82 protein-coding genes are annotated in these 93,185 nt (G+C 37.2%); 46 read left to right on the top strand and 36 right to left on the bottom strand.

Annotation, left to right across the window (positions count from 1 at the left end):
• The 3 genes from H4J70_RS21030 to envZ form a co-directional block, all read left to right on the top strand.
• On the top strand, window positions 1–66 hold a 66-nt coding region (locus H4J70_RS21030; RefSeq protein ID WP_139083085.1), incomplete at its 5' end, for a hypothetical protein.
• A 526-nt stretch (window positions 67–592) separates the two neighbouring features.
• Window positions 593–1,318: a two-component system response regulator OmpR gene (gene ompR / locus H4J70_RS15800; RefSeq protein WP_070375641.1), complete on the top strand. Its 726-nt coding sequence runs from the start codon at window positions 593–595 to the stop codon at window positions 1,316–1,318.
• 58 nt (window positions 1,319–1,376) lie between these two features.
• Window positions 1,377–2,672: a two-component system sensor histidine kinase EnvZ gene (gene envZ / locus H4J70_RS15795; protein ID WP_182251432.1), complete on the top strand. Its 1,296-nt coding sequence runs from the start codon at window positions 1,377–1,379 to the stop codon at window positions 2,670–2,672.
• Between the two features lie 170 nt (window positions 2,673–2,842).
• Here the strand turns inward: envZ and pckA are convergent, their stop codons facing one another.
• Entirely contained in the window at window positions 2,843–4,453 is a 1,611-nt protein-coding gene (gene pckA, locus H4J70_RS15790; protein WP_070375643.1) for a phosphoenolpyruvate carboxykinase (ATP), read from the bottom strand.
• A gap of 473 nt (window positions 4,454–4,926) precedes the next feature.
• Window positions 4,927–7,491, bottom strand: coding sequence for a penicillin-binding protein 1A (locus H4J70_RS15785; RefSeq protein ID WP_182213861.1), 2,565 nt, complete (start codon window positions 7,489–7,491; stop codon window positions 4,927–4,929).
• Between the two features lie 185 nt (window positions 7,492–7,676).
• Between H4J70_RS15785 and H4J70_RS15780 the strand changes: the two genes are divergently transcribed.
• The 9 genes from H4J70_RS15780 to H4J70_RS15740 all read left to right on the top strand — a co-directional run bounded on the left by H4J70_RS15780 (window position 7,677) and on the right by H4J70_RS15740 (window position 16,637).
• Window positions 7,677–8,756: a pilus assembly protein PilM gene (locus H4J70_RS15780; protein ID WP_182251431.1), complete on the top strand. Its 1,080-nt coding sequence runs from the start codon at window positions 7,677–7,679 to the stop codon at window positions 8,754–8,756.
• Window positions 8,744–9,334 (top strand): PilN domain-containing protein, encoded by a 591-nt coding sequence (locus tag H4J70_RS15775; protein ID WP_070375646.1) that lies wholly within the window; start codon window positions 8,744–8,746, stop codon window positions 9,332–9,334. The genes H4J70_RS15780 and H4J70_RS15775 overlap by 13 nt, the downstream gene beginning before the upstream one ends.
• Entirely contained in the window at window positions 9,331–9,939 is a 609-nt protein-coding gene (locus tag H4J70_RS15770) for a type 4a pilus biogenesis protein PilO (protein WP_182213857.1), read from the top strand. The genes H4J70_RS15775 and H4J70_RS15770 overlap by 4 nt, the downstream gene beginning before the upstream one ends.
• Entirely contained in the window at window positions 9,936–10,475 is a 540-nt protein-coding gene (locus tag H4J70_RS15765) for a pilus assembly protein PilP (protein ID WP_070375648.1), read from the top strand. The genes H4J70_RS15770 and H4J70_RS15765 overlap by 4 nt, the downstream gene beginning before the upstream one ends.
• Window positions 10,475–12,532, top strand: a complete 2,058-nt coding sequence (locus H4J70_RS15760) for a type IV pilus secretin PilQ (protein WP_182213855.1) — start codon at window positions 10,475–10,477, stop codon at window positions 12,530–12,532. The genes H4J70_RS15765 and H4J70_RS15760 overlap by 1 nt, the downstream gene beginning before the upstream one ends.
• Before the next feature lie 157 nt (window positions 12,533–12,689).
• Complete coding sequence (gene aroK / locus H4J70_RS15755; RefSeq protein ID WP_070375650.1) at window positions 12,690–13,208, top strand: shikimate kinase AroK; 519 nt, start codon at window positions 12,690–12,692, stop codon at window positions 13,206–13,208.
• 32 nt (window positions 13,209–13,240) lie between these two features.
• Complete coding sequence (gene aroB / locus H4J70_RS15750) at window positions 13,241–14,305, top strand: 3-dehydroquinate synthase (RefSeq protein WP_182222463.1); 1,065 nt, start codon at window positions 13,241–13,243, stop codon at window positions 14,303–14,305.
• A 23-nt stretch (window positions 14,306–14,328) separates the two neighbouring features.
• Complete coding sequence (locus tag H4J70_RS15745) at window positions 14,329–15,729, top strand: SPOR domain-containing protein (RefSeq protein WP_182251430.1); 1,401 nt, start codon at window positions 14,329–14,331, stop codon at window positions 15,727–15,729.
• 89 nt (window positions 15,730–15,818) lie between these two features.
• Window positions 15,819–16,637, top strand: coding sequence for a Dam family site-specific DNA-(adenine-N6)-methyltransferase (locus H4J70_RS15740; protein ID WP_220463144.1), 819 nt, complete (start codon window positions 15,819–15,821; stop codon window positions 16,635–16,637).
• 18 nt (window positions 16,638–16,655) lie between these two features.
• Here the strand turns inward: H4J70_RS15740 and H4J70_RS15735 are convergent, their stop codons facing one another.
• On the bottom strand, window positions 16,656–16,883 hold the full coding sequence (locus tag H4J70_RS15735; RefSeq protein ID WP_182251429.1) for a DUF2970 domain-containing protein: 228 nt from the start codon (window positions 16,881–16,883) through the stop codon (window positions 16,656–16,658).
• 315 nt (window positions 16,884–17,198) lie between these two features.
• Here H4J70_RS15735 and H4J70_RS15730 point away from each other — a divergent pair, with 315 nt between their 5' ends.
• Window positions 17,199–18,380, top strand: a complete 1,182-nt coding sequence (locus tag H4J70_RS15730; protein ID WP_182251428.1) for a GGDEF domain-containing protein — start codon at window positions 17,199–17,201, stop codon at window positions 18,378–18,380.
• Between the two features lie 56 nt (window positions 18,381–18,436).
• Here H4J70_RS15730 and nagB read toward each other — a convergent pair whose 3' ends face one another.
• Window positions 18,437–19,243 (bottom strand): glucosamine-6-phosphate deaminase, encoded by an 807-nt coding sequence (gene nagB / locus H4J70_RS15725; RefSeq protein WP_182251427.1) that lies wholly within the window; start codon window positions 19,241–19,243, stop codon window positions 18,437–18,439.
• 260 nt (window positions 19,244–19,503) lie between these two features.
• A complete protein-coding gene (locus H4J70_RS15720) occupies window positions 19,504–20,193 on the bottom strand; it encodes a TorF family putative porin (protein WP_182251426.1) in 690 nt (229 codons plus the stop codon).
• Window positions 20,194–20,853: 660 nt separating this feature from the next.
• On the opposite strand from H4J70_RS15720, the gene rpe reads away from it, so the two are divergent.
• Both rpe and trpS read left to right on the top strand, forming a co-directional pair.
• Window positions 20,854–21,528, top strand: coding sequence for a ribulose-phosphate 3-epimerase (gene rpe, locus H4J70_RS15715; RefSeq protein ID WP_182213845.1), 675 nt, complete (start codon window positions 20,854–20,856; stop codon window positions 21,526–21,528).
• A 39-nt stretch (window positions 21,529–21,567) separates the two neighbouring features.
• Window positions 21,568–22,572 (top strand): tryptophan--tRNA ligase, encoded by a 1,005-nt coding sequence (gene trpS / locus H4J70_RS15710; RefSeq protein ID WP_182213843.1) that lies wholly within the window; start codon window positions 21,568–21,570, stop codon window positions 22,570–22,572.
• Window positions 22,573–22,660: 88 nt separating this feature from the next.
• Here the strand turns inward: trpS and H4J70_RS15705 are convergent, their stop codons facing one another.
• Window positions 22,661–23,635, bottom strand: a complete 975-nt coding sequence (locus H4J70_RS15705) for an FHA domain-containing protein (RefSeq protein ID WP_182222459.1) — start codon at window positions 23,633–23,635, stop codon at window positions 22,661–22,663.
• Complete coding sequence (locus H4J70_RS15700) at window positions 23,626–24,879, bottom strand: serine protease (RefSeq protein ID WP_182242266.1); 1,254 nt, start codon at window positions 24,877–24,879, stop codon at window positions 23,626–23,628. Before H4J70_RS15700 ends, H4J70_RS15705 begins: the two co-directional genes overlap by 10 nt.
• A gap of 141 nt (window positions 24,880–25,020) precedes the next feature.
• Here H4J70_RS15700 and H4J70_RS15695 point away from each other — a divergent pair, with 141 nt between their 5' ends.
• From H4J70_RS15695 to H4J70_RS15665, 7 genes are all read left to right on the top strand, one after another.
• Window positions 25,021–25,443 (top strand): CBS domain-containing protein, encoded by a 423-nt coding sequence (locus H4J70_RS15695; protein WP_182213838.1) that lies wholly within the window; start codon window positions 25,021–25,023, stop codon window positions 25,441–25,443.
• Between the two features lie 323 nt (window positions 25,444–25,766).
• Window positions 25,767–27,947 (top strand): TonB-dependent receptor, encoded by a 2,181-nt coding sequence (locus H4J70_RS15690; protein WP_182251425.1) that lies wholly within the window; start codon window positions 25,767–25,769, stop codon window positions 27,945–27,947.
• A gap of 327 nt (window positions 27,948–28,274) precedes the next feature.
• A complete protein-coding gene (locus tag H4J70_RS15685) occupies window positions 28,275–28,499 on the top strand; it encodes a FeoA family protein (protein WP_182213834.1) in 225 nt (74 codons plus the stop codon).
• The gene (gene feoB, locus H4J70_RS15680; RefSeq protein ID WP_182251424.1) at window positions 28,499–30,715 is read left to right on the top strand and encodes a ferrous iron transport protein B; all 2,217 of its coding nucleotides are present in this window, start codon (window positions 28,499–28,501) and stop codon (window positions 30,713–30,715) included. The genes H4J70_RS15685 and feoB overlap by 1 nt, the downstream gene beginning before the upstream one ends.
• A gap of 180 nt (window positions 30,716–30,895) precedes the next feature.
• Window positions 30,896–31,291, top strand: coding sequence for an MmcQ/YjbR family DNA-binding protein (locus H4J70_RS15675; RefSeq protein ID WP_182242370.1), 396 nt, complete (start codon window positions 30,896–30,898; stop codon window positions 31,289–31,291).
• A gap of 410 nt (window positions 31,292–31,701) precedes the next feature.
• A complete protein-coding gene (locus tag H4J70_RS15670) occupies window positions 31,702–31,983 on the top strand; it encodes a DUF6482 family protein (RefSeq protein ID WP_259366807.1) in 282 nt (93 codons plus the stop codon).
• 3 nt (window positions 31,984–31,986) lie between these two features.
• Window positions 31,987–32,244, top strand: a complete 258-nt coding sequence (locus H4J70_RS15665) for a DUF3081 family protein (RefSeq protein WP_182251423.1) — start codon at window positions 31,987–31,989, stop codon at window positions 32,242–32,244.
• A gap of 128 nt (window positions 32,245–32,372) precedes the next feature.
• On the opposite strand, the gene H4J70_RS15660 is transcribed toward H4J70_RS15665, so the two are convergent.
• From H4J70_RS15660 to H4J70_RS15645, 4 genes are read right to left on the bottom strand one after another with little or no spacing between them, the layout of a single operon-like run.
• Window positions 32,373–33,119, bottom strand: coding sequence for an SDR family NAD(P)-dependent oxidoreductase (locus H4J70_RS15660; protein ID WP_182251422.1), 747 nt, complete (start codon window positions 33,117–33,119; stop codon window positions 32,373–32,375).
• The gene (locus tag H4J70_RS15655) at window positions 33,082–33,507 is read right to left on the bottom strand and encodes a thiol-disulfide oxidoreductase DCC family protein (protein WP_182213827.1); all 426 of its coding nucleotides are present in this window, start codon (window positions 33,505–33,507) and stop codon (window positions 33,082–33,084) included. The genes H4J70_RS15660 and H4J70_RS15655 overlap by 38 nt, the downstream gene beginning before the upstream one ends.
• 15 nt (window positions 33,508–33,522) lie before the next feature.
• Window positions 33,523–33,960 (bottom strand): DUF3429 domain-containing protein, encoded by a 438-nt coding sequence (locus tag H4J70_RS15650; RefSeq protein WP_182244026.1) that lies wholly within the window; start codon window positions 33,958–33,960, stop codon window positions 33,523–33,525.
• Window positions 33,961–33,989: 29 nt separating this feature from the next.
• Window positions 33,990–34,664, bottom strand: a complete 675-nt coding sequence (locus H4J70_RS15645) for a flavin reductase family protein (RefSeq protein ID WP_182251421.1) — start codon at window positions 34,662–34,664, stop codon at window positions 33,990–33,992.
• A gap of 300 nt (window positions 34,665–34,964) precedes the next feature.
• On the opposite strand from H4J70_RS15645, the gene H4J70_RS15640 reads away from it, so the two are divergent.
• Window positions 34,965–35,738, top strand: a complete 774-nt coding sequence (locus H4J70_RS15640) for a MipA/OmpV family protein (RefSeq protein ID WP_182222453.1) — start codon at window positions 34,965–34,967, stop codon at window positions 35,736–35,738.
• 13 nt (window positions 35,739–35,751) lie between these two features.
• Here H4J70_RS15640 and H4J70_RS15635 read toward each other — a convergent pair whose 3' ends face one another.
• The 6 genes from H4J70_RS15635 to H4J70_RS15610 all read right to left on the bottom strand — a co-directional run bounded on the left by H4J70_RS15635 (window position 35,752) and on the right by H4J70_RS15610 (window position 41,935).
• Complete coding sequence (locus H4J70_RS15635; RefSeq protein WP_182222452.1) at window positions 35,752–36,186, bottom strand: hypothetical protein; 435 nt, start codon at window positions 36,184–36,186, stop codon at window positions 35,752–35,754.
• Window positions 36,187–36,271: 85 nt separating this feature from the next.
• Window positions 36,272–38,041: an alpha-amylase family glycosyl hydrolase gene (locus H4J70_RS15630; protein ID WP_182251420.1), complete on the bottom strand. Its 1,770-nt coding sequence runs from the start codon at window positions 38,039–38,041 to the stop codon at window positions 36,272–36,274.
• A gap of 13 nt (window positions 38,042–38,054) precedes the next feature.
• Window positions 38,055–39,284: a glycosyl transferase gene (locus H4J70_RS15625; RefSeq protein ID WP_182242276.1), complete on the bottom strand. Its 1,230-nt coding sequence runs from the start codon at window positions 39,282–39,284 to the stop codon at window positions 38,055–38,057.
• A 10-nt stretch (window positions 39,285–39,294) separates the two neighbouring features.
• Entirely contained in the window at window positions 39,295–40,143 is an 849-nt protein-coding gene (locus H4J70_RS15620; RefSeq protein ID WP_182213815.1) for a mannosyl-3-phosphoglycerate phosphatase, read from the bottom strand.
• Entirely contained in the window at window positions 40,140–41,021 is an 882-nt protein-coding gene (locus tag H4J70_RS15615) for a kinase (protein WP_182251419.1), read from the bottom strand. The genes H4J70_RS15620 and H4J70_RS15615 overlap by 4 nt, the downstream gene beginning before the upstream one ends.
• 386 nt (window positions 41,022–41,407) lie before the next feature.
• Window positions 41,408–41,935: a hypothetical protein gene (locus tag H4J70_RS15610; protein WP_182213811.1), complete on the bottom strand. Its 528-nt coding sequence runs from the start codon at window positions 41,933–41,935 to the stop codon at window positions 41,408–41,410.
• A gap of 151 nt (window positions 41,936–42,086) precedes the next feature.
• Here H4J70_RS15610 and H4J70_RS15605 point away from each other — a divergent pair, with 151 nt between their 5' ends.
• Together H4J70_RS15605 and H4J70_RS15600 are read left to right on the top strand one after the other, a co-directional pair.
• Complete coding sequence (locus H4J70_RS15605) at window positions 42,087–42,674, top strand: CIA30 family protein (protein WP_259368066.1); 588 nt, start codon at window positions 42,087–42,089, stop codon at window positions 42,672–42,674.
• A gap of 19 nt (window positions 42,675–42,693) precedes the next feature.
• Window positions 42,694–42,909, top strand: a complete 216-nt coding sequence (locus H4J70_RS15600) for a TIGR02450 family Trp-rich protein (protein WP_182213809.1) — start codon at window positions 42,694–42,696, stop codon at window positions 42,907–42,909.
• Between the two features lie 86 nt (window positions 42,910–42,995).
• Here the strand turns inward: H4J70_RS15600 and H4J70_RS15595 are convergent, their stop codons facing one another.
• The gene (locus tag H4J70_RS15595; RefSeq protein ID WP_182251418.1) at window positions 42,996–43,868 is read right to left on the bottom strand and encodes a LysR family transcriptional regulator; all 873 of its coding nucleotides are present in this window, start codon (window positions 43,866–43,868) and stop codon (window positions 42,996–42,998) included.
• Window positions 43,869–43,962: 94 nt separating this feature from the next.
• Here H4J70_RS15595 and H4J70_RS15590 point away from each other — a divergent pair, with 94 nt between their 5' ends.
• The gene (locus H4J70_RS15590; RefSeq protein ID WP_070375692.1) at window positions 43,963–44,463 is read left to right on the top strand and encodes a lactoylglutathione lyase family protein; all 501 of its coding nucleotides are present in this window, start codon (window positions 43,963–43,965) and stop codon (window positions 44,461–44,463) included.
• Between the two features lie 238 nt (window positions 44,464–44,701).
• Window positions 44,702–46,009, top strand: a complete 1,308-nt coding sequence (locus H4J70_RS15585) for a GGDEF domain-containing protein (RefSeq protein WP_310733532.1) — start codon at window positions 44,702–44,704, stop codon at window positions 46,007–46,009.
• A 32-nt stretch (window positions 46,010–46,041) separates the two neighbouring features.
• Here H4J70_RS15585 and H4J70_RS15580 read toward each other — a convergent pair whose 3' ends face one another.
• Complete coding sequence (locus H4J70_RS15580) at window positions 46,042–46,395, bottom strand: DUF3802 family protein (RefSeq protein WP_182213806.1); 354 nt, start codon at window positions 46,393–46,395, stop codon at window positions 46,042–46,044.
• Between the two features lie 370 nt (window positions 46,396–46,765).
• Between H4J70_RS15580 and H4J70_RS15575 the strand changes: the two genes are divergently transcribed.
• Window positions 46,766–49,753 carry a TonB-dependent receptor gene (locus H4J70_RS15575; protein ID WP_182213804.1) on the top strand — a complete coding sequence of 996 codons (2,988 nt, stop codon included), beginning with the start codon at window positions 46,766–46,768 and terminating at the stop codon, window positions 49,751–49,753.
• Window positions 49,754–49,944: 191 nt separating this feature from the next.
• Here H4J70_RS15575 and H4J70_RS15570 read toward each other — a convergent pair whose 3' ends face one another.
• Window positions 49,945–50,088, bottom strand: coding sequence for a hypothetical protein (locus tag H4J70_RS15570; protein WP_182251417.1), 144 nt, complete (start codon window positions 50,086–50,088; stop codon window positions 49,945–49,947).
• Window positions 50,089–50,457: 369 nt separating this feature from the next.
• On the opposite strand from H4J70_RS15570, the gene H4J70_RS15565 reads away from it, so the two are divergent.
• Window positions 50,458–53,451, top strand: coding sequence for a TonB-dependent receptor (locus H4J70_RS15565; protein ID WP_182251416.1), 2,994 nt, complete (start codon window positions 50,458–50,460; stop codon window positions 53,449–53,451).
• Window positions 53,452–53,956: 505 nt separating this feature from the next.
• On the opposite strand, the gene H4J70_RS15560 is transcribed toward H4J70_RS15565, so the two are convergent.
• The 8 genes from H4J70_RS15560 to H4J70_RS20930 all read right to left on the bottom strand — a co-directional run bounded on the left by H4J70_RS15560 (window position 53,957) and on the right by H4J70_RS20930 (window position 64,202).
• Window positions 53,957–54,778, bottom strand: coding sequence for a DUF1338 domain-containing protein (locus H4J70_RS15560; RefSeq protein WP_182251415.1), 822 nt, complete (start codon window positions 54,776–54,778; stop codon window positions 53,957–53,959).
• A gap of 204 nt (window positions 54,779–54,982) precedes the next feature.
• Window positions 54,983–56,452, bottom strand: a complete 1,470-nt coding sequence (gene astD, locus H4J70_RS15555) for a succinylglutamate-semialdehyde dehydrogenase (protein ID WP_182222451.1) — start codon at window positions 56,450–56,452, stop codon at window positions 54,983–54,985.
• Between the two features lie 124 nt (window positions 56,453–56,576).
• Complete coding sequence (gene astA, locus H4J70_RS15550; protein ID WP_182213797.1) at window positions 56,577–57,593, bottom strand: arginine N-succinyltransferase; 1,017 nt, start codon at window positions 57,591–57,593, stop codon at window positions 56,577–56,579.
• A 105-nt stretch (window positions 57,594–57,698) separates the two neighbouring features.
• Complete coding sequence (locus H4J70_RS15545; protein ID WP_070375700.1) at window positions 57,699–58,913, bottom strand: aspartate aminotransferase family protein; 1,215 nt, start codon at window positions 58,911–58,913, stop codon at window positions 57,699–57,701.
• A 335-nt stretch (window positions 58,914–59,248) separates the two neighbouring features.
• The gene (locus tag H4J70_RS15540) at window positions 59,249–60,394 is read right to left on the bottom strand and encodes an HDOD domain-containing protein (protein WP_182169190.1); all 1,146 of its coding nucleotides are present in this window, start codon (window positions 60,392–60,394) and stop codon (window positions 59,249–59,251) included.
• A gap of 115 nt (window positions 60,395–60,509) precedes the next feature.
• Window positions 60,510–61,094, bottom strand: a complete 585-nt coding sequence (locus H4J70_RS15535) for an aminodeoxychorismate/anthranilate synthase component II (RefSeq protein ID WP_070375702.1) — start codon at window positions 61,092–61,094, stop codon at window positions 60,510–60,512.
• 195 nt (window positions 61,095–61,289) lie between these two features.
• On the bottom strand, window positions 61,290–62,525 hold the full coding sequence (locus H4J70_RS15530) for an alginate export family protein (protein ID WP_182251414.1): 1,236 nt from the start codon (window positions 62,523–62,525) through the stop codon (window positions 61,290–61,292).
• 498 nt (window positions 62,526–63,023) lie between these two features.
• On the bottom strand, window positions 63,024–64,202 hold the full coding sequence (locus H4J70_RS20930) for an MOSC N-terminal beta barrel domain-containing protein (RefSeq protein ID WP_182242286.1): 1,179 nt from the start codon (window positions 64,200–64,202) through the stop codon (window positions 63,024–63,026).
• Between the two features lie 167 nt (window positions 64,203–64,369).
• Here H4J70_RS20930 and mpl point away from each other — a divergent pair, with 167 nt between their 5' ends.
• Both mpl and H4J70_RS15515 read left to right on the top strand, forming a co-directional pair.
• A complete protein-coding gene (gene mpl, locus H4J70_RS15520) occupies window positions 64,370–65,761 on the top strand; it encodes a UDP-N-acetylmuramate:L-alanyl-gamma-D-glutamyl-meso-diaminopimelate ligase (protein WP_182230220.1) in 1,392 nt (463 codons plus the stop codon).
• A 2-nt stretch (window positions 65,762–65,763) separates the two neighbouring features.
• Window positions 65,764–66,381 carry a flavin prenyltransferase UbiX gene (locus H4J70_RS15515; RefSeq protein ID WP_182213789.1) on the top strand — a complete coding sequence of 206 codons (618 nt, stop codon included), beginning with the start codon at window positions 65,764–65,766 and terminating at the stop codon, window positions 66,379–66,381.
• Here the strand turns inward: H4J70_RS15515 and H4J70_RS15510 are convergent.
• Complete coding sequence (locus H4J70_RS15510) at window positions 66,353–66,562, bottom strand: hypothetical protein (protein WP_182213787.1); 210 nt, start codon at window positions 66,560–66,562, stop codon at window positions 66,353–66,355. The genes H4J70_RS15515 and H4J70_RS15510 overlap by 29 nt on opposite strands.
• 37 nt (window positions 66,563–66,599) lie before the next feature.
• On the bottom strand, window positions 66,600–67,037 hold the full coding sequence (locus H4J70_RS15505; protein WP_182169200.1) for a hypothetical protein: 438 nt from the start codon (window positions 67,035–67,037) through the stop codon (window positions 66,600–66,602).
• 166 nt (window positions 67,038–67,203) lie between these two features.
• On the opposite strand from H4J70_RS15505, the gene H4J70_RS15500 reads away from it, so the two are divergent.
• The 4 genes from H4J70_RS15500 to H4J70_RS15485 all read left to right on the top strand — a co-directional run bounded on the left by H4J70_RS15500 (window position 67,204) and on the right by H4J70_RS15485 (window position 70,704).
• Window positions 67,204–68,046, top strand: a complete 843-nt coding sequence (locus tag H4J70_RS15500; RefSeq protein WP_182251413.1) for a hypothetical protein — start codon at window positions 67,204–67,206, stop codon at window positions 68,044–68,046.
• Between the two features lie 122 nt (window positions 68,047–68,168).
• Window positions 68,169–69,257, top strand: a complete 1,089-nt coding sequence (locus H4J70_RS15495; protein WP_182251412.1) for a hypothetical protein — start codon at window positions 68,169–68,171, stop codon at window positions 69,255–69,257.
• Between the two features lie 37 nt (window positions 69,258–69,294).
• Window positions 69,295–69,630 (top strand): hypothetical protein, encoded by a 336-nt coding sequence (locus tag H4J70_RS15490; RefSeq protein WP_182251411.1) that lies wholly within the window; start codon window positions 69,295–69,297, stop codon window positions 69,628–69,630.
• A gap of 27 nt (window positions 69,631–69,657) precedes the next feature.
• Window positions 69,658–70,704 (top strand): hypothetical protein, encoded by a 1,047-nt coding sequence (locus tag H4J70_RS15485; RefSeq protein ID WP_182251410.1) that lies wholly within the window; start codon window positions 69,658–69,660, stop codon window positions 70,702–70,704.
• A gap of 149 nt (window positions 70,705–70,853) precedes the next feature.
• On the opposite strand, the gene H4J70_RS15480 is transcribed toward H4J70_RS15485, so the two are convergent.
• Together H4J70_RS15480 and H4J70_RS15475 are read right to left on the bottom strand one after the other, a co-directional pair.
• Window positions 70,854–71,396: a DUF2780 domain-containing protein gene (locus tag H4J70_RS15480; protein WP_182213778.1), complete on the bottom strand. Its 543-nt coding sequence runs from the start codon at window positions 71,394–71,396 to the stop codon at window positions 70,854–70,856.
• 541 nt (window positions 71,397–71,937) lie between these two features.
• Window positions 71,938–75,027 (bottom strand): hypothetical protein, encoded by a 3,090-nt coding sequence (locus H4J70_RS15475; RefSeq protein WP_182251409.1) that lies wholly within the window; start codon window positions 75,025–75,027, stop codon window positions 71,938–71,940.
• A gap of 882 nt (window positions 75,028–75,909) precedes the next feature.
• Here H4J70_RS15475 and hemE point away from each other — a divergent pair.
• The 6 genes from hemE (at window position 75,910) to H4J70_RS15445 (ending at window position 85,211) form a co-directional block, all read left to right on the top strand.
• A complete protein-coding gene (gene hemE, locus H4J70_RS15470; protein WP_182222449.1) occupies window positions 75,910–76,977 on the top strand; it encodes a uroporphyrinogen decarboxylase in 1,068 nt (355 codons plus the stop codon).
• 159 nt (window positions 76,978–77,136) lie between these two features.
• A complete protein-coding gene (locus tag H4J70_RS15465) occupies window positions 77,137–79,704 on the top strand; it encodes an EAL domain-containing protein (RefSeq protein WP_182251408.1) in 2,568 nt (855 codons plus the stop codon).
• A gap of 195 nt (window positions 79,705–79,899) precedes the next feature.
• Window positions 79,900–81,558 (top strand): M28 family peptidase, encoded by a 1,659-nt coding sequence (locus H4J70_RS15460; RefSeq protein ID WP_182213771.1) that lies wholly within the window; start codon window positions 79,900–79,902, stop codon window positions 81,556–81,558.
• Between the two features lie 121 nt (window positions 81,559–81,679).
• Window positions 81,680–82,522: an HDOD domain-containing protein gene (locus H4J70_RS15455; protein ID WP_083278183.1), complete on the top strand. Its 843-nt coding sequence runs from the start codon at window positions 81,680–81,682 to the stop codon at window positions 82,520–82,522.
• A 239-nt stretch (window positions 82,523–82,761) separates the two neighbouring features.
• Complete coding sequence (locus H4J70_RS15450; RefSeq protein WP_182222447.1) at window positions 82,762–84,186, top strand: sodium-dependent transporter; 1,425 nt, start codon at window positions 82,762–82,764, stop codon at window positions 84,184–84,186.
• A 95-nt stretch (window positions 84,187–84,281) separates the two neighbouring features.
• Window positions 84,282–85,211, top strand: coding sequence for a class I SAM-dependent methyltransferase (locus H4J70_RS15445; RefSeq protein ID WP_182251407.1), 930 nt, complete (start codon window positions 84,282–84,284; stop codon window positions 85,209–85,211).
• 10 nt (window positions 85,212–85,221) lie between these two features.
• On the opposite strand, the gene H4J70_RS15440 is transcribed toward H4J70_RS15445, so the two are convergent.
• Entirely contained in the window at window positions 85,222–85,836 is a 615-nt protein-coding gene (locus tag H4J70_RS15440) for a LysE family translocator (RefSeq protein WP_070375724.1), read from the bottom strand.
• 48 nt (window positions 85,837–85,884) lie between these two features.
• Entirely contained in the window at window positions 85,885–86,763 is an 879-nt protein-coding gene (locus H4J70_RS15435; protein WP_182222445.1) for a DNA ligase, read from the bottom strand.
• 135 nt (window positions 86,764–86,898) lie between these two features.
• Here H4J70_RS15435 and H4J70_RS15430 point away from each other — a divergent pair, with 135 nt between their 5' ends.
• Window positions 86,899–87,426, top strand: coding sequence for a hypothetical protein (locus H4J70_RS15430; protein ID WP_182230212.1), 528 nt, complete (start codon window positions 86,899–86,901; stop codon window positions 87,424–87,426).
• 22 nt (window positions 87,427–87,448) lie between these two features.
• On the opposite strand, the gene H4J70_RS15425 is transcribed toward H4J70_RS15430, so the two are convergent.
• Both H4J70_RS15425 and H4J70_RS15420 read right to left on the bottom strand, forming a co-directional pair.
• Window positions 87,449–88,156, bottom strand: a complete 708-nt coding sequence (locus H4J70_RS15425) for a DUF3581 family protein (RefSeq protein WP_182213764.1) — start codon at window positions 88,154–88,156, stop codon at window positions 87,449–87,451.
• Window positions 88,157–88,267: 111 nt separating this feature from the next.
• Window positions 88,268–88,561: a GIY-YIG nuclease family protein gene (locus H4J70_RS15420; protein ID WP_182213763.1), complete on the bottom strand. Its 294-nt coding sequence runs from the start codon at window positions 88,559–88,561 to the stop codon at window positions 88,268–88,270.
• Between the two features lie 146 nt (window positions 88,562–88,707).
• Between H4J70_RS15420 and H4J70_RS15415 the strand changes: the two genes are divergently transcribed.
• From H4J70_RS15415 to H4J70_RS15400, 4 genes are all read left to right on the top strand, one after another.
• Window positions 88,708–89,544, top strand: coding sequence for a DUF2797 domain-containing protein (locus H4J70_RS15415; RefSeq protein WP_182251406.1), 837 nt, complete (start codon window positions 88,708–88,710; stop codon window positions 89,542–89,544).
• Between the two features lie 192 nt (window positions 89,545–89,736).
• The gene (locus H4J70_RS15410) at window positions 89,737–90,582 is read left to right on the top strand and encodes an HDOD domain-containing protein (RefSeq protein ID WP_070375729.1); all 846 of its coding nucleotides are present in this window, start codon (window positions 89,737–89,739) and stop codon (window positions 90,580–90,582) included.
• Between the two features lie 1,184 nt (window positions 90,583–91,766).
• Entirely contained in the window at window positions 91,767–91,997 is a 231-nt protein-coding gene (locus H4J70_RS15405) for a DUF3892 domain-containing protein (RefSeq protein WP_182251405.1), read from the top strand.
• 62 nt (window positions 91,998–92,059) lie between these two features.
• Window positions 92,060–92,974: a hypothetical protein gene (locus H4J70_RS15400; RefSeq protein ID WP_182251404.1), complete on the top strand. Its 915-nt coding sequence runs from the start codon at window positions 92,060–92,062 to the stop codon at window positions 92,972–92,974.
• Window positions 92,975–93,185: the final 211 nt, after the last annotated feature.

Here is a 93,185-nt window from a genome sequence, read left to right as displayed (position 1 = left end):
CGCTTCGCTATCCGTGAAGGTGGTCGTACTGTTGGTGCTGGTGTTGTATCTAAAATCATCGCATAATTGCAGATTTTAGTTCTCACGAGAACTTAAAGAAAAGACGCTTAGGCGTCTTTTTTTATCACTAAATTTTAGTGAAATTGTCAAACAGTCAAAACTGTCAAAGCTGCTAACACAGAGCAGGTGTTGTATCGCTGTACCTGAAAGAAGCATCGCATAATTGCAGATTTTAGTGCTCACGAGAATTCAAGAAAAGACGCTTAGGCGTCTTTTTTTATATCTAGATTTTAGTGAAATAGTCAAAACAGTCAAAGTTACTAACACCGAGCAGGTGTTGTATCGCTGTACCTGAAAGAGGCATCGCATAATTGCAGATTTTAGTTCTCACGAGAATTCAAGAAAAGACGCTTAGGCGTCTTTTTTTATATCTAGATTTTAGTGAAATAGTCAAAACAGCCAACTCCGTATGGCTGTAAACGGTCAAACTTCATAAATTGTAACAAATACCTTAACTTTAATTCTTAATAGCAGCTTTATTATTACTTTTTTTAGATTATAGTGAACAAATGATTGTTATAGGATGACCCCAATGAGTAATGAAACTAAAAAGATATTAGTAGTTGATGATGATATGCGCCTTCGAGCGCTTTTAGAGCGATATTTAGTTGAACAAGGGTTTGCCGTGCGTACTGCGGCGAGTTCAGAGCAAATGGATCGTTTACTTGAGAGAGAGAACTTTCACTTGTTAGTCTTAGATTTGATGTTACCTGGCGAAGATGGCTTATCTATATGTCGTCGCTTACGTCAACAATCTAATGATATGCCAATTGTCATGCTAACCGCCAAAGGCGATGAAGTTGATCGTATTATTGGTTTGGAACTCGGTGCTGATGATTACATGCCAAAACCTTTTAACCCAAGAGAATTATTAGCGCGAATTAAAGCTGTGTTGAGACGCAGGGTACAAGAAGCTCCTGGCGCTCCTTCACAAGAAGAGAACATTGTTTCTTTCGGTGAGTATCAACTTAACCTTGCCACTAGAGAGATGGTAAAAGGCGATATTAATATGCCTTTAACGAGTGGCGAATTTGCTGTTTTAAAAGCCCTGATCACTCACCCGAGAGAGCCACTGTCTCGTGATAAACTGATGAATTTAGCGCGTGGTCGTGATTATTCAGCTTTAGAGCGTAGCATTGATGTACAGGTTTCACGTTTAAGAAGAATGTTAGAAGTAGATCCGGCAAAACCTCGTTATATTCAAACGGTTTGGGGTTTAGGCTACGTCTTTGTGCCTGAAGGTAAAGAAGTCAATTAGTGCGTTTAACACCGTTACCTACCTTATATAAGCGAAGACCCTACTATGGATGTAAACCATGAAAATATTGCCACGTAGTGCCTTTGGGCAAACCGTACTCTTGATTGGTTTTTTACTATTGATTAATCAAGTTGTTTCTTGGGTATCTATGGTTTATTACATCATCCAACCTAATACTCAGCTAACTAATGAGTTGTTAGCAAAACAAGTACGGGTTGTGCTTATTGATATTGATGATGATCTGCTTAGAAAGGCATTCTCAAGATCATTTCAAGAAAAAACGGGCATTGAAGTTTATCGTGAAAGTGACGCATTATCGTCAGGGTTGGCAGAAGCTACCTATCTTGCGCATCGCTCTAAAGAGATGTCAAAATTACTTGATGGCGATACTGAACTGAGACTGACCCAAGGAGGGGAGCAATATATATTCTGGATCAGGCCTCCGCAAGCGCCACATTATTGGATCAGAATTCCCCTTTCAGGTCTAGAAGAAGCAAACTTTTCTCCGCTTACAGTGGTGTTAATGTTTCTGGGCCTATTAAGTGTCATTGGCGGTTGGTTGTTTGTTCGGCAAATAAATCGTCCTTTAAAAGCATTACAAAAAGCCGCAGAAGATGTCGGGCGTGGCGAGTTTCCTCAGCCATTAGCCGAGTTAGGAACCACTGAAATTGTTGCGGTAACTCAAGCTTTTAATCATATGTCTCGAGGTATAAAACAGCTCGAAGACGATCGTAACTTATTGATGGCCGGAATTTCTCATGATTTACGCACGCCATTAACCAGAATTCGCCTTGCGGCGGAGATGATGTCAACACAAGATGAGTTTTTAAAAGAGGGTATCGAAGGCGATATTGATGATATGAACAGTATTATTGATCAGTTTATCGACTACATTCGCCATAACAGTAAAGATAAGCCTGAGCTTTGCGATCTCAATCACTTAATTAATGATGTGATGCAAACCGAACTTATTTATGGTCGGCAGATAAATTTTTCAGAGCAAGAACTACCTGAAATACCGCTACGCTTTGTTGCGATGAAGAGAGCGGTTGCTAATATTATTCAGAATGCCTTACGTTACTCTGATGGAGATATTGATATTATTACCGGGATTTCAGCGGATAAAAAGTCAGTGTATTTCTGTGTGTCTGACAACGGCCCTGGTATTCCTGAAGAAGATATAGAACGTTTGTTCCAACCTTTTACGCAAGGGGATAAAGCGCGAGGCACAGAAGGAAGTGGTTTAGGCTTAGCGATAATAAAGAAGATAGTGAATACTCATGGTGGTGATGTTCTGTTAACTAACCGTGCTGAAGGCGGTTTATCAGCCAAGGTTTTATTACCCATTAAATAAATTTTCTGAAATTCACATAGTAACCGTGCGTTGCACAATGGACTGATGCAATAGAAGGCATGTCTCACTAAGAATGGTCATGCTGTGATGACTGTTCATCCTGAACAGAAAAAAGCCGCTAAACGTTAAGTTTAGCGGCTTTTTAGTGATAACATTTAAATATTAAGTCTTTATAGCTGAGGTCCAGCATCGACTAATGACTTACCATTATCAGTATCAGTAAACTTACTAAAGTTTTTAACAAAGCGCTTAGCTAAATCTTCTGCTTTAGTGTTCCACTCTTCTTTATCTGTGTAAGTATCACGAGGGTCAAGAATATCGCCTTCAACCCCTGCAACACTCGTTGGGATTTCTAAATTAAATAACGGTAAAACAGTAGTTTCAGCGCTATCTATAGAACCATCTAGAATCGAATCAATAATCGCACGAGTAGCCTTTATTGAGATACGTTTACCCGTACCATTCCAACCGGTGTTAACTAAGTAAGCTTCAGCACCAACGGCTTGCATACGTTTACGTAGAACTTCAGCATACTGAGTAGGGTGCAAGCTTAGGAAGGCTGCGCCAAAACAACTTGAGAATGTCGGAGTCGGCTTGGTAATACCACGCTCAGTTCCAGCAAGTTTAGCTGTAAAACCAGATAAAAAGTAATATTCAGTTTGTGCGGGGGTTAACTTTGAAACAGGTGGTAATACACCAAAAGCATCGGCAGTTAAGAAAATAACTTTTTTCGCATGACCAGCACGAGAAATAGGCTTAACAATATTTTCAATATGATCAATTGGGTAAGACACACGGGTATTTTCAGTTTTTGAGTTATCATCAAAATCAATTTTACCGTGTTCATCAACGCTAACATTTTCTAATAATGCATTTCGACGTATCGCATTATAAATATCAGGTTCATTTTCTTTGCTTAAGTTGATCGTTTTAGCGTAACAACCACCTTCAAAGTTAAACACACCATTATCATCCCAGCCATGTTCGTCATCGCCGATAAGTTGACGCTTTGGATCTGTAGAAAGCGTTGTTTTACCTGTACCTGATAAGCCGAAAAATACCGCTACATCGCCTTCTTCACCGACGTTTGCACTACAGTGCATTGAAGCAATACCTTTTAAAGGTAATAGGTAGTTCATCATTGAGAACATACCTTTTTTCATTTCTCCGCCGTACCAAGTACCGCCGATCAATTGAATTTTTTCAGTAAGGTTAAAGGCAACAAAGTTTTCAGAGTTAAGACCTTGTTCTTGCCATTTATCGTTAGTTGTTTTAGCACCATTCATTACGATGAAATCGGGTTCGTAATCTTTCAACTCTTCATCTGAAGGGCGAATAAACATGTTTTTAACAAAGTGAGCTTGCCATGCAACTTGAGTGATAAAGCGAACTTTTAAGCGTGTATCGGCATTAGCACCACAGTAAGTATCGACAACAAATAAACGCTGTTTAGAAAGTTGAGTAGTCACTAAAGTCTTTAAATGATCCCAAGTTTCTTGCGTCATTGGTTTGTTATCATTCTTACCTTGATCAGACCACCAAACCGTATCACGGCTAGTATCATCACGAACAATATATTTATCTTTAGGTGAGCGACCGGTAAAAATACCCGTATCGACGTTAACCGCACCAAGTTCGGTTTCTATGCCTTTATCAAAACCAGTCAGTTCAGACTTAGTTTCTTCAGCAAAGAGTAACTCGTAAGACGGATTGTAAACAATCTCGGCAACATCATTGATGCCATATACAGATAAATCAATTGAGCTTTCTAAAGAAGCCATAGCGAATACTCTCCTAAAAGTACGACAGTGAACATTTTGTGTTAAACATGTTTGAGAACGCAATTTTAGGCGATTATTAGACAAAACGAAAGCAAAATTTCTTTCGTTGTGAAAGTTTTCACTATAACTTTCATTTATAGTGGTAGGGGGGAAGATACGGTGACTGAGTAATTAAACTAAATATTTTACCATTAGAACCATGTTAATTTATTTTAATTGTTTTATTACAAGAACTTATTGCTGGTTTTGCTTTATGGGAGAGACTGTAGATTATGCTGTTGATTCGCATAATCTACAGTGAATTTATTTTTGTAAAAGGAACAAAACAATTAAATAAATGTTTTGTTCTGTAAGGAATAAGTTGCAAATGAAAGTTATAAAAGTCAAAAGCTGACAATAGCGACAAGTTACAGCAAGTATCTCACTAACATTTGTCAGGCGACTAATGATATTGGAAGAAAATTACTGCCTGGTTAAAATATATCGCCGTTACTACTCTCATCAAAAATACGTGAGCCATCAAGTATTTCACTACTATTATCTTGTGTTACCGATTCTGTTGGCGCGGTGCCAAACTGAAAGTATTCAAAAAAGCTGGTTTTATCTGTTTTATTGGTCAGTTTACCGCTGCTTTTATCAATGCGTACTGACACTATATCAACAGGCTGAATAAAAGGTTCTTCAGGATGAGCAACTAATGCAACTTCCATAAAGTCTATCCAAGCTGGTTGTGCTGATTTTGCACCAGCTTCGCCACCGGTAATTTGATATTTATCGAGATTGCTATTATAACGTGTTTTACCCAAACTTCTGCCAGGGTCATCAAAGCCTACCCAAGAAGTAGTGACCAATCGACGGCTAAAGCCTGAAAACCACGCATCTTTTGATTGATTTGTTGTCCCTGTTTTTCCTGCAATATCATGTCGTTTTAATGTTTGTGCGCGCCATCCTGTTCCTCGCCAAAACGGTTTCATTTGATAATCTGAACCCCAAATTGCCGCATTTAATGCTTGTGTCACTAAAAAAGCGTTCTGCGGGCTAATCACTCGTTCAGCTTTAATAAGTGGACGTAGGTCTTTTTCAGCTAAAAGCTCAAGCGGGACTGAGGAATTATTAATATCTCGTTGCTTAATTTCTAGTGAACATATGTCACAGGCAATAGCTGGATTTGCTTGGAAGAGGACTTTACCAAACGAATCTTCTATTCTATCAATTAAATAGGGTCTGATTAAATAGCCGCCGTTCGCGAAGGTTGCAAATCCGGTGGCCACTTCTAATGGTGTTAGAGATGCAGAGCCTAGAGCAAGTGTTTCGTTTCGTGGTAAATCGTTGGGTACAAAGCCAAAGGCTGCTAAATGCGGAATTATTTTGTCTAATCCAACCGCTCTTAATAGTCTAACGGCGATAACATTTTTAGATTGTGCAAGTGCTAATCGAACCCGAATGTCGCCGTTATAAATAGGGGGAGAGTTTTCTGGACGCCAAACTGAACCTGAACTTTCATCCCATTGGTTAATTGGCGCATCATTGACAAGTGTGGCTAAGGTAAAGCCATTATCTAAAGCGGCGGAGTAAATAAAGGGCTTTATGTTAGAGCCCACTTGTCGTTTTGCCTGTGTAACTCGATTAAACTGGCTTTGCTGAAAGCTAAATCCGCCAATAGCTGCTTTTATCGCACCATTATCTGTTGATAAAGAGACGAGAGCAGAACTCACTTCTGGTAGCTGGCTTAATGTAAAACCCTGCGCGGTTTTAATAACAAAGACAACATCGCCATATTGGAGTATTTCATTGGCAAGCTTAGGTGCAGCGCCCTGTTTTTCATCATTAATAAATTCGCGTGCCCACGACATGCCTTGCCATAATATATCGCCTTCTTGCAAAGTGATGTGGTTATTATCTTGATGACCTAAAAATTTAATCGTCGCTGACTGTTCAGCAATACCTGTGATCACAGCAGGAAAAAGTGTTTGATAATTATCGATTTTATTAAGCGCTTTGATAACTTCATCATCGCTGAGCTCAGCTACCTTATCAATAGTACTTGTATTTTCAGTTAACTCTGGGCGTAAAGAAACGACTGCGCCACGATATCCATGTCGCAAATCGTATGACAGTAAGTTATCGATTACTGCTTTTTGTGCTGCTCTTTGAAAATCTGAGTTAACCGTTAGATAAACATTGTAGCCACCGGTATAGGCAAGCTCTTTTCCATAGAGATCGACCATCTCTTGGTGTGCCATCTCTGCTATGTATGGCGCATTCAACTCAATTTCTACACTGTGTCTCTTGCCGGTAATAGGGGCTTGGTTTGCTTGTTCCATCTCTGTTGAGTTGATATAGCCTGCGCTATACATACGCTGTAAAACAATTGCGCGATTGGTCTTGGCGTTATCAGGCGAACTTATAGGGTTTCTGTTAGAAGGTGCTTTAGGTAAACCAGCAAGTACCGCTATCTGTGCCAGTGTTAAGTCTTTAACATCTTTACCGTAATATACTTGTGCTGCTGCGCCAAAACCAAAGCTACGATGACTTAACGGTATTTTATTCATGTACAGGGCGAGTATTTCATCTTTTGTGAGTAAACTTTCAATATGGAAAGTTAAAAATATTTCACGGATTTTTCGAGTGTAGGTTACTTCAGAGGATAAGAAAAAGTTTCGTGCCACTTGCATGGTAATGGTACTTGCACCCCCTTTGTTTTGTCCCATCAGTTTACCGAGTACAGCTCTGCCTAGTCCAATTGGGTCGACGCCAAAATGTGAATAAAAGCGATCGTCTTCACTGGCTAAAATGGCGTTAATCAGTTGTTGTGGAAATTCGTTAAGCTTTAAGGGGATGCGTTTTTTTTCGCCAAACTGATTGATTAACTTATTATCGGCACTAAAAATTTGCATCGGCGTTTGCCATTGCATGTCTTTTAATGAAGTCACACTGGGCAATTCACTGCGCATTGATAAATATAAAGCGGCTAAAGACAAACAAGCTAAAAATATAAAGATTAGCCCTACTTTTATGAGACGTTTAAATAAAAGCACTAAATTTTTCTCTCAATATTGGACAAAAAAACGATTAATAACACTAGTATATCCTTTAAAAGCATGTAATAAATGTATTTATCTCAGGTTTATGCCTAATATAAAGCAATGCAATAATGTTTATTTAAATTTATTTATTTAAATTGTGTCGTTATTAGTGAATTTACTCATATTAGTAGGATGTTATGCTCAGCAGTCTTTTTAAAAAGAATACATCTTTAATAGTTGGTATTGATATTGGTTCTCATGCAATAAAAGCGGTTTTGTTAAGTCAAGACGATGAAGGGTATGTGCTGGAAGCATTAGCAACAGAAGTTATGCCCCGTGGCGCTATTATTGACCGAGAAATCCAAGACATTGATGCCGTTGGCAAAGTTGTTACTAAAATCAGAAAAGAAATTACCTCTTCAGTCAATCAAGCTGCAGCAGCCGTTTCTGGACAAACCGTTATTACTAAAGTTATCTATATGGACGTTAATTTGTCTGAGCACGAGCTCGCCAGTCAAATTGAAATTGAAGCCGATAGTTTAATTCCTTACCCTTTAGATGAGGTTAGTTTAGATTTTGAAAAACTGGACATTAATGAATCAGACCCAACCAAGGTTAATGTTTTATTAAGTGCTGCTCGAACCGAATCAGTAGAAGCGAGAGTTGCGGCTTTAGAATTGGGAGGATTTCAAACTAAGGTTATTGATGTTGAGTCATATGCCGTGAGTCGAGCCTACGATTTAAGTTTATCGCAATTACCCGATGATGCTAAAGACAAAACGGTTGCTATAGTTGATGTGGGCGCGGTGATGACCTTGTTTTCGGTGACTGATGCTGGCGCACATATTTATAGCCGGGATCAACTCTTTGGCGGCGAACAATACACTCGATCAATTGTTTCATATTATAATCAAACCTTTGAAGAAGCCGAGCATGCCAAAATAACGAATGACTTGCCGCCTAATTATACCTTTGAAGTTTTAGGACCGTTTCACACCATTTTTACACAGCAAATTCGCCGTGCAATACAAATGTTCTTAACCTCTAGTGGGAAAAAGAAAGTAGATTATATTATTGTTTCAGGTGGTAGTGCTAATGTTGAAGGTCTTGAAGCCTTGTTAATTGAAGAATTAGGTATCCATACTATTATTGCCAATCCTTTTAAATCGATGACCGTTGCCGACAGTGTAGATAAAGATGTGTTAGATAAAACCGCCGCTCAATATATGGTAGCAGCAGGTTTAGCATTGAGGAGCTTTGTTTCATGGCATTTATAAATCTACTCCCATGGCGCGAAGAAGCCGAAAAAGCCAAACAACGTGAGTATTTTACCCTACTTACTATTGTTGCCGTAATCGCCTTCGCACTGGTTTTTATTATTAGTCAATTTTACCAAATGCGTATTGATGGTCAAAATTCACGTAATCAGTTTTTAAAAACAGAAATTGCTCTTCTAGACGCCCGTATTATAAAAATTAAAAACTTAAACGAAAAGAAAAAAGAATTACAAAAAAGAACTCAAGTGGTTGAACAACTTCAGCGCAGCCGAAATGTGGGTACCCAAGTTTTTGATGAAATAGCTAAAATAGTGCCAACAGGTGTTTATTTGACCCGTCTTGAAAAACAGGGCAACAGTATTAACATCGTTGGCAAAAGTGAATCGAATAATCATTTAGCGAATATGATCCGTGAAATAGAGCGCTCGGTGTTATTTACCGATGCAATTTTAGAATCTATTACGACCAATGAAGCAAAAAACAAATTATTGAGTGACTTTAAAATGCGGGTGCGTATTAAAGGCTTATTAAATAGTGGAGATGACGGAAAAGTCATCACTAACGGAGGTAAATCATGAACATAGATTTAACTCAATTCTTTGAACAATTTGAAGGTTTAGAGGCTGATAACGTTGGGCAATGGCCAAAAGCTGCCAAAATAACATTAGCCGTTTTTATCGCTATCGTGGTTTTGGTGTTAGGTTATTTTTTATTAATCAGTGATAAAATAACAACACTCGATAATTACGCGGCGGAAGAAGTTACACTAAAAAGCCAATATCAAATAAAATACCATGTTGCTGCCAATTTAGAGTTATTTGAGCAGCAAATGAAAGAGGCAGAGGCCTTATTTGCCAATCAATTAAGAAGTTTGCCTGAAAGTCATGAAACCCCTGGCTTACTTGATGATATAACTTTTGTTGGGACAACAAGTGGGCTGAAATTTGTTAAGCTTAATTGGCAGCCAGAAATAACCCGTGAAATTTATATTGAACTTCCTATTGATATTGAAGTGGTTGGTTCTTATCATGAGTTTGGTAACTTTGTCAGTAAAATTGCTGGGTTACCTCGAATTGTTACTTTGCATGACTTTGATGTCGACATTAACAATATGGAAAATGGTTTGCTGGGTTTAAAACTACAAGCAAAAACTTATCGTTATCGAGAGGCTGAAGAAAAATGAAAAAGTCAGTCTTATTTATTGCGCTTGTTATCAGTGTCAGTGGTTGCTTTGATGATACCAGTGATTTACGAACCCATATAGCGACAGTGCAGGCAAATACACCTAATGTTATTAAACCTATGCCGGTAATTTCAAAGTTTGGTCATTTTGACTATTCAGCGCAAGGGTTACGAAGTCCATTTGATAAACCAGAAGTTGAAGCAATCCAACAGAAAATTCAACAGATGTCAGGATGTTTGAGTCCAGATCCTCGTCGCCGTAAGCAGCCCTTGGAAAAGTATCCGCTCAGCAATTTATCAATGCGAGGAACTTTAGGAGAACAAGAGATTATTTGGGCACTTGTTGAGGCCTCTGATGCAACCTTACATCGAGTTGCTGTTGGAAGTTATTTAGGGTTGAATCATGGTCGCATTACAATGGTGAATCCATTTGATGTTAAAGTTAGAGAATTAATTGCTGATGGCGCTGGTTGTTGGGTCGAACGTGAGACGACACTTAAAATGGTCAAGTCAGGTACAGAGGGGCAAGGGAAGTAATGTTGCTATTTAATAAAATAAAAACTAATCAGTCAGTTACATTAACGGTAACGCGAAGTGTTATCACCGCAGTGATGCTCTATTCTTTGGCTTTTTCGGCATGGTCTAGTGATCTAATCGGTATTAAATATAATACTTTACAGAACGATGAAATAGAGTTGCAGTTTGAACTCACCGAAACCATTGTTAATCCACCCGTGATGAAAACGGCGATGAATCCTGCTCAAATTAGCATTACCTTTGATGCGAATGAGTTTAATGAAAAGTTATTAAAAACCATTGTTGAACATGCCGGTGTTAGTCATGTTAGCGTGCAAAAATTAGCAGGAAAAGTGGTTGCTACGGTTCACTTAGATCAACTGTCAGTTTTTGATATTAAGCAAAATGGTAAGTTCTTCTCATTAATTCTCAATAAAGGTGTGGGCGACTCGCCGATTACCCAGGTCAATCCATTAGGTAATACCTTTATTAACAACATTGATTCGATAGATTTTCGTAATGGTGAAAACAATGAAGCACAAATACTGGTTTACCTTGACGACAGTATGGTTGCTGTTGATGTGACAGACAAACTCGGCAAGCTGTATATCGAATTCCATAACACCCAAATTATTGATGATTTACTTTATAAATTAGATGTTACCGACTTTGGTACGTTAGTTACTGGCATCGAAACCTTTAGAGAGGGACGTAATGCCAAGTTTATTGTCGATATCAATAGTGATTTTACTTTTAAGCATCAACAGATTAATAATGTTTTTTCATTAACCGTTGTTAAAAATGATAAGGCGCCCGGTTACTTAGAAGAAGATGGTGATTTTAGTGGTCGCGCTATTTCTTTAAATTTTCAAGACATTCCTGTTCGTACCGTTTTACAAATTATTGCTGATTACAATGGCTTTAACTTAGTGACCAGCGATAGCGTCTCTGGAAATGTGACTTTGCGTTTAGACGGCGTGCCATGGGATCAGGCCCTGGATATTATATTAAAAGTTAAAGGCTTAGATAAGCGTATGGAAGGCAACATTTTAATGGTTGCTCCGAGCGACGAACTTTCTGCCCGTGAAGCACGTGATTTACAAGCTAAACAGCAAGTCGCTGAACTTGCGCCACTCTACTCTGAATACGTACAAGTAAATTATGCTAAGGCAACCGACTTTGCTAACTTAATTAAAAATGATGACAACAGTATTTTGTCAACACGTGGCAGTGTCAGTGTTGACGAGCGAACGAATACCTTATTAATTCGTGATACGGCGAAAAGTATCGAAGATATAAAGCGTATGGTCAATGTTTTAGATATTCCTGTACGACAAGTGATTATAGAAGCGCGTATGGTCACAGTGAAAGACAGCATTAATGAAGAGTTAGGTATACGCTGGGGGGTTACTGATACTGACGGGGAATATGCGGGCTCTGGCTCCTTAGAGGGGGCTAATTCTGCAGCAAGTGGACTGGTACCTAATTTAGCTGACCGATTAAATGTTAACTTACCCGTAGCAAACCCAGCAGGTAGTATTGCTTTTCAAGTGGCGCGATTAGCCGATGGTACTATATTGGACCTTGAGTTGAGCGCGATGGAGAAAGAAAACAAGGGTGAAATTATCGCAAGCCCAAGAATTACTACGGCAAATCAAAAACAAGCGTATATTGAACAGGGGGTCGAAATTCCCTATCAAGAAGCATCATCAAGTGGCGCGACATCAACCCAATTTAAAAAAGCTGTGCTTAGTTTAACGGTAACACCACACATTACCCCAGACGATCGTATTATTCTTGATTTAGTTGTTACTCAAGATACCGTCTCTGATGTACAAAGTGGCCAAGCACCCGCAATTGATACTCAGCGAATAGGTACACAAGTGCTAGTTAATAATGGCGAAACGATTGTTCTTGGCGGAATTTATCAACAAGCAATTATCAGTACAGTATCAAAAGTACCTGTTTTAGGCGACATTCCCTATTTTGGTTGGCTATTTAGAAATAGCAACAACTTTAATGAGAAAAAAGAATTATTAATTTTTGTGACACCACGCATCGTAACTGAGCGTTTTTAAACAACTTTGTGAGTTACTGAGTAATTTCATTTTATTTTCGTCTTAGTTAACTTGCAATGTACACCGAACAATTGCGATAATTACGCCCTCAAAATTTTCGGAGGGGGTTCCCTCATATTTGTAAACGTAATTATTTATACGAGCTGAAGTTAATCTAATGGCAGAAAAACGTAATATTTTCCTTATCGGCCCTATGGGCGCTGGTAAAAGCACAATTGGTAGAGAATTAGCTGATAGGCTACATCTTGAGTTTTTTGACTCTGATCAGGAAATAGAGCGCCGAACAGGTGCAGACATCGCATGGGTTTTTGATCTTGAAGGCGAAGAAGGCTTTCGTAAAAGAGAAGAAGGTGTAATTGAAGACCTAAGTGAAAAACAAGGTATTGTTTTAGCGACTGGTGGTGGTTCAGTGATAAGTACACAAGTACGTAATCGCTTATCGGCACGAGGCATAGTTGTCTACTTAGAAACAACTATAGACAAGCAAGTGGCTCGTACGCAGCGTGATCGTAAACGTCCATTGTTGCAAACCTCTGAAGAACCACGCACAGTACTTGAGAATCTAGCAATAGAACGCAATCCTTTATATGAAGAAATTGCTGACGTTATTGTAAAAACAGATGATCAAAGTGCTAAAGTTGTTGCCCATAAAATTGTTGAGCGCTTAGATTTCTAAAAGCGGCTAGGCACTCAAAAAAAGACCTAAAAATGACAACGCTAAATGTTGAACTCGGTACACGCAGTTACCCCATCTATATTGATAGCGGACTATTAACTAATAATAGTCTGCTTACTCAGCATATTCGTGGTAAACGAGTATGCATCGTTTCTAATAATATTGTTAAGCCGTTATATCTTGCTACTTTAAAAGCAAAATTAAGCGCTTTCGACGTTGACGAAATAATATTACCTGATGGCGAAGCTCAAAAGTCACTTGCAAACTTTGATGTGATCATGTCACATTTATTGGCCAATGGTCATGGGCGAGATTCGACATTAATTGCTTTAGGCGGCGGTGTTATTGGTGATATTACCGGCTTTGCAGCCGCATGTTACCAACGCGGAATCAACTTTATTCAAGTTCCAACCACATTACTTTCACAAGTCGACTCTTCTGTCGGTGGTAAGACAGCGGTTAATCATCCTTTAGGTAAAAACATGATTGGCGCTTTCTACCAGCCAAAAGCTGTTCTTATTGATATTGATAGCCTTAGCACTTTACCTATCCGCGAATTCAATGCGGGCATGGCTGAGGTGATTAAGTACGGTATCTTAGGTGATAGTGATTTTTTTGCTTGGTTAGAAAGCAATATTGAAAAAATAAAATCAGCGGATAAAAACACACTGATTGAAATGGTTAAAACTTGCTGTCAATGCAAGGCAGATATTGTTGCCGCTGATGAGACCGAATCCGGCGTAAGGGCATTATTGAATTTAGGCCATACCTTTGGTCATGCTATCGAAGCCGATCAAGGTTACGGTAACTGGCTTCATGGTGAAGCTGTCGCTACTGGCATGGTACTTGCCTCTAAGTTATCAGTAGCAATGAATTTGCTTGAAGCGTCAGATCTTCGTCGTATAGAAACATTAATTGCCGCGTTTGATTTACCATTAACAGCGCCTGAAAGTATGGGCTTTGAAGAATTTATTTGTCACATGCGTCGTGACAAAAAGAATTTGGCAGGTGTATTACGTTTAATCGTACCCACCGCTATTGGTCAATCAGAAATGCGTGATGATATTAGTGAGGAGATGCTTCAACAAATTCTGTAATTTTAATACAGAACAGGTGAAACATGTCTGCACAAGCACATGCCACAGAATATAACGCTCCACAAAGTGTAACAACCATTAGTGCTAACGCACGCGTTGATTATATTTTACGCTTTTCAAAGCATGCCGTTTTGGTTGTTGACCAAGATGCCAATGTTTATTCTCAAGTAGCGAGTCAGTTTCTTGGCTCTTTGGGTAATGATCACAATGCTGCTTTTATCGCTATATCACCTAAATTAAACGATATTCAAATTCGCTGTCGTATTGTTGAGCAACTTTTCGCTGACACTCTATTTGATCCTGAGCAGTCTTTAGCTGTTAGCTTGATCAATTTATCTAAGCAAGAAAAGCAAACCATTGATATTGTCATCGAACACGCCCAGTTTCTCTCCGTACAAATTTTACATGAGCTATGTCAATTAACTGACATAGCTAAAAAAGCCAATTATGCAATCAGTGTGCTTATGCTTGGTACGCCAAAAGCTGGACTTTTATTGGCGCAAAATAAATCACTATTCCATAAAAAAATCTCAGTTTTATCTGGAGAAACAGGTCAGTTATTAACCCTTAACTCCAAAGCATTCAAAGTGAAGACATCACTTTTTACCTTCAGCCGTTTTACGAAGTGGACCTTAATTTTTATCTGTTTCGTGATTTGCTTAGGGGCAACAGGTTATTGGTTGTTCCAACAAGATGTTTTTAGTGCGAACACCCAGCTTAAATTAAAAATGGTACCAGCAAACTCGACCAGTATTATTTCAGCCTATAATAATAAAAATGTGAGTGCTTCAGCGAAGAGTGAAGATATATTTCTTTCGTTAACCGCACCCGACCCAGGGGTAAAGGTTCTAATTAGTCTACCGGCAGAGCCAAATGATATCGTTCAAGCGATTGTCAACGCAGAAAAAGACGTCGTTGAGTCGATAGAGCCAATAGCCACCGATAAAGTTAAGCGCTTTGCATCGTTCCTTGATAAAAAAGGGGATACTGAAAATAAAGCTTCTGTTACCTTATCAACGGGTAAAACCGTAATAGAGGCTTTATCCGTTAAAAAGTCAGAAAATAAAGTGACACCCCTGATTACGCAAGCCGCTATTCCAGTAAACTCGATTGAAGATGTTGGCGCCCAAGCCAGTTACTATATAAGCGCACCATCGGGCTTTGTTATACAAATTGCTGGTTTTACTCGTCTTTCCGTATATCAGGAGTTTATACCTGATTTTGTCGGTCTCAAGATTAAAAGTTACTACCGACTATTTAACCAACAACCTATGCTAATGATAACCTCTGAGGTTTTTGAGACTCGTTTGGCCGCAGAAAAGGCTGTTACGTTACTGCCAAGTAGTATTAAAGTTCATCAGCCGTGGGTAAAGTCACTTCAAGCAATTAATAATGAAATCAATGCTTATCAAGACTCCCAATAATAAGCTAATCAGGATACAATTCGTTTTCTATTTTAAACGTCTATTTAAGCCTAGCACTTAAATAATGAGTTGTAAGGCAAATGGGTTAAATGATCAAAAAGCATCGAGCATTTTTAAAGTGGGCTGGCGGAAAATACGGCCTCAGCGATGTAATTAATAAAATGTTACCCAAAGGGGAGCGTTTAGTCGAACCTTTTGTCGGTGCTGGTTCAGTATTTCTGAACAGTAATTTTGACCATTACTTGTTAAATGATATAAATCAAGACTTAATCAATCTCTATAATATTATTAAAGAAAACCCACAAAAATTTATCAAAGATTCAGCGATATACTTTACGCCTGAATATAATCAATCTGAAGTTTATTACCGGTTACGAAAAGAGTTTAATGCCAGTAGTGACAGCTACTTTCGTTCGCTGGTATTTCTTTATATGAACCGTCATGGTTATAATGGCTTATGTCGATATAATAAATCGGGCGGTTATAATGTTCCCTTTGGTAAGTATAAACGTCCATATTTTCCTGAAAATGAAATGCTGTATTTTGCGGAAAAAGCTAAGAAAGCCACTTTTGTTTGTGAAGGTTACCGAGAAACTTTTGCCAGGGCAAAAAGTGGCGATGTCATTTACTGTGATCCCCCTTATGTACCATTAAGTAAAACAGCTAGTTTTACCAGTTATGTTGGTAATGGCTTTGGTTTAGATGAGCAAGCTGATTTAGCCAATATTGCTGAAGAAGTCACTGAGCAAGATAAAATATCAGTATTGATCAGTAATCATGACACTATCTGGACACGTAAAATATATGAGCATGCCAGTAAGCAAAAAACGATACAAGTAGCGCGCACTATTAGCCAAAAGGCGAGTAAACGTAATAAAGTTGCAGAGTTACTGGTACTTTATAAGTAAGCTTCTAAGTCACTTATCTTAAGGTAAAACTAAAGATACTGCCGCGATCAACACGCCTATAAATATAGCGACACCGATTACAGCAGCAATGATGAAGTGGCTTAGTTTTCCTTCACTAAAATCTCTATCGCGGTTTTTATTACTTTGTACGCCAAAAAAAGCGGCGCCGACGCTTTTAGCGGTCGTTTTAAAACTACTACTTTTATCAGAAGAATTTGTTTTTTTTGATAATTTTTCCGTTGGCATCATATAATCCTTTTGTTGGGTGACACTTGATAGTCGCTTACTTTTCGCGCTAAAACAATCCTAAATATATTTCATCATTATTATCTACACGTTTTAGCGTTATCGAACGAGCAACTTATTTCAAGGTGATCGCTAACGTGGTGGCGATTAACAATGATTACCTGTTTAACATAACAGGGTAAAGTCGATATAAATTATAAAAAATGCATATATTTTTGACAGTAAAATATAGCTAGTCTATGCTAAATTGTATATTTGTCTAATATACAGATTATTTATCTAATTTACTGATAAAAATAGAAAAAGGATTTTCCATTGAACACTGATTTACTCAATTATGTTAACTTTCCCGCTTTAATTATTAATGAGCAAGGAACTGTAGTTAGTCGTAGTAAACACATCAAGCATAAATATCATATTAATGAGGGAGATGACTTCTTTGCATTATGTGACAGTAAGGTTAGTTTATCTGAATTCATTCTCAACTTTTCTAATATGCCTTTAGGCTCAAATGATAAATGTTTAACACATTTTAGTTTTATCCAAAAAAATATAGAGGTGTATGTCAGTATTATCAGTAAACAGCCGATTCTTTTTCTTATTGAATATAGTGCTGAATTACTACAGGACTCATCTGTTGTTGATTTAGTCGACCACTCGAATAATTTATTGTCCTTAGTTGATAAAAACTATCACTATTTGTCAGTTAATGAGCAATATAGCCATAAATGGGGCTTGCCAAAAGCGGACATTATTAACCAACATGTTATAACGGTCTTAGGAGAAGAAGCTTTCAATAAAGTGGTTAAGAAAGAGCTCGATTTATGTTTTTCAGGCAAGGTGAGAACTTATACTGATTGGTTTTATTCAGAAAATAAAAAACAAATGCTCTTTCTCAAAGTTGCTTATCAGCCTGTTTTTGATAGTCATTCAGACCAAGTTAACTCTGTAGCCGTTACAGTAACTGATATTACCGATATTCAAGTACTCAATGAAAAACTGACGGAACAAGCTTTCCATGATCCGCTAACCACCTTAGATAATCGATACGCTTTAATGGCATATTTCGATAAACTTTCCGCCACACTGACCAGGAATGATTGCTACAGTCTAGTAATGATAGACTTAGATGATTTTAAACGCGTTAATGATTCATACGGTCATAATATCGGTGATGAACTGTTAAAAGCCTTCGCGGTTAACTTAAAAAACACTTTACGTGCCGATGACTTTTGTTGTCGATGGGGCGGAGATGAATTTGTGCTGTTATTAGCGCAAGGAAACACAGCTCAAACATTAGTCACTGCGAGATATAATATAAACGATCGATTTCAGCAACTGCAAGAGAAAGTTTACCAGGTGGCAAAGCATAAATTATCATTGAGATTCTCATTCGGTTTAGCGTTATTTCCACAACAATCCAAGAGCTTAGAACAACTCATCTCGATAGCAGACAGCAAAATGTACCGAGACAAAAAACTACAAAAGTTAAGTTAAATCTCACCTCAACAAAGGTCCCTAGATTAGGGACCTTTGTTGAAGCATTCACTTTGTTAATAATTATGATAAAAACCATAAGTTTCGTTGATTTTACGGTGTTGCTGATCAGCCCAAAGGTAATACTGATGATCTTGTAGTTGGCTTGCAGCTGCTTTGTCTAACAAAATAACTGCATTTTCATGCATCTGTAATGCGGATGCCGGACACATAGCGGATAAAGCTCCGGTGATCATTGTATTTACTGCTTGGGCTTTATTTTCTCCTGTCGCCATTAATAATACATAGCGAGCATCCATAATCGTGCCAATACCCATGGTCATTGCCATCGTTGGTTGTGTTTCACCGTCTTTAAATAAGCGGCTATTATCTGTCAGTGTTTGCTGGGTTAATGTTTTGATACGGGTACGAGATGATAAGCTCGAAGTCGGTTCATTAAAACCAATATGGCCATTAGCGCCAATACCTAATATTTGTAAGTCGATACCCCCTAATGATTTTATTTTGTTTTCGTAGTTAAGCCCTTGTTCACGAGGGTTTTGGTTATGGTTACACGTTGGTAGGTAGGTATTGGCTTGTGCTATGTCTACGTTATCAAATAAATGCTCTTTCATAAAACTCCGATAACTTTGAGCATTATTAGCATTAATATTATGGTATTCATCAAGATTAAATGACGAGACGTGGCTAAAGCTTAGCCCTTCATTTTTATGTTTATTAACTAAATGTTTATAGAGGCTAATCGGGGTGCTACCGGTAGCAAGACCGAGCACAGGTTTGGCTTTTTTAGTGATTAATTCACTGACCCATAGTGCTGCATGCTCTGCAACTTGTTCAGCATCATCAAAAATAATTATTTGCATGTAAAATCCTTAAAATTTAATTTAATTAGGTAAAATTTCACTAATGGATGCAAATCGTTATTGTGATGAATATCGGCTTTTTGGTTTCGCTAAATATATTAATTAGGTTTAAATATCTTAGCTATGCCGCCGTTTATTTTTAAATCAACACTAATATAATTGTACTACGCGAAGATTTTTTTTGCACTGTCTTTAACTATCTTTAACTATCTTTAACTATCTTTAAAAAGCCAGTAAAATTATTACTGGCTTATCTTTATTTATAAGTCGATATCAACCGAATAAGAAATGACAAACTTCATATCATCATTATCGATGTCGGTATCAGATACCGCAAAGGTAAAGCCATCTTTACTTAAGCTAACACTGTAATCGTTATAGTCTTCTGCGATCATGGCGTCGTCAAAAGAATAATCGCCAAGATGAAAAGCTAAGGTTAAACCATCAGCTACTTCAAACTCTGCTCCCGCTGCAATATATAAGCTGGCATCAGCAAAAGCAGCACCGTCGTCGTTATGAATTCCGTAACTTGCTGAAAGTGAAAAATATGAATAGCCCAAAGAGCCATATATCTCGCCAAAATCATATTCGTTAGTACTATCAGTTTGGGCTGAGTCAGGGTAGGCATAATAAATATAACCCACATCATAACTAACATCTTCGTTTAATTGGCCGCTAAAACCTAAGTAGAAATCTAGTTCAGCACTCGCATCATCACCAAAATCGACATTTGAAGCCCAAGCTCCAGCATAAAAGCCTGAATCGTCAGCATAGTCGATACCACCAGAAATAGCGGCAGCATTGTCTGTTTGGCTAACACCACGCCATATATAGTTACTACTAGCAGCAACATTAGCAGATAAACCTTCAACAGCTAATGCTTGTGTTGATAATAATGAAGTAGCGGCAAGTAAAGATGTGAGCGATATCGATAATAGTGTTTTTTTCATAATAGTCTCTTTATGTAGTAGTTTTTTATTTAATATTTTAGGGCTAAACCATACATTGCAAGGTAGATGCCTGAGCGACATAATAATATTAATAAAATTTACATAGTTATTTCAATGACTTGGTGAGGTTGTTTTTTTATTATGAGGGTCTCTCACTAATAGACGAGCTTTATTGGTGCAATTAAATCGTTAACGCTCATAAAAAGTGCATAAAATATCGATTCGTATTATCTCGTATGTCGTGGTCTTTCTTGGCAGTCTTTCACGTATAGTTAAAACGTTAACGTTGATAATAAAAAAGTGCATAAAATATCGACTGGTATTATCTGTGATGGCGTGGTCTTTCTTGTCAGTCTTTCACGTTATAGTTAAAACGTTAACGTTGATAATAAAAAAGTGCATAAAATATCGATTCGTATTTTCATAAAATATCGACTGGTATTATCTGGTATGGAGTGGTCTTTCTTGGCAGTCTTTCACGTTATAGTTAAGCCGTGGTTATAAAAAGTAATCAGAGCACGAAATAATCATGAGCATTCGACACTAAAAGAGCAATCGCTAGGTAACATTGAGTTAAATAACGCTTGGACGCATGAATTTATAGAGTTTTCCCTTAGGTCGTTGTTATAATGTTGCGCAATATTCTAAAAAGGTTTATCTATGTCTTCATTTTTAATTGCTCCTTCTATATTGTCTGCTGATTTCGCACGTTTAGGTGATGATGTTGCTAAGGTTTTAGCTGCGGGTGCCGATGTTGTGCACTTCGATGTAATGGATAATCATTTTGTGCCTAACTTAACTTTTGGCCCAATGATTTGTCAGTCGCTACGTGATTACGGTATTACCGCACCTATTGATGTACATTTAATGGTCAAGCAGGTTGATAGTCTAATTCCAGGCTTTGCTAAAGCAGGCGCAGATATTATCACTTTTCATCCAGAGGCAAGTGATCATATTGATCGTACTCTGCAATTAATAAAAGACCATGGCTGTAAAGCGGGACTGGTACTAAATCCGGCCACACCATTGAATTGTTTAGATTTTGTTATGGATAAACTTGATGTTATCTTGTTGATGTCAGTTAATCCTGGCTTTGGTGGTCAATCGTTTATTCCAACCACATTGGATAAGTTGAGATTAGTAAAAGAGCGCATCATCGCTAGTGGACGTGATATTCGTTTACAGGTTGATGGCGGTGTTAAAGCAGACAATATTGCTGAGATAGCGGCGGCGGGCGCTGACATGTTCGTTGCAGGGTCAGCCATTTTCTCAAAGCCAGATTATAAGCTGGCGATTGATGAAATGCGCAGCGAATTAGCGACAGTTAGCCAATAGTTTAATTAACAAATAAATCAAATAAAATAAAGAGAAATCATGAGTAAACCTATCGTATTAAGCGGCTGTCAGCCATCAGGTGATTTAACCATTGGTAATTATTTAGGTGCGTTAAAACAATGGGTTAGCATGCAAGATAGCCATGAGTGCTATTACATGTTGGTTGATCAACATGCTATTACTGTTCGCCCAAACCCCGCTGATTTGCGAAAGGCGACGCTTGATGGCCTAGCCTTGTATCTAGCCTGCGGCGTTGACCCAGAAAAGAGTACCATCTTTATTCAATCACATGTCCCTGAACATGCTCAGCTTAGTTGGGTGTTAAATTGTTACACACAAATGGGCGAATTGAACAGAATGACGCAATACAAAGATAAGTCACAAAAGTCTGAAGCAAATATGAATTCAGGTTTATTTACTTATCCAGTCTTAATGGCAGCAGATATTCTTCTCTATAATGCTGACCGTGTGCCGGTTGGTGAAGATCAAAAGCAGCATCTAGAATTAGCTCGTGATATAGCGACTCGTTTTAATAATCTTCATGGTGACACATTCACTGTGCCAGACCCTTATATTCCTGAATTTGGTGCGCGAGTAATGAGCTTACTTGAACCAACAAAGAAAATGTCAAAATCAGACGCTAATCCTGGTAATTTTATTGGCTTATTAGAAGACCCTAAAAAAATCAGTAAAAAAATCAAACGCGCCATGACTGATTCTGATGAAGAAGCTAATATTTATTTCAATATTGAAGAAAAACCAGGTGTATCAAATTTATTGTCTTTATTGTCTTGTTGTACAGGTGAAACCGTTGAGCAGTTAGTACCACAATATGAAGATAAAATGTACGGGCACTTAAAAGGTGACGTTGCTAATGCTGTGGTTGCTTTATTAGAACCTATTCAGCAAAGATATCATCAGATCCGTGAGGACCAGGCTTATTTAGATGCAGTGATGAAAGCAGGCGCTGAAAAAGCATCAGCTAGAGCAAGTAAAATATTAGCAAAAGTTTATGATGCGGTAGGTTTTATTCCTCGACCTTAATGTGTCGTCATCACTCAGTCGTTATTCTCTGGGCTAACAAACAAAAAAGCTAACGAACTCGTTAGCTTTTTCTGTTTATTAAGGCGCTTTATTTGTCTTCAAGTGCTGCTTCTTGCGCATCGTTAAATAATGTTTTACTGCTCTCAAGAAAACCTTGGACATTATTGCTGTGAGTAAATAAATAACTTGGCGCCATTAACGTGGTATTAAAAGCGGGACGGATACTGAATTCAGGTTTTTTACTTAACTGAATTAAGAAACTACCACCAAACAATAGCAGCGTCATGCAACTTGCTATTACTGTTCTGCGTCGAGTGCTCATATGAAAACCAATTTGGCAATTTAGCCAGAATAAACAAAATGCCAATACAATAGGTAAGAAAGTGGCAAGTACGCTGAGTATTGACTGAGATGAAGCATTAAAGCTGGTGATGTTTTCAATAAAATCACTTAGCCACATTAAATTATAAAAGACAAAACAGATGCCTAATTGTCCCCAAAATCTAGCATCATGCTTGGTTAAATGAGAAACCAAAGCAACACCAATAGGCCAAAGCCCAAAGAGTAAAGTCATGCCAATAGCCGGTACTAATAACTGAGTGAAATTGACTTCTACAGGGTTGTGAAGGTTAAATAACCAGCCGGTAACACTGGCAAATAATAAAATGTTTATGGCTAAAAAGACCGGATGTCTTGTTAAGGTTAAAATATTTTCAAAAGGACTAAAACTAATGCTTTCAGGTACGGGATGATCGGGAAAAACAATGCGTACTAAACTTTTGCCAATCATAAAGACTTGTCCAGAACGAACGATGTGCTGATGGACAGCTGATTTTGTTTTTGAAAACTCATCGTCATAAAAGCTGCCGTTAATAGAGCCTTCATCGTTTAGCAGCCAATGTTCACCATTAAAATTAAGGCTAAGATGTTGGGCACAAATATGTGGGTCCGCCATAATAATATCATTATCATAACCACGACCAATATTGATGTGATTTTGCATAAATTTATGCCGAGCTATTAATTTATGGGCGCGAGTAATTTCTTCTATGATTATTTCCATGAAATAGACTCCATAAATTTCTCTGTAAACTTGAGTGCACTATTTTGCGTAACGCCAGCGACAGTAAAGTGGCTAAGTAAGGCTTGGTCGCCCTTATCAACAGAAATAGCTATATATAAAACGTCAAATAATTTAGGGAAATCTTTGTAGGCACGGGTACAAAAAACTGATTTGTTGGTAATCGCTTGGTTTGATGGTGTAACAATATCGTGCTGACATTGAAACTCAGTAACATCATCTTTACCCGCTTTGTTTCCTGGCATGACTTGCGTTAATTGACGCTCAAATATTTGATAAAACTTAGTGTCGCTAAGTTCTTTTGCTTGCATATAGCGATATTCCATTTCAATAGAGCCGGTGAAAAAATCATTTGAGATGTAAGTGTTTTCATCCAAAGAACAATTAGCAACCACTGCTAGAACAATAGCATCTGCCTTATCAGCGTTTGACTCTCCCCAACAACGAATAAAAGGAATATTAACCACGGGAATTAAACCTTCTCCTAAAGGGCGCATCTGCCATTCGCTATTTAACAAGGTGGTAATTAACTTGTCTTGATTATCGGCAAGTTGTTGTGCCATTTGTGCTGCAATACTTTCAGGATTACCTGTTTTATAACGCTTGTATAAGTTAAGCAGTTTATCGTGTGGTACTAAAAATCCGATTTGATTACCTGAAGTCGCCACATTTATTCCAACAACTTCAGAGTTTTTATTAACGACAGGTCCGCCACTCATCCCAGAGTTCACTGAGCCGGTAAAATGGATGCGGTCGTTAAAAGATTCATTCTTCAAACCATTGTAAGTGCCGGGTACTACTATCATGCCTAAATCGTGCGGGTTACCTAACGAATAAAGCTCTTCGCCTTTTTGGGGAACACGCTTTGCAATTTTAAAGAAAGGCATTTCGCCATCGGTTGTTCTTTTTACCAAGGCTAGATCATTGATAACATCAACACTTTGCAAAGTAAGTGGCGCTTTTTTACCTTGATGATCAAAAATTTCAATCGTGTACTTATTGGGATGACGCGCATAGCCAGAAATAACGTGATAATTGGTTGCAATTAAACCGTCGGCACTAATTTGAAAACCAGAGCCAATTGATGACTTTTCACCGCTGGCGATGTCTATAAGTCTTATTTGATAAAGTGACGGAGCAAGTTGTTTGAATATTTCTTCTGCTTGTTCGGTGGCATAACTTATTGTGCTAACACACAATAAAATTAAGGTAGTTAAACCTTTCATTTATATTCCTTATTTTGAGTCTTAGTTCATTGTGCCATTGTTAGGTTAATTGTCATCTATTATCCCCAAATAAAGTAAATTCTCTTTGTTGTTTGTTAATGTATTGTATAGTTAAGAATAAAATGGATAAAAGGTAGCGTAATGAAAATAGCCAGCATCATGACCAAAGCATTTGTTAGCGTCTCTTTGGACGATACGTTATTGACGATAAAAAATATTTTTGAACATGCTAATTTTCATCATTTACTGGTCGTTGATAATAAACAATTATCAGGGGTTATTTCAGACAGAGATCTTCTCAAAGCACTGAGTCCTAATATCGGCACTGCCGCAGAGCTCCCAAGAGATACAGCAACCTTAAACAAGAAAGCGCATCAAATACTGAATCGCAAATTGGTCACCTTAACGCCTAACGCTAATGTTTTTGATGCCATTGATATTTTTAATCAGACTAAAACGTCATGTATTCCTATTGTTGATGAAAATAGCATTCCCGTTGGCATATTAACTTGGCGAGATATCATGAAAACTTTAGGAGATAAAAATGCAGAGCGCCGTAATTAAGACAATAAGTTATTAACTATTGTCTAAGTTTAAAGCAATTATGTTGCTTAAAGTAACTGCCGTTAATAGGTTAAATTAGTCTGCTTTGAAAATAAGCTAGTTGTGCACTTTTTGCTTTTAACGTTAATCAGCTCTGTAGCTAAGGTTTTTAGTTAAATAACGATTACTCTTCTAAAATGTCTTGTTTGACTTAGGTCAAGTAAGTCATTTTTTATTGCGACATTATGTCGCAGTTCACTGTTTTTACTTTGTTTTTATTGATTATAGCTAACACAATAGTATTAATTCTATTTGGTATACTCAAACAAGTAAGTGAAACAACTATGACGTTTTCAATTAAACCCATTGCTTTAGCAATAAGCTCTTCATTAGTTTTTAGCAGTCTTTTGTCTATTAGTGCTTTTGCTAATAATACGTTTGATTCAACGGCTAACCTCGATGAGATTGAAGTGATCACTATCACTCATCAACGTCACCATCTCGGCATTGAAAATAATGAAAGTTATGCCCAAGGGAAGACTACGGAGCCCGATTTAGCGAGTTGGTTAAAGTCGGTCCCCGGTGCAAATGTCAACAGTAATGGCCCGGTAACGGGTATTGCACAATATCGTGGCCTATATGGCGACCGAATTTCAACCACACTTGATGGACAAGCTGTCATTGGCGCTGGTCCTAATGCTATGGACACACCCTTAAGTTATTCTACGCCATTAATTGTTGAGTCTATGACTGTCTATCGTGGTATCGCCCCGGTTTCTGCCGGCATAAATACCCTGGGTGGTGCTATTGATGTAAAAATGCGTAAAGCAGAAGCCAATAATAGCGAGAAACTCGCGATAAATGGTGATTTACAAGCAGGTGTTCGAAGCAATAATGAAGCGCAAACATTATCATCGGTGGTTAATCTTACCAAAGGTGATATTGCTGGGCTTTTTTATGGCAATGTTCAAGAAGGTGAGAATATGGAAAGTGGCGATGGTAAAATTATATCGCCAACTGATTTTGCTAAACGACAATTTGGCACTGATTTACGTTATTTTGGCGAGAGTAGTGAAACAGGTTTTAGCTACCATTATACAGATACCCAAGATTCGGGTACGCCAGCATTACCTATGGATATAGAATATATTTATAGTCACCGAGCAAGTTTAGACGGTAACTTTACCTGGGCCGATTGGCAAGCAGATTGGTTGTTAGGCTACACCGATGCCGATCATGGTATGACTAACTTTGAAAAGCGATTGAATAATAATCCAGAAAAACATCGTCGTAATAATGCTACGGGTATAACAACTAATTTTAATTTTTCGCTGGGTAAATCTTTTACTTTTGGTGAGTTAGAATTTGGCTTCGATGGTTATCTAGCCAAGCATGACTCTGTGATCACCAATCCAAATAACTCGATGTTTGCCGTGGTAAACTTTAATGATGTCAAAGATGATCGCTTTGGGCTATTTGCACAATGGCAGCAAACCTTTAACAATACCAAAGTTCAGTTAGGCGCCCGTTTAAAAAGAGCTGAATTAGATGCAGGTCAAGTGGCAACATCTATGGCAATGATGATTATGCCGATGGGCTCTGCAATGATGGATAATATGAATTCAGCTATGCCAACGATGGCTGATTTAGCCATAGACTTACGGGATAACTTCAATAACAGTGATCACAGTGTTAATGATACCAATATAGATATCGCATTAAGCACGGAAACTCAATTATCGAAAGATTTATCATTATATATAGGCGTAGGTTTAAAAAATAGAGCGCCTTCATATCAAGAGCTTTACCTCTGGACCCCGATGGAATCAACGGGTGGGCTGGCCGACGGTAACACTTATGTGGGTAATATGGATCTTAACAGTGAGACAGCTTATCAAGCGGATGTCGGTTTTACCTACCAAACTGAAAAAGTTATGATCACACCTCATTTCTTCTATCAAAATATTGATGACTATATTCAAGGTACTCCTTTAGGTATGTTGGATATGTCAGCAAAAATGATGGCCCAAATGATGGCGGGTGATGATAACCCTCTAAAGTTTACTAATGTAGATGCTAAGCTTTATGGTGCTGATGTAAATGGCTATTACACTATAAATGATCAAATACAATTATCAGCCGTGGTCAGTTACGTACGTGGCGAACGTCGTGATATTAATGATAACTTGTATCGTATTGCGCCATTGAATGGTCAGTTAAGTGCCAATTACTTTAGTGAGAATTGGTCTGTAAATATGGTTTTAGTGATGGCCGCCGCACAAAAAGATATTTCATTAACGAATCAGGAACAAACAAGTGCTGGTTATGGTGTGATGAATGTAGACGCTCAATATTACGTCAATAATCAATTAACGCTTCGTTTTGGCGTTGATAATCTACTCAATAAAGAATATCAAAATCACTTAGGTGGCTATAACCGAGTCAAAGGCAGTGATGTAACGTTTATGGACCGTTTACCTGAAGAAGGTACCAGTGCATGGGCAGAAATGACATATAGCTTTTAATCTATAAATCATACTGTCATTAAAATAGTAAATCGCTGACAAGCTATTTGGATTTGTCAGCGATGTTTCATTAGGTAATATTTAATTTTCATAATAACAATACCTCTCTTACCTTTTCGCTATTTTTACGTAAGCTGCGCAGATAAATCCAGTTATATTTTTAATATGATTATATTGAACGCTTGCTAAACTATTAAATTTTAAATCAAATTTATCAGTAGATTAATTTAAGCTGATTTAGATCAATTACGCTGTTATATACGCTTGCTGAAAAGTTAATAGTAAAGTAGAATTAAATGATAATCATTATTATTTGAGTTGTTGTTTATGACCCTTTCACAATTGAGGCGTACCCAACGAGCGGTGATCCGCACGTTGCCAACAAATTTCGATTTGACTTCAAAGTTAATCGAGCAGGGTTTTGCGTTAAAAACTGAGATATCATTAGCCCATAAAGCACCATTTAATGGGCCACTTGCCTTTCATCTCCATGGTACTAAAATTTGCTTAGCACCGAGTATTGCTCAACAAATAGGTATAGAAATCGTCTAATGTCACAAGCTTTACATTTGGCTCTAGTTGGCTTTGCCAATTCAGGAAAAAGCACGTTTTTTAATGCTCTAACGGGCGCGAAACAACAAACAGGAAACTGGACTGGCGTCACTGTAGCGACAAAACAGCAGCGCTTCTCATTTAATAATGAGCAAGTTTTACTTTCAGACTTACCTGGCATTAGTTCTCTCGCCACTCGAACTGAACAAAGTAAAGACCTGACTATTACCCAAGATTTTCTTAAAAATAACGACATTGATTGTTTAATTAATGTCGTCGATGCGACGCAATTAAAGCGTCAGTTGTATTTAACGACTCAGCTACTTGAACTCGGTTTACCGGTATTATTGGTTATCAATAAATCTGATCGAAAAGAAGCGCAAACCGTTGATATAAATATTTTAGCCAAAGAACTTGGCTGTAAAGTTATTATTGCCAACAGCTTAGCTAAAGATACCTTAAAACAAGTTGAACAGGCTTTACTTGAATTACCTAAAGCAAGTGAACGTCCAAAGAAATTAATGTTATCAGCAGATATTGTCAATAAACTCGCTGACAAAAACTCAACTGAGGTGTTAATTGATCTTGAATGTGGCGCTTGTAATGATCAAGGTGGCTGTCAGCAAACCAATACCGATGCTATTAGTATTATGCAGGCGCGTTACGAGTTTATTCAGCAGTTATTGATCGATGTTAAAAAGGGTCTACCGGCTTCCAAAAAAGCACCGGCAATAAGTTTAAGTGACCGCCTTGACCATTTTATCCTTCATCCTTGGTTAGGTGTGCCCGTTTTTCTTAGCATGATGTACTTATTGTTTATGTTTGCAATCAATGTTGGTAGCGCTTTTATCGACTTTTTTGATATTTTAGCCGGCGCTATTTTTGTCGATTACCCGCAAAGATTTTTATCAAGTTATGATTTACCTCAGTGGTTGCTAACCTTAATTGAAGGAGCTGGCTTAGGTATTCAAACGGTCGCTACTTTTATTCCAATCATCGCGTGTTTATTTATTGGTTTATCGATTTTAGAAAGCAGTGGCTACTTAGCGCGTGCAGCGTTTGTGGTTGACAGTGCTATGCAAAAAATTGGTTTACCCGGCAAAGCTTTTGTCCCTTTAATTGTTGGTTTTGGTTGTACGGTTCCTGCTGTAATGTCGGCACGAATTCTTGATAGTGAACGTGAACGTATCACCACCATAATGATGTCACCGTTTATGTCGTGTGGGGCACGTTTACCGGTATATGCTTTATTTGCTGCGGCATTTTTCCCTGATTCTGGGCAAAACTTAGTTTTCTTATTGTACTTAATCGGTATAGCGGCAGCACTATTCACTGGATTTTTATTAAAGCACACGGTATTAATGGGCAAAAATTCTGTCAATATTATGGAATTACCGCTTTATGAAATACCTAAGCTTTCTTATCTCGTGCATCGTGTTTGGCAACGCACTCGGTCTTTTATTTTGGGGGCAGGTAAAACGATTGTCTTAGTGGTTTGTGTACTCAACTTCTTTAACTCATTAGGTACTGATGGTCAGTTTGGTCATCAAGACTCTCAAGAGTCGGTATTAAGTAAAAGTGCTCAGGTTGTTACCCCTTTACTTGCACCTATGGGTATTAAGGAAGATAACTGGCAAGCAAGTGTTGGCATTATTACCGGCTTGTTTGCGAAAGAGGCTTTAGTGGCTACATTTAATAGTCTCTATACCGATGTGAATGCAGAGCCAGAAGCATTAAAGTCAATGGCTGAGTTGTGGACTGACGCGACGGATTCAATAAAAGAAAACTTATTAGGTATTCAAGCTGATGATCCTTTAGGGACTGATATCGGAGATGTTACCAACTTACATACCGCCGCAGAAGAACAAGGCGTTAATGAAGGAACATTCACCGTTATGCAGGCTGCATTTGCCGGTAAAATTGGCGCATTTAGTTACTTGTTATTTATTTTGCTTTATACGCCTTGTGCAGCAGCTATGGGCGCAATAAAGAGTGAAGTTGGCAGTCGTTGGGCTGGATTTGCGGCTTTATGGAGCTTTTCATTGGCTTATTTAGCGGCGACATTTACTTATCAAGTGGCAACCTTTGCTACTAATCCGTTGTCAGCGGGAATTAGCATCACCATTGTCATTGCCATTTTTGCGGCGATATATTATTGGTTAAAGCGTTTCGGTAAAAGTATTTTAACAATCCCAACACAAGTTTCTTATTATTAATTTAAGCTAAGCTCAGCTTTTGCTAAAAAATACCGATAGATTGTTTGTCGGTATTTTTTTAGGCTGAAGCTTCTGCCCATCTTGCTCACTAACCCAAAGTCACTCTTTACTGCTATGCTTAAATTCATTAGACCGTAAATTTAAGCCTTTAATTTATAGAGATAAACGTCAATGAAATCTATGAACCAACAAATGGCTGAGCACTATTTATCAGCTAAACCAGCAAGCTCACTTTATTATCCATTTGGCGATGACGTTAGCGTTTTCAAGGTCAAAAACAAACTGTTTGCAACGATTTCTCATGGTTCAAACGCTAAAAGTGCCAAGGTTGCAGAAGACGCTAAAGGCCACTTTTGGATGAACCTAAAATGTGACCCAGATGAGGCAGAGATATTACGTGATATTTTTCCAGGCATCATTCCCGGCTATCATATGAATAAATCTAATTGGAATACTATTATCTTAGATGGCTCAATTCCTCAGGGCGAGCTAGAGAGAATGATGGATAATTCTTATTTACTAGTGGTCAGTAAAATGACCAAGAAAGATCAGCAGTCAATTCTAATCCAGCTTTAGCCGCTATGGTAATATTGATTATAAACCTAGCTATTCGCTTAAAAGCGTTATCTGTTAATTTAACTGTTTGAACTAATCAATTTACTATGTGCAACCCTTAGCGGTGTGGTTACGCCATTTTGTATATACATACTCTGGGCTTTTTTGATATGAGCAAGGCTACCAGAGGATACACATCTCCACTCATCCATTACATGGAGATGGAGATACCAGACAGTTTTACTCTTCATAGATGTTCCTTAATGGCTGTAGCTGAATACTAGCTAAAGGATAATAGAGAGGAGCATCTTTTGACAAACGAGATATTTTAAGGTGATAGGTTAGTAAAATTCAACTATGAATTTTACTGAAGTTGATCTTTAATCTTCGTATCACCGTAATGATAGCTATACTCAAGTTGGAGAATTATTATGATGAATACATTAACTAACAGTAATCAAGCAACTATACCTACTATTATTGGTGTCGCTGAATCGACTCACTATTTAGTTGGCGCGGTTGATTCTCTCAATAACTTTATTGGTCTAACCCAATCTAGAGATGTTGCTGTGATGGGATCTTTAGTTGAAGCTAAAAATTATCTTCGAGATAATAATATATTTAACGCTGCACTAGAGTATCAAACAGCTTATGATGAAATGTGCGGCACCAGCAGTAGCAGTGGTCGATGCAGCCAAATGATTAAGTTTTAACTGATGAAGGATAGACAATTAACGCTAAGAGATTTTTTAGAAATCTATGACCATATCACCAAAGAGGGTACTAAACTCGATGGTGTTTATCAGTGTTCTGGTATTAAAGCTTGGCATGACTTTGATGGATATACATGTTGGTTAGGTTATAAAGACTTAACAATAACCTTATTATTCCATGGCAGATTTTCGATTGAATATGATAATAAAGTGACGCTTGAATCTTTTCATAAAATAGCTGACGGTTTTACTAAAAAATAATCACCTTTAATGAATATTCCCTAATAAAAACTGCAAATCTCATTGCAGTTTTTTTATTGTTTTTAACTTCAATAGTTAAATCAAAAAGTAACTTGGAATAATTAACTTTTAACGGCCATTACTGTCAGCTACCAATTAATAGACTTGCCCTGCCAATCAAGATAACTCAAGGTATGATCAATAGGAGTATCAGCAACAATAGTTAGCAATTGTTTGGCAACAAATTCACTGGTAAAAAGTTTATCTGCAGGGACATTCTTTTGAAAAGGTTTAGACAACGGCGTATCTGTAGTACCGGGATGAAAAGAAATTAGCTTTATATTCTTTGCTCTTCTTGCCAACTCAATAGATGCAGTTTTAAGCATCATATTTAATGCTGCTTTCGATGCCCTATAGCTATACCACCCGCCTAATTTGTTATCATTTATACTGCCGACCCGGGCACTAAAAACAATAAATTTACAGGGTGACTTCCTTGTCAGTATTGGTGTCAACTTCTGAACCCATAACATTGGGGTTAATGTATTTGCGCTAATAACTTGCTCAAATGCTTGTGCATCGAAGTCTTCTAGACGTTTTTCTGGTTGAAATTTATCACTATGCAGTATGCCGTTACAGACAAAGACTTGGCTTATGGGTAACTCACTATGTGCAACTAATTCTGCTATAGCATTGTCTATTGATTGCGGTTGGTAATCTTTAACCGTAATTTTTTTAGTTTTAAGGCTGTTTTGCTCCTCAACAGTGTCTTTCTCGTCAATGGCTTGTCGACTAATAAGAATAAGGCCAGTATCAGCCAAAGAAGCTACTTGGGTGGCAATTGCTTTGCCAATGTCGCTATTTGCGCCAATGATCAGTGTTAGTTGATTTATCATAACAAGTTCCTGAATTACAGTTTGCTGTTTTTATGCCAAAAACCTTGGCGAGAAGTGCTGAAATTTGATGACGGTATTTAGCCAGTCCTAAGTAAACCCAGTGGCTTAGTGTTTTAAATACTGGCCAATTAAGTGGAGCTACCCAAAAGCCTTTACCAACAAGTGTCCAAGCCCTATGTGTGACTTCTAAACCGAGCAGAACTTTACCATTATAAGTCGCGTGTAATATTTTCATAGCGGCTGAAAAATCAATTGCAGGGTATAGACTTGAAAAATTTTCTTGATGTATATCGACCAAAAGTATGATGTTGTCTTGATCATGCCTTTTTAGGTGGATCATTTCAGTTGCACACATTGGACAGTTGCCATCATAGAATATAGTTAGCATGAATTTTCCTAAAAGTTATTGGGTGGCTACATAAATGAACCACAAATAATAAGCACTGGTATGCAGTGAGAGAACAATAAAAGTTAGCCAAAAACGCATTCTCATGTAAGCCACATCAACATCGTTTATTTGTTCTACCATCGCTAATTTTTTTTCATATAAAAATAAAAACATAAAGCTGAACGACAATACTATCAAGGCCAAATCATCGGGCATCAGTAAAGTGGTAAAAGCGATCAAGCTTAATAAATTACTAATAATTTGCTGTGTTAGCCGAGTATTGTCTTCGGCTTTACGCCACAATGTGCCAGCAATAAAACTGACTATAATAGCGCTATAGGCTATAAAAGCTTGTTGTGCCCACACAGAAGAGTCTTCTAGCACAACACTTAAATATAAAAAACCTGCAAAAGGTAATAGACCAAGATAGCCAAGTAACTGCCAACTTTTCATTTTTGTCCCTAGAGTTCAGTGAAGCTTATTTAGATTTCAAATGAATTACCGTCAAGCGTATGGCCATCAAGTGAAATTTTTCCAGGTTGAGTTTCTGGCTTAGCATAACTCAATCGTGATAAGCGTTGACTGTTGTGGTAGCTATCTAGTCCTGATATGGCAACCGTACCCAATGATTCGATATCAATATAGCCATCGGCTTTAATAGCAACTTCATCACAAAGAATATCAGTGATTTCACCTATTACTAATTGGGTACCATTAAGTTCGATTGGCACTATCTCACGCAGTTTCAAGGCGTACTTTAAGTGACTTTCTTTAACAAAAGGGGCATTGATACCATCAACGTTATAAGGCGTTAAACCAGTTTGCTCAAATTCTGATTGGTCGGCATTATAACGTGCGGATGTTTGATGGGCCGCTTGCCAAAAACTTTCATTAACTTGATTTATGGTGAATTGTTTAGTCTGCAGAATGTTTTCTAAAGTATGACGTTCTACAATGTCTGGGCGAGTAATAAAACCAACTAGAGCAGGCGAAGCACCTAAATGGACAACAGAGCTAAATATCGCTAAATTGTTATGGTTTTGCTTGTTGCGTGTACCAATGAGGTTAGCACTTTTAAATCCGGATAAACTATTGACCAGTTGAGCCCGGTAGCGTGCATCCATCTTTAACAATTGGTCATGGCTCAAGTGTTTCATTTTAGGTTTACCCGATAATATAATTGATGGCTAACTATACGTAGTTTAGGCCAAGGACGATCACCTCGCTGAGATATTTTAATTATTGTACCTAGTTAACAGTAAAGACAAGGCTGCACTTTACTCTTTGTTATAATTAATATTATTTTTAATAACCGTATTATTAAATTAACACTGAATAAATAGAGTTATGATAAATGTATAACAAGCTGTTACTCGGTTAATTTCATCGGAGGTTTAAACCTCATTGCACTTTTAAACGTATACTCGGTATGATAAAAATCCAGTGAGAATTACCCAATGATACAAAGCATTTATAAAGCCTTAATATTAATTTTAGTTTTTCCAGCTTTTTACGTCTTTTCAGAGCAGGGGACAGTCGTATCTGTTGAGCGAAAGAAAGCCGAAGGTTTTTTATACGGCGTAGGTATCAGTGTTAATAAAGAGATATATAAGGGATATAACACCCGAGTAATGCCTTTACCTTTATTGGGATATCAAGGAGAAAACTTATCGGTATTTGGACCATTTATTAATTATAAGTTAATAAATGCGAATCGATTAACTCTCTCCGCAAAATTATCCCCAAGATTCCAAGGGTTTGATGAATCTGATAGTGCTATTTTCGAAGGGATGAGAAAAAGAAAAAGTTCATTTGATGTCGGCTTTGGTGTTGATTATCAACAAAATGATTGGAAAATCGGCTTTTCTTCGATGTTTGATGCACTAAATCGCTCAAATGGTTTTGAGATAAAATCAACGATTGGTCATGTTTTTAGGTATGGGCCAATATTTTTCGAACCCTCAATTTCACTCAGTTTCTTAGATAAACATCATGTTGATTACTATTATGGTGTTTCTAAAGACGAAGTGAATCAAAATAGGGGGGCTTACCTTGGTCATAGTGGCGTTAATAAAAATCTTGGATTTTCAATCGCGACCCCTGTTTTTTTTGGCGGATATACCCGCTTAAATCTTGAATACACTTGGTTTGATAAAAGTATTACTGACAGTCCTCTAGTTGAAGATAAAAGCAGTTTACAGTTGCTTTTAGTGTTTACGAAAAACTTCTAGCAGCACCATCAAGCTATACTAACTCGTAAGCTTTTAATCCTTTTGTTGTAGTAAAACCATATTCACTGAGCCAGCTAATCGCTTTATCTTGATCAGAAAATATTCGCCTCTCAAAGTTACTGCGTGTTTCAATTGCCATTTTATCGAGGTACATTTTTTTCATCATTGATTCATTGGCGACTTGCGCTGATTTTTCTAAACCATTTAAAATACAAAAAGCGGCTAACTCATCAACAACAGGGACAATTTCAGGAACACTTATTTGCCAGTCATCTAAGAAGACTAAATGCGCCCATTTTTGTATTTTTAACAATTTCACTTGCGCTATAAATGCTTGTGAAAAATTTTCCGCACACTCTTTATTCCAGGATCCCGTTAAGCGCGCGATAATTATATTATTGCTCACGTGTAATTTGAATTCACCATGAGGTGCAAAATAATCATGCATTGATAATCCCCCTGTTATTCCAAAGCTAATCTGCAGTTAATACCAAAATTATTTTTAGTATAGCGTTTATTTTTAACTTTTCACTTTATATATTTGATATCCATACTGTTTGATAAGGTGACAAAGTAAGCTCTTGGTTTAACTCTGTTATTTTTACTGCGGTAATAAGTTCAAACCATGATTCGGTAATAATTAAGTTCAGCTCACTCAAGGGTAATACTACCGGTTGATCAGAAATATTACTCACACAAAACATGCTTTGTTTTCGGTCTTTACTTTGTCGCCAAAAACCAAACAATTGCAAACCTAAATGCAGGGTAAATTGCGTTGCGTTAGGATGAAAGGCGGGTTGTTTAATTCTTAACGCCAATAAAGATTTTAATGATGAAAGCACTTTTGCATGGTGTAAGTTACTGTCATTAAGTGCTTCTTCTAAAGCTTCTACATGCCAGCGACGCCTGTTAATTGCACGGTTATGATGGGTATTTGCTAATTTTTGATAATCATTTTGTGTGCCTAGCATGCTGTGAATGTAGATACCTGGTATGCCTTCGAGGGCAAACATAATGGCATGTGCACAAATAAAACGCTCAAAATTCCACTGATCTTTACCTCGCACTGTGCCTTGCATTGCATCATAAAGTGATATGTTCATTTCATAGGCTTTTTGTTGGCCGGTATCTGTAGTGCGCCAAGATATTTTTCCACCGAAATTTTCTACTGCCTGTACTAAATTATCCAGCTCAGCTTCATCTAATAATCCTTCTGCCGGGCGTAAACCAATACCGTCATGTGATGCAATAAAGTTAAAATACATAGTGCCATCTTGCGCAGGAGGCATACTCATTAGCCAGCGTTTAAGGTATAAACAGTTACCCGTTAGCAAGGTATTTAATAACAACGGCGGTAATGAAAAGTTATATATCCCATGGGCTTCATTGGCATTACCAAAATAAGTGAGGTTCTGCGTATTGGGGATATTGGTTTCAGTGATAATAACAGCATCTTGTTTAGCTGACTCAATAAGCGTCCTTAATAACCTGACCACTTCGTGAGTTTGCGGTAAGTTAATACTGGGTGTTCCTACTACTTTCCATAAAAACGCGATGGCATCTAGACGAAATATTTTTACACCCATATCAAGGTATTGTTTAATAATAGAAGCGAAAGCTTTTAAAACTTCAGGATTACGAAAGTCAAAATCAACTTGGTCATGACTGAATGTGCACCAAACAAATTGTTTGCCTTTGCCAGTTTCAATTTCCTTTAAGAGGGGCGATGTCCTTGGTCTCACAACGGCTGACAAGTCATCATCAGCAAGAGCCGTAAAAAAATAATCGCTGCCTTGTCCTTCACCTTTAATGAAATTGTCAAACCATGCACTTCTGCTTGAACAATGATTGATGACGAGATCAGACATTAAACGATAATGTTCACTTATCTGGCCAATATCTTGCCAAGTACCTAACGACTCATTTACCGATGAATAATCGATAACTGAAAAACCATCATCAGAACTATAAGGAAAAAAAGGTAAAATATGCACGCTGTTAATCGTATTGCTAACGTTAGTGTCTAAAAAAGTCTTCAACGTTTTGAGTGGTGCTTCATCAGCCTTAACGATACTATCGCCATAGGTTATCAAGATAATATCTTCTTCTGACCAATGGTTTGAGAAAGGCTTCGCCGCCATTGTTTCTTTAGATAACCCCATAATATCAAGCAAAGATTGGGCAATATCACATACTGGCTTTTCAAGCGGGACATCGTGATAGATAGTCGAAAGCTGCTGAACTAACTTTTCTTTTAAATTACCCTGCAATTTAGGTGTTAACTGATTATCTTGCGTTGGCATGTGGCACCTTTTTTTATAATGCTTGTCTGAATTCTTCGTTATCTAACTCTACCGCTTCTTTTAGTTGCGATAAAATATCAGGTATGGCGCTAACTACTCTATTCCAAGAAGGAATAAAAGGCGTATCCATGGGTTGATCTAAGAAGGTATTGCCCGCGGTTAATATATTCTGTGCGAACATCTCAACTGCTTTTTCTTCATTATGAATATCAAGTTTAAGGCCATTCATCATGGCATCATTTCGATAAGTTTCGACATAATCCAACGCAATACGATAGTAAGTCGCTTTTAATGTTCTGAATTTTTCTGCCGTGAACGTTTCGCCTTGGGTAGCAAGTTTACGAATAAAGGCTTTACTGATATCAATCGACATTTTTGATAAACCACCATCAGTATTATCCAAAGATAAATCTTGATGCTTATGATCGTAGGTCGCCGCAATATCAACTTGGCATAAACGGTTAGGCGAATAGTTGCGATACATTTCTGAGAGCACACCAATTTCAAGGCCCCAATCACTAGGAATACGAATATCGTTTAATACATCTCGACGGAAAGAAAATTCACCGGCTAAAGGATATAAAAAACTGTCCATGTATTCTAAATAGTCACAATGACCGACTGTTTTTTTCAACGCTTTAATTAGCGGTGTTACTAATAGACGGGACACACGGCCATTTATTTTTCCACCGGCAACTCGTGCATAAAAACCTTTAGCAAACTCGTAATTAAACATAGGGTTAGCAACAGGATAAAGTAGTCTATCTAGTAGTTCACGTTCGTAGGTCAAAATATCACAGTCATGTAGGGCAATTGACTCCGCTTTACCTGAAGCTAAAATATAGCCCATGCAATACCAAACATTACGGCCTTTACCCAACTCTTTGGGCGCTAACCCTAGGGCATGTAATTTTGCATCTATCGCTTGTAATCTTGGACCGTCATTCCATAATACTCGGTGATGTTGCGGCAGTTGACCAAAGAAAGTTAAGGCGTGTTTATATTGTTTAAGATCGGCACGGTCAAGACCAATAACTATTTCTGATAAATATTCGACACCTTTAATTTTATTAATAATATCGGGTAAGGCTTTGCCTTCTAATTCAGAAAATAATGAAGGTAAAATAAGCCCTAAAGAGCGCTTTTTAGAGAAGGCTAGTATTTCAGCTGCCATATCTGCTGGTTCACGCTGTGCTAAGTTATGTAGCGTGGTTACTGTACCGTTTTGATAAAAATCAGCCATGGTTTACCTCTTATATAATAGTAGAAGATGAAAGTAGTTGCTTTGCAAGCAGGGTTTGTAGTGCTTGAGCCCAACCCTCAGGACCATAATCTTGCGTACGAGTCGTTTTAAATTGGCGATAGAGTTTGGGGAAGTTATGAACAGGTGAGCGAATTTGTACCGCGATATCTGCGGCTTCTAGCATTGGGCTATCATTTTCACCATCACCCAAGGCAATGGTCAGAATTGCAGGGTTATTAAAATTTTCTCGATATTGCTCTGTTAGCCAAATTAGGGCTTGGCCTTTATCGCAGTAGCCACCGACATGAATGAACCGACCACCTTGAACAACATTGGCTCCTAGATCAATAAGATGCTCTATAAAGCTATTTTTGCTGACCTCATCACCGAACCATTGAATGGGTTCACCATATTGTCTTTGTTGAGCGCGCTTAGCTTCTGTTAACGACAGCCCTGTTATTTCGGTAAGGTCAGCAGCAGACATAGTGGAAAAACCTTGATAATACTTTTTAAATTCATCAGTTTTTTCAGCTAATAAAGTTAACCAATGCTGCCTAGGTAAACAGAAAGATTTTACCCAATAGTCTCCAACAATTTCAGTGTCAGCAGGTTGTGCTGAAAAAGTAGCTATAGGTATATAAATAGCGGCACCATTTTCAATAATAAAGGGGGTATCTAGTTTGAGTTCACGATGAATAATGGCTAATTCAGCTAGGGTTTTACTGGTATTTAAAATAACCGGAATATTTGCACATTTTAATTGCGCAAGTGTTTTATCTGCGGGCCTTGATTGATAAGTGAAGTGATCGAGTAAGGTTCCATCTAAGTCACTAAAAACAAGTGTTCTTAATGAGCTCATCGTACTTCCTTTAGAGGCACATCTTTGATTTGGCGAGCATAATCTAAGTAAAATATTGCGTCAGCAGATTGTGCGATAGTCGTGCAGCTCTGTACGCTAAGTCTCTGGAAATATTGGGTGAAGTTTAATATTTCTGCAGGAGACATAACCTTTGAATTAGCTAAATCGATGTTTCTAGCTTGTAATTTTTGCTCTTGCTCTAATCGCCATTTATAAACACAGTCAAATGATGGTGCTTGCAGTGCTAACCAAAAGTCCATGCTTTTGTACAAGGGAACATAAGCTTCGCTCAGTTGTTGATTAACGTAATTTCGCCACTCACCTTTAGCGTCATACTGCAATTCAAGTTCATTAATAGCTGACCTTAGCTGTTCTTCAGTTTGAGGCTTTACCCCCCAACACCATCCTTCTAATAAAATAATATCTATTGGTTTATCAACCACAGTCCACTGCTCTTTTGGATAGGGTTCATCGGTAGCCTTATTGAATCTAGGGATAGAAAACCCGGTTTTTTTGGCTTTTAATTGTAAAAGTACGTGCTCAAGAGTCGCCATATCATGGGTACCTGGCACACCTCTGGTCGCTAATAAGGGGTGAATGTTTTCTGCAAGCTGCTGACGTTTTTCACCTGTTAGGTAAAAATCATCTAAAGACATTACCACCACATTAAGAGGGTATTGTGTTGTTAAATATTCAGCGAGAAAATCTGTTAATGTAGACTTTCCACTACCTTGGCAGCCATTGATACCAACAAAATACGGTGTGTTGTTTTTTTTGAATTGCCCTAATATCCGCTCAGCAAGTGGTTGATAATGCAGTCTAACGGTGTCGCTGAATTCATCAGGTAGTTTGTGTTGTTCAATAAAAGCAGAGAGCATAATTTTCACTATAGATAACGATTCATTATCATTAGAGCATCAAGTCTTATGCCAGATCATTAGTAAACAGTGTTTTGCTACTAATTCATTGTAATAAAGGGTTTTTATTTGAGGTTAGTGGGTTTTTGAAATAATGAGTAACCGAGAAAATTGCACTGATGTGATTAAGCGCCCCGTTTTGGTGCGGTAAAAATCAAGGGTGAAGTGGTGAGTTAATATGTCGTGCTTCATGTCGTGCTTCAAAATACTTTGACGACAACGTTGAAGGAAATAAAGAAGCATAGGTATATAAATAGATAAGACTAAACGTTGGGTAAATAGCTAAAATTGGCAAAAGACAGTAACGGTTAATTACTGTCTCTTGCACAAGTCTCAACAAAGTTACACTAGCTCGATGGCGTTAACTTATCTCTCAACTCATTAAGCGCTGCAACTGAAAAACCGTCATCATAAAAATAAACAATGATGCCATTTTTATCTAACAGTAATACTCGCGCGTTATTAGGGCTTTCATTTCCAGTGAAAGCTTGAACTTTATCACCGTCTTCATAAATTGTAATCACCCCTTTCCAAAGAGGTTTTGGAATACCAGCACGCATACCATTGTCGATAAAAGTACTAAACATTTTTGGGAACAATCCCTGAATAGTCGGGAGCTCATAGACATCGACTTTAGTTTCAGTCATATCTAAACCGATTAACCATCTATCGATATCGAACTGTGAATTCTGTTTGTAGCCTACTAATAATAAAGTAAATTCTTTGTTGAAATCGGCTGGAATATTGACTGTGTTTTCTTCTAATGTTTGTCCGGTAACCGCTGGAAAAGCTTTACCTGTGACTGATTGATTTGTATATTTTGTGCTACAACCTGAGGCAAGGCTGATAAACAATATCAATAAAAAAATGCGCATATATTTTTACTCGTTGGTTATTATTTTAAATTAAATCTAACACTACATACGTTAGAGTATTAATTTTAGCTCATTTTTAGTGATTTTGATCTTAACAAGTTTATTTTGCGTATTTAAAAGGCGATATAGAATACTTAAGTGGAATTTATTGATGCGATTTATTTTAATTTTATGTTTGTTTTTCAGTGCTTATGCCAGTGGTAACAATATTAATAACCAGGCCAATGATAATTCAAGTGGCAATAAGAAGGCTTATATGATTGATTTTTCAAAACAAGAAAACGGACGCTGGCGGATAACCAATGATGGCGTTATGGGCGGCTTATCAAACGGGGAAATGATATTTGCTCAAGATCATGGCATTTTTAGCGGTAGCATCTCTCTAGACAATAATGGCGGCTTTAGTTCGGTTTTTCGTGCTGTCGATAATCTTCCACAATCTTATAAGACACTTGTTATTAACACCGAAGGTGACGGGCAAGCCTATCAATTAAGGCTAATTATTTATGTAAATGGCTACCGGTTAGCTTATAAACATGACTTTAAAACCGTCGCTAATAAGCGTGAAAATCATATCTTCGAGCTTGCAGACTTTAAAGCAACTTTTCGTGGAAGGGCTATACCAAATGCGCCTTTACTTAACTCAGAAGATATTAAAGAAGTCGGATTTTTAATGACTAAAAAAGTCCCTGGGCAATTTTCATTATCGATATTTACACTGTCTTTTTTGAAACAATAACTTATACACTAAGGTAAAGATGAATAAAATTAATCCCAAAGCCCTCATCAATAGTAAGTGGACTAAAGTTGATATTACCAATAAAGAAAAACACTTTATTATCACTAAGGTGGAGTTTGACGAAGAACAAAAAGTAATTGCCTGTGTTATCGAAGCGGTGATGACTCATAATGAATACACCATAGATTGGCGGGATCTAAAAGTCAGTGATCAATGGCGGGTCGGCTGGAAATAAATTTACAATTAAGTCACTATGAGCCGATTTGAGTGTTTGCTTATCGCTAAAAAATTCATAGGCTAAGTGAGTTTTTATAGTCAATGTTATAAAATAAATTTACGAATCGATTTTTTAATTAATTGACTCCTTTGAGTGTCAAACGAATGTTTGTTTTGGCAAAGATATAAGGTTTCACTGACCGGTATCTCCAATGTGTGTACTTTTATCAGGTTTTGCTCAGGGAAAGCGTTTACCGCATGTAGGGGTAATACGGTAAAACCTAATCCTTGGCTAACGGGCAATAAAATCAAACTTATTTGATTAGAAAATCCTTTGTGCTTAAATTGACTTGTATGTTCAAATTCAAGGTAATTTTTACTCAATAATTGTTGTGCATGATGTTCTGAGTCAGGGTGGCTGATAAAACCTATAGAAGTAAGCACTTGCCAGTTGATACTTGTGATATCACTTGACGTCACTAAAACCAAAGGCTCAATGGCTATTTTTTTGTAGGCTAACTGTGGGCTCCTATTTAACTCAGTGAGTATCCCCAGGTCAATTTTTCGCTCAATTAAATTTTGCTCTATATTTTTATTGGGTGCAAAGGTGTAATCGATAATAAGCGCCGGATAGCGTTGCTGCATATCAAGCATCTTTGGGTATAGTTTTAAGCCGACACTGCCAGGTGTACTTATTTTAATGACACCGATAAAAGCATCATCTTGTTTAATTGAAGCTTCGATATCAGCAGATGTGTCTAATAAATCTTGTCCTTGTTGGCGTAATTTAATACCCGCATCGGTCAATGAGAAAGACTTACCCTCCCGCGTTAATAATAAAATGTCCAACTGCGCTTCAAGTTTTTTTATATGCTGGCTTACGCCTGATTGCGTCATAAAAAGAATTTCTGCTGTTTGGGTAAAATGTCCAACGTCAGCAAGCGTGCAAAATGTTTTTAACCAAATAAGATTTATCATAACAAAATGTACTCATTTATATTACAAATGATAATTTTATATACTTTATAAAGTTCACTATACTTTGTCTATCAAATTTAACGAGGTAATAAAAATGAGTAAAGCATATCCAAGAACTTTTTCCCATATCGGTATTTCAGTCCCTAATTTAGAGGCTGCTGTTGAATTTTATACTGGCGTTTTAGGTTGGTATGAAATAATGAAACCAACAGAAATCATTGAAGATGATAGCCCCATTGGCGCTATGTGTACCGACGTATTTGGTGCTAATTGGGGTAAATTTAAAATAGCCCACATGTCGACAGGCGACCGTATCGGCGTTGAGCTATTCGAATTTGCTAATCAAGAAAATCCAGAAGACAACTTTGAATACTGGAAAACAGGCGTGTTTCATTTTTGTGTGCAAGATCCTAATCTTGAAGAACTGGTGGAAAAAATTGTCGAAGCAGGTGGTAAAAAACGTATGGCAGAGCCGCGTTACTACTATCCCGGTGAAAAGCCCTATCGTATGATTTACATGGAAGACCCTTTTGGTAATATATTAGAAATCTACAGCCACAGCTATGAATTAACCTATGCGGCCGGCGCTTACTAATTTAAAGTCATAGCTTATTAACACTGATGATTTAATAACCCAATAGAAAGTCATTTTCTCTTGGGTTATATCAAGATAACTTTAGCGGTTAAACCTATCTCCTGTCTCTGCACTATGCAAGCTTACCCACTGAATAAATATTGGCTAAATAACGATTATGTCGCAAGCATAATGCCTATTATTAATTTTCAACTACAATTAAACTTTCTGTAATATCATCAACAGTTAAGGTTTATTAGTGAGTAAAAAGAAACCATTACCCGTTACTTCAACGTCAAAGGATAATTTATCCGTAGACGTTAAGATGTTAACGGAAGTGTTAAACAACGTTGGCACTTGTATATTCACTAAAGATATTCATGGTTGCTATACCTATGTAAACCAGGCTGTACTGGATTTATTTAATATTAACTCAACAGATATCATTGGCTTTGATGATAGTCATTTCTTTGATTTAGCGTTATCTCAGCAACTAAAAGAAAATGATCGAAAGGTTATTAAAGAGGCTATAACTGTAGAAAATGAAGAAACAAACTTCATCAAATCCCTACAAGAAACCCGGATATATAAAACGGTTAAAAAACCCTTGTTCGATGATGCTAACAATGTCATCGGTATTTGTGGTGTATCAACAGATATAACAGCAGAAAAAAAGCTCCAAAAAATAATTAAAGCACAGAAAAAATTACTTCATACGGTACTTGATAATGTTGATGCTTATATTTACATGAAAGATAATGAGCGAACATTTAAATATGTAAACAGTAAAGTTGCTGAATTATTTGGTACGTCAGCAGAAAATATTATTGGTAAGAAAGACACTGAGGTTTTACCACTTGATGTTGCTGAGCATTTTAACCAATCTGATCAAAAAGTTTTTGATACGGGCGAAAAACAAACCATAGAAGAAACCTCAGCAGATGAACAAGGTAATGTACGTTACTATATTAGTACAAAAATTCCTTATCAACACCAAGGTGAACTTCCAACGTTAATTGGATTTTCTACCGACGTCAGTGAATTGTATGCGTTAAAAGAAGAATTTAGAAAACAAGCAAATACCGATTCATTAACTAAGCTGTATAACCGCCGCTATTTTATTGATCATGCTGAACGAGAGTTTCATCGTGCTAAAAGGCACCTTCGCATTCTATCCTTGATTGCTATTGATATTGACCACTTTAAAGATATCAATGATAGCTACGGTCATCCAATAGGGGATAAGGTGCTAATGTCAGTGGCTCAATGTTTACTTCCTTGTCTTCGACAAGAAGATATTTTAGCCCGTATTGGCGGTGAAGAATTTTCAATATTGCTCCCTGAAACTACATTGCAGTCAGCAAAGGTTGTCGCAGAGCGTATTCGACTTAATCAAAGTAATCTAATTATAAAAGGTGAGTGGCAGGGCGAAATTAAAGTAACTGTTAGTATCGGTGTTACTTGTATAAGATTTGCAGATGATAACTTTGATGATTTCTTTACCCGCGCTGACCGAGCATTATATCAAGCGAAAGACTTGGGTCGTGATCAGGTTTTTTGTTGGTAAATATTATTGCTCGAAATAATTCGCTCAACGCCTTAAGATAAAAACTGACTGTGAATTTCGCTATCAAATAAATTCTTAATCAGTAAGGCAAATTCTTTAATGAATGTTTTTTGCTCGTTAGTGACTTTGTTGTTAATAACGCCAGAAAGAATCTCTTCTAAATCATAAACAATAGCATCAACTTCTCGAATAATAGTATTGCGCTGATTAAAAGACAACGCTTCGTTCTGGCTGCAAATACTGATGATTTGTTCACTTAATTCTTGTTCAATAACGCTCATAACGGTATCTGAATCAGCACTTACTGAGGAGGAGTTTTCAAATAAACTGAAATGCTCAGTCAAGTATTCAATAATATGGATGTAACCTTCAGTATCTGTAACCATTAAAAATGTAACCTTTATAAAAAAATATACCATACCTCTTATGTAGGCGTTTGATCAAGGTTGGTCACTGCTATTTTTTCGTTATTTATAAAAACAATTTAGATTGAAATATGTCTATTAATTAGTCTTTTTTTTTATTGAAAAAGATATATTGTTGCAAACATTACTGTACGAATAAATAGACATTTATATAAATATCAGGTGGTTAGCTTCGTCTGTAAAAGTTCAAAATAACTTTGACCTAAAGGCTTGTAATATCTCCATATTCAGGCAGTATCAAGGGGTTGTTAATTAAACGAACGATTTGTTTAAAAGTTAACCTCATGATTTTAAATAATTAAAATTATAAGTTCAGGGAGAAATACTAATAATGAAAAATTCTAATTTAAAGCGAAACTTTAAACGCTCAATTGCAGCTATCGCTGTAACGACTGTTCTAGGTATGAGTACAGCATTTGCAGATACCGGTGGTCTAAAATTCCAAGTAACTGATGCAGAGGGTAAACCTGTAGCGGGTGCCGTTGTAAATGTAAGCACTTCTGAAAGTTTAGTTAGCCGCAAAGGCGTAACTGATAAAAATGGTTACTTAAGATTATCAGGTTTAGACCCATCAACTAAATATGAAGTTGAAATAACAGGTAATGGTTTTGAACCTTTTTCACGTGATAAAGTGCGTGTAGTGTCAGGTAAAAGCTTTGATGTAAATTACATCTTATCTGGTATTGGGGATAATATCGAAGTGATTTCAGTGAGAGGCTCTGTTGCAACCATTGATACTAGCTCAACGACATCAGGTATTGATTTAACTTTAGAGATGCTTGAATCTTTGCCTACTGCGCGTAATTATCAAGCATACTTACAATTAGCACCAGGTACTAAACCTTCTACAGGTGGAAACCCTTCCTCTAAATCAGGTGTTAACTATAGTGATAGTGGTGGCAGTGTAGGGGTATCTACAGATAACGTTTATTATATTGATAATATTAATGTTACCGATAATAACACAGGTACATTTGGTGCAAACTTTAACTCCGAAATTATTCAAGAACAACAAATACTGACGGGTGGTATTCCTGCTGAGTTTGCCGGTGGTGCAGGTTTAGTCTCTCGCGTTATTACTAAGTCAGGCAGTAATGAATTTCATGGTTCTGTTAACTACTACCTGCAAAATGATGGCTTAGTTGCTGATAACAAAAATGAAGATGCAAATAGTTTTTCAACCTTTGATACGGCTTTTACGCTTGGTGGTCCAATCATCAAAGATGAATTATGGTTCTTTACTTCTTATCAAGTCAAAGACCTTGAAGAAGATGTTGCTGATCCAGAAACGGGTGCACTACAACGCACGATTACTAATGAAGCTGATTTAGGTTTTGCTAAATTAACTTGGCAAGCAACTCAAAATGATCGTTTTGTTGTTTCGTACTTTAACGATCCAACAGAAATAAGTGGTTCAGCTGATGCGTCACTCTTTAATAATCGAGATAGAGCTCGAAAACAAGGTGGTGATAATCTGCATTTTGAATACTCTCATACATGGGATGATTTAATTGTTACTGCAGAATATGCTTCACATGAAGGAGAGCTGTCTAGTTTAGCCGCAGACCAATCTTCAAGAAATGATGTGGCTTATTTAGGGGGTAACCCTACGGGTCGTGATCTTTCACTCGGTGGACTCGGTTCTGACTCTATTACCAGTCGTGATGGCACTGAAATGAAAATTACTGCCGAATATTATTTAGATACGAGTGATTTTGGCTCTCATGTTATTAAAACCGGTTACTCACAAACTAAAAGTACCTTTAAAACCAGCCTAGAATATACTGGTGACGGCGCGCAATACACATCAATTCCAGGTCAAAATTCAGGTGCAACTTTTGGTAGCTATGTTAGCGATAGCTGGACAGGAACTACCGATATTTCTGATTCAGACAGTGACGTAGATGGCATTCTAGATGCGATGGTAGCAACTGATAGCGCATACTATTTAGGCCTGTTAGATTCTGATAATGATGGTGCAATTAGTCGTGCAGAATTAGATGAGATGACTTTTAATAGTTCTACGGGTAATCCAAATGGTTTAAATAATGTTTATCGCATTAATATGACCCAAACAGCTCCGGTTGAAATGTCAATTGAAGGTCAAGTATTCTTTATTCAAGATGAATGGAGCAATGATGATGGTATTTCGGTGAATATTGGCATACGTTCGGAAAAATATGAGCATATTTCATCTGCAGGCGATACGATTCAAACGTTCGACTGGGAAATTGCTCCTCGCTTAAGTGCTGCATGGGACATTAATAACGATGGGGAAAGTAAAGTCTTTGCTTTTGTTGGTCGCTACTATGATCCGATTCGTACCGACATGACAAGTTTTGCGGGTAATCTGACGGGCCCTGTTCGTGAAGAGCAAGTTTTTGCTGGTGACCGCTGGCTAACATTCCGTACACGTGGTGGTCAAAAGGGTGGTCAAGATGCCTTTTTCGCTCCCAGTATTAAAACGCCCTACACGGACGAGTTATTAATTGGTTATACGCAAGCCTTATCTGACGATATGAGTATTGATCTTACTTACACTAAGCGTGTAACCAAAGATATCATGGAAGATTATGACCTAGGAACTTTCTCAGATCCAAATAATGAAGCATTAGTAAATTCACCCTTTTACTTACCTTATTCATACTTTGGATATTCAGAAGCGCCTGAATCAAACTTTGTTATCGGCACACTGTCTGGTGCAAAACGTGAATATCAAGGTCTTGAGGCAACTTTCCGTAAACGCCGTACAGACAATTGGTCAATGCTTGCGTCCTTTACTTATAACGATGCGCAAGGTAATTCAAACTCAGATGGCAACGCTGATTACCAAGGTGATGTATTAGAGTTAGATCCAGCCGCACCTAATATGTGGGGTGATCAACCGGGTAATATTAAATACTTAGCGAAACTGGCAGGTAGTTATTATTTTGACAATGGCATTGAAGTTGGTGCTGTTTACAACTGGAACTCGGGGACACTTTATAGTACTAACTACGCTCGCGGTAGTCGTCACTTCCCGTTACGTGAAGATAATGCTTATGATTTTGGCGGTATTTCTTCACGTTGGGTTCAAGATGGTGTGGTCGCAGCTAACACTAGTGCTTCCTATGGTACTTTAGATCTTCGTGTTAAATATGTTTATGATTTTGATGAATACAAAGCAGAATTTTTTGTAGATATGTTTAATGTCTTGGATGATCAAGCAGGTGTACGTGAACAAGATCTTAAAGCGGGTGACGGTATTTATGCCTTTGGTGAAGCTATTGAATGGGTTCAACCTAGAAGACTATACTTAGGTGCGCGTCTTTCTTTCTAATTAAATGATAACTTAATAAAAATGCCAGCATCTTGCTGGCATTTTTTTTATATATCTAGATACCTCAGTTATTAACTAGGTTTATTTCATGCGTTAACTGTCGTCGCGTAGAACCTTGGCTGCTTGCTCATCTAAACTGATCATTATTTTTCTACTCAACACTTTGCCTAAACATTAACGAAAATTCCCCCTTAACTTTTTAACGGGCCATGTAAATATGGGGATAAATCAAACATTGGCATTATTTCTGGGCGAGGTAAATCGTTATATTTTTTAAATCGCTCAGCCACAGAGCTGCAGTTAAATTGATCTGCATTATATAAAGTAGAACTCATTGTAGCCCCATCAAGTGATTTATAGCTTAATTTGATTACTGATATTTGGAATATTTCAATTAATACGGATATTTTGTATAAAATATTTTTACAAAAAAGTTACAAAAAGGCTTTTTTTTTCTTTGTAGCGTCTATAAATCGATACATATTTGGATATGGTTTGTTTAATAGGTTGATTATTTCATTGATTAACAGTTGGTTAGGTACTAATAAAAAAGTTCAAAAACATTTTTGTAATAGGGGTTGTAATATTTCTATATTCAGGCAGAATTAATGGATATTGTTACCTAATGTAACAATTTGTTGAAATATTCAAAGAATTTAAAACAATAAATATTTAAACTAATAAGTCCAGAGAGAAACACTAATATGAAAAATTCTAATTTAAAGCGTAGCTTTAAACAATCAATTACTGCTGTAGCAGTAGCGATGTCATTGAGTGCAGCAATGCCTGCAATGGCAAATAACACAACAGGTTATATTACTGGTAGTTCTATTAGCCAAAGTGGTCAAGTTCTTGGTTCAGTTACAATTAAAATTGTAAACAAAGAAACTGGTTTAACCCGCTCTGTTGTTTCTGATAGCGAAGGTTCTTTCCGCTTCCCGCTTCTTCCTCCTGGAATGTATGACATTACAGCAATGAAAGATGGCTTCCAAATCACAGCTCAAAAAGATGTTAAAGTTGGTATGGGCGGTAAAGTTAGCCTTAACATGACTCTAGCTGCTGATGATATTGAGCGCATTGAAGTTACTGGTTCAGCTATTGCTATGGTTGATATCACAAGTTCAAGTACAGGTATCGTTGTTGATACTTTAACTCTTGATAGAGTACCTGTTGCACGTGATTTCACTGGTGTTGCTTTATTAGCACCGGGCACAACTAAAGGTGATTCTGCTTTTGGTAACAACCCATCTATTGGTGGTGCATCTGTAGCTGAAAATGCTTACTACGTGAATGGTCTTAACATTACTAACTTCCGTACAGGTGTTGGTTCTAGTCAACCACCATTTGAAATGTATGATACATTTGAAGTTAAAACTGGTGGTTACTCGGCTGAATTTGGTCGTGCTACTGGTGGCGTAATTAACGCAAAAACTAAAAGTGGTTCAAACGAATTTAAATCTGGCGTAAATGTTTACTACGAACCAGATGCTTTAAGAGAAGATAAGCAATCACAAAAACGTGATGACGGTACTTTACGTATTGATAACACTGGCGATGAGAATGACTTCTACGAAGTTAACTTATGGGCAAGTGGCGCTATCATCGAAGATACTCTTTTCTATTACGCACTATACAGCCCGCGTAGCGATGAATTTGAATACAACGGTGGACAAGCTTCTACTCCAGAAGGTATTGCACAAAGCTTATACTCACAAAAAGATGATGATTCTTTCTGGGGTGCAAAAGTAGATTGGTATATTACTGAAAACAATATCCTTGAAATCTCAGCTTTCTCTGATCAAAGTACTACAACTACATTGAGAACTGATTATATTGGTTCTACTGGTGCTGAACCAAAAGAAAGTTTTGAGGACAATGGTGGTTTGAACTACACAGCTAAATTAACGTCTATTATTACTGACGATTTTTCAGTATCAGTTCAATACGGTATCAATGAAACAGACCGTACAGCTGGTAGTGTTTTAGATGCTAACCCAGCTATTTACCGTAACTTTACTAGAACAGGAGCGTTTGTTCCTGGTGGTAACTTTGCTAACTTTAGCATTGGTGAAGGTGATGATCAGCGTCAAGTTGTTCGTATCGATGCTGATTGGTACTTAGGTGATCATGAAATACGTTTTGGTGTTGATAAAGAATCACTAACGGCAAACCAACAAACAATTAACTCTGGTGGCGCTTACTACTTATACGTAATCGGTGAAGATGATACTACGATTGATTATGTGCGTCACCGTACATACAGCAGCGGTGGTTCTTTTGAATCAGAAAACTTTGCATACTACATTCAAGATCAATGGCAAGCTACAGACGATCTAGTTATTAATGCTGGTATTCGTAACGATTCATTTGAAAACAAGAATGGTATTGGTGAATCTTTCATTAAACTTGAAAACCAATGGGCATTACGTTTAGGCGCAGTATACGATGTTATGGGCGATGGCGAGTCTAAAATATGGGCAAGCTACGGTCGTTACTATCTTCCAATCGCTGCTAACACTAACATTCGTTTAGCCGGTGCTGAAACTTATACTCAAGATTACTACAACTACGACGGTATGAGCAGCGACGGGTTAGAAGTTCCTAATCTAACTGGTGGTACTTACGATGGTCGTCCTAGAGATGTATTCTCAAACGGTGATGTTCCAGAAGCAGGCGCAATTGTTGATTCAAGCATCGACCCTATGTATTCAGATGAATTCATTGCCGGTTACCAGTTCCAGTTAAATGACGAATGGAGCATGGCAGTTCAAGGTACTTACCGTGAGCTAGCAACAACTATTGAAGATGTTGCAATCGATTATGGTTTTAATGAATATGTTAATCGTGAATTCGGTTCAGCTTGTACTGAATGTACAGGTTTCCATTATTATGTACTAACTAATCCTGGTACAGATATCACTGTAACTACTGACCCTGATGATAATCAAGTAGATGCAAATGGTGATTACTTCAATGGTCCTTTAGCTAATCAAGAATACACTATTCCTGCATCTGACTTAAACTACCCTGAAGCTATCCGTAAATATGCTGCTGTTGACGTAACTGTTAACAAAGAGTGGGATGGCAAATGGATGTTAACTGGTACTTACACTTGGTCTCATAGCTGGGGTAACAACGAAGGTTTAGTTCGTTCAGACAACGGTCAAGATGACGCTGGTTTAACAACTAACTTTGACCAACCTGGTTTATTAGATGGTGGTGATGGTAACTTACCAAATGACCGTCGTCATTCAGTTAAAGTATTTGGTTCTTACCAAGTTACTGATGACTTGAATATTGGTGCAAACTTCTCATGGCAAGCAGGTAAGCCAAGAAGTGCATTTGGTATTCACCCAACTGATATATTTGCTCAGGCATATGGTTCAGAGTCTTTCTACAAAGGCGGTCAATTAGCTAAACGTGGTTCAGAAGGTACAACAGATTCTCTTTGGAACCTTGATTTAACGGCTAGTTACGACATTGAATTTGAAGACTTTGACTTAAATCTTCGTGCAGATGTTTTCAACGTATTTAACAATGATACAGCATCTGAATTCGACGAGATTTATGATGATGAATCTAGAACTGATTTTAATGAAGACGGTTCAGGTAACTACTTTGTTAGCCCAACTTACGGCTTAGCACAGAACTGGCAGACTCCACGTTATGTTCGTTTAAGCGCTTCAATCCGCTTCTAAAAATTGTTTAAATAATAATTTAGTTGTTAAAAAACCCGCTACTTAGCGGGTTTTTTTATGGTTAATATTTAACAAGCGATATTTATTGTTCACTGAACTTTAACGTTTGCTGTATTTATATAAGGGTAAATGCCATACATTAAGAATTAGAGGGCGTTAAATGAAACGCTTATCTATAAATAGCTGTGTATGCATAGTAAGGGTTGATCCCTTTCAGTCATCAGCGATGCTTTAAATACTGGTCACATGAAAGACTAATTATAATATCGGAAAAGGATAAGTTCTTATTCGAACAAAAGGCTCCGAAATAAGTACCCAAATAGAAAGACTGAACATCAACAAAAGGTTTTTGTTATTTCTAATCGACAATGCAACTAATATCAGTGGAATGAAAGAGGGGGGAACTATGCGATGCAAAGTAATATCAATGTTGTAAAAGTTTAGCGAACAGAGCTTTATTTCTGCTCGCTATAATCTAGCCCATTGATGGGGTGTCGAACAACAATTATGCTGCTACGTTGGTACTTTCAAATATCTTATCTGCAGAAGCCGCAACAAAACCAGCATATAGCTCGCCAGTATCTAATGGGTATCGCTTAGCAAATTCATAAAAACAGCTAGGGATTTCTGCTTCTCCATCTGAGAATTTAACAATAGCTTTATCTGCCATGGTTGACGATTGTTCAAGTTTAACGATTGAGTCGCCTTTGATTTCACCGCCGGTAGTGTTTAATAAAAACCCACCTGCTTTAACGGCGCTATTTACCTCTTCAATAGTCGAAAAGTTATCTAGGTGATTGATACTGACAGTAAAGTGGTTTGCACGGTAACCCCAAGCAGCCACCCAAGCGGCATATTCACTTTCTGCCAACAAGGTTTGGTACTCTGCTTTACTTACTTGCCAATGCGTACCTGAATACAAGAAACTACTCTGTGCAACCTTCTCATCGTCTATAGCACTAACCATTTTTTCGATAATGTTTTGAACATTAACTGAGAATTCTTTGACGCGTAATTCACTGATAAAAACTTTTGGCAAGCTCGCATCACTGTGTTCAAAATGTTTTGCATTAAGTTTTTTGCTTGAAAAGTCATATTCACCAGAATATTTATAACCTAGCGCTATTAAGATCGCGGCTAATTTATCTAAATTTACCTTCGCACTATCAAAGGTTCGATAAGCAACATGATCGTTGATTAAATCGCCTCCTGAGCTGAGTAAATGATGAATTTTATCGGCAGAAGGCGTAACTTCAATATAGTTTTGCCAAATGTTAGTAAACAAGTCAGTAACTTGCTGGTGTTGAATTGAATTAATATTTGTCATGTAAATATCCGTAGTAGGAGTAGGTAAAATTAGTGGCTAATGAATAGTTAAAGAGAGGCGTTCATTTTAAAAGGATTTATGAGAATGCGTGTCACTGCTAACTATTCAGGCTGAATGGCTAGATTTGATCTATATTCTTAAAAAAGCTGGGACGAAGCCCAGCTTTGATTATTAACTTATTAGCGTACATTACTGTAAGTGTGCCTAAATACTCAAGCCTGGGCTTAATGTTGCTGGTAATGACACTTTAGGTGCTTCAACAGAGGCTACTGGGTAAGCACAGTAATCAGCTGCATAGAATGCACTTGCTCTATGGTTACCACTTGCGCCAATACCACCAAATGGAGCCGCACTACTTGCGCCTGTAATTGGTTTATTCCAATTAACAATACCTGCACGTATTCTACGGAAGAAGTGGTTGTATAAATCTTCGCTGTCACTTAATAGGCCAGCAGACAAACCAAATGAAGTGTTGTTTGCTTCATTGATCGCCGCGTCGAAATCTGTGTAACGGTATACTTTTAATAATGGACCAAAATGCTCATCATCAGGCATAGCTTTAATCGATGTTACATCAACAATACCCGGAGAAATAAAACCAGTACCTGCTTCTAAATGCTTCATTTCAACTAATGATTGTGCACCTAAATCTAGTAACTGTTGCTGTGCAGCAACAAGACTTAACGCTGCTTTTTCAGAAATCATTGAACCGATAAAAGGTTGTTCTTCATCGTCAAAATAACCTATTTTAATCGCTTTTGTCGCTTCAATAAGCTTAGCGATAATAGCATCACCTTGTTCGCCTGCTTCAATAAATAAGCGTCTTGAACAGGTACAACGCTGTCCTGTAGTAACAAAGGCTGATTGAATAATATCATGCACTACCGCTTTAACATCGCTAATATCTTTAACGATTAGTGGGTTATTTCCACCCATTTCTAAAGCTAAAATCTTACCCGGTTGGCCGCCAAATTGTTCATGTAATAAATGGCCAGTATTTGAACTACCGGTAAAAAACAAACCATCGATTTGTGGATGTGAAGCAAGCGCTTTGCCTGTTTCAACTTCACCTTGTACGAGATTTATGACACCGTTTGGTAAACCCGCCTGTAACCAAAGTTTTAAGGTTTCTTCAGCAACTTTTGGTGTTAATTCACTTGGTTTAAATACAACTGTGTTACCCGCTATTAATGCAGGAACAATATGTCCGTTAGGTAAATGACCAGGGAAGTTGTAAGGACCGAAAATGGCAACAACACCATGAGGCTTATGACGTATCATTGCTTTTGCGCCAGGCATTGGGTTTTCAACAGTACCCGTTCGCTCATTGTTTGCTTTGACAGAAATCGCTATTTTACCCATCATGGCGCCAACTTCTGTACGGGTTTCCCAAAGAGGCTTACCTGTTTCTTCTGCAATGGTTATTGCCAGATTTTCTTTGTTCTCGCCAAGAAGCACAGCAAATTTTTCAGCAATAGCAATACGTGCTTCAAGGCTCATGTCTGCCCATGACTCAAACGCAGCTCTCGCACTTTTTACCGCAATATCAACTTGTTCTTTAGAAGCAGACTTTCCCTGCCAAATAACTGTGTTTCTTGCTGGGTTTAACGAGCTAACATCGTGACCTAAACCTGCTTGCCACTGACCATTAATTAATTGTATTGCTTTTGACATTTTTCTGTCCTTATACTTTACGACGTTACCAGGTGACATAAAAACCCACCTAATGAACTAATTATTATTTCACTGCGCGCTGCTCAGTGAAATAAAATGATTGCTTAGAGAATCAAGGTTTACTTTAATTGCGAACTAAGCGTACAAAATCACCTTCATTTACATGCAGTGCTTTAGCGATATCGTCTGACATCAACACCTGTTCAGCAGTTGCTCTTAGCGATACCTTTGCTTGAACAGCTCTAAAACCTGCAACTTTCGTGTTACAAATAATAAAATTAGCTTTATCATCTGTCTCACCAATAATGACTTGATACTTGCCACTATTTCGAATTGTTTTTACTTTGGCTGTTTGTGCTTCAACCGTGGGGCCACCATCAAAGATGTCAACGTATCCTCGGCGGGCAAAACCTTCGGCTTCTAATAATCGCAAGGCAGGTAATGTCTTAGGATGAACTTCGTTAATCACTTTTTGTGCATCTTTGCTTAATAAACTGACATAGATAGGATGCTTTGGCATTAACTCAGCGATAAAGACTTTTTTACCAATACCGGTTAAGTAATCGGCTGTTGGAAAGTCCATCGAAAAGAAATGCTCTTCTAACCAATTCCAAAAAGGAGATCGTCCTTCTTCATCAGATATACCACGCATCTCAGCGATAACTGTGTCTGCAAAGCGCTCGTGATGTTCAGCCATAAACAAAAAGCGACAACGAGACAGAAAACGGCCATTTTTATTTTTTCGGTGACTCTCACCCAAAAACAAAGTACAAATTTCAGATGCACCCGTGTAGTCATTACACAGTGACAATGTTTCTACGGTATTATAAATGCCTAACTCACGAGAATTATGGACGACTTTACCTAAATGATAATGGTAAAAAGCATCTTCTAAACCTACAGCGGCTTCAATACCACTTGTACCAACAACCTGACCCGTGTCAGTATCTTCCATTACAAACAGATAACCTTCGCTAGACGGGTGCGACACATCTTTATCGAAAGAATACTCAGAATGAGCGATACGTTGCTTTAATAAGCCTTCATTGACAGGTAGTGATGTAAAACCGTGTCCTGATTCTATCGCAATACGATGTAAAGAGTCATAATCGCTCGCTTGAATAGGGCGTATAATAATCATAGAAAGATCTCATTTTTTACAAAGAAAAATGAAATTGCAGTCATTTTAGAAAAATAACTACAATTTCAACGGTGTAATTGTTTTATTAACGTAATTTAACAATGACTATTTTGCTAGTTTAGCAACAGCTTTTTCAAAACGCGCTAAGCCTTCATCGATATCAGCATCTGGAATAACTAATGAAGGAGCAAAACGAATAATGTTTGCGCCAGCAACTAAGGTCATAACACCTTCTTCTAAAGCAGCGTTTAAAAAGTCTTTTGCTTTGCCATGATACTGCTCGGTTAGTACCGCACCAATTAACAAGCCTTTACCACGAATTTCTTTAAATACTTTATGCTTAGCATTAATTGCGTTTAAACCTGCAACGTAGCGTTTTGCTTTTTCTTTTACACCATTTAAAATTTCTGGCGTATTAACCGTATCAAATGCGGCTTCAGCTACAGCACAGGCTAATGGGTTACCACCATAAGTACTACCGTGAGTACCTATTTTAAGGTGTTTAGCAAGTTCGGTTGTTGTTATCATCGCGCCGATTGGAAAACCACCACCTAATGCTTTTGCGGTTGTTAAAATATCAGGTACAACATTTAGACCCATATAAGCATATAAGTCGCCAGTACGGCCAACACCTGTCTGTACTTCATCAAAGATTAGTAAAGCGTTATGTTGATCACAAAGTTCACGCACACCTTCAATGAACTCTTGTGTAGGAGAAACTAAACCGCCTTCACCTTGTAATGGTTCAATCATTATGGCACAAGTTTTATCAGACATAATTGCTTTTAGTGCTTCTAGGTCGTTGTAGTCAACGTGATCTATATCACCAGGCTTAGGGCCAAAACCATCTGAATAAGCTTTTTGTCCACCAACAGTAACGGTAAAGAAAGTACGGCCGTGAAAACCTTGATTAAATGCAATAATTTGTGTTTTGCCTGCGCCATGAACATCAAGTGCCCAGCGACGAGCTAATTTAAGGGCTGCTTCATTTGCTTCAGCGCCCGAGTTGGCAAAGTAAACTTTATCTGCAAAAGTATGATCAACCATTTTTTTAGCTAAACGTAAAGCGGGTTCATTCGTCATTACGTTAGATAAGTGCCAAATTTTATCAGCTTGGTCTTTTAATGCGCCAACCAATGCTGGGTGACAATGGCCTAAACAGTTAACCGCAATACCGCCAGCAAAATCAATAAATTCACGGTCTTGTTGATCCCAAACACGAGAGCCTTTACCACGTACAGGGATTACCGTTGACGGCGCATAGTTAGGTACCATTACGTCATCAAATAATTTACGGTCTACAGGAAAATGGTTAGTCATTGTTCACACCTCAAGTTATTAAACACTGCTGTGCAGTGTATCTTGGCATTACCGCAAAATAGCTCAGCAGGTAAAAACCTTATATTAGTTTATTTTTCAGCAGACATAAAAATGATGAAGCTAAAAATTAGGCGCTAAGTATGACAGAGAAAACAAGTACTGTCTTGCTCAAAATGACTGCAGACCTTATAAAACAAAGGCTTGCCATGTTTTATTCAGTATAGATGCATAACTATATAAAGAGAGTTTTATAGGCTTACTAACGGAATTGCTCGTGAGGTAACGAACTCAGTGCGTTATTAACAATAGGTAAACTTTTCATAATTAATCAAAAATTATTTAAAATTTAATTTTATGTGATCAATGTCGCTTTTCTTTAATAAATTGATTTCTTGTGGTGTGATTCGTACTGTTGTTAACAGTAACTTAGCTTCATCATTACTGATTAAATCATCTTTAGCTAAGCTTCTAAAAGCAACATACGCTTTTGCTTTGGTGACTATTTGCGCTAGTGGGCACATTTTTTCTAATGTTTCTGTGTAGGCAAGATCAAATATAGCTTCGGTAATTTGCAAGCGGTCTAGACGCATCAACTCCACTAAATCTGCTGATATCTTGCTGCTGCGTGTTATTAGCTGTTCGATTAATAAGTCTGGTGAAGCGTCAAAGGCAACTAATGTATCATGAAGTTTTTTATCTTTATTCTCGTAAGCAGCTTTTAATTCTGCGGTATGTAACTCACTATAAGTGGTTAAAAAGCAGCGAGAAACAGCGATTAGTCCTAGGTGACTAAACATGCCAGCAGCAAAAGCCGAAAATTCATCCATACCTGCTTTTTTAGCCAATACGGAGGAAGACATGGCAACAGCCAAACTGTCATTCCAAAGTTTTCTTTTCATTAACGTGTAAGGAGCCGTGCTATTAGGTAACCAATGTTTGAGCATAAAGGTTGGCATGACTAACTTTAAATTGTCTAAGCCGATATAACTTAATGCTAAACTTGCGTCAGTAACTTGGACATCGGCCCGTTTACGATACTGTGGTTTATTGACCAGATTAATTAGCTCATTTGCTAACCAAGGTAATGATTTAGCTAAAGGAATAATACGATTAATCGAAGCGGCGCGCACTGACAGTATTTCCATAATACTGGGAATGGCATCTTCAATTTTTAATATTTTGTTGTAGAGATTTTCTTTGTTATCAAATTTTTTGTTTACTTCAGTTGTCACATGGGTAAAAAATTTAGCCATGACTTGCTCAGTAAAGAAACTTTCTCCGTGGGCCTGAATGATTTTATTTTTATTTGCTTCTTCTTCAACCGCAAGTAATTCTCTGCGGCGATTAGCTTGTTCGCTGTTTTGATGGACAGCAACAGACACTTTTCCACTTTGCTTTTCAGCAAAGCCTTTACTGATCATTAAGCTCATCGCTCTTTTATATATTGGGGCGACTAGGTCGTTGTTTTCAAATATCTGCATGAGCTAATAGGGTGTTTTCCAATAAAGTTGAACTTGAATAGTCTTTATCGGCGACATACACAAAAGTATGAATGATGACAAATGAGAGTGATCGCCTGACGCTAATTTTTTTGTTTTATTTGCAGTGAGTAATAAAGTTCTTCAGTAACATCATACCTTGTTCCGTTAAAATCGATTCAGGATGAAATTGTACACCTACAATAGGCAATGTTTTATGGGCTAAGGCCATAATTTCATTGTTTTTACCCTGTTCATCTTTGCTCCAAGCCGTTACTTCAAGGCAATCAGGCAAAGTGTCTTTATTAACAATTAATGAATGATAGCGTGTCACAGTTAAAGGGTTATTTAATTGATGGAATAAGCCACTTTCGTTATGTTTTATTCTACTTGTTTTCCCATGCATCACGACAAGTGCTTTTTCAATACTTGCACCAAAGTGTTGTGCAATGCACTGATGACCTAAACAAACACCTAAAATTGGCACTTTACCGGCAAAGTGTTTAACTATCTCTAATGATAATCCCGCTTCATTTGGAGAACATGGACCTGGAGAAATAACAATATACTGGGGTGATAGTACCCTAATTTCAGCTAAAGTTATTCGGTCATTTCGTGCAACGACGACCTCTTGCCCTAATGCTTGGAAGTAATGTACTAAATTAAAAGTAAAAGAGTCGTAATTGTCGAGCATTAATAACAAAATAGTCCCTTGGGTAGGAAGATAATAAACGCGGCTATTCTAATCGCTCATCATTGACAATTCATTATATATTTCTACTTTGCTGCTTTGCTGTTGTTTTTGTTGGTTTTTTAATAACATAACAGACACCCCACATAAAAAAGGCTGATACTTACGTAACAGCCTTTAATTAAGATGATGTTCAAGCGTAAGTTTCTAGAACTTAGTTGCAACTTGTATCCATAGTTTGCTGGTATCCGTACTCAATTCATCAGCACTGTAACGGGCAAATTTTACCAGTAAGTCGTAATCCTTTTTAAAGGTATAGGCGGCGACAAGATCTAATTCTGTACCATAGTCTATATTGCCTTCATTTGCCGCTAGGTCATGGAATGTTGCCGCTAACTTAACTCCAGCCAATTTTGTTTTAACGCTAATGTATGTATCTTCAACACCATTTGGCATGCCAGTACTGCTACCCGTATTTAAGAATTTATCTGAAAAACCTTGGAATTTATGTAAGGTCGCAAAAGGTGTACTAAATGCTGCTTTAGCGTTATCACTGCCTAAAACCTCAATGCCTGCTAATAATGTAACTTGACCTAAGTCAGTGGCTATCTCAGCATTGTAGTAGTTAGCATCGTAATTTACGGGGTTATCACCGTCGTCGCTTTGCATTGCTGCACTTAAGTTAACACTTACCGCGCCAAATTTACCATTGTAAAGAGCGCCGAAGGTGCTTGAAGACATTGCATGTGCTCTATCAAAGTCTAATACATAGGCAAATGCTGATATTTTGTGTTCGGTATTAATTTTGTAGGCAGCATTCGCAAAATGAAAAGCACCTGAAAGATCGTCACCTTTTTTGTCATCGCCAAAAATGCGGTTTGCGTTATAGATGTAGCTGTAATCGAGGGAAAGTGCAGCGCTTGCTGTATATTCAATACGGTAACCGTCATAGGTTTGTTCATTTTGACGCCAGCCAACACCACCAATAAAACGCTGATTATTATGTAAAATACGTTGGCGACCTGCTGTTAATTTCACTTTTCCGCTATTGTATTGTAAAAAAGCCTGGTTAACGTCGGTTATTTCAGGGTCAGCAACGACAGCATCACTGCCAGAGTAATCAAAGGTTAAGTCATTATAATCATCAACAATGGCGGTTACATTATCAACCTCAAGGCCTAACGACCATTTTTTATAATTGCCTGTTTGTAGGGTTAGACGAGACTTTATTGTTAACGCTGTTGCATCTTTATCTGTGGTGCCATTTGCACCGTCTTCATCGACACCTTCATAGCGGGCGCGTAAGCTCACATTTACTTTACTGTCTGTTAGTGCTTTTTTAATACCTGAATTGAATGCCGCATCGTCTGCCATTGCAAAAGGCGCAGAAATAATAGAGCCGGTAATTAAAGCCAGTGATAATTTTGTTTTCGTAAATTTCATCGTGTATATCCTATCTATTTTATGTATGTATCTTGCGGCTCGACACACGTTATTGCGACCAAACAAGGAGGCCACACACAGTGGAGTTATTTAATATGGTTTAATGTTTATTTCTTGAGAACTAATTAATGGGCTGATTTTGTCACTTTGCCAAAATGCAAAGTTTGATTTAAATCAAGTTGTGATTTTGTCTAATGATGCAGCTGTTTTATTGTTGATTTACATCAAACATTAGCTTGATACTGTTAGAGCGGATTAAAAGTAGAATGATAAAATGCTAGATACATAGCAGATAAAATATAGTAAAGAGGATTGAATTATCTCAGCGCTAAAGTAAAGCATATTTGCTTATCAACGCTTTTTCATACAAGGTGGGTTATAAAAAAATGGATAGTCGTTAAAAAGAGAACGGTATCAATTGCCGTTCACTTTAGTCACGTTACGATATATGTATCAAAGGTTTATCGGGAATTATTTTTCAATAAAAGCGGTTGCTTATTATCTTTTTGCTAACACTAAGTCTGATTGTGGCACTGAGCTACAAGCTAAAACAAAGCCTTGCTCTTTCTCGTCGTCACTTAAACCGTCGTTAGCTAGTTGTTTAACATCACCATCGATCAGTTTTATTTTACAACGACCACACATGCCACCACGACATGAATAGGGGAGTAGCATTCCTGCTGATTCACCTTGTTCTAAAATAGAGTCTTTTGTGTTGCCAATAACGTTTTTGTTCCATGACTCAAAGTTTAAATTAACTTTTCCTTTACGCATTTTTTTTGGCTCCTTGTTAACACTGGCTTGTGCAGTCGTTTTTTTGTTAGCTGTTTTTGTTGTTGGTTTGGCAATAAATATAGGTGGATTTTGCTTCTTTAAAATAACAATTTCATCACCTTGCTGAATACTTCCTTGATTAAGCGCAATTAAATTTTGCCCAAACATCACATCTCCACTGGCCACTTGTCGGTAGTTTATTAAGGTTGTTAGCGGTTCTTGCTGTGGATGATTTTCGGCATTGTTAGGGTTCACTGTAGTGAAAATACAACGTGAACAAGGCTTAGTTACTTCAAATTCAACCTCGCCAATACGAATATGCTGCCAAGTGTCTTCGGCGTAGGCATCGCAGAGGTTAGCCACAATATTAGGTCTGAATTGTTTCATGGTAATCGCAGGGATTGATTGTTGAGTTAGCCGGTTATTTAAATCATCGAGTGAGGCTTGAGAGGTAAGCAATAGTGGATAACCGTCAGCAAAGGCAATTTTTTTATGACTTTTGCTAACTAAACGCTGTGATTTTTTACCAAAATAAAGAAGCTGGCAAGGTTTTTTTAGGAATTGGCTGAACCATAAATCAAAATTTTCATGGCCATACTGTGCTTGTATTTCATCTTGCCATACCGTTACTTTTTTATAAATGGGTGACAATTCTTGATAAAGTAGATGCAGCGCTGGCATATCTGGAGCGGTTAATATTAAGCCCTGTGCAGATAAATTAACCTTAATAAGGCAAAGTGTTGGTTCAGTGCGGGCGGTTATAAATTGGCCATTTTTATCTGTTATGACAAAACGGCGGTCAAGGCTCAAGCCCAAGTCATCAACCCAACTAGTCGATAATGAAATACCAGCAGCCGATTTAATCGGGTAAATATGAAGTGATTGTAGTGAAGGTGATCGCACGTCGCATCCTTTAATTTAGTATGGCTATGCATACTTACTAAATTAACAAGGCATTGCAATGCCTTTTTACTATCTTATCAGGTATATTATCAGAGATTATTTTGATCTTATTTTTATTACTGGTTACTACAGCATTGCCAAGGTAACCAAGCTTTAACGGACATAACATGCATATTCACATTTTAGGTATTTGCGGTACATTTATGGGCGGTATCGCCGCTATTGCAAAACAGCTGGGGCATCGTGTTTCAGGTTGCGATGCTAATGTTTATCCGCCAATGAGCACACAACTTGAACAATTAGGTATTGAGTTAAAACAAGGCTACTTAACAGAACATTTAAAAGATGAGCCTGATTTAGTGATTGTTGGCAACGCCATGTCACGCGGCAATGTTATGGTTGAATACGTACTCGATAGAAATATCGCCTACACGTCTGGCCCGCAGTGGTTATTAGATAATGTTTTAAAAGACCGTTGGGTCATCGCTATTTCGGGTACTCATGGCAAAACTACCACTAGCTCTATGGTTGCCTGGATCCTAGAGTATGCTCATATGAAACCGGGTTTCTTAATTGGTGGTGTACCACAAAATTTTGATTGTTCGGCACGTTTAGGTGACGCCCCCTTTTTTATCATTGAAGCCGATGAATACGATACCGCCTTTTTTGATAAGCGCTCTAAGTTTGTTCATTATCGTCCGCGCACCTTAGTGATTAATAACATGGAGTTTGATCACGCTGATATTTTTAATGACTTATCTGATATACAACGCCAATTTCATCATCTTATTCGTATGGTGCCAAGTAACGGCCTAGTGTTGTCACCCAAAAATGAATCAGCCATCACTGAAACTTTAGCGCAAGGTTGTTGGACACCCACAGAATTTAGTGTCGAGAATGAATTTAGTAAATCTGGCTGGTATGCAGAAAAGCTTACTGGCGATGGTAGTGAGTTTATTGTCTACTTTAAGGATGAAATACAAGGCACAGTAAAATGGAACTTAATTGGTGATTTTAATATCGATAACGGTTTAATGGCTATTGCCGCTGCTCGACATGCCGGCGTTCCTAGCCATGTTGCTATTGATGCACTGGCTGAGTTTATTAATACCAAAAGGCGTTTAGAGCTGCGCGGTGAAGTAGGGAAGGTACGTGTATTTGATGACTTTGCCCATCATCCTACCGCTATTGCTAAAACGTTAGCCGGTGTTCGAGCGAATGTAAGTGCTAACGGTGAAGGCGATCAATCATGTCGAGTAATCGCGGTATTAGAACCAAGATCAAACACCATGAAATCAGGTGTTCATAAAGACACCCTTCCAGCATCATTAGCGCAAGCAGACGTTGTCTATTTATTTCAAGACGAGCAAGTGCAATGGTCAGTAAATACACTGATTAAAGAATGCCGACAGCCGTGTTTTGTTGAGACAGATATCGATGTTTTAGTGAGTCATATCGTTAACAACTCACAAGCAGACGATACTATCGTTGTGATGAGTAATGGTGGATTTGGCAATATTCACCAAAAAATATTAGATCAATTAGCAAAGAAAGGATAGTTATGAACGAGTTTCGAGAAAAAATTACTGTCGCAATTACCGGCGCATCTGGTGCTCCCTATGCATTAAGATTAATCGAATGTTTAGTTGCTGCGAATGTACAAATTTATGTTTTATGTTCAAGCGCAGCACGGGTTGTTCTTGACACAGAAGTTGGCATTAAAATACCGGGTTCACCTGACGGCGCCACTCAATTTCTCAGTGAAAAATTTAAGGCAAAACCTTCACAAATCACAGTCTTTGGCAAAGAACAATGGTTCTCTCCCGTGGCTTCTGGCTCTGCTGCCCCTAAAAAAATGATTGTCTGTCCTTGTTCAACGGGCACATTAGCCGCTATTACCTTAGGTATGAGTGACAACTTGATTGAGCGTGCTGCCGATGTTGTTATTAAAGAAAGAGGGCAGTTGATTTTAGTGGTACGAGAATCACCTTTTTCTACCATACACTTACAAAATATGCTGACACTTTCACAAATGGGCGTTACTGTCATGCCAGCGGCACCTGGCTTTTATCATCACCCCAAGTCGATTAATGATTTAATTGATTTTATGGTGGGCAGAATGTTGGATCATTTAGGTATTGAACAAGCGATTATTCCGCGCTGGGGTTATCAGCTTTAATGTTTACTTGTGGTGTTTGGCTTTTATTCTCTGTTTTACAATTGGGATCGATCTCTTTGCGGTGAATATCGCAAGGAGTTGATTGACCATTAATTATAATTTTTTGTCGACCATTGCTCATTGACACAGAGCCACAAGAAAATAAAAAAAGTATCAGTAAAGTAGATAATAACTTTTGCATATTTTTGCTCTAGAATCCTATGTGAAATCAGTATAAGTTATTTAAATAAGTTAGAACAGTTTTCAGGTGAGGCTGCCATTAACGTAACCGTTTTACCACTTCGCACTTTTACACAACTTACTGATTCAGGAATTTTTTGCTTTTGAATGACATCAAATTCACCTTGGATGGCGGAATTTAGATGGTACTGAAAAGCATCATTACTCCCTTCAAATAAAGCGGTAAATAACCCAAAAACTAATGCCCCAGCGATGGTCCCTGCAATCATATCTTTATGGTTACCGTCAAGTTCGCCTAATAAGCCAATGCCAGCACCGGTAATAATACCTGTTTTGACCTCTGAAGATAAAGTTACCGGAGTAACCGACGCAATAGTCGCATAAAATTCTTTAATTATTTGGTGTTGCTCTGCTCGGTCAACCCCATGGCTTGCACATCCGGCAAATAGTAAAGCGCTAAGTAATAATCTTTTCATGGTGTTTTCTCAATAATTTATTGTGCATATAAAAAGGAGGGCACAAGGGGTATGAAAAGATTTTACCGAGAGTTACAAGCCAAAAACATTTAAAAATTGTATGTTAATTGTTTACGGTGGCTTACATAATTTTACGTTTTCAAAAAAATTATAGGAAAGGCGTTAATTGGATATTGCTTATGACAAGTTTTGGGGCAATAGGCCTGAAAAATTCTCTGGCTTGATTAGCGAACCCCAAACGGTATTGAGTTCGCCAGGGGATTTAAACCATAGTGAACTTATTGATAAAATACTCAAATGGGATGAATGGTATTATAGTTTAAATACCTCACCTAAAATCCTTGTATTAGATACACGCACCCAGCGATGGCGCTCTGAAAGTAATGCTGGTAAACCTTCTGGGTTAATGGACTGGGAGTCATTATCAGCCCTACAGCAAGCATTAATCAATGAGCCTAATATTATCATGGTCTCTGCGGCACCTATTTATGGGGTTAAGTTGATTGAAACTATTCAGCGTATTTTTACTTTTTGGGGAAAGCCTTTAGCAGTAGATGCTGAAAACTGGATGGCACACTCTGGCACAGCTAATGTGATGTTAAATATTTTTAGACACAATAAAACACCGCCTAATTTCATTATTCTTTCAGGAGATGTGCACTATTCTTTTGTTTATGAAGTGACTCACCGTTTTCGTCGTAGCAGCTCAAAAATATTACAAGTCACCTGTAGCGGTTTAAAAAATGAATTTCCGGGCGCTTTATTACATACCTTAGAAAGGCTAAATAAATATTTGTATGCGACTTATTCACCGCTTAACTGGTTTACAAAAAGAAGGCGGATGAAGGTCCGTGTGAGAAGGCTTAATTACATTGACTCAGCTAACGATGTAACTTTATTTAATGGCAGTGGTATTGGCTTGTTGACCTTAAGCGAAGATAACCAAACCATCACCACAGAAATCATTACAACAAAAGGAAAAGTTGTTCGCTTTGAGCAACTCTTGTAATACGGCAAAAAGCGACAAGTAACTTGAACTCAATATTGAACAACTATTTGATTAGTTATTGATTAGTTGATACTTTATATTCAGTTTAGACATAAACGTTAATGTAAAATGGAATTTATCTAATGGCTATTTATCAAAGAATTTTTATAGTAGGATTACTTTTTTTACTCGTATCGTGTAGTCCAACGAAACATAGCGAAGCCTTGCAGGCATATCAGCAAGCTAAGCAAGAACTCAACCTCACTCACTCAATCACAGCATTAAAAAAACTGGTTCAACTAAAACCCTCACAATACCAAGCTGAATTAACGCTTGCCGAAAAAGCTCAAGATAAATTAATAGCGGCACAAGTTCACCTTGCTCAGGGCGATTACTATTTAGCTTATCTGTTAAGTCATGATTCTCATCAGCACTTCCCCAGTACCGAAAATAAAAAAGTATTAATACAAGCAGCTAAAAAGTTAGTGCCGATAATAAAAATAATGCAATTTATTAGCGAATCATTTACTAGTCGGCCAACAGATCTACCTGAAATTTATCAGGAATGTCTTAATCGACCTGTTGATGACTGGGACTTAATAAAGATTAATAGCGTGATCAACCAGTTAACGCAAAGTAAAGCCAAATTAACCAAAGCGCTAAGTCGAATAAACAGCAGTGACCTCGAGTCAATACTACCAACAGGGTTTGCATTACAGCGTGGAATTAAAGCCCAACTAACGCTCATTGAGCGCGAGAGAGATTATCTACCTAAGCTCGCTAAGCACCTAAGTGCAAAGTTACTGATAGATTTAAATAAATCATTAACAGATAACACCATCGAACTGTTATCTATGTTTGACTCTGAAACGGCAAAAAGTAATAGCCAAGCCACTTTTATTGGCGCTAGAACAAATTACTCGTCCTATAAAAACCTAGTGGTTAACCTGTCTTTAGCGACAAACTTAGCTTCCGGTGATCGCCATGCAAGTTGGTATCAAGCATGGCAAACTATGGAGAGTGAGGTCCTTGATCCACAAGGTTTATTTTTAAATTATCCTCTTCAAGCAGAGCGAAGAAGTAAAAATATAAACCGCCACATCAATGTTAACGTTACTGAACCTTTACAAGCAAAGGTTGAAAATATTGATATTAATGATTTTTATTTACGCTACCCTGCCATCAATGCACTGACCAAAAAGTTAGTAATTGATAAAGCTATTTTATTATAAATATAAGTTATTCATGAATTATAGCGGAGTTACCTTAATGCACGTTTTTCTAAAAATAGTTACCTTTAGTTGTTTTTTACTCTTTTCCTTGTTTGCTTTTTCAGCCGTTGAGGAAGTCGTACTGCCACCTATTCTTGACTACTATCCTAATTGTGAATACCAAGTCATTAAAGAAACGAGTGTTATTGGTATGGCTAAAGCGCAGCAAATGGCTAAAACTACCAAGAGATTATTAAATCAATTACAACAAAAAGCGATAGATGCTGGCGCCAATGGTGTCATTATCATCGATAAAAAAATAGAAGATATTAACGTTTTAGATGAAAAGGGTGGCCAACAACAAATACGTTTTTTTGCTAAGCTAATTGTGTAGTGTCAACAGAAAAAAGTAGCCGATGAAATGGGCACTCCAAATGTCATCCATCAAAGATTTACCGCTTATAATCATGACGGTGTTAAAGCAAAAAGTATGATGACCTTCAAATTGACTTCTGCTGACTCTAGAGTTGGCCGGCCTGAAGTTATCAATACTGAGGTATCTTTGGCTAACGGTCTTTATGGCGTAAAGTTGGGCGATAGCTATCAACAAGTCATCAAAAAATTTGGTGAGCCTAATGTGCAATTAACCTTGCTGGCTGATGAGTTGATTATAGGTTACGGAAGACACCATTGGTTGCATTTTCAATTGGATAAATTAGTAAAGGTACAAAGTACTTTGCCATATTTATCAGCCAGTATTTTGAATAAAATTCCTTTACTTGATTTTTTTGATGCCAATGCTTGGAAGATCAACAATAAGGTCGGTCGAAAAGCACTTTTAGAGGACGTTTATTCTGCATTAGCATTAGATAAACCTTTAAATGAAAAGAATCAATTAGTCTTAAATAGCCAAAACAAGGTGCTAACACTAAATTTTATTGCCAGTAAAAATTCTCATACCAATGAAAAGAAATATACGTTGGGTGGCTTCTCTATGGAGCAAAGCAACTATAAAGAAAGTCGTATGCTGCCTTTTGATGATCAAGTGATTCAAAACGAGGCAATTACACAGGCGTATTTAGCCCTAGTATCAAACAAAGAGATAAATGTTAATAACCTTGCAGAGCAGCTTGGTGAAGCTAAAGGGCGGATAGTATTGCCAAGAGGGATCACTATCAATCTTTATAACCAACATTTAATGTTAAAGCTAAACGCTACTGAACTTGTTGAAATTCACTTGTTGGAAGAAGTCTTTATAAACGATAACGCTAATTCAAAAGCTATTTGGGCTTTGGGGGATTTTATTCAAGGGGGATCATTTGAACAACTTCAAAAGTCTTTTCCTGACGATGCCTATGAAAGTAATTATGGTATCGAAATACCGTCGGTAGGGTATTCGTTATTTTTGCTCTTTGATGATTATAATAAGGGAAAGCCGTTATATGAAGCGGTAATTAGCGTATATTAATTACAGTCTATAATGAGTCGTTAAAGATCAATATTGAGTCGTTAAAAATCAATATTTGCTAATTTCACTGAAGTTATGTTTTAGTAAACTCAGTAAACTCAGTAAACTCAGTGAAATTAGCTGCAGCGATTAGTCGCTAATAGATCAAGTTACCCGAGTAACTTGCCTAAACCTTGCGTTAATACTTGTTTTGCGTCTTGCCCTTGTGGAGTGTCTAAGTAGCTTTGAGCACTAGATACAAAGCTGCTTATCATTTCTGGATTTAAACCTAATGCTTCAAATTGCTTTTTTATATCATTAATAGACTTTAATGAATCACTGTATTGTGAAGCTTTGTCAAGTAAACCGCTTAAGCCTTTGCCAGAGCTAAGTTCGCTAATATCAGGCATTTGACTAACAAGTCCATCGACACCCGGTAATGATTTAGCTAACTGACTAAACTGTTCTGTTGAAACATTACTTTTTACGTAATTAAAAATAGCACCCATACCGCCAGCTGCTTGTTCAGTATTAACATTTAATGAATTTGTTAATTGTTCAACTAAACCTTCAGTGCTTGGCAATTTTACACTTTGCTCTTCAACTTCGCCCATTCCAACAAAGCTTTTTAAGCTATCAAACCAGCTAGTTTCCTGTGCCATAGCCGAACTGCTTAATGTTGAAATAGTTAATAAAATGATAATTTTTTTCATGGGGGATTTCCGTAATGATTAAAAGTTATTAATAAATTAAGGTAATTGTACGACATTTTACAGCTTAATAGGAGCAAATATATCGGTTAAATTGTTAGAAATTCACAACCAAAGAATAAGTTTTGAAGAGAGTTTAACTATTTATACAAGCGTGTTTATTCTTTACAGGACTTAACCATTGCCTATGTTCATAATACCTATTGACGCGATATTTTTTTTGGCAATGTAGCAGTAGCACGACCAAACTTTTTATTGATATCAACGAATTTCAATCGTGCTTTTTTAGCGCCTTTTTCAGTACCGTCTTTGGCAAAACGGTAATCATGAAATATTTGTTTTATCTGTTGGCTATATTTTGGGGTTAATATGAATTTTATTACTGGGGATGTAAACGGGTGTAGTGGTGTGATTATACCTTGTAGTAGCTATAAGGTATTTTTATAAGAGGATAATACTTGCACATTGCAACGGTTTATAATGTAAAAAGCCCCTTGAAACATTAATTATTATAAGGGGCTGGTCAAATTTTTAAAGTTTTATTTTACTCTTTAAAACGTCGGCGTAATCTAAGTATCAGTAGTACATAGATAACTATATAATAGTGAATAACTCCACCACTGCTTTTACTTTTTGTGGTGGCTTCATCACTAGCTCCATTATCAACAATTATATTATTAGCACTACGTGTCGAGTCTGTAGGATATGAATCAAACCAGTCATTTACTCCGTCATTATCATCATCTGTATCGGCTATGTCACCGATACCATCGTCATCTTTATCAGCCCATTCTGTAGCATCTAAAGAAAATAAATCTAACGAATCCTCGATACCATCATTGTCGTCATCATTATCAAAGTTATCACCAACATTATCATTGTCGGTATCAATGTATTCATCTAAATGGAGAGGAAACATATCTTCATCATCTGATATTCCGTCATTATCGAAATCGTCTCCTTTTAGTTTTGCCGTTACATAAGGGCCTCCAAAACCTGGGCCGTAGTAGAAGATGATTTCACTTTCTTGACCAATAAATATACGATTTTGAGCTTCAACTATTTTTGCTGGAAAATTCTCACTAGAGCCAGCAAGTTCTTGCCTTATTAATTCAACAGTATCTCCTTCCAAAGAAATTCGCTTTAAGTCTTGATAATAATCTTCTAAATATACTCCCGAAAAGTCAGTGATATAAAAATCATCACCCGTAAATGCATTAACTGTAAAGTCATTATCATTAATGATGGGACCTTTTGTTTTAGTTCCTAACATTGTCCCATCAGAAACCCATAATCTATTATTTCCTTGTGAATCGATAGAACCATAAATTATTTTTTCATAATCAGGTGTTGAGTGAAGGGTAGACATGTAATTACTTTTACCTTCAAATTCTTTCAATACAATCATTGGCAAAGTGCCATCTACAGTACCGTCACTACCCCAAATAGTCTTACCATATACAAATGATACCCCCTCTTTGAATCGTATTAATGTATCAATATAAAAATCACTTGCCTTTTTTATAACCTGACTTATTCCATTTGGCTGCCAATACCATAAATTTGTGAAGTCAGAATTGGTTGCTATAAAAATCCCTTGAGAGGTTGCTATCATGTTTTCTATATAATAGTTCGCTTCTTCACCGCTTGCAGACAGTCTAAATACTTCGCCAGTACCAGCTATTGTTCCATCAGTTTTAAATATTGCGGTACGTAAAGGTAAATACTCTTTAACCAGAATAATTAAACTAAAATAAACCTCATCTTGAAAGGTGACTATATTTCCGATTATTTCAGGATGTACAGAAGTTTTAGGTAAATTAGTTATGGGCATTGTTCCATCAACAGTCCCATCACTTACCCATAATTGACAACTCCATAAGTCACCGTTAACAACAGGGGCTTGGAAAAAGTATTTATTACCAGCAATGGCCATTTTTCTATTAGATAAATCATAATTAGCACATTGTCCCAATATATCTGTAATTACTGGGGTAACTTTCTCGCTTTGATAGTCATAAAAATCTAAGTGATATTCGCCTGCTCTGAATTCATGCTCCCTCCACCAATATTGACCTCCGTCAACAGTAATTATTTTTGCTAACCTGTTCTTTGGATATTCCCATTGAGGAACTTTAGAACTACGCATAGTCACAGGGTCTGTCTTCCAAAGCTCTTGCTCAGTATGCTCACTGATTATTCCATCAAACTCTCCGTACCATGTCTTTTTCATAGAATAAAAAACATCACTGCCGTTACTTACTATGGGTCCTTTTTGTACCTTAGTTTGGCCATAACCTATATCTTTTGCTATTAATGTTCCTCTAATCGTTCCATCAGTACGCCATAGCTCACTTCCATGTTCTTCAGTAAAAGAAGGAAAGTAAAAGTCGTTATTTAAGAAGTGCGAAGAATTAAGATCCCATAGACTTTTTTCAATCCCAGGGGATTTAAGCTTAATAGTTCCTACTGTCGTACCATCACTTACCCAAATTTCATTTCTAGGTTCTCCAGTTATGGGATCGTTCACCAATAGAATTACTTTGTTACCTTTGCCACCAATAATTTTGTATGTAGCGTAAGGAGAACCTCCAAAATCAAAAATTTTACGAGGTGTATCAACTTTAATATCAACGGCTATTAATTTATGATCGCTTATAAAATAGATCGTATCATTCAATACAATTAGGTTAGTATTTATAAAGTAGGAACCTAAATCTATTGTGGTTTTAGTACCCTTCCCCTTGTTCTCAATAATCGAAATATCTGATGGGCTAGTTACAATAATAGAATCACCAAAACCGATACTGTCTAATGCCGTTGGTGCTATCGGATAAGTACCTTCATTTGTACCATCACTAAACCATATTTTATCGGCGGCATTAAATTGAATTCCACTTGGACTGATAAAAATGTCATATGCATTTAGTTGGGTTGTTGCAGACGAAATAATGGATACTTTATTATTACTAATAGACCATATTCTTGTATCTTTTTCAGATGATTCAGCAATTAGAAACAGTCTATTGTTCGATACAACAAATTTTCGAGGTAAGTGATAACATATGTTTCCTTCACACAATTCAACTTTAGACGTTCCTTCAACAGTTCCGTTAGAGCGCCAAAGGTCGCTTTTGGAATTTTTATTGTCTATTAGAGGAAAGTAGACGTAACCATCATAACTTGCCATTTGATTGCCAAAATTATCAAGCCTACTATGCCTAAATGAATTAAGTTTAATTTTGTTTAAACCAAAGAAATCTACAGAAAAAAGGCCTTCAAAAGTAAAGTATATAATGCGATCATCTAGAATTGCATACGGTTGAGTTTTCTCAAAGGCACTATTTGTAATGCCATTAATGACTAGATTTACACTATTGTCCCTTGAGTCTAGTCGCCAGAGAGTATTGTAGCCATATGCTGGTAATGCGGTTTGGCTTTTATTGTTTAAAAAAGGTTGATTAAGAAAAAACAAATAAGGTCCATGTTCCTTAAAAAAAGTAGGTACACTTGATTCGCTTCTTGAAAGTTCTCGGGTTGTGTCAACTTCAAAAACTTGTTGCGGTGCAGCAAATGTTTCAATTGAAATCAGTATCGCAATAACTCCCAACATGTGAGAAAGAAATTTTTTCATTAATTAATCCTTTAAAATCTTGTTTTTATTTGTGTGTCAGAGCCCAAATAAAGGTAGACCCGCAATTGAATTAGCTTCGTTTATGATTTCTACGTTTTAAAAACGAAACGAGTAAACATAAAATATTACTAAAAAGTTACATGGATGTAATAAAAGTGATAAATCAAAATAACATGAATGATTCATTAAACAAATAAAAGGAACATTTATATGACAATAATGAATGTAAATTTAGGCTTTAGGTCATCGTAAAGAACCTTTACTTTTTGAACTCTATTAATGTTTTCCTAATTTATTTTAGTTTTTTATATAGTCACGAAAAAATTTAGAAAATTCTTTTAAATGCCAAATATAAATCCCTTTTTTTACTCTGGAGATGCCAGCTAGGGATACTTTTTTTGGGAAGGGATCCTGTTTTATTAAGTCCGCATAAAGTGATAGTTCCATATCGTAACTCTAAATGTAGTGTTTCTTTAAAGCCTGCTAATCTTAATGTTTTTCTTTAGGCAATAAAAAAGCCTTACAAAGTGTAAGGCTTGAATTGCTCGCTGTAGGTCTAGTTTATACTAGCTTCTTTTTAGTTATTTCTTTTATTATTATTATTTTTATTTGTGTACTTCTTTAACGCGGGGCAATTTATAACAAAGCGAAAAAGCTAACGCAACAACTTTAATAGAGCATTTATACCACGATTTTTTTCGTATAAAGTAACTTTTGTTACAATTAATTATATTTATTGAAATTAAGTGACTGATTACTAATCGCTTATTGTTTTTATATCATAAATAGATCTAATTATTACAGCAACGAATTGATTTAGAACATAGACCCAAAAAATTGCTAATGGTAGAATGCGCGCATATAAAAATGGGAAGATACTTCATGACTGAATTAAAAAACGATACTTACTTACGCGCGCTTTTGCGTCAGCCTGTAGATTACACACCAGTATGGATGATGAGACAAGCAGGGCGTTACTTACCTGAATACCGTGAAGTTCGCAAAAACGCTGGCGATTTTATGTCGGTATGCCGCGATGCTGATCTTGCATGTGAGGTTACCATTCAGCCGTTACGTCGTTTTCCGCTTGATGCCGCCATTTTATTTAGCGATATTTTAACTATTCCTGACGCTATGGGCTTAGGCTTGTATTTCGAAACAGGGGAAGGGCCGAAATTTGAGCGTCCTATTACCTGTAAAGCTGATGTAGAAAAAATAGGCATACCCGATCCAGAAGTAGAATTACAATATGTAATGAATGCGGTACGTACTATTCGTAAAGAATTAAAGGGCGAAGTACCTCTGATTGGTTTTTCAGGTAGTCCATGGACATTAGCGACTTATATGATTGAAGGAGGTAGTTCAAAAGCCTTTACCAAAATCAAAAAAATGATGTTTGCTGAGCCAAAAACATTACACATGCTATTAGATAAGTTAGCGGATTCAGTGATTTCTTATTTGAATGCACAAATTGCTGCCGGCGCGCAATCTGTTATGGTCTTTGATACATGGGGTGGTGTGTTATCACCACGTGATTATAACGAATTTTCATTACAGTACATGGCTAAAATTGTTGATGGTTTAACTCGTCACAATGAGGGGCGTAAAGTACCGGTAACCTTATTTACTAAAAATGGCGGTATGTGGTTAGAGTCTATTGCGGCAACTGGTTGTGATGCAGTAGCGCTTGATTGGACCATAGATATTGAAAATGCTAAAGCCCGTATTGGCGACAAAGTTGCTTTACAAGGTAATATGGATCCTTCAATGCTTTACGCGCCATTACCTCGTATTGAGCAAGAAGTTGACAAAATTCTTGCCGGCTTTGGTGACGGTGGTACTGGACATGTCTTTAATTTAGGTCATGGTATACATCCTGATGTGAATCCAGAACATGCGGGCCACTTTATAGAATCAGTACATCGTTTAAGTAAGCCTTACCATAAGTAATATATTAATAGTTAAGCAATAAATTATAAAGGAGCCTTGTGCTCCTTTATAATAATGAGCTAACTCATTGCTAGTATTTTATTTCATCTAGTGGATATTTTGCTTAAATATCGTCATTATATAGAGTAAATTTATTACTCTCACCCCAAGTTGTAATGTATGACAGACCCTTTAAATAACGAACTTGATAAGCTGAACGAGAGCGATAGCTTGCTAGCAAAGGAAGCCATTTCTTTGCTAGACAAATACCGTAAGCTCGAAGATCGTTATACTGCACTTTTTAAGTTAAACCAGTTATCTCATGACTGTGCAGATTTAAGTATGTTTTATGGTCAAGTTCACCAATCCATTGCATCAGTGATGAGAGCTGAAAATTTTTATATTGCCCTTTATGACCAAACCCTTTCAACGTTAGAGTTCGTTTATGATGTGGATGAAAAAGATGATTATCCTCTAGGTAAGTCACCCCTTGAAGCATTTGAAGGTTCTATGACTTGCTATGTTATTGAAACGGCTAAACCACTCTTGGCGACCCCTGAAATTGTGACTGAATTAGAAACTAATAATTCAATCAAACGTATTGGCTCCGATAGCACTGACTGGCTTGGTGTACCATTACTTAATGATGGTGTTGTTATTGGCGTTATGGCCGTACAAAGTTATTCCGAAGCACTCCGTTACCAAGTCGATGACCTTGAGCTAATGGAATTTACCGCTCAGCATATAGTTACCGCTATGACCCGTTTACACGACCATGAGCGTTTACAAAATGCGGTAAATTCTCGCACTCGCGAATTAATGAAGCAAATTAGAGAACGAGAAAAATCAGAACTATTGCAAGAGTCACTTTTCAAAATATCAGAGTTAACCAACGATGCTACGCTCCATATTGATGAATTTTATTCGATGGTTCATAATATTGTTGGTCAGTTAATTAACGCACAAAACTTTTATATTACTAAATATGAACAACATTCAAAAACACTAACTTTTGTTTATTATTTAGATCAAAACTCTACCAATGCAGCCGTCGACTCGCAGCCTAGGGTATTAGGGAATGGCTTTACCGAATATATTATTCGTACCGGTGAAACTCAATTACTTAATTACCCGAAAATGTATGCCTTGTATCAACAAGGTGAGACAAAAGAGCCACAAATAGAAACTAAATCTTGGCTGGGCGTGCCATTAATACATTCAGGTGTAGTGTTGGGAGCAATGGTCTTACAAAGTTATAATTTAGCAACAACCTTTACCGAACAAGATGCCGAGCTATTGAAATTTGTTTCTCAGCATGTTGCATCAGCGATTCAAAGACGTGACATATTAGAAGTTGAACGACAGTCTCATATCCTTCTAGAGCAGCAAGTTAAGCTGCGAACTGTGGCATTAGAAGACGAAATCAAGCAAAGAAAACAAGCTGAAGAGAAGTTACAACATACGGCGTCGCACGATATTCTAACCGGTTTACCTAACCGTACTTTATTTATTAATTTATTAAACCACGCTATCGCCTGTCATAAACGAAAAGCAGATCTTAAATTTGCTGTGTTGTTTTTAGATCTTGACCGTTTCAAAGTCGTTAATGATAGCTTAGGCCACCATGCCGGTGACTTACTTTTACAAGAAATAGCCAAAGAGTTAAAAGTACTGGTCAGAGACAAAGACACTGTTGCTCGATTAGGTGGTGATGAATTTGTTATCTTGATTGAAGACCTCGAATCTAATCATGAAGCTTATGATATTGCGCAACGTATCACTGATTTTTTAGCGACGCCCTTTACTATTGAAAATCAAAGTATTTTTATTGGCACAAGTATTGGCGTGTTGTTTAATAATGAACGTTATGACAGTGCTGATATTATGCTCAGAGATGCTGATACCGCCATGTATCATGCAAAAGATAAAGGTAAGGGACGTTATGAAGTGTTTGATTCTAGTATGCAGAAAAAAGTGCAACATGCCCTGGAATTAGAAGCCGATATTCGTGATGGAATAGCCAATAGTGAATTTTCTCCTTACTTTCAACCTATCGTTGATTTAAAAACTGAAACTGTTGTTGGTTTTGAAGCACTGGCGCGTTGGCAGAGCAATAAGCGTGGTTTTGTTTATCCCGATGATTTTATCCCGTTAGCTGAAGAAACGAATTTAGTCATGGCGATTGATTTTCTTATTCTGGAAAAGTCTTGTCTACAGTTAAAACAGTGGGAAGCAATCTGTGGTCGTAACGATTTATATGTGAGCTGTAACCTCTATGGTAATCACTTTTTTAGTGCAACCCTGCCCGCAGATATTGAAGAAATAATTCAACGTGTGGGCATTAAACCTAGCCAACTAAGAGTCGAATTAACTGAGCGTGCTTTATTAGAAAATAGTGATTTAGTGCTAGAGAATATGAATACTTTAAAAGTGCTAGGCGTTAAAATTCTGCTTGACGATTTTGGTACCGGTTATTCAAGTCTTAGCTACTTACATCGTTTTCCTATTGATGTGCTGAAAATTGATCGCTCATTTATTAACAACGCTCATGAACATGATAATCATCAAGCAATCATAAAAACAATTATAGATTTAGCTACTAATTTGAATATGGGCACGGTTGGAGAAGGTATTGAAAACTTAGCCGATGCCGAACTACTAACGGCTATGGCGTGTCGGTATGGCCAAGGCTATTATTATGCTAAGCCTATGGCTGCGGCTGATTCTGAAAAATATTTACTCAAGTAGTTTATCTAAATAATACCACCACACCTTATTGGTATTAACAGTACTTTTTCCTTTGACCTGTCAGGTTTAATTGCCATTAGTGTTAACCAATAACTTTGTCACTATACTAGCGTTTTATTTTTACAATCATTATAGTGACGGTCGATATAAATCTACCGATCTTAAAAAAAATTAAGTCATAATATGAAAAAACCAATGAAATTTAAATTAATAGCCAGCGTAAGTTTATTAACTATCGCATTCTTATCTGCGTGTGGACAAAGCGAAAAAGCAACGACAACTGTTGCCGAAAAAGCACCACAAGTTAATGAAAACAATATTCGAGCTCACATAGAATTTTTAGCCGACGATACATTGTTAGGCAGAGATACCGGCAGCGATGGTTACCAAATTGCGGCTAATTACGTAAAGTCATACTTCAAGCAATTAGGTTTAACGCCTATGGGTGAGCAAGCAGGATTTGAGCAGCAAGTTACTTTTCGTAAAGCGTTTCTTGAAGAAAATAGTGCTAAGTTATCGGTAATCAATAGCGATGGTGAAGTTGCGCTCACATTTAAAGATGCGTTTATTATGTCGGGCGACAGTACATCGACAGAATCGGCTATATCAGCGGAAACTGTTTTCATTGGTTACGGCGTTGTTTCTGAAGATTTTGGTTATAACGACTATAAAGATATTGATGTTGAAGGAAAAGTTGTTGTCGTCTTAACAGGCCGTCCAGACGATTTACCTTCAGAAGAAGGCGCTCATATTGGCTCGGGTAGTGAAAAATTAAAAAATGCTGTTAAAAATGGTGCTGTTGGTTTTATCACGATTCATACGCCAAAACGCGATGCAGTACGCACCTTTACTAAAACGGCTAGTTATGCCGATGCACCAAGGCTTAACTGGTTAGATAAAGACGGAATACCTTTTGGTAAACATCCCCAGTTGAAAGGCGGAGCTTATATCAGTGCCGAGTCTGCAGCGGCTTTATTTGTTGGTGCTGAGCGAACCTTAGCGGATATACTTAGCGACGATACAAACAATGTTGCCATTAAAGGTTTTGCATTAAAATCAACCGTTGAAATGGCCAGTAAAAGTCGTCATGAAGAGATCACTAGCCCTAATATCATTGCTGCTATTGAAGGAAGCGATCCAAGTCTAAAAGATGAGTATGTTGTTTTTAGTGCGCATCTTGATCATATCGGTCTTAGTAGTCATGGTGATGAAGAAGATAAAATCAATAATGGTGCGCTTGATAACGCTTCAGGCGTTGCAATACTATTAGAAACTGCGCGTTTGTTATCGGCTATGCCTGAAAAGCCAAAGCGTTCTATTTTGTTCGTGGTGGTAACGGCTGAAGAAAAAGGCTTATTAGGATCTAGTTACTTTGCAACAAACCCAACGGTACCTACATCAAAAATGGTCGCCAATGTTAATTTAGATATGCCATTAATTTTATATCCGTTCGCCGATATTATTGCTTTCGGTTCTACACACTCAAGTTTAGGGCCTATTGTTGCGAGTGCTGCCGAAAAAATTAATTTATCGTTAAGTGACGATCCTATGCCAGAGCAGGCGTTATTTACTCGCAGCGATCATTACAGCTTTGTAAAAGCTGGTATTCCATCTGTATTCTTAATGACGGGCTTTAAATCTAAAGATCCTGAAATAGATGGTGGTGCGGTATTTGGTGATTTTCTTAAAAATCATTATCATCAGCACAGTGATGAAATAACCTTACCTATTCGTTACGATGCCGCGGCAAGTTTTGCCGAAGTGAATATGATGATAGGTTTAGAAATTGCTAACGGTGATAAGCGTCCAACTTGGAACCAAGGTGATTTTTTTGGAAAAACTTTCGCTCAGTAAAACACCTCAATAGAAAATATAAAAACGCAGTGATGAAGATCACTGCGTTTTTTTTGTTTTCTGTTTTAAAGCAACAAGCTACACTATTAATATTATTCTATAAAAAATGATTGATAACCCAATGGATGCTCACCAATATGCGCTTCAAGCCAATGGCTCTTTTGCGCTTCCCGATGCCTGCTTTAAAATTAAAGCCTTAATGGACAATGAAGATTCAAGCATTGAAGACTTTGCTAATGTGATCAGTGTCGATCCTTCGATGACTTCGCGTTTATTACAAATAGCAAATAGTGCGATTTATAGTTTTCCTGGCGAAATAAGTACTATTTCACGTGCCATTACCATTATAGGTACGCAAGCTATTTATAACATGATGTTAGTGGATGTTGCGGCAACCGCTTTTAAGCATTTTTCAAATCAGGCTATCGATTTAAAACGCTTCTGGCGAATGAGTATCTTTTGTGGCTTAGCGACTAAAAACTTAGCCATTAAAGCAGGTATACGAGATATTGAACGGCTTTTTGTTGCCGGACTCTTGCAAAATTTTGGTGAATTGATTGTCGCAAAAATAACCCCTGAGATTGCAAAAAAATGTGAAAAATATTCAGCAGAACAATTGCCTTGGGTATTACAAAAGCAAGCCTTGGGTTTTACTTATACTGATATTTCTGCCGAACTGTTAAAGATATGGCAAATACCTGAAAAAATCATTTTACCGATCCGTCACTTTAATGAAGCGAAAACTATTCAAATTAATAAAGATGTCAAGGTACTCTATTTAGCATCTCGCTTAGCTTTAGTTGATAGTCACCCTGATCAGTTTGATTATGATGATAGTGTTGATGAAAGCTTATGCGCGAATTTAAATATTTCAAGTGATGATTTAGCTCAGGCAATAGTGTTTGCGGCAGAAGAAGCGGAAAATATTCTTACTATTATGAATGGTGGGCTCTTCTCAAAATAGCAAAACGGGGCTGTACAGAAGCGTATCTTGCTAAATATATTATTTTTATCGTCTGTTTTTCAATGGCTTGGCTGGTTGTTGTCTAAGTGCAACTATATTTATACACTTAATTACTAATACCTTCGTTCTAAAAGAAGACATTAATTATAAAGCCTGCTAGCATCAGGCAATTCTTTTTTTCGTATAGTTAATAAACTATACAAAATATGCCCTACAAATAATTATAATTAAGGACATTTATGAGCGCATCGAGAGAGCAGTTTAGCTCTAAACTTGGATTTATTTTGGCAGCAGCAGGTTCTGCTGTTGGTATTGGCAATTTAGTTGGCTTTCCAGTAAACGCAGCTAAAAATGGGGGTGGCGCATTTTTAATCATGTATGCAATATTCGTATTTTTAATTTGTTTACCGGTAATGATTGCAGAAATGGCCGTTGGTCGAAAAACCCAAAAAGAACCTGTTGGCGCCTACAAAGCGTTAAGTGGCGGCAGTAGAGGTTGGGGTATCGCTGGTATATTCGGTGTATTAACTCCCTTTATGATTGCGGTTTTTTATATGGTGCTAACGGTCTGGATTTTTGGCTATGTTGCATTAACACTCGCGGGTAAATTAGATTACTTAGCCAGTGGCAATGGTTTTGGTGAGTTCATCAACAGTCCCTATTTATTTGTTGCTATGTTTGCCGTAGCGGCTATTGTCAACTTCATCTTAGTGGCAGGTGTCAAAGAGGGCATAGAAAAAGCGGCAAAAGTTTTAATGCCAACATTATTTGTGATGTTGTTAATTATGGTGGTTTACGTCTTAACACTAGAAAATGCTTTTGCTGGTGTGAAATTCTTTATTGTTCCTGATTTTGATAAAATTACTCCTTCAGTCATTAATGGCGCATTGTCACAAGCCTTTTTCTCGCTATCACTCGGTATGGGGATTTTAATTACTTACGGTTCATATATTAATAATAAAACCGACATAGTTAATTCTGCAAAACTGGTTGCACTAACCGACACCGCTGTTGCCTTTACTGCGGGTTTAATGATTTTACCTGCAGTGTTTTCATTCAACCCGAATGTTAACCCAGCGGAATTAAGTGACAGCTCAGTCTCATTGATCTTTACTTTTTTACCTAAAATATTTTTAGCATTACAAGTGTCGCTTGGTTATATTGGTGCGAGTGCTGTTGCGGCATTTTTCTTCCTGTTGGTCTTTTTTGCTGCAATAACATCACTGGTATCGATTATTGAAGTACCCGTTTCTTACTTAGTGACTGAAAAGAAACATAGCCGCAGAAAAGCTTTATCAATTTTAATGATTGTTGGTGGCGCGCTAACAGTCTTTGCTATGGTCTCTTTTGGTATGGTGTCATTCTTTACTGAATTTACCAGTTATGCTGGGGGCACACGTTCATTCTTTGACGTGGTTTATGATATTTTCTACGATACTATTTTACCGTTAAACGGCTTTTTATTATGTGTTTTCGTTAGCTATCGTTGGAAAAAGCATAACTTGTCAGAAGAGCTGGCTATTGGTAACGATACCTATAAAGGCTCTTGGGTAGAAAAGTACGTTAACTTTTCATTAGGCACTTTTATTCCAGTCATTGTCTTGGGTATTTTCTTGAATACGGTGACACAAAAATTCTTTGCTTTTAGTATTTTTGGATTTTAGTTTATTAATCTAGACTAAACAGGCAAACGATTTGAACGTAAAGCCGCATAATTTGTTATTATGCGGCTTTATTTTTGGCCATAAAAAATTAAGTTATGAATTCAACGCTTCAAACACATCTTCAACCTATTTTAGTCCGTCTTCAAAATGAAAATAAGCTCGTCGATTGTCAGCGATTATTTCACGGTCGTGGTCATGCTTACCCTGGCTTAACCCATGTTAATGTTGATTGGTTCTCACCCGTTGTGCTTATTACGCTTTACCAAGAGGTTGAAGAGGCTTGGTTAAGTGAACAAGTTATCGTGATCCAACAGTTGCTACCACAATGTCTATCTATCCAAGTGCAGTATCGCAGCCGAAAATTTTCGCCAAGTGAAGTACTCTGGGGAGAAGAGATCACCGCATTAAACGCACAAGAACATGGTTTGCAATATCACCTTAGTTTGGGGAAGGCACAAAATTCTGGACTGTTTCTTGATATGAGTAATGGCCGCCAGTGGGTCAAAGATAACAGTGAAGGTAAAAAAGTGTTAAACCTTTTTGCCTACACCTGTGCTTTCTCTATTGCTGCCATCGCCGGTGGTGCAGAGCAAGTCGTTAATATTGATATGAGTAAAGGCGCTTTATCAACAGGACGTGAAAACCATAAACTTAATAAGCAAGAGGCGAGTAAGGTAAAATATGAAGGTGTCGATATATTTAAGTCTTACGGCAAGTTAAAAAAATATGGTCCTTATGATTTATTAATTTGCGATCCACCTTCATTCCAAAAAGGGAGTGTCAATATCGAGCGAGATTACCAGAAAATTATTAAACGTTTGCCGGTATTAATGGCAAATAATAGTGATGTTATACTCTGTTTAAACTCCCCTGATTTAAGTGAAGACTTTTTGTTAGCTGAAGTTGCTAGAGAGTGCCCTCAGTGTCAATTTCAGCATCGTATTGATAACCCTGAGGTGTTTGTTGAGGCTGAAGCAGGTAAGGGCTTGAAGGTACTTTATTTTCGATATATTGAAATGTCTTAATAAGCCAGACTTAGCTAATCACTATTCGTGCTGCAAGTAATATCAAAAAGCTGCCGGTTACCTTGTCAACAATATGGCTGTTTTCACGTAACTTACTAATGATATTACCGCGCGATAGTGTAAAAGTTACTAGGCAATACCATAAAGCATCAATGCTGCCTACGGTGGCGGTCATTATTACTTTTTGTTCACTGCTGGCATCTCCTGCTAAAAACTGGCTAAATAATGCGAGAAAGAAAATAGCAAGTTTAGGATTTAAAAAGGCAATTAAAAAGCCATCTCGCCAGCCATTTACCTGTGTTTTTGCCGCGGAGTCATCTTGAGAAAATACTTGGTTATTTTTTTTACTTAATAATGATTTTACCCCCAAGTAAAGTAAAAAAGCAGCGCCTGCATATTGAATAATACTAAATATTAAAGGCGATTTAACGATAATTACCGCTATGCCTGTTGCTGTAATCGCCGCGTAAAGTGCAACGCCTAAACCGTGACTAATCGCCGTCGCATAACCTTGTGGTGTTCCGCCAGCGAGGGTGTTTTTGATGACTAATGCTAAACTCGGGCCTGGTGATAAAGCGCCCATCATACAAATAACCACAAAAGATAACCATAAGTGAAATTCCATTAATTATTATTCTCTTTTTTAAAGGATTGAATCGTAATTTTGTCTATTTTACTGGCTCAACGCTAAGGTACGCACACGTAAAAAGCTAGCAAATTTTGGCACACCTCGCGCTGTTTTACCAATGTATTTAAAGGTAATTGTGCTACCAATCTTTGGTGGGTTTTTACGTTGTTCGTCAGTAAAACCACTACCAATTTTAAAGAGTAAGCCTGACTTCATTTTTACTCTTATCGATCCCATCATATTTTTGTACTTGCCTTTACCTGCGATATAAGCAACAACGATCGCTTCACTATCATCATATTGTTTTAATTTTATCAGGTCTTGGCTTCTCCCTATTTTATAATAGGCGGCTTGATGATGTAGCATCAGTCCTTCCCCGCCTTTTTCGACCACGTCTGCTAAACGTTGATTCAATATCGCAATTGAGTTTACTTTCTCTTGTTTTATGATTTGCCAATAGTGATTGTCAGTTGTTGCCATCTCAGCTTTCATTTGCTTAATACGCTCACTAAAAGTACCTGAATGCTTGGGTAAATCAAAAACCATAAAGCGTATTTTCTGCCAACAACTTATTGTGATTTGCTGTTGGGGGGCATGCTTTCTAACACAGCTGCTGATCTTTTCAAATTCAGCACGCTTGCTCCATAGTTCGCCATCAAGATAGGTTAATGGCCAACCTTGAGTAAACCATTTTGGCGCATGGATAAGATTACCGCCACGGGTTAATAAGTTTTTACCGTTCCAATAACCTCGAATACCGTCAAGTTTTTCACTAACAAAATATTCGCTGATCTTTATCGGGGTTTTACTCTCTACTTTATAAGGCGTAGCCAGCTGAATTTTTGGTAACTCTGAGGTGTAGCCTTGTGGCCAAAGGATAAAACTGGTGAATATGGCAAAATATTTTAAGGTGAATATTTTCAAAATTGAACATCCTTGCTCATTTCTCGATAGGTTTTAGTATAGAAGTTTTTATTGCGATTGCTAATGTAATGTTAATTAAATGTACTAAGCTGTTAATGCTAGTTGTTGTTTTATTGCGAAGTTCAAGGAGGAGCTATGTATAAAGTACATTTTAAACTTTTTTTTATAAGTATGACTTTAATTTTTTCTCAGCAAAGCTTTGCTGGGAAAAAACACTGTCAGCGCTATGAAGATAAGTTAGCTAATATTCAGTCTCAGCAAAGACAAGGTCATAGTGTAAAACGAAGTGAACGTTTGAAAAAACAAGAAGAAAGTGCTCGAACAAAATGGTGGCAATGTCAACAAAGTCGATTAAAAAAGCCCATAGTAAATAAGCAAAATAAACAGAAAAAAAAGCCGATAAAAATATCTGTTAAAGGTCAGCAGTTATCGAGAAGTTCAGCTAGTGATATTAAAGAAAACCGTATAGATCCCTTCGAAACCTCAGCTGCGCTGGTCTTAAAATCTCGCTATCAAGGAGAAAAGTTGCGAGCATGGCTGGAGTACTATCAACAGCCAAAGCAATGCTCGCGACCTAAAACAATTAAAAAGTTTGCTTTTTGTGTGGAAAACAGAAGAACACAACAGCTAGCGTTTGATAAAATGATGTTAATAAAATTTTAACTAGCATCATCTTATTAAGGGGTTATTTTAAGTACTGCGCTTTTTTATCATTGTAATGATTAACGAGACTATCAATAGTGGTTTGGTCATAATCTCTTAAGCCACTGAGTAACATGTGCTTTTTACCATGACCAATCACTTTGCCATCAGCGACTAAGTCAAAAGGCAAGGTTGCTTTACCCCGTTTACCGTCAATGAGTAAGCTAGGCGTCGTTAATTGCAATTGCACGTCGGCAAAATCAACTTCATCTAAATGAATAAACATATTCTCGTACATCACCATTGGACGTGTTGGGTTGATCATGACATTTTTTTCAAACATCAATTTCACTAAAATATGTGGAAAAGTATGGCCAGAGAACTCAACGTAGGCGCGGATCAAAGCATCGATCGATTGACGGTTAGTTGTACACTGTCCTGAAGCCTCTATTTTCATATATTCTTTAGCATTATCATCAAGAATACTTGCTGATTCGACAATTTTTTCAGGAAAATTGAGTTTAATGCCATCGGTCACCATACCTGAAAAAGTAAAGCCCATATTTTGTGATAAACCTGACTTTTCTAGCACTAATGAAAAAAGTAAATCACCTGGCACGCAAAAACGTTTTGCATCGGCATCGTGCAGCGGATTGAAATCATCGGCAACTATTTTAGCGAAATCGCTACCTTGCTGACGAGAAAAACTAATTTGATTGTTTGTAATATTACAGTAACGTTCTAGAAACATTTTGCATACATCTATTATGTGAAAACCGCCGTATACTAGCAGTTACTTGTCGATAAATGGAAATTATCTAATAAAAGTAATACTAAGCAGACCAGTACTGTCAGGGCTTTTCTAAAAAATTATTGGCTTAAAGTTTTTCACTAAGGTCTCTTTTTTAAGCTTAGTAAACTTCTTTAGTTGATATTCGCGCTTGCAAGCGAGTTGACGATTTTCTTGGGGCTCAGCGTAAACTAATTCGACCGGCCGCCGAACCCGCGTATATTTAGCCCCTGTTTTATTACAAGTATTATGCTCACCTAAACGGCGAATTAAGTCGGTAGTAATACCCGCGTATAAACTGTTGTCTGCACAACGTAAATAATAAACAAACCAAGTTGGCTTGGCGGTTGGTTCTTTTTTTTGCATACAAGTTGGCTTGGCTGTAAAGGTTTTGCTGATATAACAATAGTATCGCAATTTTTGTTGCTGAAATCGATAAAAAGCTGGCTGTCATTTACAGAGTTTTATACCATGCCCTATAAATTTCTCCATCAAACATACCGAGACAATAAATGACCCATTACGATGCAGGTGCTTTGAGTAAAATGACTGCTCAGTTAGATGAAAACGGACTCGTTCATTACCAATTACCTATAGGCGATCAGCTCATTGATATGAATGCGTTAATTGGGAAAAATATTACTTTAGATTACCAAGGTAAAATAGCGTGTCGTCATTGTGCAAGAGTAACCAAGAAAAGTTATTCGCAAGGTTTTTGTTATCCGTGTATGCAAAAGCTCGCTCAATGCGATATGTGTATTATGAAACCAGAAACTTGCCATCATGCTCAGGGGACTTGTCGTGAGCCTGAATGGGGCGTAAAAAATTGCATGGTTAATCATTATGTTTATTTAGCGAATACCTCTGGCATTAAAGTTGGCATTACTCGCCATACTCAAATACCCACCCGCTGGATTGACCAAGGTGCAACACAAGCTTTAAAACTATTCAGAGTAAGTACACGCTTACAATCGGGTTTAGTTGAAATAGCACTGGCTAAGTTTATTGCCGATAAAACAAACTGGCGAGCTATGTTAAAAGGTGCGGGTGAAATGGTTGATTTAAAAGCGAAAGCACAAGCATTACTACCTGAAATTGCAGCACAGTTAGACGATATTAAATTACGCTTTGGTGAAGACGCCGTTGAATTACTTGACGAACCAGTAGTCAATTTGAACTTTCCTGTTGAACAGTACTTAGAAAAAATCGGCTCTTTTAACTTTGATAAAACCCCCCAAGTCTCAGGATTATTGCAAGGGATAAAAGGCCAATATCTTATTTTTGATAAGGGGGTTATTAATATTAGAAAATTTGGCTCTTACCAAGTTGCCTTAACCGTTGAAGACTAATTAGACTTTTTCTGAAAATAAGTCACTTATTATTAATATAGTGTCTATACTTGAGTAAAATTTAGGTTATTGCTAATACCTTGTATATTATTGAAAAACTGAGCCATCAGCGGGTGTTAGCTTTCAATTTATTTGCTGAGTGTTTTATTTTTATATAAAAACAACCCTATATTTCTTGTTAGGATTTTTGTTATGAATGCTGTTGAATACGCCGAACAGGCGAGTGAAATATTTGTATTGTCGGATTCTTTTATCCGCATTAAAGAGTTAATTGATAACGAATCATCAACTATTGATGATATAGCGGATGTTATTTTACTTGATCCCGCCTTGTCAGCGACTATTTTAAAGCTCTCAAATAGCTCTTTTTTTAACTATCCTGGTAAAATAGACACTATTTCTAAAGCGGTTTTAATCTTGGGTATTACCGAAGTTTACAACTTAGTTATTGCTTATTTTACCACTGATGCCTTTAGAAAACTAAAAGCCAGTCCCGAATATTTAGATGACTTTTGGGAGCGTAGTGTTGACTGTGCATTAACGGTTAAATTTTTAGGCACTAAACTAAACGTACCTAATGCGGAACGATTATTTATTTTAGGTTTGCTGCATAATTTAGGCGAATTAGTCATACATCAATTTATGCCTGAAAAAGTAGAACAATGTAAGCATATTAATTCAGATGAATTGCCTTGGACTAAACAACTACAAACACTGGGTTTTTCCTACGCTGACATTACCGCTGAATTATTAAAACAATGGCAACTTCCTTACAGCTTGATTGAACCTATACGTTATCAAGATGAAGAGGAGTTTCAACATAGTACCGACGAAACTAAGTTACTTTATATTGCTAAACGAATAATGACACTGAACCACCAATGCAAAAGTCATTGCCAAGCCGATGTCATTAGTGATGAAAAACTCGATGCGTTATCAGTGCAACAAGAGCTGTTGCGTGATGCCAGCGACTTCTGTGATATGGAACGTTTAAGTATCCTTGCTGTACTTAACCCAAGTGCCTCTATGCTTTATTAACCGCTATATCTTTTGATATAATAACTGTGGGTGAGGGCAGTGATCTATTTAGCAATAGCTTTTCTTTGCTGAGCTAACCTCATCTCATTTTTTATTACACTTACCTTGTCTGCGCAGCTAATACACTCATTAATCATGAGTTGTCACCGAGTAATAAACCTCTTAGATAGCAGAACTGTCTTTGCCATCCTTGCTAATTAACCTTTCCTTGCCTAACACCGCTAATAGTTTTATTTAACAAACGGGACTTCCTTGCATGCTAATTAATGATCACCGCCACTTAAGTTGAGAATCTCAGGCAAGTGACAGCCTTAATATTCAATGAATTGCAATTCCCCCATATTCTTTGACTGCCATTTAACTTGAGAATTGTTCACATTACTGCCTTATAGATTGAGATTTATTACATTATGAGATCGCATACATTACACAAACAAAAGTATGCTAAGAAGAAAAAGCAATATCTAGCTGTTTTTTTGTGGTTATCACTACCATAGGAGCGTATTAGGGGGATAACTTTATATAAATGTATTATTTAAGAGGTAAGTTCTTGCCAGATTATATGAACCTAGGTAAAGGTTTTATACTTTATTTTGATAGCCAACTAAGCCAATATTGCACTTTAGAGGCCATGAGTACGCAAAAAATGCACGTACTCATGTACTCAGAGTCACAATGACTTTACTTAATCTAATCTAACCGTCGCAAAAGCCATCAGCAGTCATACACTTTTGAATTATTAACGATCACTAAGTGCGCATACCCGACATTAGCCTAAGATGTTTTGCGATATATTTTCTAATGCTTAATAACTAAAGAGCTTGAAACAATTAAATGCTTTTTTGTATGTATTTTAGCCGCAACCCTTCAGAGGGTCTGAGGTTCGATTTATGGGTACTTTCTTTGATTTACATGTAACACTGTATATTCATACAAAAAGATACCTTAAATCGGATTACAGGCTTTCTTCATTAAGTATAACTTGTTATAATGTTGATATTCAGGCAAAAAAAAAGAACACTCAAATACTACGCCAATAGTATCTAAAAGTTCTTTTTCTAGGGTATTAATGTCTTTGCTCTGAATAAAATCTTGTCTTATAGACAAGAAACCGTTATTCCGAACAAATTCTAGTTTATCTGTCTTCACTATTCAATATAAAACAACCCTTAAAGGGGGAATTTATGACAAATAAACGTAAAATAGTAGATGCAAAAGCAGATAGTAAAGGTAATATTTCAGCTGTAAAACTTGAAGGGAACTCTAATTGGACAAGCATAAATAAAGCAAAAGAAATGACTAAGAATAATGTCGTTGATGCTGTTTATGTAAACCCGTCAAAATCTTCTGACTATATCAGGCAGCGACCTGATAAAAGTAAGTCTAATAATTTAGATGATTTAGCAGGTTTATAATTATTGTTGCGAAGGCAGCTAATAATGGCTGCCTTTAATTGTTCTTTTACAAGGAATATCAAATGAAGTTTTCAGGTAAATCTGTACGTTCATTAGCCAAATTAATAAAAGTAGCTGGTTCTGCCAGCAAAGTTAGACTTACTGTTAATCTTAGTGGTCTTTCAAAAGAATTATTGTTGAAATTAGGGTTCAATGAAAAACCTAGTGTTGGCGATTATTTGGTTCCATCAGTGTTAGGTAAATATACAAGTTTCAATGTCAACGGAGCTGTTAAGATTCGAAAGGATCTACCTTTAGAGCCTGAGTCTGTTATGTTTCACAGTTCTTCAAGAGACTGGCATGGTGGGATACATTCTGGAATTAGAACAAGAACTATAGACAAATACCCTCGTGAGAACATTCCAGCCCCTTCTGAAACCTTTGAGATAATAACAATTAATGGAAACTCATTTATTTCTTCGGCTGAAATAGACCTTAATGATGGGGACGAAACAAGAAATATTCATTTAACTAATATAATGCTTGAATGTTTTTCGGAGTTTGAAATATATGATCTAGATAAAGAAGAGATCGTAGGTCCACGATTAAAGCGATTGCAGTGGGATATTTTACCGTCAGGTGAATGCCCTTGGAGCAAAGCTAAACCTATTATATTAAAAAGAACAGAGCATCTAAAAGACAATGATAAAAAAGTAATTGAGCACAGAATGAAAGTTATCTCTAGAAAAAACCCCGATTTCTTGGCTACAGGGCGTGCTGGATTTAGCGGGTACTTTGTTTACGGCTTTAAAGATCTAGATGTGTATGTTCTAGAAAGTATGGAGCTTGATAATGCAACTTATGTATTTAATAGTGAATGGGAAACTATATCAAAATTGACAAAAAGCCAAATAATTAATAGTGATTTGCCGCATAATCGAATTATTCATAATAAAAAATGGAATTTTTCTGTCGGGCGTGCAATATCAGGCAATTGAATATAGAAAAACTTTCTGGGTAAACCATAGATACACAAACTAATGAAAATTTGATTGTTAGGATTAGGGCCTAATGTCTCGAAAGTGCCTTGAGTTCAAATGGTCAATGCAATGCTATCCTTAAACAAAGGAGCGCAGCTATGAAAAGAAGAACTCGTATTATCTATACTGCTCAGCAAAGAGCTTTAATGTGGGAAAAATACCAACAAGG

Origin of the sequence: Colwellia sp. BRX8-9, assembly GCF_014077245.1 — a bacterium.
Lineage (GTDB): Bacteria > Pseudomonadota > Gammaproteobacteria > Enterobacterales > Alteromonadaceae > Colwellia_A.
This window is presented reverse-complemented; position numbering and strand designations above follow the sequence as displayed.

Bases quoted from the DNA above. Each gene is read 5' to 3' on its own strand.
- H4J70_RS15735 (WP_182251429.1), bottom strand. From the start codon at position 16,883: ATGCCAACGGAAAAATTATCAAAAAAAACAAATTCTTCTGATAAAAGT.
- H4J70_RS15650 (WP_182244026.1), bottom strand. From the start codon at position 33,960: ATGAAAAGTTGGCAGTTACTTGGCTATCTTGGTCTATTACCTTTTGCA.
- H4J70_RS15780 (WP_182251431.1), top strand. From the start codon at position 7,677: ATGCTCAGCAGTCTTTTTAAAAAGAATACATCTTTAATAGTTGGTATT.
- H4J70_RS15415 (WP_182251406.1), top strand. From the start codon at position 88,708: ATGACCCATTACGATGCAGGTGCTTTGAGTAAAATGACTGCTCAGTTA.
- H4J70_RS15540 (WP_182169190.1), bottom strand. From the start codon at position 60,394: ATGCAGATATTTGAAAACAACGACCTAGTCGCCCCAATATATAAAAGA.
- H4J70_RS15465 (WP_182251408.1), top strand. From the start codon at position 77,137: ATGACAGACCCTTTAAATAACGAACTTGATAAGCTGAACGAGAGCGAT.
- envZ (WP_182251432.1), top strand. From the start codon at position 1,377: ATGAAAATATTGCCACGTAGTGCCTTTGGGCAAACCGTACTCTTGATT.
- H4J70_RS15485 (WP_182251410.1), top strand. From the start codon at position 69,658: ATGGGCACTCCAAATGTCATCCATCAAAGATTTACCGCTTATAATCAT.
- H4J70_RS15475 (WP_182251409.1), bottom strand. From the start codon at position 75,027: ATGAAAAAATTTCTTTCTCACATGTTGGGAGTTATTGCGATACTGATT.
- H4J70_RS15515 (WP_182213789.1), top strand. From the start codon at position 65,764: ATGAACGAGTTTCGAGAAAAAATTACTGTCGCAATTACCGGCGCATCT.
- H4J70_RS15690 (WP_182251425.1), top strand. From the start codon at position 25,767: ATGACGTTTTCAATTAAACCCATTGCTTTAGCAATAAGCTCTTCATTA.
- H4J70_RS15480 (WP_182213778.1), bottom strand. From the start codon at position 71,396: ATGAAAAAAATTATCATTTTATTAACTATTTCAACATTAAGCAGTTCG.
- H4J70_RS15625 (WP_182242276.1), bottom strand. From the start codon at position 39,284: ATGGCTGATTTTTATCAAAACGGTACAGTAACCACGCTACATAACTTA.
- astD (WP_182222451.1), bottom strand. From the start codon at position 56,452: ATGTCAAAAGCAATACAATTAATTAATGGTCAGTGGCAAGCAGGTTTA.
- nagB (WP_182251427.1), bottom strand. From the start codon at position 19,243: ATGCAAATAATTATTTTTGATGATGCTGAACAAGTTGCAGAGCATGCA.
- H4J70_RS15460 (WP_182213771.1), top strand. From the start codon at position 79,900: ATGAAATTTAAATTAATAGCCAGCGTAAGTTTATTAACTATCGCATTC.
- ompR (WP_070375641.1), top strand. From the start codon at position 593: ATGAGTAATGAAACTAAAAAGATATTAGTAGTTGATGATGATATGCGC.
- H4J70_RS15445 (WP_182251407.1), top strand. From the start codon at position 84,282: ATGAATTCAACGCTTCAAACACATCTTCAACCTATTTTAGTCCGTCTT.
- H4J70_RS15570 (WP_182251417.1), bottom strand. From the start codon at position 50,088: ATGAGTTCTACTTTATATAATGCAGATCAATTTAACTGCAGCTCTGTG.
- H4J70_RS15560 (WP_182251415.1), bottom strand. From the start codon at position 54,778: ATGACAAATATTAATTCAATTCAACACCAGCAAGTTACTGACTTGTTT.
- H4J70_RS15605 (WP_259368066.1), top strand. From the start codon at position 42,087: ATGCGATTTATTTTAATTTTATGTTTGTTTTTCAGTGCTTATGCCAGT.
- H4J70_RS15420 (WP_182213763.1), bottom strand. From the start codon at position 88,561: ATGCAAAAAAAAGAACCAACCGCCAAGCCAACTTGGTTTGTTTATTAT.
- H4J70_RS15590 (WP_070375692.1), top strand. From the start codon at position 43,963: ATGAGTAAAGCATATCCAAGAACTTTTTCCCATATCGGTATTTCAGTC.
- H4J70_RS15400 (WP_182251404.1), top strand. From the start codon at position 92,060: ATGAAGTTTTCAGGTAAATCTGTACGTTCATTAGCCAAATTAATAAAA.
- H4J70_RS15600 (WP_182213809.1), top strand. From the start codon at position 42,694: ATGAATAAAATTAATCCCAAAGCCCTCATCAATAGTAAGTGGACTAAA.
- H4J70_RS15530 (WP_182251414.1), bottom strand. From the start codon at position 62,525: ATGAAATTTACGAAAACAAAATTATCACTGGCTTTAATTACCGGCTCT.
- H4J70_RS15430 (WP_182230212.1), top strand. From the start codon at position 86,899: ATGTATAAAGTACATTTTAAACTTTTTTTTATAAGTATGACTTTAATT.
- H4J70_RS15745 (WP_182251430.1), top strand. From the start codon at position 14,329: ATGTCTGCACAAGCACATGCCACAGAATATAACGCTCCACAAAGTGTA.
- H4J70_RS15425 (WP_182213764.1), bottom strand. From the start codon at position 88,156: ATGTTTCTAGAACGTTACTGTAATATTACAAACAATCAAATTAGTTTT.
- H4J70_RS15615 (WP_182251419.1), bottom strand. From the start codon at position 41,021: ATGCTCTCTGCTTTTATTGAACAACACAAACTACCTGATGAATTCAGC.
- H4J70_RS15655 (WP_182213827.1), bottom strand. From the start codon at position 33,507: ATGCTAACTATATTCTATGATGGCAACTGTCCAATGTGTGCAACTGAA.
- H4J70_RS15630 (WP_182251420.1), bottom strand. From the start codon at position 38,041: ATGCCAACGCAAGATAATCAGTTAACACCTAAATTGCAGGGTAATTTA.
- H4J70_RS15775 (WP_070375646.1), top strand. From the start codon at position 8,744: ATGGCATTTATAAATCTACTCCCATGGCGCGAAGAAGCCGAAAAAGCC.
- H4J70_RS15700 (WP_182242266.1), bottom strand. From the start codon at position 24,879: ATGAAAGGTTTAACTACCTTAATTTTATTGTGTGTTAGCACAATAAGT.
- H4J70_RS15610 (WP_182213811.1), bottom strand. From the start codon at position 41,935: ATGCGCATTTTTTTATTGATATTGTTTATCAGCCTTGCCTCAGGTTGT.
- H4J70_RS15450 (WP_182222447.1), top strand. From the start codon at position 82,762: ATGAGCGCATCGAGAGAGCAGTTTAGCTCTAAACTTGGATTTATTTTG.
- H4J70_RS15660 (WP_182251422.1), bottom strand. From the start codon at position 33,119: ATGATAAATCAACTAACACTGATCATTGGCGCAAATAGCGACATTGGC.
- H4J70_RS15495 (WP_182251412.1), top strand. From the start codon at position 68,169: ATGGCTATTTATCAAAGAATTTTTATAGTAGGATTACTTTTTTTACTC.
- H4J70_RS15620 (WP_182213815.1), bottom strand. From the start codon at position 40,143: ATGAGCTCATTAAGAACACTTGTTTTTAGTGACTTAGATGGAACCTTA.
- H4J70_RS15675 (WP_182242370.1), top strand. From the start codon at position 30,896: ATGAACCAACAAATGGCTGAGCACTATTTATCAGCTAAACCAGCAAGC.
- H4J70_RS15705 (WP_182222459.1), bottom strand. From the start codon at position 23,635: ATGGAAATAATCATAGAAGAAATTACTCGCGCCCATAAATTAATAGCT.
- H4J70_RS15565 (WP_182251416.1), top strand. From the start codon at position 50,458: ATGAAAAATTCTAATTTAAAGCGTAGCTTTAAACAATCAATTACTGCT.
- H4J70_RS15720 (WP_182251426.1), bottom strand. From the start codon at position 20,193: ATGAAAAAAACACTATTATCGATATCGCTCACATCTTTACTTGCCGCT.
- H4J70_RS15510 (WP_182213787.1), bottom strand. From the start codon at position 66,562: ATGCAAAAGTTATTATCTACTTTACTGATACTTTTTTTATTTTCTTGT.
- H4J70_RS15405 (WP_182251405.1), top strand. From the start codon at position 91,767: ATGACAAATAAACGTAAAATAGTAGATGCAAAAGCAGATAGTAAAGGT.
- H4J70_RS15455 (WP_083278183.1), top strand. From the start codon at position 81,680: ATGGATGCTCACCAATATGCGCTTCAAGCCAATGGCTCTTTTGCGCTT.
- H4J70_RS15670 (WP_259366807.1), top strand. From the start codon at position 31,702: ATGATGAATACATTAACTAACAGTAATCAAGCAACTATACCTACTATT.
- H4J70_RS15765 (WP_070375648.1), top strand. From the start codon at position 9,936: ATGAAAAAGTCAGTCTTATTTATTGCGCTTGTTATCAGTGTCAGTGGT.
- H4J70_RS15640 (WP_182222453.1), top strand. From the start codon at position 34,965: ATGATACAAAGCATTTATAAAGCCTTAATATTAATTTTAGTTTTTCCA.
- rpe (WP_182213845.1), top strand. From the start codon at position 20,854: ATGTCTTCATTTTTAATTGCTCCTTCTATATTGTCTGCTGATTTCGCA.
- H4J70_RS15760 (WP_182213855.1), top strand. From the start codon at position 10,475: ATGTTGCTATTTAATAAAATAAAAACTAATCAGTCAGTTACATTAACG.
- H4J70_RS15635 (WP_182222452.1), bottom strand. From the start codon at position 36,186: ATGCATGATTATTTTGCACCTCATGGTGAATTCAAATTACACGTGAGC.
- H4J70_RS15685 (WP_182213834.1), top strand. From the start codon at position 28,275: ATGACCCTTTCACAATTGAGGCGTACCCAACGAGCGGTGATCCGCACG.
- H4J70_RS15505 (WP_182169200.1), bottom strand. From the start codon at position 67,037: ATGAAAAGATTATTACTTAGCGCTTTACTATTTGCCGGATGTGCAAGC.
- H4J70_RS15545 (WP_070375700.1), bottom strand. From the start codon at position 58,913: ATGACTAACCATTTTCCTGTAGACCGTAAATTATTTGATGACGTAATG.
- H4J70_RS15580 (WP_182213806.1), bottom strand. From the start codon at position 46,395: ATGGTTACAGATACTGAAGGTTACATCCATATTATTGAATACTTGACT.
- H4J70_RS15770 (WP_182213857.1), top strand. From the start codon at position 9,331: ATGAACATAGATTTAACTCAATTCTTTGAACAATTTGAAGGTTTAGAG.
- H4J70_RS15665 (WP_182251423.1), top strand. From the start codon at position 31,987: ATGAAGGATAGACAATTAACGCTAAGAGATTTTTTAGAAATCTATGAC.
- mpl (WP_182230220.1), top strand. From the start codon at position 64,370: ATGCATATTCACATTTTAGGTATTTGCGGTACATTTATGGGCGGTATC.
- aroK (WP_070375650.1), top strand. From the start codon at position 12,690: ATGGCAGAAAAACGTAATATTTTCCTTATCGGCCCTATGGGCGCTGGT.
- trpS (WP_182213843.1), top strand. From the start codon at position 21,568: ATGAGTAAACCTATCGTATTAAGCGGCTGTCAGCCATCAGGTGATTTA.
- hemE (WP_182222449.1), top strand. From the start codon at position 75,910: ATGACTGAATTAAAAAACGATACTTACTTACGCGCGCTTTTGCGTCAG.
- H4J70_RS15440 (WP_070375724.1), bottom strand. From the start codon at position 85,836: ATGGAATTTCACTTATGGTTATCTTTTGTGGTTATTTGTATGATGGGC.
- astA (WP_182213797.1), bottom strand. From the start codon at position 57,593: ATGATTATTATACGCCCTATTCAAGCGAGCGATTATGACTCTTTACAT.
- H4J70_RS15740 (WP_220463144.1), top strand. From the start codon at position 15,819: ATGATCAAAAAGCATCGAGCATTTTTAAAGTGGGCTGGCGGAAAATAC.
- feoB (WP_182251424.1), top strand. From the start codon at position 28,499: ATGTCACAAGCTTTACATTTGGCTCTAGTTGGCTTTGCCAATTCAGGA.
- H4J70_RS15490 (WP_182251411.1), top strand. From the start codon at position 69,295: ATGCACGTTTTTCTAAAAATAGTTACCTTTAGTTGTTTTTTACTCTTT.
- pckA (WP_070375643.1), bottom strand. From the start codon at position 4,453: ATGGCTTCTTTAGAAAGCTCAATTGATTTATCTGTATATGGCATCAAT.
- aroB (WP_182222463.1), top strand. From the start codon at position 13,241: ATGACAACGCTAAATGTTGAACTCGGTACACGCAGTTACCCCATCTAT.
- H4J70_RS15695 (WP_182213838.1), top strand. From the start codon at position 25,021: ATGAAAATAGCCAGCATCATGACCAAAGCATTTGTTAGCGTCTCTTTG.
- H4J70_RS15410 (WP_070375729.1), top strand. From the start codon at position 89,737: ATGAATGCTGTTGAATACGCCGAACAGGCGAGTGAAATATTTGTATTG.
- H4J70_RS15595 (WP_182251418.1), bottom strand. From the start codon at position 43,868: ATGATAAATCTTATTTGGTTAAAAACATTTTGCACGCTTGCTGACGTT.
- H4J70_RS15575 (WP_182213804.1), top strand. From the start codon at position 46,766: ATGAAAAATTCTAATTTAAAGCGAAACTTTAAACGCTCAATTGCAGCT.
- H4J70_RS15645 (WP_182251421.1), bottom strand. From the start codon at position 34,664: ATGAAACACTTGAGCCATGACCAATTGTTAAAGATGGATGCACGCTAC.